At 65.5% G+C, this 112,697-nt stretch carries 114 protein-coding genes and 1 pseudogene; 23 read left to right on the top strand and 92 right to left on the bottom strand.

Going from position 1 to position 112,697, the window contains the following annotated elements; genetic code table 11:
• Nucleotides 1–311 precede the first annotated feature (311 nt).
• A complete protein-coding gene (locus tag ACQCVD_RS09610) occupies nt 312–956 on the bottom strand; it encodes a LuxR C-terminal-related transcriptional regulator (protein ID WP_426823534.1) in 645 nt (214 codons plus the stop codon).
• Nucleotides 957–970: 14 nt separating this feature from the next.
• Nucleotides 971–2,146, bottom strand: a complete 1,176-nt coding sequence (locus ACQCVD_RS09605) for a PspC domain-containing protein (protein WP_426823532.1) — start codon at nt 2,144–2,146, stop codon at nt 971–973.
• A 114-nt stretch (nt 2,147–2,260) separates the two neighbouring features.
• Here ACQCVD_RS09605 and ACQCVD_RS09600 point away from each other — a divergent pair, with 114 nt between their 5' ends.
• Entirely contained in the window at nt 2,261–3,325 is a 1,065-nt protein-coding gene (locus tag ACQCVD_RS09600) for a PspC domain-containing protein (protein WP_426823530.1), read from the top strand.
• Nucleotides 3,326–3,489: 164 nt separating this feature from the next.
• On the opposite strand, the gene guaA is transcribed toward ACQCVD_RS09600, so the two are convergent.
• The 3 genes from guaA to guaB all read right to left on the bottom strand — a co-directional run bounded on the left by guaA (nt 3,490) and on the right by guaB (nt 7,951).
• The gene (gene guaA / locus ACQCVD_RS09595) at nt 3,490–5,046 is read right to left on the bottom strand and encodes a glutamine-hydrolyzing GMP synthase (protein WP_426823529.1); all 1,557 of its coding nucleotides are present in this window, start codon (nt 5,044–5,046) and stop codon (nt 3,490–3,492) included.
• 113 nt (nt 5,047–5,159) lie between these two features.
• Nucleotides 5,160–6,308: a GuaB3 family IMP dehydrogenase-related protein gene (locus ACQCVD_RS09590; RefSeq protein WP_426823527.1), complete on the bottom strand. Its 1,149-nt coding sequence runs from the start codon at nt 6,306–6,308 to the stop codon at nt 5,160–5,162.
• Between the two features lie 122 nt (nt 6,309–6,430).
• Nucleotides 6,431–7,951: an IMP dehydrogenase gene (gene guaB, locus ACQCVD_RS09585; protein WP_426823525.1), complete on the bottom strand. Its 1,521-nt coding sequence runs from the start codon at nt 7,949–7,951 to the stop codon at nt 6,431–6,433.
• 167 nt (nt 7,952–8,118) lie between these two features.
• Between guaB and ACQCVD_RS09580 the strand changes: the two genes are divergently transcribed.
• Nucleotides 8,119–8,490: a DUF5319 domain-containing protein gene (locus tag ACQCVD_RS09580; protein WP_426823524.1), complete on the top strand. Its 372-nt coding sequence runs from the start codon at nt 8,119–8,121 to the stop codon at nt 8,488–8,490.
• A gap of 84 nt (nt 8,491–8,574) precedes the next feature.
• Here the strand turns inward: ACQCVD_RS09580 and ACQCVD_RS09575 are convergent, their stop codons facing one another.
• Nucleotides 8,575–9,390 (bottom strand): hypothetical protein, encoded by an 816-nt coding sequence (locus ACQCVD_RS09575; protein WP_426823523.1) that lies wholly within the window; start codon nt 9,388–9,390, stop codon nt 8,575–8,577.
• Entirely contained in the window at nt 9,387–9,956 is a 570-nt protein-coding gene (locus ACQCVD_RS09570) for a sigma-70 family RNA polymerase sigma factor (RefSeq protein WP_426823522.1), read from the bottom strand. Before ACQCVD_RS09570 ends, ACQCVD_RS09575 begins: the two co-directional genes overlap by 4 nt.
• Before the next feature lie 300 nt (nt 9,957–10,256).
• On the opposite strand from ACQCVD_RS09570, the gene ACQCVD_RS09565 reads away from it, so the two are divergent.
• Entirely contained in the window at nt 10,257–10,562 is a 306-nt protein-coding gene (locus ACQCVD_RS09565) for a WhiB family transcriptional regulator (RefSeq protein ID WP_426823521.1), read from the top strand.
• A 26-nt stretch (nt 10,563–10,588) separates the two neighbouring features.
• On the opposite strand, the gene ACQCVD_RS09560 is transcribed toward ACQCVD_RS09565, so the two are convergent.
• The 12 genes from ACQCVD_RS09560 to groES form a co-directional block, all read right to left on the bottom strand.
• Nucleotides 10,589–11,389, bottom strand: coding sequence for an ABC transporter ATP-binding protein (locus tag ACQCVD_RS09560; protein ID WP_426823519.1), 801 nt, complete (start codon nt 11,387–11,389; stop codon nt 10,589–10,591).
• A complete protein-coding gene (locus ACQCVD_RS09555; RefSeq protein WP_426823518.1) occupies nt 11,389–12,387 on the bottom strand; it encodes a FecCD family ABC transporter permease in 999 nt (332 codons plus the stop codon). The genes ACQCVD_RS09560 and ACQCVD_RS09555 overlap by 1 nt, the downstream gene beginning before the upstream one ends.
• Complete coding sequence (locus ACQCVD_RS09550) at nt 12,384–13,346, bottom strand: ABC transporter substrate-binding protein (protein WP_426823517.1); 963 nt, start codon at nt 13,344–13,346, stop codon at nt 12,384–12,386. The genes ACQCVD_RS09555 and ACQCVD_RS09550 overlap by 4 nt, the downstream gene beginning before the upstream one ends.
• Nucleotides 13,347–13,379: 33 nt before the next feature.
• Nucleotides 13,380–14,255 carry an urease accessory protein UreD gene (locus ACQCVD_RS09545; protein ID WP_426823516.1) on the bottom strand — a complete coding sequence of 292 codons (876 nt, stop codon included), beginning with the start codon at nt 14,253–14,255 and terminating at the stop codon, nt 13,380–13,382.
• Complete coding sequence (gene ureG, locus ACQCVD_RS09540) at nt 14,252–14,893, bottom strand: urease accessory protein UreG (protein ID WP_426823515.1); 642 nt, start codon at nt 14,891–14,893, stop codon at nt 14,252–14,254. Before ureG ends, ACQCVD_RS09545 begins: the two co-directional genes overlap by 4 nt.
• Before the next feature lie 33 nt (nt 14,894–14,926).
• Nucleotides 14,927–15,607, bottom strand: a complete 681-nt coding sequence (locus ACQCVD_RS09535) for an urease accessory protein UreF (RefSeq protein WP_426823514.1) — start codon at nt 15,605–15,607, stop codon at nt 14,927–14,929.
• The gene (ureE, locus tag ACQCVD_RS09530) at nt 15,607–16,080 is read right to left on the bottom strand and encodes an urease accessory protein UreE (protein ID WP_426823512.1); all 474 of its coding nucleotides are present in this window, start codon (nt 16,078–16,080) and stop codon (nt 15,607–15,609) included. The genes ACQCVD_RS09535 and ureE overlap by 1 nt, the downstream gene beginning before the upstream one ends.
• Nucleotides 16,081–16,105: 25 nt before the next feature.
• A complete protein-coding gene (ureC, locus tag ACQCVD_RS09525) occupies nt 16,106–17,818 on the bottom strand; it encodes an urease subunit alpha (RefSeq protein WP_426823511.1) in 1,713 nt (570 codons plus the stop codon).
• Nucleotides 17,819–18,274, bottom strand: a complete 456-nt coding sequence (locus tag ACQCVD_RS09520) for an urease subunit beta (RefSeq protein ID WP_426823509.1) — start codon at nt 18,272–18,274, stop codon at nt 17,819–17,821.
• A gap of 27 nt (nt 18,275–18,301) precedes the next feature.
• Complete coding sequence (locus ACQCVD_RS09515; RefSeq protein ID WP_426823508.1) at nt 18,302–18,604, bottom strand: urease subunit gamma; 303 nt, start codon at nt 18,602–18,604, stop codon at nt 18,302–18,304.
• Nucleotides 18,605–18,920: 316 nt separating this feature from the next.
• Nucleotides 18,921–20,543 carry a chaperonin GroEL gene (gene groL, locus ACQCVD_RS09510; RefSeq protein WP_426823506.1) on the bottom strand — a complete coding sequence of 541 codons (1,623 nt, stop codon included), beginning with the start codon at nt 20,541–20,543 and terminating at the stop codon, nt 18,921–18,923.
• Nucleotides 20,544–20,555: 12 nt separating this feature from the next.
• Complete coding sequence (gene groES, locus ACQCVD_RS09505) at nt 20,556–20,855, bottom strand: co-chaperone GroES (RefSeq protein WP_426823505.1); 300 nt, start codon at nt 20,853–20,855, stop codon at nt 20,556–20,558.
• Between the two features lie 270 nt (nt 20,856–21,125).
• Between groES and ACQCVD_RS09500 the strand changes: the two genes are divergently transcribed.
• Together ACQCVD_RS09500 and ACQCVD_RS09495 are read left to right on the top strand one after the other, a co-directional pair.
• Nucleotides 21,126–22,175, top strand: coding sequence for a glycerophosphodiester phosphodiesterase family protein (locus tag ACQCVD_RS09500; protein ID WP_426823504.1), 1,050 nt, complete (start codon nt 21,126–21,128; stop codon nt 22,173–22,175).
• Nucleotides 22,176–22,242: 67 nt separating this feature from the next.
• Complete coding sequence (locus tag ACQCVD_RS09495; protein ID WP_426823503.1) at nt 22,243–22,911, top strand: HAD hydrolase-like protein; 669 nt, start codon at nt 22,243–22,245, stop codon at nt 22,909–22,911.
• Here the strand turns inward: ACQCVD_RS09495 and ACQCVD_RS09490 are convergent.
• Nucleotides 22,908–23,339 carry a hypothetical protein gene (locus tag ACQCVD_RS09490; protein WP_426823502.1) on the bottom strand — a complete coding sequence of 144 codons (432 nt, stop codon included), beginning with the start codon at nt 23,337–23,339 and terminating at the stop codon, nt 22,908–22,910. The two genes, ACQCVD_RS09495 and ACQCVD_RS09490, sit on opposite strands and share 4 nt — an antisense overlap.
• A gap of 809 nt (nt 23,340–24,148) precedes the next feature.
• Here ACQCVD_RS09490 and ACQCVD_RS09485 point away from each other — a divergent pair.
• A complete protein-coding gene (locus ACQCVD_RS09485; protein WP_426823501.1) occupies nt 24,149–28,603 on the top strand; it encodes a choice-of-anchor G family protein in 4,455 nt (1,484 codons plus the stop codon).
• A 57-nt stretch (nt 28,604–28,660) separates the two neighbouring features.
• Nucleotides 28,661–29,350: a hypothetical protein gene (locus tag ACQCVD_RS09480; RefSeq protein WP_426823499.1), complete on the top strand. Its 690-nt coding sequence runs from the start codon at nt 28,661–28,663 to the stop codon at nt 29,348–29,350.
• A 79-nt stretch (nt 29,351–29,429) separates the two neighbouring features.
• Here ACQCVD_RS09480 and tsaD read toward each other — a convergent pair whose 3' ends face one another.
• From tsaD to glmS, 7 genes are all read right to left on the bottom strand, one after another.
• Complete coding sequence (gene tsaD, locus ACQCVD_RS09475; RefSeq protein ID WP_426823498.1) at nt 29,430–30,500, bottom strand: tRNA (adenosine(37)-N6)-threonylcarbamoyltransferase complex transferase subunit TsaD; 1,071 nt, start codon at nt 30,498–30,500, stop codon at nt 29,430–29,432.
• Nucleotides 30,490–30,975 (bottom strand): ribosomal protein S18-alanine N-acetyltransferase, encoded by a 486-nt coding sequence (gene rimI / locus ACQCVD_RS09470; RefSeq protein ID WP_426823591.1) that lies wholly within the window; start codon nt 30,973–30,975, stop codon nt 30,490–30,492. Before rimI ends, tsaD begins: the two co-directional genes overlap by 11 nt.
• Nucleotides 30,976–30,977: 2 nt before the next feature.
• The gene (tsaB, locus tag ACQCVD_RS09465; RefSeq protein ID WP_426823496.1) at nt 30,978–31,640 is read right to left on the bottom strand and encodes a tRNA (adenosine(37)-N6)-threonylcarbamoyltransferase complex dimerization subunit type 1 TsaB; all 663 of its coding nucleotides are present in this window, start codon (nt 31,638–31,640) and stop codon (nt 30,978–30,980) included.
• A 67-nt stretch (nt 31,641–31,707) separates the two neighbouring features.
• Nucleotides 31,708–32,187: a hypothetical protein gene (locus ACQCVD_RS09460; protein WP_426823495.1), complete on the bottom strand. Its 480-nt coding sequence runs from the start codon at nt 32,185–32,187 to the stop codon at nt 31,708–31,710.
• 109 nt (nt 32,188–32,296) lie between these two features.
• Nucleotides 32,297–32,788, bottom strand: a complete 492-nt coding sequence (gene tsaE, locus ACQCVD_RS09455) for a tRNA (adenosine(37)-N6)-threonylcarbamoyltransferase complex ATPase subunit type 1 TsaE (protein WP_426823493.1) — start codon at nt 32,786–32,788, stop codon at nt 32,297–32,299.
• Nucleotides 32,789–33,883 carry an alanine racemase gene (gene alr / locus ACQCVD_RS09450; protein WP_426823492.1) on the bottom strand — a complete coding sequence of 365 codons (1,095 nt, stop codon included), beginning with the start codon at nt 33,881–33,883 and terminating at the stop codon, nt 32,789–32,791.
• Between the two features lie 54 nt (nt 33,884–33,937).
• Complete coding sequence (gene glmS / locus ACQCVD_RS09445) at nt 33,938–35,815, bottom strand: glutamine--fructose-6-phosphate transaminase (isomerizing) (RefSeq protein ID WP_426823491.1); 1,878 nt, start codon at nt 35,813–35,815, stop codon at nt 33,938–33,940.
• A gap of 106 nt (nt 35,816–35,921) precedes the next feature.
• Between glmS and ACQCVD_RS09440 the strand changes: the two genes are divergently transcribed.
• On the top strand, nt 35,922–36,764 hold the full coding sequence (locus tag ACQCVD_RS09440; RefSeq protein WP_426823490.1) for an alpha/beta hydrolase: 843 nt from the start codon (nt 35,922–35,924) through the stop codon (nt 36,762–36,764).
• A 302-nt stretch (nt 36,765–37,066) separates the two neighbouring features.
• On the opposite strand, the gene ACQCVD_RS09435 is transcribed toward ACQCVD_RS09440, so the two are convergent.
• From ACQCVD_RS09435 to ACQCVD_RS09410, 6 genes and pseudogenes are all read right to left on the bottom strand, one after another.
• Nucleotides 37,067–38,632 carry a hypothetical protein gene (locus ACQCVD_RS09435; protein ID WP_426823489.1) on the bottom strand — a complete coding sequence of 522 codons (1,566 nt, stop codon included), beginning with the start codon at nt 38,630–38,632 and terminating at the stop codon, nt 37,067–37,069.
• Complete coding sequence (locus ACQCVD_RS09430) at nt 38,629–38,928, bottom strand: hypothetical protein (protein ID WP_426823488.1); 300 nt, start codon at nt 38,926–38,928, stop codon at nt 38,629–38,631. Before ACQCVD_RS09430 ends, ACQCVD_RS09435 begins: the two co-directional genes overlap by 4 nt.
• A gap of 85 nt (nt 38,929–39,013) precedes the next feature.
• Nucleotides 39,014–40,357, bottom strand: a complete 1,344-nt coding sequence (gene glmM / locus ACQCVD_RS09425) for a phosphoglucosamine mutase (protein WP_426823487.1) — start codon at nt 40,355–40,357, stop codon at nt 39,014–39,016.
• A gap of 124 nt (nt 40,358–40,481) precedes the next feature.
• Complete coding sequence (rpsI, locus tag ACQCVD_RS09420) at nt 40,482–41,021, bottom strand: 30S ribosomal protein S9 (protein ID WP_426823486.1); 540 nt, start codon at nt 41,019–41,021, stop codon at nt 40,482–40,484.
• Nucleotides 41,018–41,461 carry a 50S ribosomal protein L13 gene (gene rplM / locus ACQCVD_RS09415; RefSeq protein ID WP_426823485.1) on the bottom strand — a complete coding sequence of 148 codons (444 nt, stop codon included), beginning with the start codon at nt 41,459–41,461 and terminating at the stop codon, nt 41,018–41,020. The genes rpsI and rplM overlap by 4 nt, the downstream gene beginning before the upstream one ends.
• A 374-nt stretch (nt 41,462–41,835) precedes the next feature.
• Nucleotides 41,836–41,988 (bottom strand): annotated as a pseudogene (locus tag ACQCVD_RS09410) (WXG100 family type VII secretion target); the annotation flags it as partial.
• 90 nt (nt 41,989–42,078) lie between these two features.
• On the opposite strand from ACQCVD_RS09410, the gene ACQCVD_RS09405 reads away from it, so the two are divergent.
• Nucleotides 42,079–42,345: a hypothetical protein gene (locus ACQCVD_RS09405; protein ID WP_426823484.1), complete on the top strand. Its 267-nt coding sequence runs from the start codon at nt 42,079–42,081 to the stop codon at nt 42,343–42,345.
• A 548-nt stretch (nt 42,346–42,893) separates the two neighbouring features.
• Here ACQCVD_RS09405 and ACQCVD_RS09400 read toward each other — a convergent pair.
• The 14 genes from ACQCVD_RS09400 to eccCa form a co-directional block, all read right to left on the bottom strand.
• Nucleotides 42,894–43,220 (bottom strand): hypothetical protein, encoded by a 327-nt coding sequence (locus ACQCVD_RS09400; RefSeq protein WP_426823483.1) that lies wholly within the window; start codon nt 43,218–43,220, stop codon nt 42,894–42,896.
• Nucleotides 43,220–44,065, bottom strand: coding sequence for a phage major capsid protein (locus tag ACQCVD_RS09395; RefSeq protein WP_426823482.1), 846 nt, complete (start codon nt 44,063–44,065; stop codon nt 43,220–43,222). The genes ACQCVD_RS09400 and ACQCVD_RS09395 overlap by 1 nt, the downstream gene beginning before the upstream one ends.
• Nucleotides 44,066–44,194: 129 nt before the next feature.
• Nucleotides 44,195–44,593 carry a hypothetical protein gene (locus ACQCVD_RS09390; RefSeq protein ID WP_426823481.1) on the bottom strand — a complete coding sequence of 133 codons (399 nt, stop codon included), beginning with the start codon at nt 44,591–44,593 and terminating at the stop codon, nt 44,195–44,197.
• The gene (locus tag ACQCVD_RS09385; protein ID WP_426823480.1) at nt 44,590–44,904 is read right to left on the bottom strand and encodes a hypothetical protein; all 315 of its coding nucleotides are present in this window, start codon (nt 44,902–44,904) and stop codon (nt 44,590–44,592) included. Before ACQCVD_RS09385 ends, ACQCVD_RS09390 begins: the two co-directional genes overlap by 4 nt.
• A 7-nt stretch (nt 44,905–44,911) precedes the next feature.
• The gene (locus tag ACQCVD_RS09380; RefSeq protein WP_426823479.1) at nt 44,912–45,655 is read right to left on the bottom strand and encodes a hypothetical protein; all 744 of its coding nucleotides are present in this window, start codon (nt 45,653–45,655) and stop codon (nt 44,912–44,914) included.
• A complete protein-coding gene (locus ACQCVD_RS09375; RefSeq protein ID WP_426823478.1) occupies nt 45,652–46,992 on the bottom strand; it encodes a phage portal protein in 1,341 nt (446 codons plus the stop codon). The genes ACQCVD_RS09380 and ACQCVD_RS09375 overlap by 4 nt, the downstream gene beginning before the upstream one ends.
• The gene (locus ACQCVD_RS09370; RefSeq protein WP_426823477.1) at nt 46,920–48,251 is read right to left on the bottom strand and encodes a terminase large subunit domain-containing protein; all 1,332 of its coding nucleotides are present in this window, start codon (nt 48,249–48,251) and stop codon (nt 46,920–46,922) included. Before ACQCVD_RS09370 ends, ACQCVD_RS09375 begins: the two co-directional genes overlap by 73 nt.
• A 649-nt stretch (nt 48,252–48,900) precedes the next feature.
• Nucleotides 48,901–49,206 carry a hypothetical protein gene (locus ACQCVD_RS09365; protein WP_426823476.1) on the bottom strand — a complete coding sequence of 102 codons (306 nt, stop codon included), beginning with the start codon at nt 49,204–49,206 and terminating at the stop codon, nt 48,901–48,903.
• A 10-nt stretch (nt 49,207–49,216) separates the two neighbouring features.
• A complete protein-coding gene (locus ACQCVD_RS09360; RefSeq protein WP_426823475.1) occupies nt 49,217–49,717 on the bottom strand; it encodes a hypothetical protein in 501 nt (166 codons plus the stop codon).
• A gap of 1,072 nt (nt 49,718–50,789) precedes the next feature.
• Nucleotides 50,790–52,178 carry a recombinase family protein gene (locus ACQCVD_RS09355; RefSeq protein ID WP_426823474.1) on the bottom strand — a complete coding sequence of 463 codons (1,389 nt, stop codon included), beginning with the start codon at nt 52,176–52,178 and terminating at the stop codon, nt 50,790–50,792.
• A complete protein-coding gene (locus tag ACQCVD_RS09350; protein ID WP_426823473.1) occupies nt 52,117–52,350 on the bottom strand; it encodes a WXG100 family type VII secretion target in 234 nt (77 codons plus the stop codon). The genes ACQCVD_RS09355 and ACQCVD_RS09350 overlap by 62 nt, the downstream gene beginning before the upstream one ends.
• 42 nt (nt 52,351–52,392) lie before the next feature.
• Nucleotides 52,393–52,707 (bottom strand): WXG100 family type VII secretion target, encoded by a 315-nt coding sequence (locus tag ACQCVD_RS09345; protein ID WP_426823472.1) that lies wholly within the window; start codon nt 52,705–52,707, stop codon nt 52,393–52,395.
• Nucleotides 52,708–52,896: 189 nt separating this feature from the next.
• Nucleotides 52,897–53,895, bottom strand: coding sequence for a type VII secretion-associated protein (locus ACQCVD_RS09340; RefSeq protein ID WP_426823471.1), 999 nt, complete (start codon nt 53,893–53,895; stop codon nt 52,897–52,899).
• On the bottom strand, nt 53,892–57,245 hold the full coding sequence (gene eccCa / locus ACQCVD_RS09335) for a type VII secretion protein EccCa (RefSeq protein WP_426823590.1): 3,354 nt from the start codon (nt 57,243–57,245) through the stop codon (nt 53,892–53,894). Before eccCa ends, ACQCVD_RS09340 begins: the two co-directional genes overlap by 4 nt.
• A gap of 421 nt (nt 57,246–57,666) precedes the next feature.
• Here eccCa and eccD point away from each other — a divergent pair, with 421 nt between their 5' ends.
• Entirely contained in the window at nt 57,667–58,989 is a 1,323-nt protein-coding gene (gene eccD, locus ACQCVD_RS09330; RefSeq protein WP_426823470.1) for a type VII secretion integral membrane protein EccD, read from the top strand.
• A complete protein-coding gene (mycP, locus tag ACQCVD_RS09325) occupies nt 58,986–60,188 on the top strand; it encodes a type VII secretion-associated serine protease mycosin (protein WP_426823469.1) in 1,203 nt (400 codons plus the stop codon). Before eccD ends, mycP begins: the two co-directional genes overlap by 4 nt.
• Before the next feature lie 34 nt (nt 60,189–60,222).
• Here the strand turns inward: mycP and ACQCVD_RS09320 are convergent, their stop codons facing one another.
• From ACQCVD_RS09320 to secY, 17 genes are all read right to left on the bottom strand, one after another.
• The gene (locus ACQCVD_RS09320; protein ID WP_426823468.1) at nt 60,223–60,651 is read right to left on the bottom strand and encodes a TIGR02611 family protein; all 429 of its coding nucleotides are present in this window, start codon (nt 60,649–60,651) and stop codon (nt 60,223–60,225) included.
• 47 nt (nt 60,652–60,698) lie between these two features.
• Complete coding sequence (locus ACQCVD_RS09315) at nt 60,699–61,976, bottom strand: class I SAM-dependent methyltransferase (protein ID WP_426823589.1); 1,278 nt, start codon at nt 61,974–61,976, stop codon at nt 60,699–60,701.
• Between the two features lie 170 nt (nt 61,977–62,146).
• A complete protein-coding gene (locus ACQCVD_RS09310) occupies nt 62,147–63,664 on the bottom strand; it encodes an FAD-binding protein (RefSeq protein ID WP_426823467.1) in 1,518 nt (505 codons plus the stop codon).
• Nucleotides 63,665–63,831: 167 nt separating this feature from the next.
• The gene (eccB, locus tag ACQCVD_RS09305) at nt 63,832–65,094 is read right to left on the bottom strand and encodes a type VII secretion protein EccB (protein ID WP_426823466.1); all 1,263 of its coding nucleotides are present in this window, start codon (nt 65,092–65,094) and stop codon (nt 63,832–63,834) included.
• Between the two features lie 145 nt (nt 65,095–65,239).
• Nucleotides 65,240–67,699 (bottom strand): DUF6541 family protein, encoded by a 2,460-nt coding sequence (locus ACQCVD_RS09300; RefSeq protein WP_426823465.1) that lies wholly within the window; start codon nt 67,697–67,699, stop codon nt 65,240–65,242.
• A gap of 143 nt (nt 67,700–67,842) precedes the next feature.
• The gene (gene truA / locus ACQCVD_RS09295) at nt 67,843–68,697 is read right to left on the bottom strand and encodes a tRNA pseudouridine(38-40) synthase TruA (RefSeq protein WP_426823464.1); all 855 of its coding nucleotides are present in this window, start codon (nt 68,695–68,697) and stop codon (nt 67,843–67,845) included.
• Nucleotides 68,694–69,470 carry a DUF998 domain-containing protein gene (locus ACQCVD_RS09290; protein WP_426823463.1) on the bottom strand — a complete coding sequence of 259 codons (777 nt, stop codon included), beginning with the start codon at nt 69,468–69,470 and terminating at the stop codon, nt 68,694–68,696. The genes truA and ACQCVD_RS09290 overlap by 4 nt, the downstream gene beginning before the upstream one ends.
• A 154-nt stretch (nt 69,471–69,624) precedes the next feature.
• Nucleotides 69,625–70,170 carry a 50S ribosomal protein L17 gene (gene rplQ / locus ACQCVD_RS09285; RefSeq protein WP_426823462.1) on the bottom strand — a complete coding sequence of 182 codons (546 nt, stop codon included), beginning with the start codon at nt 70,168–70,170 and terminating at the stop codon, nt 69,625–69,627.
• Between the two features lie 73 nt (nt 70,171–70,243).
• Entirely contained in the window at nt 70,244–71,260 is a 1,017-nt protein-coding gene (locus ACQCVD_RS09280) for a DNA-directed RNA polymerase subunit alpha (RefSeq protein ID WP_426823461.1), read from the bottom strand.
• A 92-nt stretch (nt 71,261–71,352) separates the two neighbouring features.
• On the bottom strand, nt 71,353–71,958 hold the full coding sequence (rpsD, locus tag ACQCVD_RS09275; RefSeq protein WP_426823460.1) for a 30S ribosomal protein S4: 606 nt from the start codon (nt 71,956–71,958) through the stop codon (nt 71,353–71,355).
• 27 nt (nt 71,959–71,985) lie between these two features.
• Nucleotides 71,986–72,390: a 30S ribosomal protein S11 gene (gene rpsK / locus ACQCVD_RS09270; RefSeq protein ID WP_426823459.1), complete on the bottom strand. Its 405-nt coding sequence runs from the start codon at nt 72,388–72,390 to the stop codon at nt 71,986–71,988.
• 3 nt (nt 72,391–72,393) lie between these two features.
• Nucleotides 72,394–72,762, bottom strand: coding sequence for a 30S ribosomal protein S13 (gene rpsM, locus ACQCVD_RS09265; RefSeq protein ID WP_426823458.1), 369 nt, complete (start codon nt 72,760–72,762; stop codon nt 72,394–72,396).
• A gap of 189 nt (nt 72,763–72,951) precedes the next feature.
• Entirely contained in the window at nt 72,952–73,170 is a 219-nt protein-coding gene (gene infA / locus ACQCVD_RS09260) for a translation initiation factor IF-1 (protein WP_003854422.1), read from the bottom strand.
• A 250-nt stretch (nt 73,171–73,420) separates the two neighbouring features.
• Nucleotides 73,421–74,167, bottom strand: coding sequence for a L,D-transpeptidase (locus tag ACQCVD_RS09255; RefSeq protein WP_426823457.1), 747 nt, complete (start codon nt 74,165–74,167; stop codon nt 73,421–73,423).
• A gap of 64 nt (nt 74,168–74,231) precedes the next feature.
• Nucleotides 74,232–75,026 (bottom strand): type I methionyl aminopeptidase, encoded by a 795-nt coding sequence (gene map / locus ACQCVD_RS09250; protein ID WP_426823456.1) that lies wholly within the window; start codon nt 75,024–75,026, stop codon nt 74,232–74,234.
• Nucleotides 75,027–75,138: 112 nt separating this feature from the next.
• Nucleotides 75,139–75,684: an adenylate kinase gene (locus ACQCVD_RS09245; RefSeq protein WP_426823455.1), complete on the bottom strand. Its 546-nt coding sequence runs from the start codon at nt 75,682–75,684 to the stop codon at nt 75,139–75,141.
• Nucleotides 75,681–77,003 carry a preprotein translocase subunit SecY gene (gene secY, locus ACQCVD_RS09240; protein ID WP_426823454.1) on the bottom strand — a complete coding sequence of 441 codons (1,323 nt, stop codon included), beginning with the start codon at nt 77,001–77,003 and terminating at the stop codon, nt 75,681–75,683. Before secY ends, ACQCVD_RS09245 begins: the two co-directional genes overlap by 4 nt.
• 374 nt (nt 77,004–77,377) lie before the next feature.
• Here secY and ACQCVD_RS09235 point away from each other — a divergent pair, with 374 nt between their 5' ends.
• Nucleotides 77,378–77,785: an aldehyde dehydrogenase family protein gene (locus tag ACQCVD_RS09235; RefSeq protein WP_426823453.1), complete on the top strand. Its 408-nt coding sequence runs from the start codon at nt 77,378–77,380 to the stop codon at nt 77,783–77,785.
• Here ACQCVD_RS09235 and ACQCVD_RS09230 read toward each other — a convergent pair.
• The 7 genes from ACQCVD_RS09230 to rpsH form a co-directional block, all read right to left on the bottom strand.
• The gene (locus ACQCVD_RS09230; protein WP_426823451.1) at nt 77,766–77,915 is read right to left on the bottom strand and encodes a hypothetical protein; all 150 of its coding nucleotides are present in this window, start codon (nt 77,913–77,915) and stop codon (nt 77,766–77,768) included. The two genes, ACQCVD_RS09235 and ACQCVD_RS09230, sit on opposite strands and share 20 nt — an antisense overlap.
• 564 nt (nt 77,916–78,479) lie before the next feature.
• Nucleotides 78,480–78,929, bottom strand: coding sequence for a 50S ribosomal protein L15 (rplO, locus tag ACQCVD_RS09225; RefSeq protein WP_426823450.1), 450 nt, complete (start codon nt 78,927–78,929; stop codon nt 78,480–78,482).
• Between the two features lie 3 nt (nt 78,930–78,932).
• Nucleotides 78,933–79,118, bottom strand: coding sequence for a 50S ribosomal protein L30 (gene rpmD, locus ACQCVD_RS09220; protein WP_426823449.1), 186 nt, complete (start codon nt 79,116–79,118; stop codon nt 78,933–78,935).
• Between the two features lie 2 nt (nt 79,119–79,120).
• A complete protein-coding gene (gene rpsE / locus ACQCVD_RS09215; RefSeq protein WP_426823448.1) occupies nt 79,121–79,750 on the bottom strand; it encodes a 30S ribosomal protein S5 in 630 nt (209 codons plus the stop codon).
• A gap of 40 nt (nt 79,751–79,790) precedes the next feature.
• Nucleotides 79,791–80,198 (bottom strand): 50S ribosomal protein L18, encoded by a 408-nt coding sequence (rplR, locus tag ACQCVD_RS09210; RefSeq protein WP_426823447.1) that lies wholly within the window; start codon nt 80,196–80,198, stop codon nt 79,791–79,793.
• Nucleotides 80,199–80,200: 2 nt separating this feature from the next.
• Complete coding sequence (gene rplF, locus ACQCVD_RS09205; protein ID WP_426823446.1) at nt 80,201–80,737, bottom strand: 50S ribosomal protein L6; 537 nt, start codon at nt 80,735–80,737, stop codon at nt 80,201–80,203.
• 17 nt (nt 80,738–80,754) lie between these two features.
• Nucleotides 80,755–81,153, bottom strand: a complete 399-nt coding sequence (gene rpsH, locus ACQCVD_RS09200) for a 30S ribosomal protein S8 (protein ID WP_426823445.1) — start codon at nt 81,151–81,153, stop codon at nt 80,755–80,757.
• Between the two features lie 397 nt (nt 81,154–81,550).
• On the opposite strand from rpsH, the gene ACQCVD_RS09195 reads away from it, so the two are divergent.
• The 3 genes from ACQCVD_RS09195 to ACQCVD_RS09185 all read left to right on the top strand — a co-directional run bounded on the left by ACQCVD_RS09195 (nt 81,551) and on the right by ACQCVD_RS09185 (nt 83,694).
• Nucleotides 81,551–81,847: a DUF6457 domain-containing protein gene (locus ACQCVD_RS09195; RefSeq protein ID WP_426823444.1), complete on the top strand. Its 297-nt coding sequence runs from the start codon at nt 81,551–81,553 to the stop codon at nt 81,845–81,847.
• A 132-nt stretch (nt 81,848–81,979) separates the two neighbouring features.
• Nucleotides 81,980–82,840, top strand: a complete 861-nt coding sequence (gene fdhD / locus ACQCVD_RS09190; protein ID WP_426823443.1) for a formate dehydrogenase accessory sulfurtransferase FdhD — start codon at nt 81,980–81,982, stop codon at nt 82,838–82,840.
• Between the two features lie 38 nt (nt 82,841–82,878).
• Nucleotides 82,879–83,694, top strand: coding sequence for an aldo/keto reductase (locus ACQCVD_RS09185; protein ID WP_426823442.1), 816 nt, complete (start codon nt 82,879–82,881; stop codon nt 83,692–83,694).
• Nucleotides 83,695–83,697: 3 nt separating this feature from the next.
• Here the strand turns inward: ACQCVD_RS09185 and ACQCVD_RS09180 are convergent, their stop codons facing one another.
• On the bottom strand, nt 83,698–84,483 hold the full coding sequence (locus ACQCVD_RS09180; protein ID WP_426823441.1) for a formate/nitrite transporter family protein: 786 nt from the start codon (nt 84,481–84,483) through the stop codon (nt 83,698–83,700).
• A 382-nt stretch (nt 84,484–84,865) separates the two neighbouring features.
• Between ACQCVD_RS09180 and betT the strand changes: the two genes are divergently transcribed.
• The 4 genes from betT (at nt 84,866) to ACQCVD_RS09160 (ending at nt 91,109) form a co-directional block, all read left to right on the top strand.
• Entirely contained in the window at nt 84,866–87,151 is a 2,286-nt protein-coding gene (gene betT, locus ACQCVD_RS09175; protein ID WP_426823440.1) for a choline BCCT transporter BetT, read from the top strand.
• Between the two features lie 225 nt (nt 87,152–87,376).
• Nucleotides 87,377–87,853, top strand: a complete 477-nt coding sequence (locus ACQCVD_RS09170; protein ID WP_426823439.1) for a pyridoxamine 5'-phosphate oxidase family protein — start codon at nt 87,377–87,379, stop codon at nt 87,851–87,853.
• A gap of 401 nt (nt 87,854–88,254) precedes the next feature.
• On the top strand, nt 88,255–90,432 hold the full coding sequence (locus tag ACQCVD_RS09165) for a catalase (protein ID WP_426823438.1): 2,178 nt from the start codon (nt 88,255–88,257) through the stop codon (nt 90,430–90,432).
• Nucleotides 90,433–90,692: 260 nt separating this feature from the next.
• The gene (locus ACQCVD_RS09160; protein WP_426823437.1) at nt 90,693–91,109 is read left to right on the top strand and encodes a hypothetical protein; all 417 of its coding nucleotides are present in this window, start codon (nt 90,693–90,695) and stop codon (nt 91,107–91,109) included.
• A 27-nt stretch (nt 91,110–91,136) separates the two neighbouring features.
• Here ACQCVD_RS09160 and rplE read toward each other — a convergent pair whose 3' ends face one another.
• From rplE to ACQCVD_RS09140, 4 genes are all read right to left on the bottom strand, one after another.
• Complete coding sequence (gene rplE / locus ACQCVD_RS09155) at nt 91,137–91,712, bottom strand: 50S ribosomal protein L5 (protein ID WP_426823436.1); 576 nt, start codon at nt 91,710–91,712, stop codon at nt 91,137–91,139.
• A 2-nt stretch (nt 91,713–91,714) separates the two neighbouring features.
• The gene (gene rplX / locus ACQCVD_RS09150; protein WP_426823435.1) at nt 91,715–92,029 is read right to left on the bottom strand and encodes a 50S ribosomal protein L24; all 315 of its coding nucleotides are present in this window, start codon (nt 92,027–92,029) and stop codon (nt 91,715–91,717) included.
• Nucleotides 92,030–92,398, bottom strand: a complete 369-nt coding sequence (gene rplN / locus ACQCVD_RS09145; protein ID WP_426823434.1) for a 50S ribosomal protein L14 — start codon at nt 92,396–92,398, stop codon at nt 92,030–92,032.
• A 315-nt stretch (nt 92,399–92,713) separates the two neighbouring features.
• Nucleotides 92,714–93,955 carry an MFS transporter gene (locus tag ACQCVD_RS09140; RefSeq protein WP_426823433.1) on the bottom strand — a complete coding sequence of 414 codons (1,242 nt, stop codon included), beginning with the start codon at nt 93,953–93,955 and terminating at the stop codon, nt 92,714–92,716.
• A gap of 266 nt (nt 93,956–94,221) precedes the next feature.
• Between ACQCVD_RS09140 and ACQCVD_RS09135 the strand changes: the two genes are divergently transcribed.
• From ACQCVD_RS09135 to ACQCVD_RS09125, 3 genes are read left to right on the top strand one after another with little or no spacing between them, the layout of a single operon-like run.
• A complete protein-coding gene (locus ACQCVD_RS09135) occupies nt 94,222–95,748 on the top strand; it encodes a pyridoxal phosphate-dependent decarboxylase family protein (protein ID WP_426823432.1) in 1,527 nt (508 codons plus the stop codon).
• The gene (locus tag ACQCVD_RS09130; protein WP_426823431.1) at nt 95,745–97,055 is read left to right on the top strand and encodes a lysine N(6)-hydroxylase/L-ornithine N(5)-oxygenase family protein; all 1,311 of its coding nucleotides are present in this window, start codon (nt 95,745–95,747) and stop codon (nt 97,053–97,055) included. Before ACQCVD_RS09135 ends, ACQCVD_RS09130 begins: the two co-directional genes overlap by 4 nt.
• Complete coding sequence (locus ACQCVD_RS09125; RefSeq protein ID WP_426823430.1) at nt 97,055–99,472, top strand: GNAT family N-acetyltransferase; 2,418 nt, start codon at nt 97,055–97,057, stop codon at nt 99,470–99,472. Before ACQCVD_RS09130 ends, ACQCVD_RS09125 begins: the two co-directional genes overlap by 1 nt.
• A gap of 213 nt (nt 99,473–99,685) precedes the next feature.
• Here ACQCVD_RS09125 and rpsQ read toward each other — a convergent pair whose 3' ends face one another.
• From rpsQ to rpsL, 16 genes are all read right to left on the bottom strand, one after another.
• Nucleotides 99,686–99,964 (bottom strand): 30S ribosomal protein S17, encoded by a 279-nt coding sequence (rpsQ, locus tag ACQCVD_RS09120; protein ID WP_426823429.1) that lies wholly within the window; start codon nt 99,962–99,964, stop codon nt 99,686–99,688.
• Nucleotides 99,965–99,966: 2 nt separating this feature from the next.
• Nucleotides 99,967–100,197, bottom strand: a complete 231-nt coding sequence (rpmC, locus tag ACQCVD_RS09115; protein WP_426823428.1) for a 50S ribosomal protein L29 — start codon at nt 100,195–100,197, stop codon at nt 99,967–99,969.
• On the bottom strand, nt 100,197–100,613 hold the full coding sequence (rplP, locus tag ACQCVD_RS09110) for a 50S ribosomal protein L16 (RefSeq protein ID WP_426823427.1): 417 nt from the start codon (nt 100,611–100,613) through the stop codon (nt 100,197–100,199). The genes rpmC and rplP overlap by 1 nt, the downstream gene beginning before the upstream one ends.
• A 5-nt stretch (nt 100,614–100,618) precedes the next feature.
• Nucleotides 100,619–101,365, bottom strand: coding sequence for a 30S ribosomal protein S3 (gene rpsC / locus ACQCVD_RS09105; protein WP_426823426.1), 747 nt, complete (start codon nt 101,363–101,365; stop codon nt 100,619–100,621).
• Nucleotides 101,365–101,727, bottom strand: a complete 363-nt coding sequence (rplV, locus tag ACQCVD_RS09100) for a 50S ribosomal protein L22 (RefSeq protein ID WP_426823425.1) — start codon at nt 101,725–101,727, stop codon at nt 101,365–101,367. Before rplV ends, rpsC begins: the two co-directional genes overlap by 1 nt.
• Nucleotides 101,728–101,730: 3 nt before the next feature.
• Nucleotides 101,731–102,006, bottom strand: a complete 276-nt coding sequence (gene rpsS, locus ACQCVD_RS09095) for a 30S ribosomal protein S19 (RefSeq protein WP_015399933.1) — start codon at nt 102,004–102,006, stop codon at nt 101,731–101,733.
• Between the two features lie 16 nt (nt 102,007–102,022).
• Nucleotides 102,023–102,859, bottom strand: coding sequence for a 50S ribosomal protein L2 (gene rplB, locus ACQCVD_RS09090; RefSeq protein WP_426823424.1), 837 nt, complete (start codon nt 102,857–102,859; stop codon nt 102,023–102,025).
• A gap of 23 nt (nt 102,860–102,882) precedes the next feature.
• A complete protein-coding gene (rplW, locus tag ACQCVD_RS09085) occupies nt 102,883–103,188 on the bottom strand; it encodes a 50S ribosomal protein L23 (RefSeq protein WP_426823423.1) in 306 nt (101 codons plus the stop codon).
• A complete protein-coding gene (gene rplD, locus ACQCVD_RS09080; protein WP_426823422.1) occupies nt 103,188–103,844 on the bottom strand; it encodes a 50S ribosomal protein L4 in 657 nt (218 codons plus the stop codon). The genes rplW and rplD overlap by 1 nt, the downstream gene beginning before the upstream one ends.
• Nucleotides 103,841–104,497, bottom strand: coding sequence for a 50S ribosomal protein L3 (rplC, locus tag ACQCVD_RS09075; protein ID WP_426823421.1), 657 nt, complete (start codon nt 104,495–104,497; stop codon nt 103,841–103,843). The genes rplD and rplC overlap by 4 nt, the downstream gene beginning before the upstream one ends.
• A 32-nt stretch (nt 104,498–104,529) precedes the next feature.
• The gene (rpsJ, locus tag ACQCVD_RS09070; RefSeq protein WP_003854291.1) at nt 104,530–104,835 is read right to left on the bottom strand and encodes a 30S ribosomal protein S10; all 306 of its coding nucleotides are present in this window, start codon (nt 104,833–104,835) and stop codon (nt 104,530–104,532) included.
• 571 nt (nt 104,836–105,406) lie between these two features.
• Nucleotides 105,407–106,153, bottom strand: a complete 747-nt coding sequence (locus ACQCVD_RS09065) for a hypothetical protein (RefSeq protein ID WP_426823420.1) — start codon at nt 106,151–106,153, stop codon at nt 105,407–105,409.
• A gap of 448 nt (nt 106,154–106,601) precedes the next feature.
• Nucleotides 106,602–107,792 (bottom strand): elongation factor Tu, encoded by a 1,191-nt coding sequence (tuf, locus tag ACQCVD_RS09060; protein ID WP_426823419.1) that lies wholly within the window; start codon nt 107,790–107,792, stop codon nt 106,602–106,604.
• A gap of 330 nt (nt 107,793–108,122) precedes the next feature.
• The gene (gene fusA / locus ACQCVD_RS09055; RefSeq protein ID WP_426823418.1) at nt 108,123–110,246 is read right to left on the bottom strand and encodes an elongation factor G; all 2,124 of its coding nucleotides are present in this window, start codon (nt 110,244–110,246) and stop codon (nt 108,123–108,125) included.
• 303 nt (nt 110,247–110,549) lie between these two features.
• Nucleotides 110,550–111,017, bottom strand: coding sequence for a 30S ribosomal protein S7 (gene rpsG / locus ACQCVD_RS09050; RefSeq protein WP_426823417.1), 468 nt, complete (start codon nt 111,015–111,017; stop codon nt 110,550–110,552).
• A 3-nt stretch (nt 111,018–111,020) separates the two neighbouring features.
• The gene (gene rpsL, locus ACQCVD_RS09045; protein ID WP_426823416.1) at nt 111,021–111,392 is read right to left on the bottom strand and encodes a 30S ribosomal protein S12; all 372 of its coding nucleotides are present in this window, start codon (nt 111,390–111,392) and stop codon (nt 111,021–111,023) included.
• Between the two features lie 374 nt (nt 111,393–111,766).
• Here rpsL and ACQCVD_RS09040 point away from each other — a divergent pair, with 374 nt between their 5' ends.
• Complete coding sequence (locus tag ACQCVD_RS09040; RefSeq protein WP_426823415.1) at nt 111,767–112,501, top strand: DUF1707 SHOCT-like domain-containing protein; 735 nt, start codon at nt 111,767–111,769, stop codon at nt 112,499–112,501.
• Nucleotides 112,502–112,697 lie beyond the last annotated feature (196 nt).

The following is a 112,697-nucleotide window of genomic DNA, read 5'->3' as shown; positions in this document are numbered from 1 at the left end:
CGTAATTTAAGAAAGCCCTACGCGGTTCGGGGTGCGTCACCCACACGGAGGTGGGACGCTTGCTCGGCCAGCAATCCCTTATGTAAGGGGCGGTCAGGCTTGTGGCTGACACCGTATTCGTTCTCGACGAATATGGTTTAACGAAACGTCCACCAGAATGAGCTTCTAAAGAACGGGCGAAGGCTCACATTTTGCCGATGCCGCTGCCGCAGCGCATGGGTACCAGCAAGGCTGGAACCTGGGGGTTGTGGTGGAAAAATCCCCCACGTAGTTGGTGGGGTCCGTGCGGGGACCGCTCTTTTTCAACGGTTCTAGTCCAGATCCCGAGAGTGCGCCCACCGGGTCAGGGCATGCCGGTTGGACTGCTGCGTCTTGCGCAGGATATTCGAGGCGTGGGTTTCCACCGTCTTGACGGAGATGAACAGCTCCTTGCCGATCTCGCGGTAGGTGTAACCCCGTGCCAGCAGGCGCAGCACCTCCAGTTCGCGGCGGGTCAGGGCGTCGACTACCGGATCATGTTCCGGGCCGGCCGCGGATTCCTCGGCCACCTCCCCACCCGCGAAGGCGTCCAGCACGAAGCCGGCCAGCCGTGGAGAGAAGTAGGCGTCGCCGCTGTTGACCTGGTCGATGGCCTCCGCCAGCTCCCTACCGGAGATGGACTTGGTGACGTATCCGCGGGCCCCCGCGCGGATCACGGAGATCACGTCCTCGGCGGCGTCGGAGACGCTCAAGGCCAGGAAGGTGGTGTCCGCGTCCACGCCACGGAGCACCGCCAACCCGCCGCCATCGGGCATGTGCACGTCCAGGAGCACGACGTCGGGGCAGGTCCGGTTGATTCCTGCGATGGCCTCGGCCACAGTGCCGGCGTCACCGACGATGTCGACCAGACCGTCGAGCTCCGCGCGGGCCCCGGAGCGGAACACAGAGTGGTCATCAACCAGAAACACCTTCACCATGCCTTAGAGGATAGTCAGGAAAGCGGCATCGTGATGGACACCTCGCTGCCCTCCCCCGGCGCGGATCTGATCCGCACGCCACCGCCGGCCCGGTCCACCCGCTGGCGGATGGAGTCGCGGATGCCGTGGCGGTCTGCCGGGATCTGCTCGGGGTCGAAGCCGACGCCGCGGTCCCGGACGAAGATGGCCAGCTCTCCGGCGAGGATCTCGGCGTAGACGTCGGCGGAATCCACCCCGGCGTGCTTGGCCACGTTGACCATGGCCTCCCGGGCGGCCAGCACCGCGGCCTGGTTGTCCTCGTCCAGTTCCCGGTCCGTGCCCACCGTCACCGGTGCGATCCGGATGCCGAAGAGATCCTCCACCTCACCGCAGGCCAGTTCCACGGCTGCGAAGATGGTGGAACTGAATTTTTCCGGGGCGTCGAACAGCCACTGGCGTAACTCCCGCTCCTGCCCGCGGGCGAGGCGGGTGACCTCACCGGGATCGTCGGCACGCTTCTGGATCAGCGCCAGGGTCTGCAGCACGGAGTCATGCAGATGCGAGGCGATGTCTGCGCGCTCGGCGGCGGCGGCCTTCTCTGCCCGTTCCTCCACCAGCGAGTCCCACAGTCGCAGGCCCAGCGGCACGCCCAGGGCGGCCACCCCGGCCAAGGTGAGCAGCACGGCGAACAGGGCCGTGCCGAAGCCGCCGCTGCCCTCCCAGTTGAACACCACCACGATGATGCCGGCCATCACCAGCACGCCGCCGAAGCTGATCGCCAACATGCTGCGCCCGGAGCTGAAACCCCGGTCATAGGCCTGCCAGGCCACCAGGGCGCCGACGGCCGCCACGGCCAGTGGAATCAGGGTGCTGCCGCCGAAACCGGTGACCAACGAGACCGAGAGCGTTGCGCCGACCAGGGTGAGCAGCACCAGCAGCAGGTAGACCGGCCGGGACAGCTGCGGGGCCTGCTCGTCGACGGTCTTGTCCGGCTTCGACGCGATCCACAGCAGCGCGTAGAAGACCAGGCCCAGCCCGGTCAGCAGCGCCGCAATGATCAGCGCGATGCGCACCAGGGTGACATCCAGCCTGAGGTGCCGTGCCAGCCCGGCCGCCACCCCGCCGACGACCCGCCCCTGTGTGGGGCGGGTGAACCGCGGATAGTAGGCCGGTCGTTGCTGCCCGTAGGGCACCGGTGGCTGGGTACTCATGGATGTGATTGTTCCATGAGGCGCCGGGCCGACACATCGGGGAAGTCCCCGAGCGGGGAAAATCAGGGTGACCCCCGATGGTGCCGGGCCGGGGCGCCGAGCAGAATCTAGGTCATGAACACCCTCACCCAGATGTGGGAGACCCGCCCACCCCGCATCCCGTCCGAACAGGGCGGTCACGGACATGTCGCCGGCGTCTGCGAGGGCATCGCCGTGCGCTACCAGATCGACCCGACGCTCGTGCGCATCTCCTTTGTGGTTCTGGCGCTGTTCGGTGGTGGCGTGGCCGCCTACATCGCGGCCTGGTTGATCATGCCGCGTTATGGCGTGCCGGTCGCCCCGGTCCAGGCACTGTTCAAACCGGAGTACCGGAAGGAACGCCGCCAGGGCTGGTGGCTGCTGATCTTCTTCATCATCTTCTCCGGCGTGTTCGGCGCGGGTCTGAACGAGTTCTTCGGCTCCACCACCCTGGTCGCACTGGGACTCACGGCCCTGGGCTGGTGGGGCCTGCACCGCAAGGAACCGGTTCCGCCCGCCGGTCTGATCACCCCGACCCAGGAGCAGCAGATGACCCAGCCGATGTATCCCCACCAGTCCCAGCCCACACCGGACCTGTCCGGGATCACCCCGGCGGAAGGCTATAACTACCCCCGGGGCCGGACCACTCCCCCCGCCTGGGATCCACTGGGCACCGCCCCCTTCGCCTGGGACCTTCCCAAGCCTGCGCCGGCGCAACCGCCGAAGCGCAAGGCACGGGTCTGGCCCTGGGTCGCCCTCGGCTTCGGTTCCATCGTGGCCGTCGGCGCGCTGGGGGTGGCGGCGATCTTCGCGGTGAGCAACATTGACTACCAGTACGACGGCGGCGCCGTCGGGGACACCTCCTTTTCCCCTGTCACCGCCGATCAGCTGCAGGACACCTACCACGGCAACATCGGGGAAACCACGGTGGATCTGAGGGGACTCGAGCAGCTGAATGCCGAAGAGGTGGTCACCGTCGAAGGCGGGGTGGGTCAGCTTGAGGTCTGGCTGCCGGAGGCGGTTCCGGTTGAGCTGACCTGCGAATCAGGACTCGGGGACAGCAACTGCACCACCGGCAGCTACAACGAGGACGCTCCGGGCGCCCCACTGGTCCTGCGGATCGAGTCCGGGATCGGCGAGACCATCGTGAACACGGAGTAGCTTTCTCCGAGCAGTAGAATTCCACGCCGGGAATTCCAGGATCCTCGAATTTCAACCGTGAATTTCAGGCGCTGAATTACCCGCCTGGTCTTCTCCGGGAAAAGGGGCCCGCCGCCGCGGTTGCTGCGGTGGCGGGCCCCGTCATTCCTCAGCGGGGGAGGGGGTTACTCCCACTCGATGGTTGCCGGCGGCTTGGAGGTCACGTCCAGCACGACGCGGTTGACGTCGGGGACCTCATTGGTGATGCGGGTGGAGATCTTCTCCAGAGCCTCATAAGGCACGCGCACCCAGTCCGCGGTCATCGCGTCCTCGGAGGCGACCGGCCGCAGCACGATCGGATGGCCGTAGGTGCGGCCGTCGCCCTGCACGCCGACGGAGCGGACGTCAGCCAGGAGCACGACCGGGCACTGCCAGATCTGGCTGTCCAGGCCGGCGGCGGTCAGTTCCTCGCGGGCGATCTGGTCGGCCGCCCGCAGAGTTTCCAGCCGCTCCTCGGTGACCTCGCCGATGATGCGGATGCCCAGTCCCGGCCCCGGGAACGGCTGACGGTTGACGATGATCTCCGGCAGACCGAGCTCACGGCCGACGGCGCGGACCTCATCCTTGAACAGCAGGTCCAGCGGCTCGACGAGCTGGAACTCGACGTCGTCGGGCAGACCGCCGACGTTGTGGTGGCTCTTGATCGTGGCCGTGCCTGAACCGCCGCCGGACTCGACGACGTCCGGGTAGAGGGTGCCCTGGACCAGGAACTCAACGTCCTGGCCCTCCATCGCCTGGGCGACGGCGCGTTCGAAGGAACGGATGAACTCCGCGCCGATGGCCTTGCGCTTGGCCTCCGGCTCGGTGACACCGGCCAGCTTGTCAAGGAACGCCTTACGCTCGTCGACGGTGATGAGCTTGGCGCCGATCGCGGCGGCGAAATCGGTCTGGACCTGCTCGCGCTCCCCGGCACGCAACAGGCCGTGATCGACGAAGACACAGGTCAGACGGTCCCCGATGGCGCGCTGCACCAGAGCGGCCGCCACGGCGGAGTCCACTCCACCGGACAGGGCACAGATGGCACGGCCGTTCTCGCCGACCTGCTCCCGGACCTGCTCGATCAGGGTCTCCGCGATATTGGACGGGGTCCAGGTGGGCTCCAACCCGGCCACCTGGGTGAGGAAGCGGGTGAGCACCTGCTGGCCGTACGGGGAGTGCAGCACCTCCGGGTGGTACTGGACGCCGGCCATCTTCTTCCCGGCGTTCTCGAAGGCGGCCACCGGGGTGGTGGCGGTGGAGGCCGTCACGTCGAAGCCCGCCGGGGCCTCCGACACGGAGTCGCTGTGGCTCATCCAGACCTTGTGGGTCTGCTCCAGCCCCTGGTGCAGCAGACCACCGGCGATGTCGATGTCCGTACGGCCGTACTCCCGCTTGCCGGTGGCGGCAACGGTGCCGCCGAGCGCCTCGGTCATGGCCTGGAAGCCGTAGCAGATGCCGAAGACCGGCAGTCCCAGTTCCAGGATCGCCGGGTCGAGCTTGGGGGCGTCGTCGGCGTACACCGAGGACGGGCCGCCGGAGAGCACCAGGGCGGCGGGGTTCTTCGCCTTGATCTCCTCAACCGTGGCGGTGTGGGGGATCACCTCGGAGTAGAGGTGAGCCTCGCGCACGCGTCGGGCGATGAGCTGGGCGTACTGGGCGCCGAAGTCGACGACGAGGACGGGGGAAGGATTCTGCTGGGTCACGCCAGAGATTCTACCGGACAGTCCCCGCAACTTCGTCCTCGGCCACTCGTCCGCCGTGCGGCACCCGTTTGACCGACCCCGGAGTGGAACGACGGTGCGGTTGTTCCGGACGGTCAGCTGACGGAGAGGCCCACCTTCTGAAAGCTCTTCAGGTCGGTGTAGCCGCACTTGGCCATCGCCCGGCGCAGGCCGCCGACGATGTTCTGGTAGCCGTAGGGCTCCCGCGAAGGGCCGTTGAGCACCGTCTCCAGGCTCGGACGGTTCTCCCCGTCCAGCAGCAGTCCCGGGGACTCGGCGACGAAACCGCGCGGGAACCGCGGGTGCGCGGCGACGGACGGCCAGTAGTAGCCGCGGCCGGCGGCCTCCTCGGACTGGGACAGGACCTCGCCGAGCACCACGGCGTCGGCACCGCAGGCGATCGCCTTGGCCACGTCCCCGGAGGTCTCGATCTCGCCGTCGGCGATGATGTGCACGTAGCGGCCGCCGGTCTCATCCAGGTACTCGCGGCGGGCCGCGGCCACGTCGGCGATGGCGGTGGCCATCTGGGTCTCGATGCCGAGGGCGAAGGCGTTGGTGTTGGTGCCGCCGCCGACGATCACGCCGGCCGCGCCGGTGCGCATCAGGTGCAGGGCGGTGGTGTAGTCGGCCACGCCGCCGGCAATGACGGGGACGTCGAGGGAACCGATGAACTCCTTGAGGTTCAGCGGCTCTCCCCCACTGGTCACGTGCTCGGCGGAGATCATGGTGCCCTGGATGATCAGCAGCTCGGCGCCGGCCGCGATGACCTTCGGGGCGAACTCGCGGGCCCGCTGGGGAGACACCCGCACGGCGACGGTGGCACCGGAATCGCGGACCTCCTTGATGCGGCCGGCCAGCAGTTCGTCATTGACCGGGGCGGAGTGCAGCTCCTGCAGCACCGCGGTGGCGGTGGTGCTGATGGCGTCCAGCGGGGTGCCCTCCTCGGCGGCCGCGATGACCCGGCCCAACGCGGCGTCGAGATCCTCGTGCCGTCCCCACAGGCCCTCCGCGTTGATCACGGCCAGGCCGCCCTGCCGTCCCATCTCGATGCAGAACTCGGGGCTGGCCAGTGCGTCCGTCGGATGTGCCATCACCGGAATGTCGAAGGTGTAGGCGTCGATGTGCCAGGTGGTGTCGACGTCCTGGGAGGAACGCGTGCGCCGCGACGGGATGATGGCGATGTCCGACAGGTTGTAGGTGCGACGGGCTTCCCGCCCGATACCGATCTCGACGTAGTCACGCATGAGCGTTTGGTCTCCTTCAACGGTTTCCGGTGTCCAGACACAGAACCTTACCTGAGGCGGAAACCACACAACGCCGACCCCGGAGTTTTCCGGGGCCGGCGTCAGCGGACAGCTGGGGCGAACTACCGGTAGTTCGGCGCCTCGACGGTCTGCTGGATGTGGTGCGGGTGGGATTCCTTCAGACCCGCGCTGGTGATCTGGACGAACTGCTTGGTCTGCAGCTCGGCGATGGTGGCGGACCCGGTGTAGCCCATCGCGGCCCGCAGGCCACCGACCAGCTGGTGGGTGATCGCCTCGATGCTGCCGCGGAACGGCACGCGCCCCTCGATGCCCTCGGGCACAAGCTTGTCCTCGCTGCGGACGTCCGCCTGGAAGTAGCGGTCCTTGGAGTAGGAACGCTTCTCCCCGGACAGGCCACGGCCCTGCATCGCCCCCATGGAGCCCATGCCGCGGTAGCGCTTGAACTGCTGGCCGTTCTCCACGACGATCTCACCCGGGGACTCGGCGGTGCCGGCGAGCATGGAGCCGAGCATCACGGTGGAGGCGCCGGCGGCCAGGGCTTTCGCGATGTCACCGGAGAACTGCATGCCACCGTCGGCGATGATCGGAATTCCGGCCTTCCGAGCAGGCACCGCAGCCTCCATGATGGAGGTGATCTGCGGGGCGCCGACACCGGCGACCACGCGGGTGGTGCAGATCGAGCCCGGACCGATGCCCACCTTGATGGCGTCGGCGCCGGCAGCGATCATGGCCTCGGCGGCACTGCGGGTGGCCAGGTTGCCACCGACGACGTCGATGCGGTCCCCGAACTCCTTCTTCACCTGGGAGACCATCTCCAGCACCCGGTTGTTGTGGGCGTGGGCGGAGTCCACGACGAGCACGTCCACCCCGGCCTCGACGAGCTGCCCGGCGCGGTCCCAGGAGTCCGGTCCGGTACCGATACCCGCGGCGACCAGGAGACGGCCCGAGGCGTCCTTGGAGGCGTTGGGGTGCTGCTCGGACTTGACGAAATCCTTGACGGTGATGAGACCGACGAGCTTGCCGTCGTTGTCCACGATCGGCAGCTTCTCCACCTTGTTGGCGCTCAGCAGTTCCAGAGCCTCGGGCTTGGTGACGCCCTCGTTGGCGACGACCAGCGGCATCGGGGTCATGACCTCGGTGACCCTGCGGTTCATGTCGCGCTCGAAGCGCATGTCACGGTTGGTGCAGATGCCCAGCAGCTTGCCGTCGTTGTCCACCACCGGCAGGCCGGAGATACGGAATCGGGCGCACAGCGCGTCCACCTCGCCGATGGTCATGTCCGGGGTGGAGGTCACCGGGTCGGTGACCATGCCCGACTCCGAGCGCTTGACGATCTCGACCTGTTCCGCCTGCTCCTCCGCCGAGAGATTGCGGTGCAGCACGCCGACGCCGCCCTGGCGGGCCATGGCGATGGCCATGCGGGCCTCGGTGACGGTGTCCATGGCCGCCGACATCACCGGCACTCCCAGCTTGAGGTTACGGGTCAGCTGGGTGGAGGTGTCCACCTCACTGGGAACGATGTTCGACTCCGCCGGCAGCAGCAGAACGTCGTCGAAGGTCAGGCCAACGAGGGCCACCTTGTTCGGATCATCGCCACCGGTGGACACTCGCTGATCTGTCATGCTGACTCCTCCTACACATAAATGACTTCCGCGGTGTCCAACACTTTAATGCGTGGCGGCCAAAAGACCCAGCCTGGCCGGTTTCCCCGGGCCACCAGGGGGCGCACCGGCACCGGAAAACCTCAGGTTGTTGCCAGTTGCCGTGCCCGACCAATATGGTTACCAGTGTGAACTTCGATCCTCAGATGCCCCGCGACCCCTTCGCCGACGACCCGAATGATCCCGCGTCATTCCTCGACGCCGAAGATCCGATGCCGCCGCTGACCCAGGAGGAGCGCGAAGGAATCATCCAGGACCTCTCCCTGGTGACGCGCTTCAAGGAGGTGCTCGGCCCCAAGGGGATCCGCGGCATCTTCTTCCTGTGCGAGGACTGCGACGTCAACCATTACTATGACTGGGACATCCTCGCGGCCAACATGCGCGCCACCCTCGCTGATGAGCTCAGCCCCGTCCACGAGCCGGGCGCCCAGCCCGAGGTCAACGCCTATGTCCCCTGGGACTACTGCCTGGGATACCTCGACGGGATGGACCAGCGCTGAGCACCACCGCGCTCACCCGCCGCATGATGACGGCAGGCCCCCGACTGTTTCGCCGGGGGCCTGCCGCTTTTTCTGCCGCGTGACCTATTCCACCGCGGTGGTGGGTTCACTGCTCGGTTCCGCCGTGGCCGTCGCGGACGGCGACGGGGTGCCGGTGGGCGCCGGTTCGATCGGCACCTGCGGCACGACCGTGACGGTCTGGGTCTCCGTGCGCACGGCTGTCTCCGTGACGGTCTCCTGCTCGGTGACCACCTCGGTCTCCACCAGCGTCTCCCGCTCCACGGCCGGGGGCTCCGGAGCGGACTCCGGCTCGGTGGCGCGCGGTTCCAGCTCGACGGTGGCGGTGGTGGTCAGGGTGCCCTGCGTCGTCGCGGGTTCCGCCCGCTCCGCCCCCAGCCGGGCGCGGGCGTCGTTGAGCAGGGTGCGCAGCCCCTCCACATCGCCGTTCTGCGCGAAGCCGTCCATCTCGTCCAGGGTCCCGGCCAGTTCGACGACCGCCGCCCGCTCACCGAACATCTGCTTGGACATTCCCCACAGCGGAGAGCCGGGCTGCGCGTTGTAGACCGCCGCGCCACCGCCGGCGACCACGAGGGTGGCCGCGGCCGCGCCGACCAGGCCACCGACGAGGGTGCGGGCCCAACCGCTGCGGCGACGCAGCGGCACGACATTACCGCCCTCTTCATCTCCACCCGACTCGGGTAGGCCGAGCTCCGCCAGGGTCGGAGATGCCGGCATCTGTCCCTCAACCTCGTCACGAAGCCCCAGGAACAGGTCGGCCAAGCCGTCGTCCTCACCGTCCCCGGGTCGCTTTCCCCGGGAGAGGTCGGTGAGGTAGGCGTCGGTCGCCATCACCGACGGAATCAGATCGGTGAAATCTTCCTCCCTACCGCGACCACTCATCTATTGCTCTCCTCTTTCTCCAGTGCCTTCCGCAGGCTCGCCAGTGCGCGATGCTGTGCCACGCGCACCGCGCCAGGGGTACTCCCCACGACTTTGGCCGTCTCATCGGCGGATAACCCGACGAACACCCTTAAGATCACGATTTCGCGGGCCTTGTCACTTAATGAATCGAGCAGAGCACGCACTCTGTTACTTCCGTCGGAAGTCAGCGCGTATTCCTCGGGTGTGTCGGTGTCATTGACCGATTCCGGCACGTCCTCGGTGGGATTGAGCTTGTCCCGTGCCATGCTCCGATGGGCATCCGCGACCTTGTTGAAGGCGATGCCGTAGACGAAGGCCATGAATGGCCGGCCCTGATCCTGATACCGGGAAATGGAGGTGGCCACGGCAAGACAGATCTCCTGGGCGATGTCCTCGGCGGTGGGGGTCCGGCCCCCGCTGATCCGGGCGCGGGCGTAGCGCAGCACCTGGGGGTGAACGATCTCGATGATCCGCTGCAGTGACCGCCGGTCACCGGCGACCGCTGCCGGAACCAGCTCGGTCAACTCACCTTCGGTATCGCTCACGGACCACGCCCTCCATCAGAACCCGGGACACTGCTAACTAAATCAAACAAAGCCGGGTGTCAACCCTACCCGGTGACCCCGGTTTCTCCATGCCGAGAAAGTTCATTCAGCTTTAACCTTCACGATCCACGCAGGCAGAAGGCACTTTTCCCAATGATATTCCCAATGCTCCACTTATGGGCAACAATTTGGCAACCAATAGTTCACCGAGGCAGACCAGACTGCCCCATGCATCGAACCAATGGTGCGAGAAGTTGATCACCAGCAGTTGATCAAAGTCCCATGAAGGAGATACTACGCATGTCACAGCCCCACCTGCTGCCCGGCCCGAACGCAGATTTCTGGGATTGGCAGCTCCACGGCTCCTGCCGCGGAGAAGACTCTGACGTGTTCTACCACCCCGACGGGGAACGCGGCCGGGCCCGCGCGCAGCGGGAGAACCGCGCCAAGGCGATCTGCCACTCCTGCCCGGTACTCGCCTCCTGCCGGGAGCACGCACTCAAGGTCGCCGAACCCTACGGCATCTGGGGCGGCCTCAGTGAATCCGAGCGCCAGATGGTGCTGCGCAACAAGAAGCGCCAGCAGCCGCAGAAGGTCAACGCCTGAGGACACCACTGTACGGTGGTGAGCCGTCATTCTCCCCCGTCGATCTCCCCCAGGCATTCCAGCAGGACTGCCCCACGAGGAGAGGTCACGAGCTCGGCGTCGATCCGGAACACCTCCGCCAGCAGCCGGGGCTGCAGTACCTCTGACGGCGTGCCGGCGGCCACCAGCCTGCCGTGATCCAGAACGAGGACACGGTCACAATAACGTGCCGCCAGCTCCAGATCGTGCAGAGCCAGCAGCACCCCGGCACCGTGATGCTCCTCATGGGCGAAGTGCCGCAACAGCCGTAGCAGACGGTGCTGGTGCGGCAGATCCAGATGATTGGTCGGTTCGTCCAGGACGATGAAGCCGGCGTCCTGGGCCAGTGCCCGGGCCACGTGGGTGCGCTGTTGTTCCCCGCCGGAGAGCGTGGAAAAGCTACGTTCCGCAATGCCCACCACGTCCGCATCGGTGAGGGCGCGGGTGATCACCTGCTGGTCCCGGTCATCCGGATGGACAAACAGCCCGCGCCCGGCCAGGCGCCCGAGTTCCACGATCTCCCGCACCCGGGCATCCGTGGCATGGGGCCCGGACTGCTCGACGTACGCGAGTTTCCGGACCCGCGTCCGCCGGGGATACTCCCGCAGCCCCGAGCCGTCGAAAGTCACACTCCCGGTGAATTCCTGGAGCCCGGCCATCGCCTGCAGGAGCGTCGACTTTCCGGAGCCGTTCGGCCCGACCACCGCCGTCACCTGGCCCGACAGGGCCGCCGTGGTGACCCCGGAGAGCACGGTGGTGCCGGCCTTCACGACCTGCACATCCGTCAACTGCAGTCCTTCCCCACTCATCAACGTTGCCTCCTCCGCAGGATCAGAAAGAAGCTCGGCACACCGATCAGTGCGGTGACCACGCCGACCGGGATCTCCTGGGGCGCAAACAGGGTGCGTGCCAACGCATCGGAGAGAACCAGCAGAATGGCGCCCACCACCGCGCTGAGGGGGATCAGCCGGGAGTGGCCGGGGCCGATGAGCATCCGCACGGCATGCGGCACGATTAGTCCGATGAAACCGATCGCCCCGACCACGGAGACCGTGGCGGCGGTCAACAGCGCGACGATCACCAGCACCGCCACCCTGAGCCAGGTGGCGGGTACCCCCATGGTGGTGGCGGTCCCGTCCCCGAACCCCATCGTGTCCAGGTAGCGCGACAGGATCCAGAGGGATGGCAGCGCGACCGCGGCGACCACCGTGACGATCACCAGAGTGTCCCAGCGGGCGGCCCCGAGAGCGCCGAGCAACCAGAACAACACGCCCCGGGTGGCGTCGGCATCGCCCTTGGCGAGGAGAAGCAGCGAGGTCAATGCGGAGAACAACTGCCCGACCAGCACCCCGGTGAGCACGACCCGGGTGGCCGATAATGTAGCGCCGAACAACAGCAGCATCAGCACGCCGAAGGAGACCAGGGCCCCCATCGCGGCCCCCAGGGTCAACCCGACGGGCGCCGCGGCGCTCAGCAGGGTGAGCACCGCAACCGCTCCCGCCGAGGCCCCGGAGCTCACCCCCAGCAGATAGGGTTCAGCCAGATCATTGCGGGTGACCGCCTGCATGACCACCCCGGCCACCGCCAGCGACGCTCCGACGACCGCGGCCATCAGCACCCGGGGCAGCCGGAGATCAAAGAGGATGGACTGCCGCAACATCGACGGCGCGTCGGTGTCGCTGACCCCGAAGCGGTGGAGCAGGGCCGCCCAGGCCTCGGCGGGACTCAGCGAGGCACTGCCCAGGAAGAGACTGAGCAGACAGGCCACCAGCAGAATCACGCTCCCCAGGGTCAGGGCACGGGTCACTGCAGCTCCTCGGTGAGGATCTCCAACGGCTCATGGGACCTGGCACTCGGGGCGAGGCCGACGCCGGGGACCACGATGTAGTTTCCCTCCATCACCGCCCGGGTGTGCGCCATCGCCGGATTCTGTTCCATCATCTCGACCTTGTCCTGCCACGGGTCCCCGGGGGCGCCACGGCCGGGCAGGTCAGCCAGGATGATGTGGTCGGGGTCGGCGTCAGCGATGGCCTCCCAGGAGATCTCCGGCCATTCCTCGGAGACGTCCGCGAAGACGTTGCGCAGTCCGAGCAGGTCGGACATCTCCTGGGCGATTCCGCTGCCCCCGGCGATATAGGGCGCGCCCTCGTACACGGAATAGAGGAAGACGACCGATTCCCCGGTGTCCACCTCCCCGGCGGCCGTGACGGCCGCGCGCTGGCGCTCGATCAGCTCTTCGGCGCGTTCCGGGGCGTCGAACAGCTCCCCCAGCTCCCGGAAGTCCTTCTCCAGCAGGTCGAAATACCCCTGCCCGGCGTTCTCCCCGTGATCCGGGCACTGGGTGTTCGTGACGAAGGTCCGCACCCCCAGATCCTGCCACTCTTCCCGGGTACCCGACTGGTCCGCGGTGAACACCGAGATGAAGGGGGCGTAGATCAGGTCGGCGTCCGCATTGCGGATCTGCTCGGCGGTGGCGATGGAATCGGAGAGCACCGGAATGGAGTCGAACTCGTCCTGATGCTCCGGCAGCACGGCATCCTTGAGGTGCGAGGTTCCGGCCATGTTCCCGGCCTGTCCCAGGGCGAGCAGGGTGTCCGTGGCGCCCTGCTCGGTGGTGACGGCGCGGTGCACCGGCGTGCTCATGTCCAGCGGCATGCCGCAGTTGTCGATGCTCTCTCCGGACGCGGCCGGCTGCGCCTGGCTGGTGCAGGCACCGAGCAGCAGGGTCGCGGCCAGCACCGTGGCCGTCATGACGCGGTTATTCACTTATCGTCCTCCTGAAAAAGGTAGCTGGGTGGGTCAGTATTTCCGGAGATTCACCGGGGGTTGATTGCGCCAGCGCTGGCGCAGCAGGGAGGTGATCTGTTCATGCAGCAGGATCAGTTCCTCCGTGCGGTTGCTCAGGGTACGCAACAGCAGGCCCTTCAGCTCCGTGCCGGGTGCACCGAGCAGGCTGGCCGCCCCATGGACCCGGGGCCATTGCCCCAGCAACTGGTTCAGTTCGTCGACCAGTTCCTGATCGACGCGTGGGGCGACGACGATGAACTGCCCGGAGTGGGTGTAATCCTCGGTCCACCCGAAGCTGCCCTGCCGTTGGGCCGGGTTCAGCAACAGATTATCGAGCAGAAAGAGCCGGCCGGTGCTAGAGTCCTCGATCTCCGTGTGCAGGCGCAGCTCGTCATAGGCGAAGTGCATGCCCGCCGGATGCCAGCCCGGGGTGATCTCCTCACTGAGCACGAAGGTGGAGCTGGGATGCAGTTTCACCTTCGTGAACTGGTGGTAGGTGGCCTCCCGGTAGGCGATCGTCTGATCCGCCAGGTATTCCAGCACCGCGTGTTCGCCCACCTCTATCTCGGTGAACTGCCGGACCGGCCCCTGCGGGGTGCGGTAGATCTTCGTGGCGGACTGGGTGGTGATCAGCGCCTGGGCGTTATCCCGCACCCGGAAGCGCTGATCGTAGACGTCGCCGCCGAGGTAGCCGCCGCCGACCGCCACGATGGTGAAGCTCACCTGGCCGGAGTCATCCAGGTAGTGCGGCCGGATGATGCGCAGCGCCCCCTCGTGGTACTGCTCGACGGCACGGCTGCGCCCGTCCGGGCCGCCGTCGTCGATGGTCAACCACAGCGTGCCGACGGGCGTCGCGGAGTCCACCAGCGTGGGCAGCGGATTGTTCACTTCGATTCCTGCAGGTCCAGCATCAGCACATCCCGTCGGATCCACTCCAGCACCTGGTCGAGGCCCTCGTCGGTGCGCAGGTTGGTCAGGCAGAAGGGCTTGGCCTTGCGGAAGGTCTTGGCGTCCTCGACCATGACGTCGAGGTCCGCACCCACATGGGGCGCCAGGTCCGTCTTGTTGATGATGAACAGGTCCGACTTGATCATTCCCTGACCGGCCTTGCGCGGGATCTTCTCGCCCTGGGCGACGTCGATGATGTAGATCGAGAAATCCACCAACTCCGGCGAGAAGGTGGCGGAGAGATTGTCGCCGCCGGACTCCACGAAGATCAGGTCAAGATCGGAGAAGCGTTCCTGCAGGTCCCTGATCGCGGCCTCGTTCATCGAGGTGTCCTCGCGGATGGCGGTGTGCGGACAGCCGCCGGTCTCGATGCCGACGATCCGCTCCTCCGGCAGCACACCGTTGGCGGCCAGGATCTTGGCGTCCTCGATGGTGTAGATGTCATTGGTGATCGCCGCCATGCTCAGTTCCCCGGCCAGGGCGCGGGTGACGCGCTCCACCAGCTGGGTCTTGCCGGCGCCGACGGGGCCGCCGACGCCGATGCGTACCGGGGCGGAATGGGAAGTGTCGTTGTTCATGTCTCCTCCTGGAGAAGTGTCGTGGTGGTGCGGTCAGCTCATGAAGAGCCGGGCGCGCTGGGTCTCGTGGATCATCTGGGAGATGTCCAGGCCGGGATCGCCGGAACACAGGTCGAGCTCGCCGAGTTCGGCGCTGCGCTGTACGGCGGCGGTGATGTCCGGGTACATGCGGTAGAGCACCTGCTGGCCCGCCATCTGGCCGAGCGGAATGCCGCGGACCGCGTTCTGGACCAGCGAGCTGACCGTGGCGGTCAGGTGCGCCAGCACGGCGCGCTCCACGTTGATCCCGGTGGCGTGCGCGGCCATCGCCAGCACGAGCGCCGGGTGCCCGGACAGGCGGCGCCCGCGGATGTCCGCGAGGTACTCCTCCACCGCCGGGAAGCCGTAGGTCTCGGTGACGATCTCGGCCAGGCGGGTGCCCATGCGGGTATTCGCCTCCCGGACCTCACGGGCCGGGGTCCCGGCATGCAGGCGTTCGTCGAGCCGGGCCACGGTGTGCGGGCCGGGGGCTGCGTAGTACAGCCGGATGGCCAGGGCGTCAGCGCTGGTCAACTGCACCCGGAGCAGCACCTGGAGCCAGTCCCGGAACTGCGCGGCGTCGGTGATCCGGTCATCGGAGAGATAGGTCTCGAAACCGAAGGAGTGGGCGAAGGCGCCGGTGGGCAGTGCTGAGTCCGCCAGGTGCAGCAGCAGGAAATCAGCGTCGATATCCATCAGTGCGTGTGCTCGCTGTGTCGGAACGGCACCGGCGGCACCAGGTCAGTGCGCTGGTAGTCAATGCCGTGGTCGTCGAGGAAGGCCTGCACCGTGTGGTCGTACTGCACGATCATGGCGGCCCGCTCGGCCAGTTCGCCCGGCGCGGCGAACTGGGCAGGCAGGTGGCGGTTCCCCAGCGAGTGCGCCACGAACCCCATCTGGTGGGCGTCGACCGGGGTGATCACCAGCACATCCGTCGGTGCGATCCGGACGACGCGGACGGTGTCCCCGTCGGCGGTCAGCACGTCGCCGGCGCGCAGGACGGGGTGGCCGGGGCGGAGCCGCAGCCCCAGTTCCCCGCCGTCCGGCACGGTGACACGCTGGATGCGCTTGTCCAGGTCGAGGTCCTCGAAGGTCACCTCGACCACGTCCCGTCCGGCCACGAAGTCAGGGGTGTCCGTGATGTTGGTGTCGATCGTCGTGATGATCATGATTCTCCTTGGTTGGGGTCCCGCATCAGAACAGGAAGTAGCGGCGGGCCAGCGGCACCGTCTCCGCCACCTGGCTCTGAATGAGTTCACCGTTGACGAAGACCTGGTAGGTCTCCGGATCCACGTGGATGTCGGGCAGTTCCGCGTTGAGCTTCATGTCCTTCTTGCTCAGGTTCCGGATCCCGCGCACCCCGCGGATGACCTTGCGCAGGTTCAGGTGGTCCGGCACGTTGGCGTCGATCGCGTCCTGCGAGAGGAAGGTGATGGAGCTGTGGTCCACGGCCTGTCCCATGGCACCCCAGGTGTTGCGCAGAGTGCGCGGCTGCGGGGTGGGGATGGAACCGTTGGAGTCGCCCATCAGGGAGTTGACCATGAGACCACCCTTGATCACCAGGTCCGGCTTGGCTCCGAAGAACTTGGGGTCCCACAGCACCAGGTCCGCGAACTTGCCCTCCTCGACCGAACCGACCACGTAGTCGATGCCCTGGGCGATGGCCGGGTTGATCGTGTACTTGGCGATGTAGCGGCGCAGGCGGTTGTTGTCGTCGTGGAGGGAGTCCCCCTCCATCGCCCCACGGGTTCGCTTCATGTGGTCGGCGACCTGCCAGGTCCGGCTGATCACCTCCCCCACCCGGCCCATGGCCTGGGAATCGGAGGAGGTGATGGAGAAGACGCCCAGATCGTGCAGCACGTCCTCGGCCGCGATGGTCTCCGCCCGGATGCGGGAATCCGCGAAGGCGACGTCTTCCGGGATGTCCGGGTTCAGGTGGTGGGCGACCATCACCATGTCGAGGTGTTCCTCGACGGTGTTACGGGTGTACGGCAGCGTCGGGTTGGTGGAGGCCGGCAGCACGTTCGCCAGGCCTGCCACGCGGATCAGGTCCGGGGCGTGTCCGCCGCCGGCTCCCTCGGTGTGGAAGGTGTGGATGACCCGGCCGGCGATCGCCTCGATCGTGTCCTCCACGAAGCCGGCCTCGTTGAGGGTGTCGGCGTGCAGGGCGACCTGGATGTCCATCTGGTCGGCCACCTCGAGCGCGGTGTTGATGGACGACGGGGTGGCGCCCCAGTCCTCGTGGATCTTCAGGCCGATGGCCCCGGCCCGGATCTGCTCGGCGAGCGGTGACTTGGACGAGCCGTGTCCCTTGCCCAGGATGCCGAAGTTCATCGGCATGCCCTCGAAGGCGCTGAGCATGTTGTAGGTGTGCCACTTGCCCGGTGTCACGGTGGTGGCCATCGAGGCCTGGCTCGGGCCGGTGCCGCCGCCGATCATGGTGGTCGTACCGGAGGCCAGGGCGGTGTTGACCTGATCGGTGCCCAGGAAGTGCACGTGGGTGTCGATCGCCCCCGCGGTGAGGATCTTGCCCTCCCCTGCGATGACGTCGGTGGCCACACCGATCACGATGTCGATGTTTTCCATGATGTTCGGGTTGCCGGCCTTGCCGATGCGGAAGATCTTGCCGTCCCGGAGGGCGACGTCGGCCTTGTAGACGCCCGTGTAATCGAGGATGATCACGTTCGTGATGACGGTGTCCGGGATATCGACGTCCCGGACCAGGGTGCCGTTCTGTCCCATGCCGTCCCGGATGACCTTGCCGCCGCCGAAGGTGACTTCATCACCGATGCCGTTGTGATCGTGCTCGACGCGGAGGAAGAGGTCGGTGTCACCCAGCCGGACGGAGTCGCCGGTGGTCGGACCGTAGAGGTCCGTGTACTGCTTGCGGGATATGGTGAAGCTCATTTAGTTTTCGCCTTCCTCTGGGGTGCCCTCATCGAGTTCGCGGCCGCGCTTCGCGGCGTCCATCTGCGGCAGTTCCTGCGGGGCGTCGCCCGCGGCGGAGGAGCGCCGCCAGCTGTCCTCCCGGCCTTCCCACACGTCTTCCTTGCGTGCCTCCAGCGGGCCGTCGACCAGGTCTCGGAAGCCGGATACCACCCGGTCGCCGCCGATGGCGACGAGGTTGACGGTGCGGGCGTCGCCGGGCTCGAGCCGGACGGCGGTGCCCGCCGGAATGTCCAGCCGGAAGCCGTAACCTTCACTGCGGTCGAAGCTGATGCTCGGGTTCACCTCCGCGAAGTGGAAGTGCGAGCCGATCTGCACCGGGCGGTCCCCGGTGTTGATGATCTCGATGGTTTTGGTGTCACGCCCCACGTTGCCGATGAGGTCGTCACTGGTCAGGACATATTCGCCTGGAATCATAGGAGTGCTCCTTGTACTGCCGCAGTTTCAGCGGATGGGGTTGTGGACGGTGACCAGTTTGGTGCCGTCGTCGAAGGTGGCCTCGACCTGGATGTCCGGGACCATTTCCGGCACGCCCTCCATCACGTCCTCCCGGGTGAGGATGGTGCTGCCCCAGTTCATGAGGTCAGCGACGGTGCGGCCGTCCCGGGCCCCCTCGATCAGTTCATAGGTGATGAGGGCGACGGATTCAGGGTGATTGAGTTTCAGCCCCCGTTCCTTGCGCCGCCGCGCCAGGTCGGCGGCGACCACGATCATCAATTTTTCATGTTCCCGTGGAGTGATATGCAATTTTTCCCCTTCCAGAGTGGTCGCAGAAACTGCTGAAGCCCGGCCCGGCGGAAACCGAGACGAGCTGTTAAATCCGACTATATAGAGTTTTACCCCGAGAAAAAAGTGGCGGCCCTGCTTTTCCGGAAGTCTGTCAAATCTCCGGGAAAAGGCCAGCCCACGGCGACTTTCAGAGTGGCGGCAGGATGACTTCGCCGTCCGGGGCTGTCGTCCAGGCGGGCGCCCGGAAAACACTGATCCGGTGGCGGAACAGTTCCGCCACCGGATCAGTGGTGTTCACCTTCGGTTGCCTGGGGAGCGCAGGCCCCCGCGGCTGCTAGTGGTGATGATGCCCGTGGACACCCTGGGCCTGCTCGGCGGGATCAGCGGGCTTCTCCACGACGGAGGCCTCGGTGGTCAGCACCATGCGGGCCACCGAGGTCGCGTTGACCACGGCGGACAGGGTGACCTTGACCGGATCGATGATGCCCTGCTCCACCAGGTTGCCGTACTCCAGGGACGCGGCGTTCAGGCCCTCCCCGTTCGGCAGTGCGGCGGTGCGGGCGACGACGACGGAACCGTCCAGACCGGCGTTCTCGGCGATCCAGTAGGTCGGCTTGACCAGGGCGCGGGCCAGGGCCAGCACCCCCGTCCTGGCCTCGTTCTCGAACTGCTCGGCGTAGGACTTGAGTTCCTCGGCGATCTGGACGAGCGCGGAGCCACCGCCGGCGATGATGCCTTCCTGGACAGCGGCACGGGCGGCGTTGATGGCGTCCTCGACGCGCAGCTTACGCTCGCTGACCTCGGTCTCGGTGGCGGCGCCGACCTTGATCACGGCGACTCCGCCGGACAGCTTGGCCAGACGCTCCTCGGCCTTTTCCTTGTCCCAGGTGGAGTCGGTGTTCTCGATCTCGCGGCGGATCTGCTCGCGGCGGGACTCGACGGCCTCGGCGGTGCCGGCACCGTCGACGATCACGGTGTCGTCCTTGGTGACGGTCACGCGGCGGGCGGAACCGAAGTGCTCCGGTCCGGCCTCGGTGAGGCTGATCCCGATCTCCGGGTCGATGACGGTGGCGCCGGTGACCACGGCGAGGTCATCCATGAAGGCCTTGCGGCGGTCGCCGAAGTACGGGGACTTCACGGCGACGACCTTGAGGGTCTTGCGGATGGAGTTGACCACGATGGTCTGCAGCGGCTCGCCCTCGACGTCCTCGGCGATGATCAGCAGCGGCTTGCCGGACTCGACGACCTTCTCCAGCACCGGCAGGAAGTCCGGCAGCGAGGAGATCTTGTTGCGGACCAGCAGGATCTGCGGATCCTCGAGGATCGCCTGCTGGATGTCAGTGTCGGTGATGAAGTACGGCGAGAGGAAGCCCTTGTCGAAGGACACGCCCTCGGTCACGTCGAGCGTGGACTCGATGGTCTGGGATTCCTCGACGGTGAGCACACCGTCCTTGCCTACCTTCTCCATCGCACCGGCGACCATCTCGCCGACGACCTCGTCCCGCGAGGAGACGGTGGCGACATTGGCGATCTCGGAGTTGGAGGAGACGTCGGTGGCGCGTGCCTTGAGTTCCTCCACCACCTTCTCGGCGGCGGCGGAGATGCCGCGGTTGAGCTCGACGGGGTTGGCACCGGCGGCCACGTTGCGCAGGCCCTCGGCGATGAGTGCCTGGGCGAGCAGGGTCGCGGTGGTGGTGCCGTCACCGGCGTTGTCGTTGGTCTTGATGGCCACCGACTTCACCAGCTGGGCGCCGAGGTTCTCGAAGGGGTCCTCGACGTCGATGTCGCGGGCGATGGTGACGCCGTCATTGGTGACGGTCGGGCCACCGAAGGCCTTGTCGAGCACGACGTTGCGGCCGCGGGGGCCGAGGGTGACCTTCACGGCGTCGGCAAGCGTGTCGACGCCCCGGAGGATGCCTTCGCGGGCCTCCTGGTCGAATGCAATGAGCTTTGCCATTAAAGGAACCGCCTACTTCTGGACGATCGCGAGGATGTCACGGGCATTGAGCAGCAGGTACTCGACGCCGTCGTACTTCAGCTCGGTGCCGCCGTACTTGGAGAAGACGACGGTGTCGCCCTCCTTGACGTCCATCGGGACGCGCTCGTTGTCATCGCCGAAGCGGCCCGGGCCGGCGGCCACGACGGTGCCCTCCTGCGGCTTCTCCTTGGCGGAGTCCGGGATGACCAGGCCGGATGCGGTGGTGGTCTCGGCCTCGTTGATCTGGACCAGGACACGGTCCTCGAGCGGCTTGATGTTGACGTTCGCCACGATATTCCTCCGTGAGATAAGTGAAAAGAATTGTGATTGTGCCGGTTGCTAGTTCCAGCACAGTCGTCGTCGCGGGTGAACAACTGTGTGTCAGACAACCTATTTGGCACTCTACCCCTCCGAGTGCCAGCACTCAACACGAATGGGTGCCAATAGGGTGCGCTCTGCGCTGCGGGTGAGCCGGATCCGGCCTAATATCCCAACCGCCGGATCCCCGCCCGGACGGGCGTCTTCCGTGCCTCCCATTCTTACCCTGAAAAGGACTTCCGCATGCCTCGTTCCATTCCCCGCACCGTACTCGCTGCCGCCCTGACCATTCCGCTCCTGCTGCCCGGCACCGCCCACGCCACGTCCGGCAGCAGCCTGTCCTCCCAACTATCCTCGAACCTCCCGGACATTGAGGAGCCGCCCGTGAACGCCGCCGACAACCTGCCGGAAGGTTTTGACCTGCAGTCCCACCGCGGCGGCCGCGGTGAGTGGACCGAACAGTCCCGCCTGGCCTTCGAGAACTCCCTGGAGCTCTGGGTGACCACCCTGGAGCTGGACGTGGTCATCACCGAGGACGGCGTGCCGCTGGTCTGGCACGATCCGACCATCCAGGCCGACAAGTGCGACGACACCGCTCCCGTCACCGCGGACGATCCCGAGTATCCGTACGTGGGCAAGCTGGTCCACGACCTGAACTGGGAGCAATTGCAGACGCTGGACTGCGGCAAGCTGCTGCCCGCCTACCCCGATGCCGAGGTCGCCGACGGCAACAAGCTGCTGCAGCTCTCCGAGGTCTTCGAGATCGCCGCCGACCACCCGGACGTGCACTTCAACATCGAGACCAAGATCGAGGCCGAGAACCCGGCGGACTCCGCGTCGCCGGAGGAGTTCGTGGACACCATCCTGGACGAGGTGGACGCCGCCGGAGTCAACGAGCGCACCATGATCCAGTCCTTCGACTGGCGCACCCTCCCGCTGGTCCGTGAGCGCGACCCGCGCATTCCACTGGTGGCACTCTGGTCCGCCGGCACCTGGGCGCCCGGCACCGTCTGGTCCGGTGACGTCAGTTACGAGGAAGTGGACGGGGACCCGATCGCCGCCGCCGAACAGCTGGGAGTAGAGGTCCTCTCCCCCGCGCACGCCCTGCCGGAGACCACCGACGCCGCGTTCCTCGAGCGCGCCCACGACGCCGGCCTGCGCGTGGTGCCGTGGACCGTCAATGACGCCGAGCGGATGCAGACGCTGATCGACGCCGGCGTGGACGGCATCATCACCGACTACCCCACCACCCTGCGGGACGTCATGGCTGATAACGGACTCCCGCTGCCGTAGCTGCTATTTGCGGCCGCCCCTGGCGCCCCGGTTGGCCGCGCCATTCCGGGGCTGCCAGACTGGGGCCATGAAGACTCTCCTCCTGGACGTCGACGGCACCCTGGTCGACTCCTTCCCCGGAATCCGTGCCTGTTTCCTCCATGCCCTGGCCGAGGTGGACTGGCCCGTCCCCGACGAGGAAACGATCTCCGGGATCGCAGGACCACCGATGGAACAGACATTTCGTTCACTTGGGATGCCGGAACCGATGGTCAAGGAGGCGTTCACCGCCTACATGGCGGAGTACGGGCAGTCCGGCTGGCGCAACTCACGCCCCTTCCCACAGATGCGGGAGCTGCTTGACGGCTGGCGGGATCTGGACCTACGGGTCAGCACCGCCACCAGCAAGGGCGAGAGCTTCGCCCGCCGGACCCTGCAGGAGTACGGCATGTTCGAGCAGCTGGATTTCCTGGGGGCCGCCCAGGAGGGCGGGCCACGCCGGACCAAGGCAGCGGTGATCGCACATGTTCTGGACTCCCTGGAGCTGCGGGGCGAGGAATCCGAGATGCTGATGGTGGGTGACCGCAGCCACGACATCGAGGGCGCAGCCGAATTCAACATTCCGACGGTTGCCGTGGCCTGGGGTTACGGCACCCCGGAGGAACGTGCCGAGGCTGACTTCATCGCGGAGGACCCGGCCGAACTGGATCAGCTGGTCCGGGCCTGGGTGGGCGGGGAGCTGGCGGCGAAGAGCTAATCGTCCTTGGGGCTACCCAGGTTCAGCACCGCCGCACGCCAGTAGCGGTAGTCCTCCTCATAGTCCTTGATGTAGTTGCGGGTGGCCCGGATGCCGTCCTTGACCGAATTGATTTCATCGATACTGATGTCCTGCCCCTCCGCCCCGACAAAGATCACCGGGCCCGAAATGGCACGGGTGGGATCGGAGATGAACGCCGAGTTGCCGGTGTCCGCCTCATTGCGCCCCAGTGAGGCGACCGGATTCGGCTCCGCCGCATTGGCCTTTGCCTCCGCGTTGAAAAGCGCGACGTAGGTCTTGTCCTCCTCCGAGAAAGCGACGGAGACCCGGTCATCGACCACTCCGCCCAGAAATTGGGCGGCATGCTCGAGTTCGAATTCGACGATGCGGGAGGACAGGTCGGGACTGACGAGGAAACCGGTGGTCATACATTCTCCTTGAACGGGTGCGAAGCATCGCGGCCCTGTGCCGCAACTGGTTAGGGCCGGGGCCATCCCCATGCACGACATCATGCGAGGGCCTACTCCAGCAGTAGCGCACGTTCCGGGGAACTTGGAGACACTTGACGAAGAATTCCGTGAGAGTTCCTCAGCCGGTAATGAGAAGTTCAACTTATGCGGTGGATGGAGCTGCGGGATCCGCCACAGCCCACGCCCCATTTCGGTAGCGGAGCTGCATGGAAAGTGCGATCCAGCTTGAGTGCACCGGGGCAGCCCCAGAAGAAGTGAGTCTGCCGCGCTGGCGTGGGAGCACGGATAAGAGGAAGTGAGCCACGTGGCCTTGAACTTCCTCCATGAGAAAACGAATGTACCTGCCTCACCAAAACTACCCCCGTTCGTGAAGCAGCGTGGCGGACAAACGGTCTCATCCCACCACTCCCCCAGCCCACTGGAACGTATATGCGTTGAGCTGCAACTTTTGGAAAGTATGTAAAAATAAAGATTTTCCTGAAGATGCTGGTGTTACTGATGTGATTATTAAGGCAGTTAATTCCTTACGCTCATCGTATGCTCATCGGGGGCAGCGGAGCCTGATTGATAAGACCAATTGCTAACACGTTGGTAACGTCGCGAATCGTCACCTGTCTGAGTTGTTTTTCAGCTCCATGTCAGCATGATCTCCTCACAGACAGCCCAAGAGTTGTAATCTCAGGAGAATTCACGTGGGTCAGAATCCGCACCGTTCCGCCCGATCCCCCGAGCAGTTCCGACGCTGGGTACGCCTCAGTGTCGCGACCGTGACCAGCACCGCCATGGTCGGCGGTGCGTTGGTTGCAGTGCCTGCCCATCCGTTGAACCCGATTACGGGGGTTACGGCGGCGCAGACTACTCCTGCCGAAGCTGAGGCTTACGCGTTTGCTGAACAGCTGAACCTCTCTGCACCCGGAGTACGTGAACTGCTGAGCACCGACGATGATCGGGGAGTCGATGCCATCTTGCAGCTGCTCGAAGCTGAGCAAGCGTGGGATGAAGCGTCTGATAACAACCAGGATCCTGACCTTTCTGACATCGATGTCGAGCTGCTCGGCCTGCTCGACATCGAAATCGGCGGAGTCACTCTTCCGCTGATCGGTGAAGGCGGCCTGCTGCAGGGGGAGTTCGGCGCGCTCCGCGCCTACGCCAATACACCGGCAGCCGATGAGGCCCGCGCTGCGACCGGGCTCATCACCGACACCGGCGCGCTGGATCTCAGCGGAACTGGCACCGGAGGCAACGCCAGCCTGGACCTGACCTCGGTTCTCGGCCTGAACGAAGCACTGGCCCCGCTGCTTGATGAAGCTTCGCTGAACCTGGGCACGCTGAGCTCGGCAGCCTGGAACGAGAATGGAACCCCCGGCAGCAACTACCAGATCGCTGATGCCGAGCTGGTCATTGATTCACCACTGGTGGGCGACGCCGTCGACACTGTCCAAGAGGCCGTCAATGGCCTAGACGGCACCCTCAACGGGCTACTCAATGAAGAGGGGGTAGTTAACAGCATTCTCGGACTAGTCAGTGGTCTGGGAGAGATTATCGGCACCGGGATCAGTCTCTCCGCGGAGATCCCGCTCGCCGACATCAACAACGCACTATTGGCAGAACCGCTTGAAGACGAGAGTGGCCTCGTTTCGATTGATCTGACCACCGGGCAGATCAGTGTGGACCTAGAGCAGCTGCATACCGATGGCCTCAATAGCCTTCCTGCCGACACCTCCCTGCTCTCGGATGCTCAGCTTTCCCGGATCACCGATACCGTGACCAGCCTGTTGACTGCCGGCGCTGTCGAGAACCCGAACGGGCTCAACGCCCGCCTGCAGAACGTTCTCACCGGTGACGGGGAGCGTAGTGGCCTCTACGGCACTGAGGTTCAAGTCCAGCTCACCCTTCTTGGCGGGCTTGCAGGAGTCGACCTTCGAACCACGCTGGGTGGACTTCTGAATGACGATGTGGCGCGTACCCGAGACGAAGCCGTCTATAACGCCGATACCTACAACAACTATCTGCTGGAAAATAGAGGACTCGCAAATCTTCTGACTCCGCTAACAGCATTGCTCCAGCCAATTGTCGGGGCTGTAGGCACTGTCGTTGAGGGGCTGCTGTTCGGCGATGAGACGGAACAGGGCCTGCTGTCCGGACTAATTGGCGACGTCCAAGAAGATGCCATTTCGCCGCTGCTCACCAGCCTCAACCCACTCCTCGAAGGTGTCTTGACACCGATCGCCGACATCATCGTGAACCGTCAGGAGGACGACGGCGAGCTGTTCAAGGTTTCAGCCCTGGAAGTCAACCTCCTGGGAGGAGCTCTGTCCCTCCCGATCGCTACCTCGGCTGTTTACGCCTTGAGCCAAGCCGACGCAGTGACCGTCACCGGTACCGCCGGCACCGTCGACCCGACCGACACCGCCCAAGAAACCGGACTAACCGTCAGCAACCGCAACGAAGACACCACCGAGTTCACCGCCGTCGACGAAGACGACACCGAACTCCCCGTCACCTTCGGCACCCCGGACGCCGACGGCAACGAAACCATCCTGATCACCCCCGGCGAAAACGTCGACGGCCCCATCACCCTGACCGTCACCGACCCCACCCTCGCGGGCAGCCCCCAGGAATACACCGTCACCGTCGCCGGCCACACTGCCGGCGAAGACGACAACGACTCCGAGTACACCGGCCCGATTGTGGATGACTCCAATGTCACCCCTGTTGACCCCACCGAGGACCCGCAGGACACCGGCGTTGATGTCACCGATACCAGTGATGACACCACCATCACCGCTGAGGATGACAACGGCACCGAGGTTCCGGTCGAAATTGATGAAGATGGAAACGTCATCGTTACTCCGGGTGAGAATGTCGAAGGCCCCATCACTGTAGTCATCGACGATCCGGCACTGGAAGACCCAATCGAAGTCGAAGTACCCGTCAACCCAGAAGGCGGGGAAGAACCCGGCGACACCGCTCCGTCCTTCGGCGGCGAAGCCAACCCGGTGGACCCGACCGATGAGGAACAGGACACCGGTCTCAACCTCGAGAACGGCACCGATGACACTGATGTCACCGCCCGCGACGAAGACGGCCAGAACATCCCGGTCAACGTCGACGAGGACGGCAACATCCACGTCACCCCGGGTGAGAACGTCGACGGTCCCATCACCGTGGTCATCGACGACCCCGCGCTCACGGACCCCATCGAAAGCGACGTTCCGATCACCGGCCACACTGCCGGCGAAGACGACAACGACTCCGAGGCAACCACCGCGGACCAGGTCACCCCGACCTATGACGAGGTCAGCGCTCCGCAGGACGAGGAAACCACCGTCCCGGCACCGATCTTCACCGATGCAGACAGCGCCTCCATCACGTTGGATGAGGATCCGGTCTTCTCCAACGGCGAAGGCGTTCCCTCCTGGGCCACCGTCAATGAGGACGGATCGATCATCCTGACCCCGTCCTCCGACGAGAACAGTGCCAACTTCGTCGGATCCGGCGACCAGACCGTCCCAGTGCAGATCACCTACGCCGACACCAGCACCGACACCATCGACGTCCCGGTCACCATCACCGACGCTCTTTCCGACGGTGTGATCCCAGCCATCGACGGCACCCCGGTCGAGGTCCCGCGCAGCGGCGAAGCGGAAGACACCGAAGTCAACGTCACCGGCCTCACCGAGGAATCGGTTATCACCGCTGAAGACAACCTCGGCAACGAAGTCACCGTCACCGTCGACGAAACCGGCAACATCCTGGTCACCCCAACCGAAGACACCGGTGACCAGATCACCGTGACCATCACCGACCCCGACCTGGCAGAAGACATCACCTTCGATGTCCCGGTCGTTGATCCGGACACCGGCGAAAACCCCGCTGAGGACACCCCGTCCTTCGGCGGCACCCCCAATCCGGTCGACCCGACCGATGAGGAACAGGACACCGGCCTCAACCTCGAAAACGGCACCGACGACACTAATGTCACCGCCCGCGACGAAGACAACCAGGAAATCCCCGTCGAGGTGGACGAGGACGGCAACATCTCCGTCACCCCAGGCACCGACGTCACCGGTCCGATCACCATCACCGTCACCGACCCCGCACTCGATGCACCCATCGAGGCAGAAGTCCCGGTCAACGAGGATGGCCAGACGGACCCGGGTGAGGACGTCCCGGCCATCGCCGGTATCTCTGACCAGATCGCAACCGTGGGTGAGAAGTTCGGCCCGCTGGGTATCGTGGTCAGCGATCCGGCGGCCACCGTCACGGTCTCCGGACTGCCTGCGGGGCTGATCTACGACGCCGCCGCAGGAACCATTGCAGGCATCCCGGCGGAGGACAGCGAAAACGCCTACGAAGTCACCGTCTCCGCCTCCAACGCCGCCGGTGCCGACACCGAAACCTTCAGCCTCACGGTCAACCCGGCTGATGCTCAGGACACCCCGTCCTTCGGCGGTACCCCGAACCCGGTCGACCCGACCGATGAGGAACAGGACACCGGCCTCAACCTCGAGAACCAGGGTCCGGAAACCAACGTCGAAGCCCGCGACGAAGACAACCAGGACATCCCGGTCAACGTCGACGAAAACGGCAACATCTCCGTCACCCCGGGCGAGGACGTCGACGGACCGATCACCATCACCGTCACCGACCCGGCACTCGATGCCTCCATCGAGGCAGAAGTCCCCGTCACCGGTCACACCCCGGGTGAAGACGACAACGGCAGCGACCAGGACCCCACTGAGGACACCCCGTCCATCGGCGGCATCCCGACCCCGGTCTTCCCGGAGGACCGGGAGCAGGACACCGGACTCGACCTGGAGAACCAGGGTCCGGAAACCGACGTCGAAGCCCGCGACGAAGACAACGAGGACATCCCGGTCGACATCGACGAGGACGGCAACATCTCCGTCACCCCGGGTGAGGACGTCGATGGACCGATCACCATCATCGTCACCGACCCGGAGCTCGACACTCCCATCACCGAGGAAGTCCCGGTCGTGGGCCACACCCCGGGTATCGACGACAACAACTCCGGCGACGTGTCGACCGGTGTGGCCGTCGGTTCCTCTGACTCCTGGATCACCAATATCTTCGGCGGGCTGCTCGCCCTGCTGGGACTGGGTGGGATCTTCGCCAGCGTCATGGAGTTCATGCACCAGAACAGCCTGCTCGGCCAGGCCGAGGACCAGTGGTGGATGAACCTCACCAACCGCCGCTAGGTACGCACCGCAATCACCGAGCACCGATCTGAACCTCAAGGAAAGGACTGAAAAGTCATGAGTGGAATCTCCCTCTCCCGCCGTTGGCTCTCCACCGCGGTCTGCACCGCCCTCCTGGCGTCCACCGTCACCATCGGCACCGCCACCGCCCAGAGCAGCTCAAACGGTTCGCTCGCCCTGAGCTCCGGCAGCTCCACCGGATCCAGCGCCGGCTCCCAGAGCTGCACCGCCGTCGGCAACGGCGACTGCGAAGTGGATAACGGCTCCGTCCAGGCCGCCGTCGACGGCCTGATCGGCCAGGACGCTGTGACCACCGAACTGACCATCACCGGTCTGCGTGACACTAGCGAGGACATCTCCGTCGCCTACTCCGCCGAGGGCCTCGAGAACGTCGAGGCGACCAGCACGGACGACAAGGTCTCCATCACCCGGGACGGGGATGTCTTCTCCGCCACCGTCGCCGGTGGGCTGGATGAGGGCGAGTACGTCACCGTGTCCATCGCCGCCGACCTGATCGAGGACCACGAGGGTCCGCGCACCCAGTCGCTGAGCCTGGTCAGCGCGACCCAGGCCACTGACGCCCTCAACGCCGTGCCGGGGATCGTCTTCGCCGCCCTCGGTGTCTACGCCCTGATCGAGCACGCCCACAACATGCACTGGATCCCCCGCGAGGTGGACCAGCTGCTCTACCGGCTGACCGGCCGCGACCCGGAACTGTCCCGGATCCAGTGGAGCCTGTTCCAGTAACGCGCTGAACAGCGATGAAAAGCGGGCCGGAGGAGCAATCCTCTGGCCCGCTTCTGTCATTCACTGCGGTAGAGTGCGGCTACACCTGCGGCACCTCGGCCGGCAGCCCCGGGTCGGTGGCCACGTCCAGCTCAGAACCCGCGGCCCCCTCGGCGATGCGCTGGGCGGCCAGGGTCGCGATCATCACGCCGTTGTCGGTGCACAGCGCCGGCCGCGGCACCCGCAACTCGATGCCCGCGGCGTCGCACCGCTCCTTCGCCAGCGCCCGCAGCCGGGAGTTGGCGGCCACTCCGCCACCCAGCAGCAGCACCTTGGCGCCGGTGTCCTGACAGGCGCGCACCGCCTTGAAGGTCAACACGTCGCAGACGGCCTCCTGGAAGCTGGCGCAGACATCCGCCACGGAGATCATCTCGCCGTTGCGCTCGGCGGCCTCCACGTAGCGGGCCACGGAGGTCTTCAGCCCGGAGAAGGAGAAATCGTGGCGGTGGCCGCGTTCCTCATCCACGCGCTTCATCAGCCCACGCGGGAACTTGATGGCCGCCGGATCCCCCTCCCCGGCCATCCGGTCGATCACCGGACCGCCCGGGTAGCCGAGCCCCAGCAAGCGGGAGACCTTGTCGTAGGCCTCGCCCGCGGCGTCGTCCAGCGTGGCGCCGAGCTCACGCATCGGCCGTCCCACGGCGTCGACCTCCAGCAACTGGGTGTGGCCGCCGGACACCAACAGGGCGACCGAGTGCGGCAGGGCCTCGCCCTCCAGGTTCGCCACCGCCACGTGCCCGCCCAGGTGGTTGACGCCGTAGAAGGGCACACCCCACGCGGCGGCGTAGGCCTTCGCGGCCGACGCCCCGACCAGCAGCGCACCGGCCAGTCCGGGACCAATCGTGGCGGCCACGGCATCGGGCTTGTCGACGCCCGCCTCCGCCAGCGCGGCCCGCATCACCGGCCCCATGGCCTCCAGGTGGGCACGGCTGGCAATCTCGGGGACCACCCCGCCGAAGCGGGCGTGCTCGGACATGGAGCTGGCCAGGGAATCCGCGATGACCTCCAGGCTCGGCTCACCGTTTCCGGTGCGCAGCCGCACGATGCCCACGCCGGTTTCATCGCAGGAGGTCTCGACCCCCAGCACCACTACCTCGCGCTCACTGCTCATTTACTCGTTCACTCCTGCTTGCCCGGGTCATGGTGAAGGCGTCCGCACCAGAGGGCTGATAGTAGTTGCGGCGGATGCCCTGGTTGGTGAAGCCATAAGCCTCATACATCGCGATGGCGGCGGCGTTGTCCGTGCGGACCTCGAGGAACACCTGCGCGTCGAACTGGTCGGCCACGTGCATCAGGTTGTCCATCATCAACCGCCCCAGTCCGCGGCGCTGCTGGGCAGGATCCACGCCGATGGTGTGGATCTCGAACTCGGGGTCGGAGCGTGGGCCCAGCATCGCCATGCCGGCGTAGCCGAGCATTTCGGCTTCCTCGGTCTCGTCCTCGAACACGCCCAGGTAGAAGGTGTGCGGGTGGGCGAACTCCACCATGAAAATATTCTCGGACCAGGGGTTGTCCCCCGGAAACAACTGCTTTTCCAGCTCGGCGCAGCGGGCGGCGTCGCCCGGGCGCAGTTCCCGTAATTCCACTGTCACTGCACCTCGGGGATGGCCGGGGACTTAGGTCTGGGTGCCGGCTCCTTGGCGTCCGGCCGACGCAGGTAGAGCGGCTCCAGCGGGGCCGGGGCCGGGTTGTCCAGGTCCGCGACCGCGACAAGCGCCGCAGCCGTGGGGGCGAGATCCACCTGTTCGGCGTTCCCGTCCACCGCCGTCAGTTGCTCCGCCAGGTGGGCTGGCACGGAGACCACCTCCACCGGGTGGCCCGGGGTGACGTTCGCCGGGGCCTGGACGTTCGGGCCAGCCACCCGCTGCCCCGCCTGGTAACTGGCCCAGTAGACCTCGCGGCGGCGGGCGTCGGTGGCCACCAGGGCGTCACGTCCGGCGAGTTGGTGGGCGATCGCGTCGAGCGAGCACACCCCGTGGACCGGGATGCCCAGGGCGTCACCGAAGGCGGCCCCGGAGGCCATCCCCACCCGCAGGCCGGTGAAGGGTCCCGGGCCGCAGCCGACCACCACGGCGTCCAGGTCCGCGAACGTCGTGCCGGCCTGAGCCAGCACCTGCTGCACCGTGGGGGTGAGCAGCTCATTGTGGCGGCGGGTGTCGGGCAGGATCTGTTCGGTGACGGTTCCGGCCGCGGTGTCCACGAGGCCGGTGACCAGGTCGGGGGTGGAGGTGTCGATAGCTAGTACAAGCACATCTCCCAGGGTAGTACCTGCCCCGGACATCGCGGCATCCGGAAAGCCGAAAGCGTGGCTACCGGGATCAGCCGAACAGGGCCCAGCCTTCGGCCTCGGTCTTGGCCAGCGGCATCAGGCTGCGGGTGTCGAAGTAGCCGGCCAGCGGAACCGAACAGAAGTCGATGCTGTCGCGCGGGATCTTGTCGAAGGAGGCGGTTCCCTCGGTGTCGCGCAGCAGCAGGTAACTGGTGTCCTCCGGAACCTCATTTCCGCCCAGCTCCAGCGGCGCGGCGTCAACCTGGTAATCCTGGCCGATCGACTCCTCCGTGGCGCCCGGGCAGATCAGCGCACCGGCGACGTACTGCTCGCCGTAGACGTCGGCCGGGGAGATCGCGGTGACCTTCAGCCCCTGTTCGTCGATGGCCGCGACCGCGCCCTCCAGGGCGTTGGAGTCCGCGAAACTGTCGTCGGGGCTTTCCGCGTTGGCGATCAAAAAGCCCATCGCGGCCAACCAGACGACCACGACCGCGGCCACGATACCCTGGCCGATTTTGCTGAGACGCACTTTGGTTGCTGACCTTTCCTCGGAGGTGATTTCCCTCCCACCGTACCGACGACGGCTGGCCGCCGACTCCCCGGGGGCTGGGTGTTTCCTGGCAGTCTGGTGCGGCGGGTCAGCCGCCGACTGTTTCCCAGGTGAAGATGCGGGCCTCCGAGTCCGGGTCCTCGGCCACCGCCGTCTCCCGGTCGAGGTGGACGAGCAGATAGCGTTCGGTGATCTGCTCCACCAGTCCCCCACCCCACTCCGCCACGATCACGGCCTGGGTCAGGTCGGTGTCCAGGTCCAGGGCATCCAGTTCCCCCACCGGATCCCCGGAACCTCCCTCGCCGAGCAGCCGGTAGGCGTCCATGTGCACCAGGGCCGGCCCGCCGACCGTCGAGCGGTGTTCCCGGGCGATCACGAACGTCGGGGAGGTCACCCGGCCGCGGACCTGCATGCCGATGGCGACGCCCTGGGTGAACGTCGTTTTGCCCGCCCCCAGCGGACCGTCGAGGATCACGACGTCGCCGGCCTCGAGGGCGGCGCCCAGGTCCTCGCCGAAGGCACGGGTGTCCTCCGCCGTGTCCAGACGGCGGCTGCCGGTTTCCGGAAAACTGCTCTTCACTTAACTCTCACTTCCTGTGATCTCACGGCGGGTCCGGCCGGTCGGTCGGCAGACGATCTCATAGTTGATGGTGCCGGTCGCCGCGGCCAGTTCGGTGGCGGACATGCCGCCCGTACCGAAGATCACCGCCTCATCCCCGGCCGTCACACCGTGCGGGTTATCTCCCAGGTCCACCACGAACTGGTCCATGCACACGCGCCCGACCTGCGGGTAGCGGTGGCCCCCGATGCCGACGTCGAGGTGCCCCTGCACCGCGCGCGGCAGACCGTCGGCGTAGCCGCAGGGCACCAGGGCCAGCCACCCGGGTTTGTCGGCCCGCCACGTCAGCCCGTAGCTGCTGCCCTCCCCCGGCGCGATCGGCTTGACCGCGGTGATCCGGCCGACCCAGGTCATCGCCGGCCGTAGACCGTGGTCCCGGCCAGGGACCGGTTCCAGCCCGTAGAGCGCGACACCGACGCGGACCTGGTCGAAGTGCAGGTCCGGGCGGGTGAGGGTGCCCGGGGAGTTGCACAGGTGGTTGACCGGCACCTCGAGCCCCAGGGACCGGGCCACGTCGATGGCCCGGCGGAAGGTCGCCGCCTGTTGGTCGGTGGCCGGATTCCCTGGGTCATCTGCGCAGGACAGGTGGGAGAACAGCCCGGTCACGGTGATATGGCTGGCCGCCTGCAGGGTGGTCAGCGCCTGTGCCCACTCGGACTCCTCCAGCCCGGAGCGGTGCATGCCGGTCTCGACCTTGACAGCGACGCGGGCGGGCACGGCGGCGTCGGCAAGCGCCCGGACCTGCGCCAGGGTGGACACTCCGAGTTCGATGTCGGCGGCCAGGGCGGCCCGGAAGTCCTGCCCCGGCGACCAGATCCAGGCCAGCAGCGGCGCGGTGATACCGGTCTGCCGCAGGCCGTGGGCTTCGGCGAGGGTAGCGACGCCGAGGGCGTCGGCACCGTGGGCCAGCATCACGCGGGCGACATCGGCCGCACCGTGGTTGTAGCCGTCGGCCTTGACCACCGCCATCAGCCGCGCGGCCCCCACTCGCTGTTTGATGGTGCGGGTATTGTGCGCGACGGCATCGAGATCAATGCGGGTGGTCAGCAGGTCCATGTCCGATATTGTGCCACCGGCACCGCCGGCGGCCGTGCAGTACCCGGGACAGGGCTACTCCACGGTGACGGACTTGGCCAGGTTGCGCGGCTTGTCGATGTCATCGTTGCCGCAGTTGCGGGCGATCTCCGCGGACAGGAACTGCAGCGGGACGGTGGCCAGCAGCGGCTGCATGATCGACGCGCTCTGCGGTAGCTTGATCAGCCAGTTCGCGTAGGGCTCCACGGACGTGTCGCCCTCCTCCGCGATGACGATGGTCTTGGCGCCCCGGGCCCGGATCTCCTGGATGTTGGAGACGATCTTGGAGTGCAGCTGCTTCACACCGTGCGGGGAGGGCACCACGATGACCACGGGCAGATCGTCCTCGATCAGCGCGATCGGCCCGTGCTTGAGCTCGCCGGCGGCAAAGCCCTCGGCGTGGATGTAGGCCAGCTCCTTGAGCTTGAGCGCGCCCTCCAGGGCGACCGGGAAACCCACGCCCCGGCCGAGGAAGAGCATGGTCTGCACGGCCCCCAGGTAGTCGGCGATGCCCGTGATCTGTTCCTGGACGCCCAGCAGCTCCTCGATCTTGGCGGGAATCTCCGCCAGCGACTCGTAGATCTCGGCGATCTCGTCCGGGTACTTGGTGCCGTGGGCCTGCGCCAGTGCCAGACCGACGAGGTAGTTGGCCGCGACCTGGGCCAGGAAGGCCTTGGTGGAGGCCACGCCGATCTCCGGGCCGGCGTGGGTGTAGAGCACCGCATCCGACTCGCGCGGAATCTGGGAGCCGTTGGTGTTGCAGACCGCGAGCACCTTCGCGCCCTGGGCTTTCGCGTGGCGGACCGCCTCCAGGGTGTCGGCGGTCTCGCCGGACTGGGAGATCGCCAGCACCAGGGTGCGCTCATCCAGGACCGGGTCCCGGTAGCGGAACTCGGAGGCCACCTCGATCTGGACGGGGATGCGCACCCAGTGCTCGATGGCGTACTTGGCCAGCAGGCCGGAGTGGTAGGCGGAGCCGCAGGCCACGACGAATACCTGGTTGACGTACTTCAGGTCCTGCTGTGAGAGGTGCTGCTCATCCAGCACCACGCGCCCGTCCTGGTAGTGGCCGGCCAGGGTGTCACGCACGGCAGCCGGCTGCTCGTGGATCTCCTTCATCATGAAGGAGTCATAGCCGCTCTTCTCCGCGGCGGCGAGGTCCCAGTCAATGGTGAAGGGCTTGCCCTCGGCGGCAGTGCCGTCGAAGTTGAGGACCTCGTAGTTGTCGCGGGTGATCACGACGACGTTGTCCTGGCCCAGCTCCACGGCGTTGCGGGTGTGCTCGATGAAGGCCGCGACATCGGAGCCGAGGAACATCTCGTCCTCGCCGACACCGATGATGAGCGGGGTCGAGCGCCGCGCGGCGATGATCTGGTCGGGGTGGTCGGCGTGCATGAACAACAGGGTGAAAGCACCCTCGAGCCGGTTGAGGACGGCGAGCGCGCTGGACCGGAAATCCCCGGCGGTCTCGCCTTCGTTGTAGGCGAGAGCCAGCAGGTGAGCTGCGACCTCTGAGTCGGTCTCGGAGGCCAGCTCGATGCCCCTGGTCTCCAGCTCCTGACGAAGTGCCGCGAAGTTCTCGATGATGCCGTTGTGGACGATGGCCACCTTCTCATCGAAGGAACGGTGCGGGTGGGCGTTCTCATCGGTCGGTCGGCCGTGGGTGGCCCAGCGGGTGTGTCCGATCGCGGTGGTGCCGCGCAGGTTCTCCGTCCCGTACTCGGCGACTCGGTCCACCAGGTTGGCGAGCTTTCCGGCACGCTTGACCAGGTTGATCCGGGGACCGAGCGGATCGTCGGGGGCAGCCACAGCGATACCTGCGGAGTCATACCCGCGATATTCCATCCGCTGGAGCGCCTCAAGCGAGACCTCCAGGCCCTGTCGATCACCGACATATCCAACGATTCCACACATGGAGAAAAAATTACACGCCTCACCGGACACACGCACCCTGCGACGTGCCGGAGCGGAGGGGAGATTCAACGGCGCGGGAGCAGCAGCATGGATTATCCTCGGAGACGTGTCTGAGAATCTGAAGAAGCATCTGGCAAAACTGTCCAAGCGCGGCCCTCACCGCGTGCTCGTCGGTTCCCTCGAGTACGCCGGTATCCAGGGCAAGGTCTACACCCCCGCAGAGGGCGACGGTGTCCCGGGGGTGGCTTTCGGACACGACTGGCTCAAGGGCATCGACAAGTACCACGCCACCCTGCGCCACCTGGCCAGTTGGGGTATCGCCGTCGCCGCCCCGGACACCGAGCGGGGCTTCCTGCCCGACCACCGGGGTCTTGCCGCGGATCTGGAAAGCTGCCTGCAGATCCTCGCGGGGGTCCGGCTCGGTCAAGGCAATGTCACCGTCAACCCCGGCAAGCTGGGGCTCGCCGGACACGGTATGGGCGCCGGCGCGGCGATCCTGACGGCCACCGGCAACACCAAGGCGCACGCCGTCGGCGCGCTCTTCCCCGCGGACACCACGCCGTCCGCGGAAGCCGCAGCCCGCTACCTCTCCATCCCGGGGCTGATCATCGGCACCGCGGACAAGGGCATTGTGGAAGCCGGGAACCCGGCCAAGGTGGCCTATAACTGGGCCGGCCCGGTGGCCTACCGCGAGTTGGAGAACCTCAAGCAGCAGGGCTTTCCCGAGGACACGGCGTTCAAGCTGATCGCCGGTCTCGGTCGGCCGCAGACGGCCGGTCAGGAGACCGCCCGCGGTCTCCTGACCGGGTTCTTCCTCCACCAGTTGGCCGGGGAGAACAAGTACGAGGGCTTCTCCGCCCCCGCGGCCGAGGCCAAGAAAGTCGTCTCCTACACAGGCGATGAGCTCGCCGAGAAGGCCGGTGTGCCGCAGGAACAGCCGGCGCACTGACGCTTTCCTCCGCTAGGATTTCTTCAGCACTCCCTGCACGGGTCCGGGTCTTCTCCGGTTCCGGACAGGGGTTTTCAGTTCCCCGGTCACCGGCGGTGCCGGGTGCACCACGGGCTCAGGGCGGTGACTGGTGGATCTGCTCCGTTGCGGAATGGAGCCGCGGGACGGTGGGACGGAGCCGCGGGGTTTCCGCTGGGTCTTCTCCATATCGGTCTGTGCTTTGGCCAGTGCCTTCTCGAACTCCACCATCCGTTGCGCAGTGCGCTCCCGGAACTGTCGGACGAACTCATCGAATTCGAGGGTCACCACGCACCCGCCTTTCTGGCCGTGCCCACTGAGTCAGATTCCGGTGGTGGTTCGGGGGCAGGAGCCGGTGCAGGTGCCGGGGGCTCCGGTGCCGGTGCAGGTGGTGGGGGCTCCGACGCAGGTTCTGGGATGGGCGGCACCATCTGCACGGATTCGGTGTTGATGAGCTTCTTCGGTGGCGGATCCGGTTCCGGTACCGTCGACAGGTCTATTTCCGGTTCCACCGCTGGTGCCGGTTCCGGTTCAGATTCCGGTATGGGCTCCTGTTCAGGTGTCTCCGCCGGTGGCGTCTCCATGTCCTCCAGACACTCAATCAACAGGCCGATACCCAGGATGGCCACGCCGACTCCCAACAACCCGAGGACACCGCTGCAGCATTCACTGGTCGACGGCGGACATTCCTCCCCAGCTCCTTCTTCCGGCAGACAGTCCACCGCTTCCGGTCCGGGGACTGGCTCCGGCTCCGGGGTGGGATCAGGTTCGATCGTTGGTCCGGGCACCGGCTCAGGTTCTGGCGCCGGTGGCGGTGTCCCACCGGGCGAAGTGGCGGCGGGTGTCGTCCCGGGGTCGGGAACAGGTGCCGGTTCCGGGCTTGGTGCAGGTTGCGGGAGTGGCTCCGGCGCATCCTGCGGCGGGCAGTCCGTCGGCTCCGGAACTGGTGCGGGCGACGGGGCCGGTGCCGGTTCGGCAGCGCAGTCCTCCGGTGCGGGTGGACAGTCTTCCGGCGTGGGCTCCGGCTCAGGATCCGGTTCTGGCTCAGGTTTCTTCTCCGGTGGTGTCTCGGGTTCCGGTGGCGACCCGGGCTTTGGCGTCGGAGCCTTCTCCGGCGGCGTTCCCTCGGTGACCGGTGGCGGGGAGGTTGCGGGCGATGTCGGCACTCCCCCGTCCGCCGGCGGCGCCGTTGGCTCGCACTCCGCAACTTCCGGCGGCAATTCCGCGCAGGGCTGCTGACAGATCGCCTGCCCCCTGTCCAGGAGGTGGTCATAACACTCGCTGATGATGCTGTCGCGTTCTTCGCAGGTCCCCGTGATCATCTCCCCGGTGGAATCGATGACCGTGGCTGCGTTGCGGACCGCCGCCATGAACTGCTCGGGGTGTTCGTGCGGGTCAACCGTCCCCAGGTACTTCAGCAGCACGTCCAGTAGCTGGGTGGCCCGGATCAGCGCCGCGTTCAACGCGGCGTCTGAATCCTCGACCACCTGGTCAACCACCTCAGTGGCCTCTCCGGCCTCGTCCGCCAATTGCTCCGACTCATTGCGCCGGTCGAACCAGTCGGTGGCGACATCGCTGAGCAGTCCCCCGATCGCACCGCTGGCCGCCTGCCCGAGAAATCTGAGCACGAGGGGTAGGAGCCGGTTGCGGAGCTGGCCCACCTGCGTATCCCCGACCGCAGAGCGGACATGGGTCATCAGGGCCCCGGTATCCAGGCCGTCCGTGCTACTCAGAGCTGTCTGCAGGGATTGTTCCGGTACCGCTGGCCCGGCATAGGTGCCGCGGGACGCTGCCTGCAGGTCACGCACGGCCCGATGAAAGGGGGCGGTGTCCATGCTGCCGCCGCTCATGAGGTGGCCTTCAGCGTGGTCGCGAACCCCTGGTCGGTGTCACCGTAGACGTGTACCTGCCGCACCGCGGCTGCGGTGGTGGTGCCCAGGGCGTCGATACGCGTGGTGCCCGCTTCATGCAGCGCAGCCAGCATCATGGCGAGTGCCGCCCCGTGCCCGCCGAACCCCGCTCCGGCGGCCGCGGGCGGATAGCCCGGTGGGCTGGCGGTGTGTCGCCTGCGTTGTTCCTCGGTCTCCTGCTGGGTCGCCTGCAGCGCCCCCAGCGCTGCCGATGTGTCCAGGTCCAGTTCGGTCATGATTCCCCCTCGGTGCAGTTGCAGCTTCATCTGCTTTGACTGCACCGGACCTCGACCGGTTCCCGTTCCCGGAGAATCAGCTCCCTCAGACCGCTGCGACGACCGCCGCGAGCTGGCCCGCGATCTTGCGGGCGAACTCCTCGTCCTCGGCCTCGACCATCACGCGGAAGAGCTCCTCGGTACCGGAGGCCCGCAGCAGGACACGGCCGGTGTCCCCCAGTTCGGTCTCCGCGGCGGCGATGGCGGTGGTGACACCGGAGTCCTTCATGATCGACGCCTTGTCGGAGACCGGGACGTTGATGAGGACCTGCGGGAGCACCTCCATCACCCCGGCGAGCTCCTGGAGCGACTTACCGGTCTCCGCCATCCGGGACATCAGGGACAGACCGGTCAGCGTGCCGTCACCGGTGGTGCCGTGGCCGGGCAGCACGATGTGACCCGACTGCTCACCGCCGAGAGAATAGCCACTGGCGTTGAGTTCCTCCAGCACGTAGCGGTCGCCGACCTTCGTCGTGACGAGCTCGATGCCCTCGCGCCGCATCGCCAGCTTCAGACCCAGGTTGCTCATCACGGTGGCGACGACGGTGTTGTGCCGCAGGGAGTTGTTCTCCTTCTTCGCCACCGCCAGGATCGCCATGATCTGGTCACCGTCCACGACGTTGCCCTCAGCGTCGACCGCCAGGCAGCGGTCGGCGTCACCGTCGTGGGCCAGGCCGAGGTCCGCACCGTGCTCCTTGACCGCCTGCTGGGTCTGCTCGATGTGCGTGGAACCGCAGCCGTCATTGATGTTGTAGGCGTTGGGTTCGTTGTGGATGGCGGTCACCTCGGCACCTGCTGCGGCATAGGCCAGCACCGCCACCTCGGAGGCCGCGCCGTTAGCCGCATCCACCACGACCTTGATGCCGGACAGGTCCGTGGGGACGGCCTCACGCAGGTGCGCCAGGTAGCGGTCCTGGGCGTCGGGGGCCTCCTCGATGATGCGGCCGATGCCGTGGCCGGTGGGGCCGTCCTCGGGCAGGTTCGCCATCTTCGCCTCAATCTGGTCCTCCACCTCATCGGGGAGCTTGCGGCCCCCGGCGGAGAAGAACTTGATGCCGTTGTCCGGCATCGGGTTGTGGCTGGCGGAGATCATCACGCCCATGTCAGCGCCGTAGTCGTCGGTGAGGAAGGCCACGCCGGGAGTCGGGATCACACCGACCCGCAGGACGTCGACGCCGCGGCTGGCCATGCCGGCTGCCAGTGCCGCCGCCAGCATCTCCCCGGAAACGCGCGGGTCCCGGCCGATGATCGCGGTGGGCCGCCGGCCACCGCTGCGGTTTTCCGCTGTGAGGACGTCTGCCGCTGCTGCTCCGAGTCGGAGTGCGAGCGGGGCGGTCAGCGCCTTGTTGGCCAGTCCACGGACGCCATCAGTGCCAAAGAGTCGAGTCATGGGAACCATTATGCCTGCCTGCCCCGGCGAGTCCGTTCACCGGGCACGGCGGTTTCCCGGCAGTTCCCGTCGCACTTTCCGCTGACCCCACCGCGGCGGTTGCTGTGAAGCGTAAGAGAAAGACTTAACGCTTGGAGTACTGCGGGGCACGACGTGCCTTGTGCAGACCTGCCTTCTTGCGCTCGACGGCACGAGCGTCACGGGTCAGGAAGCCGGCCTTCTTCAGGGCGGCACGGTCACCCGGGTTGTACACGTTCAGTGCACGGGCGATCGCCAGGCGGAACGCACCGGCCTGGCCGGTCGGGCCACCGCCGTGGAGGTTGGCCTGGATGTCGAACTGGCCCTCGCGCTCGAGCAGCACCAGCGGATCCTTGATCAGCTGCTGGTGCAGCTTGTTCGGGAAGTAGTCCTCCAGGGCGCGGCCGTTGCACTTGAACTCGCCGGTGCCCGGAACGAGCTTGATGCGGACAATGGCGCGCTTACGGCGACCGACGGTCTGGATCGGGCCCTCGTGCTGGATGGGAGCCTCGACGGTCTCCTCTTCGGAGACCTCCGGAGCGATCACATCACCGATGGTGTTGGTGAACTCCTCGGTGGCGGCAGCTGCGGCGGCGATGTCCTCGGCGTCAGCTACGTTGTTGTCGATGTTGTTCGGTTCAGTCACTGTGACACCTGCTTGATCTCGTAGGTCTCCGGCTGCTGGCCCGCGTAGGGGTGCTCAGCGCCGGCAAAGACGTGAAGCTTCTTGGCGGAGGAACGGGAGAGCTTGTTCTTCGGCATCATGCCGACGATGCTCTCCTCGATCACGCGAGCAGGGTGAACCTCGAGGGAACGTCCCAGGGACATCGTCTTCAGACCACCCGGGTAACCGGAGTGGCGGTAACGCATCTCACGATCGCGCTTGTTGGAGGAGACGTGAACCTTGTCGGCGTTGATGATGATGACGTGGTCACCACAGTCGGTGTTCGGAGCGTAGATCGGCTTGCCCTTGCCGCGCAGCAGATCTGCCGCGTGGGTGGCCAGGCGACCCAGCACCACATCAGTGGCGTCGATGACGTACCACTTACGGGTGATGTCACCGCTCTTCGGGTGGAAAGTAGACAAAATGACTCCTTAAAAGTCTGTCTAGGACTGCCGGCCAAAAGTAGTGTTGGGTGAAAGCGTCATCCCCGGCGGCCGGTGGAGACCCGGTGATGCACTGCTGCCTGCACGCGACCCCAAGAGGCCGAAAAGCACAGACTTCACACAAGACCATTCGATTTTAGGCCACGATCCCCGGAAACCCAAAAACACCACGGCGCGGGGCGGGACCGGCCCACGCCTGGTCATCCGTCTCCGCGCCGTGGCGCTCACATGTGGTGGGTGCCCCAGGTGCCGGCGGCGGCCAGCCCGGTGCCGCGCTCCCCAGCGAAGTGGTCTGCCCTCACGTGGGCTTCGCGGAGAACCTCACACCGGTCACCTGGTATCCCGGCGGTGGGTCAGCCCCAGCTGGCCGCGGCCATCCGGTTGACGTCGCCCATCCGCTCATTGCCCTGGGAAACAGTGCGCGAGATCGTGGCCAGGATGGTGTTGAGCTCTGCGGCGGCGTTGTCCCACTTGGCCTGTGCCGCTGCGTAGGCGGCCGCGGACTCTATGGGCATACTTGGGTTGTAATAATTCAAGCGGCCACACAGCGGATATAGCGAGTATCCGGGGGCCTGACACGGAAAAACGGAGTTTCCATGCCTGTAGACAACACTATCGAATGCGCCGCCCTTTTGGAAGCAGCGGACCGCCTCTCCGCCTACGAAATGCGCCAAGAGCGGGTGAAAGAGGCAAAAACCCAGGCAGTTCAACGTATCGTTGCCCAGCTCACGGCACGCGGTGTGGAGCTTAACCAGTTCATGCGGGCCTGTGAGGTTGTGGACCACCTGGACATGGTGGGCCTTAACTATGACGCGATGAGCCTGGGTGTGTTCGATGCGTTGCGTGCGGACGGCGCCCTGTAAGCGGTTGATCCGGCAGTGATCTGGTGCCCTAAGGACACTTAGGCCACCTAGTGACGGCCGGATACCGTCAGCGGCTTTAGTTCGGACAGTTACCGCACAACAAACGTCCCCCGTTCTCCACCCCGTAAGCGCCCCAAGACTCGGCTAGGGCGGCCCGGCAACTGAGTGCGCATAAGTTGCTAGGGCGGGTTCGGATAGCCCCTCCACGGTGATTGTGGGTGGGGTTTATTCGGCATGGGCTTTGTGACGTTGGGAGAGGTTTTTGTGAGAAATCACCGGGTGAGGGGTCATAGCATGGGGTTTACTCTATTAGCTTTGTCCCTTCCCCGTCCCCGCCTGGGGCGCACTGCCCGTTGTGGCAAATTTTCCACAACGGTGTCGGGTACCCCGTCCCCGCACGGGGCGCACTGGTCAGGACTTTATGACAGAAATGTCAGAAAGCCCTTCCCCGTCCCCGCACGGGGCGCACCGGCCACCAGTTTTACACATTTTGGTGATAAAGCCCTTCCCCGTCCCCGCACGGGGCGCACCCTCCCCCACCAGCATCATCACATGCTCGTCTTGCGATACCTGTTCAACACAAACTGCTCCGCAAGACTAAACCCCGTAAACCCCTCAGACCGGTGCACAGCAAAACTCCCCGCCTGATTCCGCCACTGAACAAAAGACGGGTTAGCAGCAATACGGGCGGCGACGCTCATCACAACCTCACCAACACCCTCACGCCACTTCCCGCCCGCATCCTTACCCCGCCCCCGGGTATAAGCCAGCACATACGCACCAGCCATCTCCAGGGCCTGCTCGGCCTGCTCAGTGTCGGGCTGTGCCGCCCCGTCGAGGAGAAACGCCTGCAAATCCCCGGCGGTCGGCTGCATTAGGCATCACCCTCTACAGACTCCAGGAGGATGACACCCTCCGGGCGCTGCAAACCCAGGTCGTAGCGGGAGACTACGCGGATGCCGATCTCGTCGGTGTCTGCGTACTTCTCCGTCAGGATGGTGATCTGCGGGTCAATGTCTCGGACGATCACCACCTCATTGGTGTTGAGGAGTGCTCCCTTGCCCTTGGGCACCTTGTTGGAGACGGTGGCCGGGATGCCGAATAGGGTATAGCTGACGCCTTCCTGGAGGGTTTCCTGGATGAGGTACCGGCCGTCTGCGTCCTTGAGCTTGCGCAGGGTGTAGAAGTCGGTGCCGTTGAGGAGCCAGCGGTTCGGGGTGACCTCGGCGGCGGTTGCCAGGGCCAGGGCGTCGAGGAGGCTATCCGGGTCGGACAGGTCAAGGACGCCGGTCTGGGTGCCGGTCTGGTTGAACAGTCCGGTGATGGTGTTGTCGGTGCCGTCTCCGTTGAGGAGTGCGTTGTCAAGCTCGGTGCGCACGTCCTCCACCAGTCGCTGCTGGAGCATCTGGGTGACGCCGTTCTGTGCCTGTCGGACCAGCTCGTTGGTGACTCGGCTGATGGCCTTGAGGCTCTTTCGCTCGGACGGCATAAGGGCGATTTCCGAGGTTCCGACGGTGTAGTTGTCGGGAATCTTCTCGCCTTCCCCGATGAATCCGACCGGGCCGGAGGAGTCGAGGCGGGGAATCTTGACCGGGGCGCTGGAGTTGATGATCGTTGCGCCGCTGCCCAGCATGACGGAGGCCGACTGTAGCGGCTTGACCAGCATGTTCTGGACCTGATCCTTGATGAGGTTGTTCTGGTTGGCGGTGTTGTTCACCATAGTTTTACTCCTAAAAGTATGTTTAAATGAGAAAGTCCCGCGCATTTATTGCACGGGGTGGATAAGATACGGCCATTTCCGACGGCCATAAGCCTGATTAAAGTACTTGTTACGTTAATCGGGTGGGGTTTAGATCATGCCCCGGATGATGTTGATGAGGTCCGGTGACTCTGGTGCGGCACTGCCGCGATTCCCGCCCCCAATATCAGAGGCAAACTCCCGCTTCCGCAGGTGCGGCTTACGCTCCACAAGCTCCGTGATCGCCTCTGTCAGCGCCTCCTCGTCGTCTAGGTGCCCCGGGTCAAACGGCAGGTCTGTCGCGTCCTGCAACCGCCCATCCAGCGCCACCAGCGCCGCGTGAAGACGACGGTCTACCGTGTCGTCAACCTCGGCAGGCTCATCTCCAGCCGGCTCACTCGCTGCTCCAGCCTCATGATCTTCCACCGCTGTACCCACATCTTCATGATGTGCATCCTCGGCCACCTCCGGGGCGTCCACCTGCTCGTTAGTCTCGTTTTCAGTGCTCATCCTGTAACCTTCCTTCCTCGATAAATGACTAGCCCGGGCTCCCACCACGGGCCGTTGTTGCTGTCTAAGGGATTGCCCTCGATGGTCCATGTCTCCCCGTCCGGGAGGGTGATCTCGTCCTGTGGTTGGAACGTGTCCGGTGGGGCGATGATCTGAAGCTCGTCAATGGTGCGGAGAATAGAATCTGGGTCACCCTCGGTGCTTCGGGTCACTTCCCAGCCCAGCACGTTCACCGGGACGGGGTCGCCCTGAATCCATTTCTGGTCACCCCACCGGTCGGGCTCACTGAGATAGCGTTCCCCGGGTTTCATGACTGTTTTACGTAGCGGCCATACCGACAAAACCGAACTCCTCCCGATACTTTTTCCCGAACTCGGCCAGCCCCTCCGACCTTCGCCACAACGTGTAGAGACGCTCCGCCTCGTCGCGGCCATCCCACTCCGGGCCATCGACCAGTGTGGCGGTGCAGTTGCAATGGTCGTGGGTTTCAAACCGGGCGGTGTCCTTGGTGTACACAGCCCCCCTCGACACCAGCATGGCGCAAAAAGCGCAGTTCTCGGACCCCGATAGCTGCCGTGCCCAGCCCGTGCGGTTCTCCCGTGCCGTGCGGATCACCAGCTCCCGTGACGCGCCCTTGATATGGCGTGCCGTGGCTGTTGCCAGACGCCTCCCCATCTCGACCTGCATGTCTTCCATGTCCGGGGCCAGGTAAGGGGCGATGCTTGTGGTCTGCATCTCCCGGGTCGCCGGGTCATACATCTCCACCTGGGCCAGCCTCGGTTTCGGGGCCAGCCCAGCGGAGTTGACCACCATCTTCCGCGTCGCGGTCAACGGGTACCGGTCACCATCCGGGATCACCAGGAAGGGATGGTCTTTAGCGATTGACTCGGCCTCATCCCGGATCATCCGACGCCGGCGCCCCATGATCTCCGGGTACAGCTGGTCGGCTAGTTCATACGCGGTATCAATGCTGGTGGGCACCCCGTAGCCGAACACTAGGTCAGCGGCCACGGGCTTCATTGCCCGCTCTACCGCCTCATAGGAACGCTCCATCACCTTCATAGACCATCCACCCCGACCGCCTGCCGGGCTTCCTCCGTGGTGATGATGCCTAGGGAGTGAAGCTTGGTCACCGCGTCGGCCTCCTGGGCTTGGGAGCGGGTGGCAAAACTGCCCCACTGAATCCACGCCTCACACTGACTGACCGGTACCCCCTGGTCCACGGACACCATGAGGATCACCGCGTACTCAATCGCCATAGTCAGCACCCGTGCGCGGGACTCAGCCCGGGCCGTGATGGATGCCTCCGCCGAACGAATAGCGTCCGCCGACGACGGGTTTGAGGATGTGATGCCGACCATATGGGCCGGGAGGGCAGACGTCGCCATGATCTGCTGCATCACTACATCCACAGCGGTCTTGTATCCGTTGAGGTCACCTCCCGGGAGCTGCCCGAACTTCGCGGCGTCACTCTCGCTGATCCACATACGGTAGGAGTCCTCGAACGGGTTACGCACCCGCTCCGGTTCCTCCTCCAGTGCCCCACCATCTGCGGTGAAACCGTCGCCCCCTTCCTCAAGGGCCACACCGGTCGCCCACCGCTTCGGGCGCGCCACATGCTCAGACGCGGTGAGCATATCCGCAAGAATCTTACTCAACGCATCAACCAACGGCCCCAGGTCATCCACCACCGAATACCCACGATCATCTGTCACCCGGTCAAGGTTGATTAGCGGCACCACCGGAACCACCCCGAGAGGATTGTCCACCTTGCGGACGATCTTCAAGCCACCAGCCTCGTCCCGGGCCATCCGGGTGATCTCGTCCGGGCCGTAGAAAATCACGTGCTCATCGACCATAATCCCCTGGTGGTCATGCTCAAACCAGCGCTTCACCGCCCCGGTGACCTCACTGGTAATTGGGTCGCGTGACACCGTGACTTGCTCGGCAGACTCCACCGTGATCGTCGGCCGGTTTCCCTTCGCTCCCCACACGATGAGATACGCGGACCCCACGGCCAGGGCATCCACGATGGCTGACTGTAAGCGCTGATCCATGCCTAGGGAATCCCAGTAGGACTCCATCCGGTCGGACACGTCCACGCCGTTTGCCTTCGCCGTCACCTTCTTAACCTTCATCCGCTCCGCGACCGCGTTCACCGCGAGACGGCAAATATTGACGGAAAAGGTCTGTAGATCCTTGTTGTCAATCTCGTCCACGTGGAACCTGAGTGGCTGGTCCCCCCGATACCGCCTGTCCCGCTCCATAACAACCGGCTGCTCCAGCTGGAGCTTTTGCACCAGCTTCTCGGCCTGTTCCTGAACTGTCATTTGAACCCCCGTACTTTCTTTCTTCGCTTGTGGCTCGGCAACGCCAAATACGTACACCGTGAGTGGCACATCATTAGTGACACCGCCAGGTCAATCTTTTGCTTCTCGGACGGCTTGACCAGCTTCACGCCCGACGACTTCTCCTCCAGCGACGCCCGCAACACATGCGAGGTCAGCGACTTCTCCCCGGAATGCGTCAACAGCCCCCCGTGGATCGCCCCCCGAAGATCATTGGTCGCCGGGGTCTGCCGCCTCGGTGTCTGCGGGAAGGAATGCACCGGGTAGCCCTCTTCCTTCAACACAGTCAGCGCGTACATCCACAAGTGCGTGTCCGCCACGATCTCTTGAACGTCATAGACGGACGCTAAATCGCGGATACGCTGCATCACTTCCAGCTGGTCCACCCGGTACCCAGCCTCTTCCTTCGATGGCTCCCACAATCCCCCGACCTGATAATGGGGAACCTTCGAGACGGACCCCACCACAATGGCCGTGGAGTCATCCGAGGACGATCCATCGAACGCCAGCACCACCCGGGAGCCTGGCGGGATCATCACGCCCTCGCGGCCGCACTCTTCCCACTTCTCGGCGTTGAACGCAGGCTCGCTCGACTGCTCAGACCATTGCCCCAGTCGTGCCCGACGGAACTCCAGCTCACTCGTTTTGGGCGGCAGCTGGTTGCGGACGTTGGCCTCGGTCAGCCAGTCGTCATAGGCGGGATTGGCCTCACGCCACGTCTCCGGGTCACTAATCGGGCGCTTGGCATCGACCCCGAACTCCACCAGTGAAAACGTGGGGTCATCCCGGTTGGACCGACCCTCGACCACCAGCTCCCACAACGGAGACGCCTCACGCCACCGGGCCGGCGACGGGGTACCAATCGCCAGCACCTTCCCGAACTCATCCTTACCCGTGGACAGGATCGCCGCAGCGAACGCCTCCTTACGGACAATGCCCACCTCATCGATGATCGCCAGCGTGGCGTCCTCACCTTCAATGCGGTGCGCCTCACCAGGTAATGCAACAATCGAACTGTTCGACCCTGGCACTTCAATGCGGTCACTGTATATCTTGCACCTGGAATCAAGCTCTGGGTTCATCTGGACCATGCGCTTCGCGGTGGTCAACAATCGCATCGCGGAACGCTCGTCCTGGGCCACGATGATGCACCGTGCCCCCTCAATCCCCGACATAAAGACGTGATGCAACGCGATAGCAGCAGCAATCCCCGACTTGCCATTACCCCGAGGAATAACCCATACAGCCGTCTTCAGCTCATCGCCGTACAAGGTAGACGCCATATCCACCTGCCACGGCCTGAGCTTCATCGGCCCACCGGCCCCCTTACCCTTCGGAACCCGCAGGAACTTCTCCGCGAACAGTCGCAACTGCTCTCCGCCCCGGCTCCTCGGGTTCCACTCCAACGGCGACAGGTCCGCCGCCGCCTTCGGCCCCGCTCTCACTGTTCACCACCACCAACAATCACTTTCCACGGAAAGTAATTGTCTCTCCCCTTAGGGGTCATCAGGTCGGGATCGGACTCGTCTGGGGTGTGTCCCCTGGTGTCTGTGTGCCCGTCTGGGCGCCTGTTGGCGTTGTCGTGGGGTTCAGTGCGAGTGGGGTTGTTGGTGGTCTTAGATCGGCTTCTATCGCCTCGTGCTGCTCCGCGTTTGAGGTTGCAGGTGAGGCACACGACGTCGATGTCTTGGAGGCGGATTGGTAGTCCGGCTTCGTGGCGTTCCCATGCTTCGGGGCTGTGGTCTGCGGTGAGGTTGGTGGTGGTTCCGCAGTCGGTGCAGAAGGGTTGGAGGGTGCGTGCTCGTTCGCTGAGTCGTCGCCATCGGTTGTTGTAGCCGCGTTGTGTGGTGTTGGCCTGTTGGTGGTGGGTGCGGTGTGGTTGTGGTTGGTGTTGGGTGCAGTGTTCGCAGCGTCTTTTTAGGGTGAGTGTTCCGCATGTGAGACACGGTGTTGGGAGGCTCACTCATCCTCCTTAGTCTCGGCGTCCTGCGCCATCTGCTGCTCATGCTTTCGGGTGGTGTCTTCCATGAGCTCAGTCAGCGAGGCGTGAAGCGCTTTGATCTCGGACCACTTGAAACGGATCTCAGTGTTATTGGCAATGTCTTTGATGGTGACGTTGCTTCGCTTTTCCACCCGGTCTAGCTTTTTGTTGTGGTGGCGCTGGATGTAGGAATACATGGTGATTCCGGTGGTGTGCCAGGCTTTGCCGGGCTGTCGAATGCGTGCTCGGATGAGGGTTCCCTCTTGCCCTGAAATGTGGGTCATTGTTTTTCTCCTAAAGGTTGTTTTTCTTGTAGCCGGAAACGGCCTTGGAAAGCTGGTATTTGCTCAGCTCGTTGATGATGCTGGTGAACTCACGCGGGTATTTCCTCAACACGTGCTCGGACGATGCGACGGCGATGATGCGTGTCCCGGTAAGGGTGTCGTTCATGAGTGCGTGTTCCCATGCGCGGCGGTATTCCTCTTCACTGACGCCTTCTCGGCGCCCTCGCCATAAGCGGGCAAAGTCCAGATGGTCAAAACCGTCTAGATGCGGATCACTGGTCCGCTCCATGACTCCCGCAGCCTCATCTAGAGGGTCACCATTGCCCGTATGCGGTAAGACCGCAGAAAGGCTGGTGATGAAGGCCTTGAACGTGCTTACCCAGTTACTGCGGTTCGCTTCCGTCATTGCCCGGGAGAAGCCCGCTAGGACGTGGTGGTAGGAATAGGGTGACTCCTCTGAAATGAGGTGATTGATGAACTCGGCCCGGTGCTCCGGTTCGTCCTCTTCCATGAACTCTGAGAATGGGTAAGGCTCATCCATGGGCTCATGTTCTTGGACATGTGCGTTAATAGGATTCGGGGGTTTAATCGGGTGTTCCTTCGGGGGTTCGTGTGATCCCACCGTCACACCCCCTGTGATCCCAGCGTCACACCCCTGTGATCCTACGGTCACACCCTCTGGTGGGATAGTGAACCGCCAGACCACCGGCCTACTGCTCCCGTTGTCATTCTTGGAACGGTGCCCGGTGAGGTAGCCCAGCTCCTCGGCCCTCCGCAGCGCCCTATTCACCGTCTCCCGAGTAGTGAGGCAATCCCTACCCAGTCGGGCATTAGAAGGGAAAGCGTCCCCGCGTTCACTGTTGCGGTACTCGTCCAGGCCGGTGAGGATAAGTCGTTGCATCACGGTAAAGCCCTCCTCCAGGCGTACTGCCCGTCGCCATGCTTCGCGCTCCTGCTGGTTAACTGCTGCCGCTAATTTGTCGGTCATTGTGTGTCCTCGTTTCAAGGGAATTGTGGATATAGCGATCAATGTCGCCTTGTGTGTAGAAAGCCTGCCGCCCCAAATAGACTGGTTTGGGGAATCGGTGGTGTTGTGTCCAGTGCTGTAGAGTGCGCCGGCTGATGTGTAGTTGGTTGGCTGTGTCGTTTGCACTAACTAAGTGGTGTGTCACATCTTTTGACCTCCAAATAGGGCTTCGAGTTTGTCTCGCTTGTCGTCGGTGAGGGTGGGGGCTTCTTCGAGTAGTTGGTCTATGTAGTTCATTGGTGCTCCTGGTTTTGGGCATGAGAAAACCCCGGCCCTGTGGTGGGTCGGGGTTGCGCGTCATTGCGTGTTTTGGGGATTAAAAAAAGCGCTTGAGGGGATTCTTCCCTCAAACGCTCATATATCTATTAGTACCAATCGCGTGGTAAAGTCGTTGCGACCTGCGTGAATACCTCTAGTTTATCACGGGAATTGCATTACTGTTCCACCTGCGCGAATACCCCTATTCTACCACGCACGTTACGTTCGTTATCTGAATGCATTCTTATTATACCGCTCAAACGACAGTCGAGGCCCCACCTGCGTAAATGCCCCGCCTTCACTTCCATTCGACCCGCACCGACTCACGATCAAACACCGAGCGAGACTTAGTCGGCAGGATTGTCACCGTCACCAGCTCGTCAATCACTTCCCCACGAATATCCGGGGACATATCCCTCCACCGCTGCTGAAGCTCATCTCCCGCGAGGACAAGATCAACCATAGGAGAAACCTTACGCACCTCGGAAATTCGGCCATTTAGCTTATCTATCCGCTGCTTGAGGTCTCTTGTGCCGACTACAAGCTGGTCTTCATCTATAGCCCCGGAAGCGAATAAAGTCCCCAATCGGGAACGACGCTCATCGAGATGGCGGCGCTCTTCCATGAGTTTCCCGAGGTCTTCACCTTCAGTTTCCTCACGATTAGCAACTCTGAGTTGGTTACGCGGCATATCGAGATACCCGAGAATAACGCTATCTACGACGTCGTCAACCTTATCCAGGTTCCGGGATACACCGGCACACTTCCCACATAGATAGTTTCTCCCCGAGCCATACTTTGCCCGTGACTTCTTTGTGATCATGGTGCCGCCACATTTCCCGCAACGGTAGACCCCCGCCCCCTGCCAGCGCTTGACGTTTCCCTGCTGGGTTCGGCGGGCCGGGTCACTGAGTATGGCGACAACCGCCCGCCAGTCTTCCTCTTCGATAATAGGCTCCCATTGCGCAGTGCCCACAATCTTCCCGTGATGGACGGATAGGCCGGCTACGGAGGGTTTCATGAGGGTACGGCGAACTGTTGAGGTGCGCCACTGTTTCCCGTTTTGGGTGGGGATGCCTCGCCGGTTGAGGTCTTTGGAGATGCTGATGACGGGCTCGCTGTCCAGGATGCGGCGGGCCATTTCACGCACGATTGCGGCCTGTTCAGGGATTATCACAAGGCTTCCGGGGGAGTTTCCGACCTTGTACCCATATGGCACAAACCCGCCCCGGAAACGGCCTTCTACGGCCCGGGATTGCTGAGATAGCATCATGCGTTCGATCTGGTGATCAACTTCAAAGTTGGCGATGATTGCGCCCATGCGGGCGGCCATTCTCCCATTGGCAGTGTTGAGATCGAGGTTTCCAGCTCTCAGGGTGCGTACTTCTATCCCGGTCTTTTCTACAAGGTTGACGATTCTTTCCAGTTCGACGGTGCGTCGGTATAGGCGGTCAACATGCCAGGTGATGATGCCGTCGTGCTTGCCTGCGTCGAGGTTGTTAAGCATGCGCTGGAACTCAGGGCGGGTAGTGCCTGAGAATGCGGACACGTCGTTATCTGTGTAGACGTGGTCAACTACAAGGCTGTGCTGGTCCGCGTACTTTTGGCACTCTTGTTGTTGGTTGCTAACCCCGTCTCCTCCGCCTGCTGAGTCGCGGCTGATGCGGCAATAGATTGCGTATCCCATGCCCCCTACTATACCCAGCTTGACAAATGGGCGACTCGCCCTCCCAGGTGGCGGTCATCGGCTGGATCTGGGACTTCAGGTCCCCGAGCATCTGGGTGATCCGACCCGAGGTGGAGTTGATGTCGCCGGCGGCGGTCTCGATGGCCCCGAACTGGTATTTGATCTGGCTCATGTCTTTCTCTTCCTTTCGTTGGTGGTGCGGTGACGGCGGCGCTTAGAGCGCCAGACCCTGGCCGCCGACCGAGGTGAAGGCCTGCGCGTTCTGGGCCTCCATGTCATCGAAGTTGTGGGCGTTGCTGCGGATGTTGGTGCTGATGCTGCCCAGTGCTTCCTGCAGCTGCCGCGCCGAGGAATCCCACCGGTTCATGAGCCCGTCGAAGCTCACCTGCGCCTGACCGACCCAGCTGGACCGCACGCCGTCGACCACGCCCCGCAGTCGTCCCAGTTCACTCTGAACCTCATTGTTGGTGTCGTCGACGCGTCCCGCCGTGGCGATCATGACGTCGGCTTCAGTCTTGAACATGGACATTTCTTCGCCCTCCCCGATACAAGTGGTGATAGATGTGGTGTTCCGGCGGTTCTCCCCACCGGACGCTCCCCCGAGATAACGCCGTTGCTCGGCGCTCTCATCTTCTAAGACTGCCGGCACCATTGAAAGGTTCCCGGAAGACTCCGGTTTCTTCCGCGCATCTCCTCGCAGCTGTCCACCGGGAACACCTCAGTCCCCCAGCGACAGGGATTCCGAGGCCATGCGGCAGGCCGCCTGCTGCGGCAGCGTCGGCGCGGTACGGGTGTGGCAGCCGACGCTGAACTGGTGACCGGCGGTAACCCAGGTGGTCCAGGTGACCACGGACGCGTCCCCCGGCTCCTCGCGATAGACCAGCTTGCCGTTGCTGCCCTCGCTGGCAGGGGTGAGCAGATGGAGGGTGTCATCGGAGTTGACCATCGCCTCGATCTCCCGGTGCACCGCCGGCGCCGGCACCTGGTGTACGGGATCGGCTGCCACATGGATCCGCAGGTGGGGATCATCGCCGACCAGGACCAGGGCGTCATCCTTCATCTCCGGTTCAAAGCCGAAAGGCACGCTCACCCGGAGATCCGAGTGTTCGATCACCACTTCCCCGGCGCTGGGGTGTTCTGCTTCCGTCGGCCCCGGAGTCGTCGCGGCCCTCGAATCCGTAGCCGGCGTATCCGGGGCCACCTTCACGGAGTTCTCTTCCCCTGCTGGCGGTGAGGTTGACTCGGAGGGAGCAGCGGTGGTCGTGTCGATCGCCCACCACGACACGCCACCCACCAGCACGATGACCACGACGATCGCGACATGGATCGGGTGGACCGCCAGGTTGCGGTGCGTGCGCCCGGTGGTCGGGCGGGTGATCTCGACCTCTCCCTCCGGTTGCGGCAACGGCACTTCCCGCAGTGCCTCCGAGGCGTAGGCCGCCACTCCCTTGTTCAGGAGCGTGCGGGTCAGCATCTCGGTGGCGGCCTCGTCGGCGTCGACCACCACCTCGATCTCCGGCCAGTAGGCGACGGTCAGCTGTTTGATCTGGTCCACCACGGCCGCCAGGGCCCAGCCCTCCACGACCCCGGAACCGGGCAGGTCATAACGGTAGACGGTGTCCGGCCCCTCGAATACGGTGGCGTTGTCGCCGATGGTCACCGTCACCACGTCAGCGGTGGTCCGCCGGTCCTGGCTGGTGTCCACTGCCCCGGTCATGGCTGCGCCTCTTCCGTCAGGGCCACCTGGCAGGTACCGACCACCGAACCGCGGACCTGCCAGACTCCCCTCCCCGGGGGCTGGGCGCTCGGTTTCACCCCCAGCACCGCCCCTTCCTCCCGGTCCGCGTCAAGCAACAGCAGTGCCGGGGTCTGGTCTTTGAGCCCGGCGAGGAACGGGCCGAACAGGGCGCGGCCCACCCCGCCGGATTTACGGGTGAGGACCACGTGGAGACCGATGTCACGGGAATGGGGCAGCAGCTCCACCAGATCGTGCAGGGCACCGTCGGGCACCAGATCCAGGTCGTCGATCAACAGATAGATGTCCGGGCCTTCCCACCAGGAGCGCGCCGCCAGTTCCGCCGCGGTGATCTCCGCACCGGGTAGCCGGGACCGCAACGTAGCGACCAGGTCCGCCACCACCTTCATGGTGGTGGCGGAGGACGCGGAATAGGCGGCGACCATGCTGTCGTCGAAGACCCCGAGGTGCGTCCGACGGTGGTCGATGACCACCAACCGGGCACGCTCGGACGGCCACTGCTCAAGTGCCGTGCCCAGGGTGCGCAGCAGACCCGACTTGCCGGAGCCCTGACTGCCCACGCAGATCAGGTGCGGGTTGTCCGTCGGATTCCAGGTCAGCGTCGCCAGTCGTGATCCGCCCACGGCGAAGGGGATCCCGGTCTGCACGGGGGCGGCTAGGTCGCTGCTGGTCAACCGGGCCGGTAGCACCTTCAGCGCGGGGACGGGTGCCTGGCCGGTGTTCGCGGCGGCGGAGGTGATGTGGGCGAGATCCTGATTCGCGGTCAGGGCGATGAGCATCTGCTCCGCATCTGCCGTCAGCCCCCGCCCCGGCGCTGCGGGCAGTTTCTGCTGGGCCTTCCGGTCGATCAGGGAATCCATCGGTTCGCCCAGCCGCAATTCGATCCGGTGGTGGATCAGGTCGCGGATCGCCGGCCGCAGAGTCGTCCACCGTGGGGCGCTGACCAGCAGGTGCACGCGGGCGGACAGGCCGTCGGCGGCGAGTTGGGTGATGCGGTCCACCAGCTCCTCGAATTCCGCGGTAATGGTGTGCCACCCGTCGATGACCAGGAAGGTGTGGCGCTCCTCCGGCTCCCCGACCAGTCCCGCCACCTCATCAAGGATGCGGTGCACCCGTTCCGGTTCACCCCGCCCCGCCAGGCCCGCCACGTGGGGCAGCCGCCCCAGGGTCGCCAGCGACTGCCCGCCCAGGTCCAGGACGTAGAACCGCAGTTCCGCGGTGGTGTGGGTGGCGGCCAGGGAGGCGACGATGGTGCGTAGCGCGGTGGATTTCCCCGTCTGTGGGCCCCCGCAGACCGCCGCGTGCCCACCACTGCCGGACAGGTCCAGCACATAGGGGTCCTGGCGCTGGTGGTAGGGCCGGTCGATGATACCGATCGAGACCGCCAGGCTCCCGTACCTCTCAGCCACCCCGGCCAGTTCGATCACCGGCGGCAGCGGCGGCAACCAGATCCGGTGGGCCGCCTGCCCGGCGCGCACTGCGGTGTCCACCACCGCATCCAGCAGAGTCCGGGATTCATCGGTGACCATCTCGGCGGCTTCCTCGGCGTCGTCGATGTCGTCCCAGCCGGTGAATTCGGTCACCCGGAGGCTCCCCGGCACCACACCGGCAGCGCGATGTCGCAGGGGACCGGAGACATAGGCCGCCTGGAAGCGGGTGACGGTCTCCGCGTCGGATTTCAGGAACCCGGAGCCGGGTTTCGCGGGCAGGCTGTAGGCGTCGGTGATCCCGATGACCTGCCGGGATTCCGCCGCGGAGAAGGTCTTCAGGCCGATCCGGTAGGACAGGTGAGAATCCAGGCCGCGGAGGCGGCCCTCCTCCAGGCGTTGGCTGGCGAGCAGGAGATGGACGTGCAGGGAACGCCCCAGCCTGCCGACGGCGGCGAACAGGTCAGCGAAATCCGGGTGCTGACCGAGTAGCTCAGAGAATTCATCGACGACGATGAACAGGGCGGGCAGCGGCGGCAGCTCGGGACGCTCGGCCCGGGCGGCCGTGTAGTCACCGACGTTGGCGAAGTTGCCCGCCTCCCGCAGGATCTCCTGGCGCCGGTTCAGCTCGCCGCTGATGGCGTGCTGCATGCGTTCCACCAGGATCGCCTCGTCGGCGAGGTTGGTGATCACCGCCGAGGTATGCGGCAGCCGCTCCAGGCCGAGGAAGGTCGCGCCACCCTTGAAATCCACCAGCACCAGATTCAGGTCCGCCGGGGAATGGGTGGCCACCAGCGACACCACGAGTGTTCTCAACAACTCGCTCTTGCCGCTACCAGTCGCTCCAATGCACAGTCCGTGTGGGCCCATCCCACCGTGCGCGGACTCCTTGAGGTCGACCACCATCGGGGTCCCCGCCCCGCTGAGGCCCACCGGCACCGCCAGGCGCCGGGCGCCACGGGGCGTCCACATCGTCTCCGGGGTCAGTTCAGCGATGTCCCGCAACCCCAGCAGGCTGGGCAGGTCACCGTTGGTCGCGCCCCCGGCCCCGGCGGGGCGTCGGTACGCGGTCAGCCGCCGTGCCAGCACCAGCGCCCCGCTTTCGCTGAGCTGTTCCGCCACCCCGAGGGACTCCGGACCGGCGGTGGTGTGGATGATCAGTTCCCCCTCCGCCTGCAGGGACAGTCCCTCCTGCTCCGCGCGTTCCCCCAGTGCCGTGGCCTGCCGGGTGCCGACGTCGATGATGACGTGCCAGTAGGTGTCGTCGATGAAGTCCTCGGTGCCGGTGGTGGTCACCGAGTCCACGATCAGGACGCGGTGGGCGGCGGCGTCGACGTCGCGGGTGTGCGGCAGCCACTTCACCCAGTCCCAGCCGCCGCCCAGGGCACTGATGCCGATGGTTTCGGGGCCGTGGTGGAACACCAGTTGCGCCACGATGGCCCGGGCCAGTCCCGCGGCCCCGGATCCGGAGATCCCCAGGAAGCGGAAGGCCTGGAGAGCCACCACGACCGGCATCTGCGGCACCGTTCCTACCGCAGCGACAGTGCGCCGCAGGGACACCGCGCACACCGGATCCAGGTCCTCCGTCGCCCCGGAGTCCGGGACCGCCACCGGGGTGCACAGCGCGGTGGTGCCGGTCCCCAGGCGCACCTCCAGGACATCCGGGTCGCCGGTGCCGCGTTCCCACATCCGTCGGGATCCACACAGCTGGCGCAGACTGTCCGGATCCGGGTGCCGGTGGTATTCATGGGTCCGCTGGTCCGCGGCGTTCTTCAGCGCCGTCTCCCGCAGCAGCGTCAGATGCCGCAGATAGGTGCGGCGGGTCTCGTCGGTGTCCTCCCCTTGCGGCGGGGCGAACATCATGAGAAACCCCATCGCCATCATCAGTGGAAAAACCAGCATCATCGGACTGAACTGGCCGCCGGACAGGAACATCATCGCCACCATGGCGGCCATGGCGGCGAGCATGATCACCGGCATCAGGATGCGCAGCAACGGCATCACCCCGGGACGCCTGGCCCCCGGCACGGCTTCGGCGTTCAGTGGCGCGGTGGGAAGCGGTGGCACCGGCTCCCGTTCCGCGGTGGTCAGCGGTATGACGACATGATCTTCTGCCACGGCAAGCACGTGGAATTCCCCCTCGAATATTCTCCCCGATCGCCACGGCACGGTTTCGGCGCCCGGTCCCCCGACCGAGTGCCACCGTGCTGTGGACACGGTGCCCACCCTAGGCGATGATGGGGACAACGGACAGTGGGGGCTGTCCGGGAGCAGCGGGAAACTCACTGAAATCGGGGGAACACACATGGCCATCGACAATTTGCTGCGGCTGACGGTGCGGGTGCACGTCGGCACCTTCCACCGCGAGGTGGACCTGGCGGTACCCGGGGACTCCAGCCTCGCCGAGATCCTGGATGAGGTGCTCGGACTGACCAACGCGCCGCGGATCTCCCGGCCGTGGGAGGCCGGCACCCTGGCCGGACAACCGGTGGATCAGGCCGTCGCGTTGCGGGAGTCCGGGCTCGACCACGGCTCGGTCCTGGTCTTGAGCCCTGCCGGGGACCGGCACCCGCCGGTGGTCCGCGATGCGGCGGAAGCTCTCGTGGAGACCACGGGGACGGTGTCCGTCCGCGGGGTGTCCACCCTGACGGGCATCGCCGGGGCGGTGGCGTTCAGCATCTGCCTGCTCGGCTCCCCGCTGCGGGACCAGTTGCCCGCTGCCGTGTTGTTCGCCCTGGCCACCGCCGCCTGTCTGGCGGTGCTCATCTGGTGCCGCCGCCTCCAGGCCCTGGCGGTGCCCACGGTGCTGCTGGCTGCTGCGGGCGGGGCAAGCTCCGTGTTGGACGGGCTCCGTCCGGAGCCGCCGGATCTGGCCTGGGCGCTAAGCGCCGCGATCGGCTCGGCCGCGGTCACTCTCCTGCTGCTGGGGGTAATCGGGGTGGTGAAGACCCGGCTCACCGCGACACTGGGTACACTCCTGCTCCTGCTCGGGGTCACAGCCAGTTGCCTGGCGGCCACCGGCACGGCCACGGGGGCCGCTGCGGGGGTGGTCGTCGCCGCCATCCTGATGTTGTTGCTCGCACCAACCGCCGCCATCCAGTTGGCCGGGCTCAAGGTCCCGCCCCTGCCCTCCGCGGGCCAGGACCTCAGGGTCGCGGACCGGCCCGACCCCGACATCGACGACCGCGCCCGACGGGCCACCCGGCTGCATGAGGGCATTCTGCTCGGCATCTCCCTCGGTCTCCTACCGGCATTGCTCACGGTGGCGCTCAGCGGCGGTGGTTTCCCCCTGGGGCTGTGCGCCACCGCCGCCGGCTCCCTGCTGCTGCATGCGGCCCGGCACCGTAGCCCGGTGGCCACCTGGGCGTTGTTCAGCGCCGGGATCACCGCTCTGACCGGGATGGTGCTCGCCGCGATACTGGGTGACGGACACCCGGCCCAGCTCCTCACCGCCGGGCTGGCGGCCGCCGCCATGCTGAGCGCGCCGCTGTGGGCCGCGCGGATCCCACACCTGGAACCGACGACGGTGGTGTGGCTGGAACGGGCGGAGTCCCTGACGATCGCCGCCACGCTTCCCCTGGCCGCCCACCTGATGGGCGTCTTCGCCGCGATCCGGGGGCTGGGATGAGGGCCCGACGCACCACCACTATCCGGTCGGCGGCCCTGCTCTGCGCCGCACTGACGCTGACCCCGCCGCCGGCACCGGCGCAGGAAGTTGGCCGGGAACCGGATCCACCGCCCTGCGCCGCGGCGGTACCTCATGAGGTCGAGCCCGCCCCCGCGCCGGCGGAACTGACCCGCGCCCACGACCTGGCGACGGGGGCCGGGGTGCGGGTGGCGGTGATCGACACCGGGGTAGCACCCCACCCCCGGCTCGGTGAGGTCATTGACGGCGGTGACCTGGTCCTGCCGGACGATCAGGGCACGGCACTGCACGACTGTGACGGCCACGGCACGGTCGTCGCCGGAGTGCTCGCGTCCCGCCCCGGCGCCGCCGGGCAGGGCCCGGTCGGTATCGCACCCGACGCCGAGATCCTGAGCATCCGGCAATCCAGCGCCCGGTACCGCGAGCTTGACGACTCCCCGGTGGGCACCGTCGGATCCCTGGCCGCGGCCATCGACCGGGCCGTCGAGCAGCAGGCTCAGGTCATCTCTATCTCGGTGGTCGCGTGCGTGCCGGCTCAGACCGCAGCCGGACTGGACACCACCACCCTGGATACCGCGCTGCGCCGGGCCGAGGAATCGGAGGTGGTGGTCGTGGCGGCGGCGGGGAACCTGGGCCCCGGGTGTGAACCGGGGGCGGTGGTCTACCCCGCTCACTCCCCGACCGTCCTGGCCGTGGCGGCATTCAGCGACCCGCACCGGATCGCGGACTACTCGGTGCCGGCACCGGCCGGACAGTTGCTGTCCGCGCCGGGACATCACCCGGTCGGGCTCTCACCGTCCGGCGAGGGCCTGGCGGCCGGTCTCCTGGGTAGCCAGGGCACCGTGGCCTTTGAGGGCACCAGTTTCGCGGCCCCGGTGGTGTCCGGCACCGTCGCCCTGCTCCGGGAGCGCCACCCGGATCTCTCGGCCGCCCAGTTGCGTGAACTGGTGGTCGACAGCGCGGATCCGGTGACCGGGGCCGTGGACCCTTACCGGGCGGTGATGCATCTGCCCTCCGGTTCTCCACCCGCCCACCGGCAGATCGAGGTCACTGCGCGGCAGGTTCCGGAACCGGTTTCGGCCCACCGGGCGCAATGGCTGCTCGTGGGGCTGGCGGCCACCGTCATCGTGTCCGCTGGCGCGGCCGGGATCACCGGCATGCGAAAGGGCCGGGACAGCTGATGCCGTCCCGGCCCCGAAAGGTGCGGTCCGCTCGCTAGCGGCTCATCCCCATATTCTGGGCCACCGGCGTGAGTACATCCAACCCGCCGGCGTGCCACCAGCCGATGACGATGCCGAGGAAGATCGCCCAGATCACCAGGATCAGGCCGGTGATCATCGCGATCCGGCCGAGCAGCGGCTGCCGGTGGTACCAGGCGAAGAAGCGGTCATAGAGCTTCACCCCCCAGCCGAGCAGCCGACGCGCCCACTCCTGCTCCAGGGAGAGGATGCCGACGCCGATGAAGGTGGTCAGCCAGCCCTGGCCGGGTAGCGGGATAGTGATGACGCCCACGACCAGCACCGTCCACCCCAGGATCAGGGTCAGCGGACGGACCAGGAAGCCGTAGCGGGCCGCCTTGGTCTGCTGGTGGGACGCCCGGAGTTTCTCCACCCGGACGTGAACCATCTCGCGCATCGTCGTCATGGTAGACCAACGGCGCTCTCACCCGGCAAGTTCCCGGCCCGCATCCGTTACACCGTCCACCACATACGTTCGGGCAGGTCACCACGGCTGTCATCATCGAGCAGCTTGACGCCGAGCACATGGTGGAGCTGGACGACATTGTGCCGGAACCCCCACTCGGAACCCGCCATGTACATGCCCCACAGGCGGGCGGTGGGCTCACCGACCAGCTCGACGGCCTCCTCCCAGTTGTCCTTGAGGTTCAGGCACCAATCGCGCAGGGTGCGCATGTAATCGAAACGCAGGTTCTCCTCGTGGAGGACCTCGAATCCGTTGTCCTGCATGTTCTTGATGATGGTGCCGGAGCCGGTGAGCTCCCCGTCGGGGAAGATGTAGCGGTCGATGAATCCACCGCGCATGGTCTTGTGGTTGTCCGGGTAGGTGATGCAGTGGTTGAGCATCAGGCCACCGGGCCGCAGCTTGCCGGAGAGGTGGGTGAAGTACTTGGCGTAATTGTCCACCCCAACGTGCTCCAGCAGACCGATCGAGGAGACGGCGTCGAACCCGGTCTCGGGCACGTCGCGGTAGTCCTGGAACCGGACCTCCGCCAGGTCCTCCAGCCCCTCCTCCTTGATCCTGGCCTGGGCCCACTCGGCCTGCTCCCGGGAAAGCGTCGCGCCGATGGCCTTCACCCCACGCTTGGCGGCGTAGCGCACCATGCCGCCCCAGCCACAGCCGATGTCCAGCAGCCGGTCCCCCTCCTTCAGCCGCAGCTTCTCGAAGATCAGGCGGTACTTGTTCAGCTGCGCGTCATCCAGGGAGGCGTCCTCACTCGGGTAGTAGGCGCAGGTGTAGGTCATGGTGTCGCCGAGGAAGAGCTCATAGAAGTCATTTCCCACGTCGTAGTGGGCCGCGATCACGTCGGCGTCACGTTCCTTGGAGTGCCGTGACAGCCCCTGCCGGATGGAGCGTTCCAGCCAGGAGGCTTCCTCGGCCTCCGGCACGGGCTGAATCTGCAGGGCACCCATCCTGCGCAGGGAGCGGTAGATCTTCGCTGTCGTGCCCACCGAAGGCTTCCGGAACTGGCCGTAGAGTGAGCGCAGCGCATCGAAGATCCCGTAGGGGTGGGCCAGGTGCTCCCCCTCCAGCTCCAACCCTCCCGTGATGTAGGCCCGTGCCAGTCCGACGTCACCCGGCGCGGTCGCGATATAGGACAGCCCCTCGGGGCTGGTGAGGTGGACCGTGTACTTGGCGTCCTCCGGCCCGGTCGCCGTGCCGTCGAAGGCCTCCCACCGGAACGGGTTCGGCGGGGTGACCAGAGCCTCGATGATCTCTGCCACGGTCATCGGGGTGAAGGATTGTGAGCTCAACTTCTCATCCGTTTCTAAATTCGTGCTTTTAAAAGTAAGGGACAATGTGAACCTGGTGGGACCGGTCTCCCCGCTGCCGCGCGCATATCAGTAAGCGGAGGCGGGACTACCGTGCCCGAAGGAACATTCTATTACCGGCGATTGCCTCAGGCACCGCGAACGGTCTTTTCATATAACCCCGGGAACCGCCCCGCCGGGTCATAGACCTGTTTGAGCTTGGCCGGGTAGTCCCCGCCGTAGAGTTCCTCGAACTGCTCGCGGGAGTAGAAGGCCTCCGAGTACAGCGACTTGTGGCCGCCGAGCTCGTGAACCTTCTCCTCGATCACGCGGTTGAAGGCACCGGGCTCCGCCTCCGGGCTGACGTGGTCCCCGGGCACGGCCGACCAGAAACCGACGTTGATCCAGGTGGTGCCGGGCTGGAGCGGGTACAGCGGCCAGGGGCTGGGCTCCGCCGCCAGCTGCTCGCCGGTGTTTCCCAGCTCCTCCACCCCCTCGCGCAGCCGGATGGGGCACAGCCACACCGGCTGGATGTCACAGGCGGCGAAGAACCACTCCAGCCACTCGGGCAGGCGTTCGCTGGTGACCTCGATGTCCTGGACCACGCGTTCCCGGTGCGGCTCGCCCGCCCGCTTGGTGGTCAGGTTGTGCTCGATGTCATACTTGCGGTCCAGGCCGATCAGCTTCCAGTAGAAACTGGAACGCAGCAGGTCGCGGGGCCAGAGCCTGCGGATTTTCGGATCCTGCGCACCGAAGGCCCGGGAGCACCAGAACCAGTCGATGTCCCAGCGCCAGATGTAGTCGCGGATGGTCAGCCGGTCCCGCAGAATGCCGTCCGGGTGCTGGATCGACCGGTAGTAGATCTGATCCCGGGTGTAGTCACTGACCGGCCCCTCCTCATCGGTCTGCCGTCCCAGCACGAGGTAGCCCTCCGTCAGGCTGAAGACCACACCGTCGAGATAGTCCACCTGCTCACCCTCATATGTCCGGGAGACCGAGACCTCCTCGAGGACCCGGGAGAGCTCCGTGGCGTCGTGGAAGCGGACATGGCGCAGCTCGACGAAGGGTTTGACCTGCTCCAGCTCGATCTTCAGCCGGACGGCGTAACCGAGGGAGCCGTAGGAGTTGGGGAAACCCCGGAACAGATCGGTGTTCTCCGTCGGCGAGCAGGTGACGATCTCCCCGGTGCCGGTCAGGATGTCCATCTCCAGCACGGACTCGTGCGGCAGACCGTTGCGGAAGCTGGTGGACTCCACCCCCATGCCGGTCACGGCCCCGCCCAGGGTGATGGTCTTCAGCTGCGGCACCACGAAGGGGGCCAGGCCATAAGGGAGGGTGGCGTCCACCAGCTCCTCATAGGTGCACATGCCCTGCACTTGAGCGGTGGCGGTGACCGGGTCCACCTCGATCACGCTGCCCAGCCCCTCAACGTCCAGTCCCGGAACGTCGGAGTTGGCCCGGCCGCGGAACAGGTTCGAGGTCTTCTTGGCCAGGCGGACCCGTTCCCCGGCGGGCACCGCTGAGAAACTGCTCAGCAGGCGTTCCACGGCCTGCTCGTGTCGGTACCATCCAACCGGCTGAACCCGAACAGGGTCGAGTCCGCGTCCCGGTTTGATCAGGTCAGTCGCTCGCCCAGCGACATTAAGGGCGGTATCAACAAGGCTCATGAGAAACCAGCCTAACCTCAAATTCACGGCTTCGCCCGTGCCAGGTCACCACCCACCGGGATAAGCAGGAGACAAGACGGGGCTTAACACCCCGCTCAGCTGCAGTTCCGTGAGACTTTCCCATACGTTCCGGAGAAGAGGGCGCAGCGCAGCTTTCATCCCCTGCCTTACCCTGCTTCGTGGCCCGCGGCCTGCACCGCCTGCCCCGGACTCAGCTCCGGACCCAGCGGCAGCAGACGCAGCAGCTGCCAGGGCACCGGGGAGGGCTCCGTCGGGAGACCGAGGACAGCCAGTTGCTCCGGACCTGGCACCACGTGCACGGTCCCGGTCTCCGACACCACCCGGTACCCGGCGCCGGTGTCGACGACCAGGGAACCGAGCCCCGGACCGGCGTAGGTGGTGGCCACGGAATCCCCGGGCAGAGCCACTCCCCCGGGGTCAGCGGGGAGGATGCCCGGGGTGCCGGCTTCCCCGCTGACACAGAGCACCTGCTCCCCCGGATCCAGCCACTCCGGCTCAGCCTCGGGCAGGTGTAGAGGGGCCGGGTCCGGGTCATCAGCCCGCAGCGCCAACTCGGTGCGCGGCACCTCCTGCACGGGGCTGCCGAGGTCAGCCAGGATCTCCCGTTGCAAGGGGGTGACCGGTGTCAGGCCGGTCTCCTGCTCCAGCCAGTTCCCGCCGGCCGACTGCAGGACGGGTGGGGTACCCGGTGGGACAGTGACGGCGGGGAGCTCGGCGATCACCCGCAACACCTCAGGTAGCGGTTCCCACACCGGGGTCCCGCTGTAGATCCCGAGGCGACGGCGGACCACGCGCCCCTCGGGGCTGTCCGTCACCGGCAGCAGGCGGCGACCGGCCGCGGTGACCAGGTGCTCCCGCCCACCGGATTCCGCCAGCACCGCCTGTCCCGGGGCCAGCGGTGCCGGCGCACCGTCTTCCCGCACCACCACCGTCACCTGATCGGCCCCACTGTCATGGCACACGCTCCAGGTCAGGTCCGGCGCCGGCTCCGCCGGGAGGACACCCGGCGCGCCCGGTATACCCAGCGGTGTCCCCAACGGCTGGGAGAGCAGGATGTCATCGGCGATGCGTGCCGGCTGGGCGGCTTCTCCGGCAATCAGACGCGCGGAGGCCAGGTTGCCCACCGGGTGCAGGGTGTCCTCGACCCGGACGAACAGGGCTCCGGAGTCCGCGCGGAGGATCGGCGCCTCCCCCGGGTCCGCCGCGGGACGGATGAAGGCGAGCAGCCCGGCCCCCAGTCCGAGCAGCACCAGGGCGGTGATCCCGAACAGTAGGGCGCGCCGTCGCCGGGCCAGGGGGTCATGGATCATCCGCAGATCCCCGAACACCAGGGCGTGCTCCACGCGGCGCTGCAGAAACTTATGCCCCGAGACCTGCGCCCGGGTCGTCGGCAACAACATATCCGACATGTTCGGCACCCCTCCCCCTGGCACGCGGCCAGGCTCCACCAAGGCCACGGCCCCTTCCGGTCCGTCGCATGAGACTACGTCCCATCTGACTGGTGGAAGGGGCCTGTCGGTTCCCGGGGCGGGAGGTTCCCCGGCTGACCGGCACCTACTGGTTGACCGGCACCTGGACAATCGGGTAGATGATTGGCTCGGCGACCTGCCCGGTGACCGGGTCATCCGGGTCGGGGCCGCCCAGATCCGGTTTGGTGGGTCGGTGGAAGAAGGGCTCATCCGCCTCCGCCGGGGAATCCGCCCGGCCCAGCTCCCCCTTGGTGGGCACTGATCCCAGCGGAGTCGGGGAATTGCCCGGCTCCCGCATCTGCGCCAGTTCCTCGTCCGTGAACGCCTCATTGACGGCGAAGATGGAGACGTTCTGGTCCAGGTACACGGCCGTGAGCCCCGGGGCGTGCCACAGCCCCTCAAGCAGGGCCAGGTTGTTTTCCTGGAAGCCCCAGAAGTTTCCCGGGGAGACGTAGAAGAAGTTCACGCCCAGTTCCTCGGCGGCCCGGTCCACGTGGTTGGTCTGGAAGGGATCGCCGTGATTCCCGGCTCCGATCAGGTTGCCGTGCCAGTAGAGCATGTTGGTGGCGTCATCCGGTCCGGTGGTCGGCCACTGGTAGTGGCGGTTGACCGACGGGAGCGCATTGTAGGCGTACATCCAGCCATGGCCATCCGCTGGTTCTCCCATGATGGCCCCGTCATAGGCGTGGGGCTGCTGGGCCAGCCAGTCGAAGGCCGCCAGGTCCACGTCGGAAACCATCCGGTTGTTCCGGGCCGCGGTGATCGACCAGTCGGCGCCCTCGGTGAGGTTGCGCTCGGAGTAGAGGACGGTCACCCCGGCCATCACCAGCGCCAGGATCACCGAGCAGACGCCGGAGGCCAGAGGCCATTTCTTCAGCGGGGCCAGGCAGATCACGCGGATCAGGACGGCCACGCCGACGGCCGCGGCTGCGAACAGGAACATCGCCACCGGCATCACCAGCCGGTGTGCCGTGGAGTAGTGCAGGCTGCCGATGATGTTGAGCCACTCGCCCCAGGAGGCGGCGAAGGGTTGCAGGGCGTTGACGGTCAGTGCCACGCTGACGAGGTAGAACAGCGGAGCCCAGAGGTTGCGGCGCCAGACCACCAGCGCCAGAGCTCCGAAGGCCCCCAGCACCAGCAGCGCGGTGGGGTTGAAATCGGGGAAGGCGTCAGTGTGCCGGGTGAGCATCCGCACGGCCTTCGACCAGGCTTCGGCGTGGGTGATGTCCTCCTCCGCGGAGAAGGCGGCCACCTCCTCGGTCTGCTCGGCGCCGGACAGGATCTGCGGCAGCAGTACCACGACCCCGAGGATGCCTGCCCCGGCGAGGACACCGATGTCGCGGAGCCGGGTGCCGACGGCGCCGGCCACGGACCGGGCTTTGCGGGCCGGGGACCACACCAGGTGGCACAGCCACCACAGCCCCACCGCGAGTACCACGATCGTCGCTGCCGAGGGATGCAGCTGGGTCAGGCCCATCAGGGATACGGCGGCGGCGAACGCTGCCATCGGCCGGTAGGGCACGACCATGAACAGTGCGATGACGATGCCGGCGACCGCGACTGCCGCCAGGTAGGGCCAGGCCCCCACGTAGTGGCCGACCCAGAACAGCACCGGGGAACCGAAGACCGCGACACCGGCCAGGCCAGCGGCGATCTGGGCGGTTAGCCCCCGGTTATTGACCAGCCGCCAGGCGATGAGCGCGACAGACAGCGGCAGCGCCATCCCGGCCAGCACGATGGCGGCGTAGTTGATCGCCGCCAGGGTGGAGACTCCGGCGATGTCGCTGAAGAGCCAGGTACCCGCGTGCCAGGCGGTGGGATAGTACATCTCTGCCTGGGTCTCGTAGTTCTGCAGCTCACCCATGCGGGTGGCGGAGGCGATGCCCTCCTCCTCGATGAAGCGCACCACACTGGCGTGCCAGTGCACGTCCCAGCCCTGGAAGATGTTCTCCATGCCGTGGGCCGTCCCCGAGATCAGGGTGATGCCACGGGAAATGAACAGCCACATGCCGAGCAGCACGCCACCGGCCGGCAGCAACCACACCGGATCCAGGAAACTGCCGGTGCGCCAGTCCCCGTGCCACCAGGACCGCTCCGGGCCCGCCGGCGGGGCGGGGGTCGCTTCGTCCACCACCAGGGCGGACCGGACGGTCAGCTCAGCACCGGTTCGGGAGGCGATGGCCCGTTCACCCGCGGTCAATTCGGTAGCCCGCGCCGCAGCGGCCGGAATCACCGCGTCGGCCACCGGCCCCTCCTCCGCGAGGGGCGTGCGGTGGCGGACCGTGAAACGGCGGTAGCTGAGGAAGGCCCCCCGCCAGACCAGCGCGAGCAGGAGCAAGATCGCCCAGACCACGGCGACGGTGCCCACCGTGAAGCGCGCGTCGGTCTGGCCGATCAACCAGGCGGCGAGCCCGTAGATCCCGAAGGTGACGGGGATGGACGCGGCAACCGCCCAGGGCCCCTTGAGTCCGGACAGCCAGTTGAAGATCAGACCCGGCACCGTGAAAACGAGGGCCGCCACAATAACGGCCTGATAGGTATCCATGTCCCCTGCGGTTACCTTCCTCATCCTGTGCGCTATCCGGGTATAGAACGCCTAAGAGTGTAACCGCCTGGGGGCCTCCCGCCCGACTGCGCCCCGCCAGCCACCCCACTTTCCGCACCGGGCACCCCTGGCGGTTGCCACCCTCACAGTTCGTCGCGGCTGCGCCGACCCCGCGTGGCAGCGGCCCTGTCCGCCAGCTCCGCCGGTGCCGGATAATCCACTCCGAGCAGGGTCAACCCCTTGGCCGCGGCCACCGGCACCTGCGGAGAACGGCTGCGCTCGGTGAGCAGCCCGGCGGTGAAGTCTTCCCGACGGCGCCCCTCCCCGACCACCAGGCAGGCCCCCACCAGGGACCGCACCATTGACCAGCAGAAGGCGTCGGCGACGACGTGCGCCTCATAGAGCTCCGGCTCAGCCGGCGTGGAGATGTCCCGCCAGGTGAACTCCTGGAGTTCCCGCACAGTGGTGGCGTGGGGTTTGGCCTTGCAGAAGGCGGCGAAATCATGCAGGCCGACCAGGACGTCCGCGGCGGTCTGCATGTCCGGCAACGACACGGGCTTCGGCCACACGGTGGTATCCCGCACACGGGTCGGCAGAGCACCTGAGGGATGGGTGGTCACCCGGTAGCGGTAGTGGCGGCGCAGGGCGGAGAACCGGGCGTCGAACCCTGGCGGGGCGGCCACGCACCCGTGGATGCGGATGTCGTCCGGCAGGAGGCGGGAGAGCCGGCGCACCAGCCGGGCCGGGTCACCGTCGATGCTGCGGGTGTGCAGGGCCGCACGCGGAACGTCCACGTGGGCCACCTGCCCGCTGGCGTGGACACCCGCGTCGGTCCTGCCGGCGACGGTCAGTTCCGCAGGGACCCGCAGGACCAGCCCGAGGGCGTCTTCAATGCTGCGCTGCACGGTCCGTAGGTCGGAATCACCCTGTCTGGCCCAGCCGTGGAAGTCCGTGCCGTCATAGGCCAGATCGAGCCGCAGGCGGATCTGCCCGGTCACTGCTCCACCGCCTTCCGCAGTGCGGCGTCGCGCTCCCGCTGCTCCGCACGGCGCTGGCGCCGGCCATCTTCCCGTTCCCGTCGACGTCGCGGTGATCCCTCACGCAGCAACGCCGCCCCGGCGGCAATCACCCAGAGCAGCACCGGATCCACCATGAGCCGGAGGAACAGGCCAAGCGGCGCGGTCCCGGGGCTGAGCAGGAGCAGCACCAGCCCCACGGCGGAGATCCCGAGCAGGATCACACTCACCGGCAGCATCGCCCGCGACAGCACCGGCGCCCGGTCCCGCGGCGGCTCAACCAGACGGCCGAAGCGGAAGCTGGACCAGGCCGAACCGGCCATGGCCGCCCACAGGCCAAGCACCAGCACGGTCAGGCCGCTGAGGTGGAGGACCTGCTGGACGTCATAGGCGACCGCACCCCCGAGGATCATGCCCAGCCCGGCGATCCCCACCCCGACTGCGAGTGGCGTGGCAGCCAGGAGAGCGCGCCCCAGGGCGTCGGTACCCGCCCGGACCAGGAGCACCGCGGCCGCCAGCAGTGCGATCCCGCCCAACACCAGGCCGCCGCTGAACCACAGATGACCCGGGCTGCAGACGAACCGGGTCGGGAACACATCGTCCAGTTGACTGCATTCCGTGGTACCGAGATCGCTGATCACGTTGTATTCCAGCGAGAGGATCCCCTGCCACTGGTAGGCGGCGAGGAACTGCCCGAGATAGCTGAGCAGGCCGCCGAGCAGCAACAGCGCCCCGGCGGTACGGAGTCGACTCAAGAGATGATCCTTTCTGACCCCCGGCCGGTGGTCGGCCGGTGCGTGCGTTCAAGTATAGGAAGCCCCCGGACACGGAAAAACGCAGCTGCCGCACTCCCCCGGCGAATGCGGGGAAGTGCGGCACCTGCGACTTGGCTGGCTGCGGGCCGGGGACCTACTTGTCCTCGGGCTCCTCAGCCTTGACCTCGGTGTTCTCCGGGGCGGAGACGTCCTCGGAAACCTCCGGGGCGTCGGACGGGGTGACCTCGTCGGTGCCCGGTGCCTCGGCCTCGTCAGCCTTGTCGGCCTCAGCCTGCTTGGAGGCGGCGGCACGCGTGGCGCGGGTGGCCTCGGTGCTCACGGTCTCCTCGAGGACGAGGGAGATCTGGGACATCGGGGCGTTGTCACCGGCGCGGTTGTCCAGCTTGATGATGCGGGTGTAGCCACCCTGCCGGTTCTCGAACTTCGGAGCCAGCTCGTTGAACAGGTGGGCAACGATGTCCTTCTGCGGGACCTGCTGCAGCACCAGACGACGGTCGGCGACGGAGCCGGACTTGGCCTTGGTGATGAGCTTCTCAGCGTAGGGACGCAGCATCTTGGCCTTGGCATCGGTGGTCTTGATGGCACCGTGCTCGAACAGCTGAGCAGCCAGATTCGACAGAATCTTCTTCTGGTTGCTCGCGGAACCGCCGAGTCGGGCACCCTTCTTCGGGGTAGGCATTGTGTACTCCTCGTGTACGGATAGATGAGCGCGGGGAGCCCCCGATGGTTACGGGTGGCTCGCCCTAGTCGTCTTACTCGGAATCTTCGGTGTCGAGGTCGATGTAGTCGCCGGTTGCGGCGTCATAGCCCTCCAGGGAGGAGGGATCGAAGTCCTCGGGTGCATCCTTGAGCGTCAGGTTGAGACCGGCGAGCTTGATCTTCACCTCGTTGATCGACTTCTGACCGAAGTTACGGATGTCCAGCAGGTCCGACTCAGTGCACTCGGCGAGTTCACCGACGGTGTGGATCTCCTGGCGCTTCAGGCAGTTGTAGGAACGAACGGAGAAGTTGAGCTCCTCGATCGGCAGGCTGTAGGCGGCGATGTACTCGGTCTCCTGCGGGGAGGGTCCGATCTCGATGCCTTCTGCGGCGGTGTTCAGCTCGCGGGCGAGACCGAACAGCTCGACCAGGGTTCCACCGGCGGACGCGATGGCATCGCGGGCGGTGATGGAGTTCTTGGTCTCGACGTCGATGATCAGCTTATCGAAGTCCGTGCGCTGCTCGACACGGGTGGCCTCAACCTTGTAGCTGACCTTGAGTACCGGGGAGTAGATCTGGTCGACCGGGATCCGGCCGACGTCACCGCTGCCGTTGTTCAGGGCGGCGGGCACGTAGCCGCGACCGCGCTCCACAACGAACTCGATGTCCAGACGACCCTGCTCATTCAGCGAGGCGATGTGCAGATCCGGGTTGTGGATCTCCACGCCGGCCGGGGGCTGGATGTCACCTGCGGTGACCTCACCCGGGCCCTCCTTGTTCAGGTACATGACCACCGGCTCATCCGAGTCGGAGGACAGGACCAGACCCTTGATGTTCAGGATGATGTCGGAGACATCCTCCTTCACACCGTTGATGGTGGTGAACTCGTGCAGCACACCGTCGATCTTGATGCTGGTTACGGCAGCACCGGGGATCGAGGACAGCAGGGTGCGACGCAGCGAGTTGCCGAGGGTGTAACCGAAACCGGGCTCGAGCGGCTCGATGACGAACTTCGAGCGCGCGGAGTCGATGTACTCCTCGGTCAGGGTGGGGCGCTGGGAAATGAGCATGGGACTCTCCTTGGGTGACGACCGCTATTTGACGTCTTGGACGGAAAGGATGGTGAAGATTCCTGCATCCCGGCCGGGGCCGGGCGGCAGTGTTACTTCGAGTAGAACTCGACGATGAGCTGCTCCTGCAGCGGAACGTCGATCTGAGCGCGCTCGGGCAGCTGGTGCACGAGGATGCGCAGGGTGGACGGAACGACCTGCAGCCAGGCCGGGACGACGGCGTCGACAAGGTTATCCTGAGCCTCTTCGAACCAGTTCATCTTCTTGGAACGGTCCCGGACATCGATGATGTCGTACTGGGACACCTGGAACGACGGAACGTTGACGTTCTTGCCGTTCACGGTGAAGTGACCGTGGGAGACGAGCTGGCGAGCCTGACGACGGGTGTTCGCCAGACCTGCGCGGTAGATGACGTTGTCGAGGCGGGCCTCGAGCAGGATGACCAGGTTGTCACCGGTCTTGCCCGAGAGGCGGTTGGCCTCGGCGTAGTAGCGACGGAACTGCTTCTCCATCACGCCATAGGTGAAACGAGCCTTCTGCTTCTCCTGCAGCTGCAGGAGGTACTCGGACTCCTTGATGCGGGCGCGGCCTGCCTGTCCCGGAGGATAGGGGCGACGCTCGAAGGACATGTCTCCGCCGACAAGGTCTACGCGGAGGCGACGGGACTTACGGGTTGCTGGGCCGGTGTAACGAGCCATTGTTGGTTACCTCTTCCTTTCCCTGAATTAAACCCGACGACGCTTCGGCGGACGGCAACCGTTGTGCGGCTGCGGCGTGACATCCGAAATCGAGCTGACCTCGAGGCCGGCGGCCTGGAGGGAACGGATAGCGGTCTCGCGGCCCGAGCCCGGGCCCTTGACGAATACGTCGACCTTCTTCATGCCGTGATCCATCGCCTTGCGGGCGGCGTTCTCGGCGGCCATCTGAGCGGCGAACGGGGTCGACTTACGCGAACCCTTGAAGCCGACGTGGCCGGAGGAGGCCCAGGAGATGACGGCACCGGTGGTGTCGGTGATCGACACGACGGTGTTGTTGAAGGTGGACTTGATGTAGGCGTGGCCCTGGGCCACGTTCTTCTTTACGACGCGACGGCCAGAGCGGCGCGCGCCAGAGCGAGTCTTCGGGGGCATGAGTTACTTCTTCTTTCCGGCGATCGTCTTCTTCGGACCCTTACGCGTACGGGCGTTGGTCTTGGTGCGCTGGCCGCGAACCGGGAGGCCACGACGGTGGCGCAGACCCTGGTAGCTGCCAATCTCAATCTTGCGACGGATGTCGGCCTGGACCTGGCGGCGGAGGTCGCCCTCAACCTTCCAGGTGCCTTCGATCACGTCACGGAGAGCGGAGATCTGCTCATCAGTGAGGTTGTCGGTACGCAGGTCGGGAGAGACGCCGGTCTCCTCCAGAAGCTGCTTGGAACGGGCGGGGCCGATTCCGTAGATATAGGTGAGAGCGACTTCCATGCGCTTATTGCGCGGGAGGTCAACTCCAGCTAGACGTGCCATGCGGCATTACCTTTCCGGTTTTGTACGGTGGTTTTCTCCCCGCTCGCCCCCACCAAACAGCACTTTGCCCGGTCGGATTCCGGACGATGGGCTGAGATTCATGGGGCTGTAGCCACCGTGGCCACAGGTGTGTCAAGCACGCTCGAACCAGTTGCGGTCCGGCGTGCTCAGAGCGGGAAGGCGGATGCTTTACTTGTAGCGGTAGACGATGCGTCCGCGGGTCAGATCGTAGGGAGAAAGCTCCACCACGACACGATCCTCGGGGAGGATACGGATGTAGTGCTGGCGCATCTTGCCACTGATGTGAGCGAGAACCTTGTGTCCATTGTCGAGCTCGACACGGAACATTGCGTTGGGCAGGGGCTCGACAATGCGACCCTCAACCTCGATTGCGCCTTCCTTAGCCATATCCTCCGCATTCCCGGTGCCGGCCGACTCCAGGGTGTTCCGGAGGCCTGACGCGGCACCAATAATTCCACAGCTTGTGCCGGTGCATGTTGTGCACATACACCGTTGGTAGAGCTTACCGGTTGTCCTGCGTCAATGCAAAGAGCGCGAGTTTTTGCGCGGGTTACTGCCGGGCGTGTCGCCCGCGCGAGCACCGCCGCCCCACCTCCGGAAGTGGAGCGTGGGGCGGCGGAGAGCCTGCGGCTCAGTTTCAGTAGATATGGACCATGTCCCCGACCTGCAGGGTGTTGAAGTAGTGGACGGCGTCGGCCTGGTTCAGACGGACACAACCGGCTGAGGTGGTGGCGACGTTGCCCTGGTGGAAGGCGTGGCCGTTGTAGGTGAAGTAGATCGCGTACGGCATCGGGGCATTGTTGAACTCGTGGCTGACCTCGTCCTTGACCTTCCGGTTGACATGGAAGGTGCCCCGCGGGGTCTCCTGCCCGATGCCGCCAGCGGAAACCGGTACCGCGCCATAGCTGACCTCACCATTTTCCTGCAGCCAGGAGCGGCCACCGTCCAGGTCGACACAGACATCGGCCTCCGCCGGGCAGGTTCCGGTGTCGAACTCCGGCGCCGGGGCGGGCCCCGGTGCGGGAGCGGGGGCCGGGGCGGTTCGCGCGGCGATCAGGCCGGGAAAGACCGCGTTGACGGCGTTATCCACGGCGTCCCGGGCGCCGCGGGCGGTCTCCGGTGGTAGGGTGCCGGCCTGATTATGCAGGTTGTTGCGCAATTCCCAGGCAGCGTCACGGGCGTTCTCCTCACCGCTGGCCCCCAGATCCCGGAGCTGAGCTTCAATATCCCCGATATCCGAGGAACCGCTGATCGGCAGGACCGGTGCGGCATGGGCGGTGACGGGAGCGGAGAGCAGGGCGGCGGCAGCGGCACCGGACGAAGCCAGCACGGCGACTCGACGCTTGGTCGCGGAGGGCTTGGCGTGACGAGGCTTATGGGACATATTGCGAAGTATAAACAATGATCCGACTTCCCACGCAATACTGCGCGAACTACCTTTTCTTCCCTTACTTTCGGGGGGTGAGGATGCGCGGCCCCTCGGCGGTCGCCGCCACCGTGTGTTCCCAGTGTGCGGCGTAGGAACCGTCCAGGGTGACCACCGTCCAGTCATCCTCGAGCACAGCGGAGTCCTCGGTACCGAGGGTGAGCATCGGTTCGATCGCCAGCACGGAACCCTCCTGGATGAGTGGTCCCCTACCGGGGCGTCCCTCATTGGCGAGGTAGGGGTCCTCATGCATGGTCCGGCCGATGCCGTGCCCGCCGTAGCCGTCGACGATGCCCAGGTCCACCCCGAACCTGCGCTCCGCTTCCCGGGTCGCCAGCTCCAGAGCATGGGAGACATCAGTGAGACGGTTGCCCGGCACCATTGCCTGCAATCCTTCGTGCAGGACCCACTCGGTGGCCCGGTTGAGCTTGTCCACGTCCTCGTCGATCTCGCCGATGCCGAAAGACCAGGCTGAGTCCCCCACCCACCCGTTGAAGGTGGCGCCGCAATCCACGGAGACCAGGTCACCCGGCTCGAGAATGGTCTCCCGGCCCGGGATGCCGTGGACGATCACCTCATTGACGGAGGTGCAGATGGAGCCGGGGAAGCCCTGGTAGCCGAGGAAGGTGGGGTAGGCGCCGGCCTCACGGATCGTCGCCTCGGCGATCCCGTCCAGTTCGAGGGTGCTCACCCCCGGCTTGGCAGCCGCCTTGACGGCCTGCAGGGTGCGGCCGACGATTTCCCCGGCGGCCTGCATCGCATCGAGTTCGGCGGGACTCTTTCCCGGGATCGGTCGCCTCTTCGAACGAAATGCCATGATATGCGTCTCCTAGCTGTACTTCGTGGTTTTCTGGGACGGGAAGCGGAACGGGACCGGACCTGGATGACAGGTCGCGGTCCCGTGCGGGGCGGAGCGTGCTCCGGAAGTCCTACTTGCCGAGGGCCTGCAGGGCCCGGGCGTTGATCTCGTCGACGGTGCCTTCGGCCTCGATGTCGATGATCTGCTCACCATAGTGATCGATCAGCGGGGCGGTTTCGTCGCGGTAGACCGCGAGGCGGGTCCGGATGGTTTCTTCGTTGTCGTCCGCACGGCCACGGGCCAGCATGCGCTCCACGACGACATCCTCGGAAACCTTGAAGTTCAGCACGCCGTCCAGTCGCTGACCGCTCTCCTCGAGCAGGGAGGAGAGGATCTCCGCCTGCTCCACGGTGCGGGGGAAGCCGTCCAGCAGGAAACCGTCGGCGGCGTCGGCCTCGGCCAGACGGGACTTGACCATGCGGGCGGTCACATCCGTGGGGACGAGCTGGCCGGCATCGATGTACTGCTTCGCCTCGACGCCGAGCGGGGTGCCCTCACCGATGTTGGCGCGGAAGAGATCACCGGTGGAGATGTGCGGCACAGCCAGCTTCTCGGAGAGAAGTGCGGCCTGGGTGCCCTTGCCGGCCCCGGGGGGCCCGAGGAGTACGAGTCTCATTTGAGTAGTCCTTCGTAGTTGCTTTGCAGAAGCTGGCTTTCAATCTGCTTCACGGTGGTCAGCGCCACCGAAACCAGAATGAGGATGGCCGTGCCGCCGAAGGCGGTCATGCCGGCGCTGGCGTTGCCCACCCCCATGTCCATCGCAATGTTCGGCAGAACGGCGATGATGCCGAGGTAGGCCGCACCGACGAACAGCAGACGGTTCATGACGTAGCCCAGGTACTGGGCGGTCGGCCGGCCCGGGCGGATACCCGGGATGAATCCACCGTACTTCTTCATGTTCTCAGCCTGGTCGTTCGGGTCATACTGCACTGAGACGTAGAAGTAGGAGAAGAAGATGATGAGCACGAAGTAGAGCACGATGTACTGCCAGGACGAGGGCGTCTGCAGGTACTGGATCACATTGCGCTGCCACCAGCTGTCCGTGGCGGCGGGGTCCCCCGAGCTGATGATCTGGGTGATCAGCACCGGCATGTACACCAACGAGGACGCGAAAATGACTGGAATCACGCCGGCCTGGTTGACCTTGAGCGGCAGGTAGGTGGAGGACCCACCGTACTGACGACGGCCCACCATGCGCTTGGCGTACTGCACCGGAATGCGGCGCTGTCCCTGTTCCACGAAGACCACGCCGACCACCAGGATGACCACCGCGACCACCACGGCGGCGAAGACGACTCCGCCGGAGTTGGTGAGGATGTTCATGCCGTCGGTGGGAACGCGGGTGGCGATACCGGCGAAGATGAGCAGCGACATACCGTTGCCCACGCCCTTTTCCGTGATGAGCTCACCCAGCCACATCACCAGCATCGCGCCGGAGGTCATCACGATCACCAGGAGGATGAGATCGAAGATGTTCCGGTCCGCGTCCAGCACGGCGATGCCCTGGCCGAGCAGCTGCTCCCGGTCCGCCAGGGCGACGATGCCCGCAGACTGCAGCAACGCCAGTCCCAGCGTCAGGTAACGCGTGTACTGGGTCATCTTGGTCTGCCCGGACTGCCCCTCCTTCTTCAACTGCTCGAAGTGCGGGATGACCACGGTCAGCAACTGCACAATGATCGACGCCGTGATGTAGGGCATGATGCCGATCGCGAAGATCGACAGCTGCAGTAGCGCACCACCGGAGAAGAGGTTGATCAGCGAGTAGACGCTGCCCTCCTCCTGGGTCAGCGACCGCAAGCGGCCACTGATCTGCGCATAATCCACGCCGGGGGACGGGATCTGTGCACCGATGCGGTACAGAATGACCATCGCAAGGGTGAAAAGAATCTTCTTGCGAAGGTCGGCGTCCTTGAATGCCGAAATAATGGCGGACACGTATCCTCCTGGAACTCGCCCTCCCCCGGTGCCCGCCTGCTGGTGCAGTCCGGTCGAGGTCGAGAAGATGTGTAATTCCTATCCTGGCCCTGAGAACATAAATGGGCACGATTGACCTGTTTAGCCTACCAGCCACCCCGCACCCCTCCCACTCCAGTACCGCGACTGTTAGGAGTGCCATACTTTCAGGGGAGGATACGGGGGCCACGTCGGCCCCGTCGTCCGGCGCGCAACGCATTTCCCCGCCAGGTAGCCAGCTGTCGCCGTACAAGGATGGAGTTGCCTACCAGGCTGATACATGGAGCAAGAAAACCGGCCGAGTGACACTCCCGCCGCGCCCACGCCAAGTCTGCCGGACACCGGCCCTCACGTCCATGCAGATCGCCCGGGAGATGATCTTCGGCCCCGTCACCACGATCCTGAAATACGACGACACCCACGACGCGAACGAGACACTCGAGTCGGCCGATAATACCGAGTTCGGATTAGGACGACTGGTTTTCGGCACCGAGGAAACAGCCGTGCTGGCGGTCGCCCGGCAAGTGGGCTCCAACTCTGGCGGCACCAACTTCTTCAGCTCCAACCGCTCCGCGCCCTTCGGCGGCAGGCATGATTACAGCATGGGTGTCGAGTACGGGATCGAGGGGTTGAGTGCATACCTGAGCCATAATCCGTTCACCGGCGAACGGGGCAGTTTCCGGAGCTTCCGATGGAAAAGGCAGCCTTCCCCGACGTTGCCGGGTGGCTCCCCTCGACTACTCATCAGACCGTTGGTTGACTGACCCGGACCGCAGGATAGAAAAATCGTGCCTGGCGCCGGGCCTTGTTCGCTTCCTTGCGCTTCTCGACGGTGGCGATGGTGGTCCACCTGCACCGGTCAAGGATCTGGATCTCAAAGGTATTGGGCTTCATCGGGGCTCCTCCGGTATCGCGTTATCAGGCACAGCGGTAGGGCACCATCCAGAAACACAGGTGGCCTCCAGTGTGCGGCCCCATCCGATGATCGTGCAGTTGGCCACGAACGGGCGGCCGGACGGCCTGCCGTTGGGCGGCCAACAACCCGATCAACTCAACTTATAGCACAAACGTTCTATCTTTCCACTATCGACGGCCCCCGCCCGCATCGATACTTTAAGTCCACCGACGGCCGGAAAACCTCGTCGGCTTCTCCCGCTGCCGGTCAGCCGACTGGAGCCCGGGCCCAGTCGACCCGGGCAGCCCGGCGGGGCAGGCCGCCGTCCCATCTCGCCGCCTGTCTTCAAGGGACATCGGTATCAATCGCCGTCGATTTCCCGCATCACCAAGTCAACTCCCCGACGTCTCATGCCCCGCACCCGTCTAGCCGTGCGCACAGCTGCCCACCCGAGGGCCTACGAGCACATGGCACGAAAAATCCCCTGTGATCAGTGCAATTAAGCACCGATCACAGGGGATCAGGTCGAGACCTTCGGACGGTCTCCAGCGAAACCTAGGTAACTAGGCCTCGGTGACCGAGCCGCCAGCGGCCTCGATCTTCTCCTTGGCGGAGCTGGAGAACTTGTCTGCGGTGACGTTCAGCTTGACGCTGAGGTCGCCGTTGCCCAGAACCTTGACCGGCTGCTTAGCGCGGACCAGGCCCTTGGCGACGATGTCGGCGACGGTGATGTCGCCACCCTCCGGGAAGGTCTTCTCGAGGTCGACGACGTTGACGACCTGGAAGGTGACCTTGTTCGGGTTCTTGAAGCCCTTGAGCTTCGGCAAACGCATGTGCAGCGGCATCTGGCCACCCTCGAAAGCGGCCGAAACCTGCCTACGAGCGTGGGTACCCTTGGTACCGCGGCCAGCGGTCTTACCGCCCTTGCCGCCTTCACCGCGACCAACGCGGTGCTTCGGCTTGTTGGCGCCCTTTGCGGGGCGCAGGTCGTGGAGCTTGATGGGATCGCTCATGTTTTACTCCCCCGCCACTTCTTCGACGACGACCAGGTGACGCACCACGTTGATCTGACCCCGCACCGCAGCGGTGTCGGGACGGACCACGCTGTGGCCGATGCGTCGCAGGCCGAGGCTCTGCAGGTTAGAACGGTGCATCGGCTTGACACCGATGTTGCTCTTCTTCTGGGTGATCTTGAGAGCCATGATTATGCCTCCTGCCCTGCGCGTGCGCGCAGCATACGAGCCGGAGCAATATCCTCGACGGCCTTACCGCGACGAGCGGCGACCTCCTCCGGACGGACCAGCTCCTTCAGGCCGGCCACGGTGGCGTGGACGACGTTGATGGCGTTGGCCGAGCCGAGGGACTTGGTGAGGATGTCCTGGATGCCGGCACACTCGAGCACCGGACGGACAGCGCCGCCGGCGATGACACCGGTACCGGGGGCAGCCGGCTTGAGCATGACGATGCCTGCGGCATCCTCGCCCTGGACCGGGTGGGTGATAGTGCCGGCGACCATCGGGACGCGGAAGAAGTTCTTGCGAGCTTCCTCGGCACCCTTCTGGATGGCGGCCGGAACTTCCTTGGCCTTGCCGTAACCGACGCCGACCATGCCCTGGCCGTCGCCCACGATCACGAGAGCGGTGAAGCTGAAGCGACGACCACCCTTGACGACCTTGGAGACACGGTTGATGGTGACAACGCGCTCGATGTACTGGGAGCGCTCGTCCTGCTGCTGGTTGCGGCGGTCGTTACGACGGCCGCCACGCTCGTTCTTGTTCTTGTTCTGGCTATCGTCGGCGGAGCGTCCGCCGTCACGCCGTTCACGTCCCGGCATTACGCGTTCCTTCCGTAGATGTTCTGGTTGCTGGTGATCATTAGAACTTCAGACCACCCTCACGTGCAGCCTCGGCCAGCGCAGCGACGCGGCCGTGGTACTTGTAGCCCGCACGGTCGAAGACGACCTGCTCAAAGCCAGCGGCCTTGGCGCGCTCAGCGATCAGCTCGCCGACCTTGGCTGCCTTGGCCTTCTTGTCACCCTCGAGGGAGCGCAGCTCCGGCTCGACGGTGGAGGCGGCGGCAACGGTGTGACCGGCGATGTCGTCGATCAGCTGGGCGTGCATGTGACGCGAGGAGCGGTGGATGACCAGCCGCGGTGCCTCGGGGGTACCACGCAGGGTCTTGCGGATACGGAAGTGGCGGCGGGAACGAGCGACACGACGGCGGGTGGAGATGTCCTTGCCGACCGGGGTGCGCTTCTGCTTGGTTTCTGCGGAGTTGCTCATGCTTACTTACCCGTCTTTCCGACCTTGCGACGGACCTGCTCGCCCTCGTAGCGGATGCCCTTACCCTTGTACGGGTCGTCCTTCCGCAGACGACGGATGTTGGCGGCGATCTGTCCAACCTGCTGCTTGTTGATGCCCGCGATCGAGAACTTGGTGTTTCCGTCGACGGCGAAGGTGATGCCCTCGGGAGCCTCGATCAGGACGGGGTGGCTGTAGCCCAGGGAGAACTCGAGGTCCTTGCCCTTGAGCTGAACACGGTAGCCCACACCGAAGATTTCCATCTTGATGGTGTAGCCCTCAGTCACACCGACAACCATGTTGTTGACGAGTGAGCGGGACAGGCCGTGCAGCGAACGGTTCTTGCGGTGGTCATCCGGGCGGACAACCTGGATTTCGTTCTCCTCGACAGCGACGCTGATCGGGGCCGGGATCTCGGTGGACAGGGTGCCCTTCGGGCCCTTGACCTCTACGAGCTGGCCGTCGATCTTGGTCTCGACGCCGGACGGGATGGTGATCGGAGCTTTACCGACACGCGACATAGTAGTTCAATCCTCCCTTACCAGACGTAGGCGAGGACTTCTCCGCCTACACCCTTCTCGGTAGCCTGGCGATCGGTCAGCAGACCCTGGGACGTGGAGATGATGGCCACGCCCAGGCCGCCGAGAACCTGCGGCAGGTTGGTGGACTTTGCGTACACGCGCAGACCCGGCTTGGAGACACGACGGACGCCAGAGATGGAACGCTGGCGGGACGGGCCGTACTTCAGCTCGAGGGACAGGGTCTTGCCGACCTTGGCGTCCTCGACGTTGTAGTTGGCGATGTAGCCTTCCTGCTTCAGGATCTCGGCGATGTTCGCCTTGATCTTGGAGGAAGGCATCGACACGATGTCATGGTGCGCGTGGTTAGCGTTGCGCACGCGCGACAGCATGTCCGCGATGGGATCAGTCATGGTCATATGAGGTGACCGTTGCCTTTCTTGCTACGGTTCCCTTCCCACCTGAGCGTTCTCCGCGAGTTTTCGAGCCACTTCACGCTCCCCAGACTCAATAGCCTGGGGCGCTCGCTGCCCTTATCGCACGCGGTCCGCATGGTGGCGGGGGGCCTGTAACAAAGTTGAGTTTCAAATGTTCTTGCGGGCTAGACTGCGCTGAACTGCGCAGTAGTCCGCTGGCCTACACTACCTGCTCGCACTCTTATCACAAAATCTCCGCCGTGGCGCGCGCAGCCCATGCTGCGGGGCGGTTCGCCGATTCCCCGGAGATGGTGTCCACCCGGTCCGCACCGACCACCACCAGGGGCAGGAACACTACAGTCGGATGGCAGCGATGCCCCATTGATAAGGAGAGAACCCGATGAGCACACAGTCCGACCCCACGCTCGACTCCGCCCACGAATGGTTGTCTCGGGTGTCCACGGAGCTGGGCCAGGACCCCGCCGTGGTCCGGGGCCTAGTGGGCGAGTTGCTTGATCTCACCCGGGACGTCGCCCACGGTCCGTCCAAACCGGCGGCTCCGGTGACCGCCTTCCTGGTCGGGTTGGCCGCGGGCCGGGAGCTGTCCCCGGACGCCGGTGCCGCAGAATCCGCGGCAGCGGTCCGGGAGCGTATCACGCTCATCACGGAGCTATTGACCGACCGCGCTGACGGGTGAGTGTTCCGGGACTTAAGGCGGCGATAGACTCAGGGCATGTTCAGTTCGTGCCCGCAACCGCCTGTGTCTGACCTGCCTGCCCCGGACACTAGGCGCACCATCGCCGTGAGCCGCGCAGAGGAGACCGCATAGATGGGAAGGATCACCCGGAATTTCGCCGTCACCCGCGTCGAGGTCACTTCTTCCGACCCAGCAGCCAAGTTCCACACGGACACCCGCGCGGACACCGTCGCAGTGGAGGAGCCACTGGAGCTGCGGGTCGGCGGCCCCACACTGACCACCACGATGCGCACCCCGGGCAATGACATCGAGCTCATTCACGGCTTCCTGTACTCGGAGGGGCTCATCAGCTCCGCGGCTGACGTCCACGAGGCCCGCTACTGCGCCGGGGCCACCGGACCGGATGGCCGGAACACCTACAATCTGCTGGAGGTGGATCTGGCCACGGGAGTCCAGCAGCCCGGTCCGGAATTCATCCGCGCCGTACCCACCACCTCCGCCTGCGGGGTCTGCGGATCCACCTCAATCGAGCAGATCATGGACAAGCGCGCTCATCCGCTCACCCCGATGCCGCTGGACCCCCAGGTGGTGGTCTCACTGCCGGACAAGTTGCGCGAGGGCCAGAAAGCCTTCCGGCGTACCGGCGGCATCCACGCCGCCGGCGCCTTCACCCGCGACGGCGAACCCCTGCTGATCCGGGAGGACATCGGCCGCCATAACGCTGCCGACAAGGTCATCGGTGCGCTCCTCCTGGATGGGAAGCTGCCGGCCGAGGACCTGATCCTGGTGATGAGCAGCCGCGCCTCCTTCGAGCTGGTGCAGAAGGCAGTGATGGCCGGTTTCCCCGCCCTCGTCGCCGTCTCCGCCGCCAGCTCCCTGGCCGTTGAGCTGGCCCGGGAGGCAGGCATGGCGCTGACCGGCTTCACCAGGGGTGGGCGGTTCAACCTCTATTCCGGAGAACTCACCCCCGCCCGCCCGGAGGCGGGCGAATGACCCTCCGGCCCGGAGTGGACTGACCTATCATCGGCCGCATGAGTACCGATCAGATCACCCTGCCCCCTATCGGCCTCGGCACGTGGAGCCTGCGGGGCGCCGCGGGTGCGGGTCAGATCCGCACTGCCGTCGACAGCGGTTACCGGCTACTGGACACCGCCTATAACTACGAGAACGAAGGGGCGGTCGGAGCAGCCATCACCAGCTCCGGGGTCGACCGGGATGAGCTGCTCATCACCAGCAAGCTGCCCGGCCGCTACCACGGGCACGATGACGCCTTGACCGCCATCGAGGAGTCCCTGTTCCGCCTGGGGCTGGAGCACCTGGATCTGTACCTGATCCACTGGCCCAACCCGCGGCAGGGAAAATTCGTGGAAGCCTGGCACGCGCTGATCGAGGCGCAGGAGAAGGGGCTGGTCCGGCACATCGGCGTCTCCAACTTCCTCCCCGAGCACATTGCCGAGCTTCGCGAGCAGACCGGTGTGACCCCGGTGGTCAACCAGCTGGAGCTGCATCCGTTGTTCCCACAGACAGAGGTCCTGCAGTGGCATCGGGAGCACGGCATCACAGTCGAGGCCTGGAGCCCCCTGGGCCGCGGCTCGCTACTGGAAGACCCGGTGATCACTGAGACCGCCCGGGCCGAGGACATGTCCCCCGGGGAACTGATGCTGGCCTGGCACGCGGCGATCGGAACGGTTCCCCTGCCCCGATCCGCCTCACCGCAGCGGCAGAAGCTGAACCTCGCGGCCGTCGGTAAGCGGATCTCCCGCGAGTCCGTGGCAGCGGTGACCGCGATCGGGGACGACGGCCGCCGACTGAAGAACCAGGACCCGGCGGAATACGAGGAGTTCTAACCGTCAGTCCCGGTAGGTGTCACGCCCCCGATTGAGCCAGGCATAGACCCCACCCATGAGGAAGCCGCCGCCAATGGTGTTGGCGAAGAACACGATCACCCAGTTGAGGGCCACGCTGCCGACAGTCATGGACTCAATCATCGGATCCACGGAGAACATCGCCAGGGAAAACAGTGAGAAGTTCGCGATCAGGTGCTCCAGCCCCATGATCACGAAGGCACCGATGACGAACATCAGCAGGAAGAACTTGCCGATGAACTCCTTGATCAGAACGGCGCCGACGATACCCATGTTGACCACGAAGTTGGCGAGGATTCCCTCGATCAACAGGCCGAGCGGCTCCTTGGTGAGCTTGCCCTCGCTGAGAGTGCCGAGCAGGTGTTCCGGGCCGATCTCCGAGAAACTGGCCGCCTGCGCGAGCAGGAAGCCCACAAGCAGCGCACCGACCAGGTTGCCGATGGTGGTCACCAGCAGGATCACCGTCCCCCTGCCCCAGCTGAGCCGCTTGTTCATCGCCCCGAAGACCAGGTACATCATGTTGCCGGTGGCCAGTTCCGCCCCCAACAAGATAATGCAGGTCAGTCCGATGAAGAACAGGAAGCCGAAGGTGACGGACCCCAGTCCCGGGGCCAGGTTCTCCACCGCATCTCCCACCACCACGGCCATGGCGGTACCGAGGGTCAGGTAGACCCCGGCCAGGATCGCGCGAACGGCGAAGCGGCCGAAGTCGTGGGTGAACAGATCGTCCTTCTTGTCCACCGCCGCCAGGACACTATCGTTCAAACTCATTCAGGGCCTTCCACATAGTTGGTGTCATCTAGAGCATTCCAACACATTCAGACGACGCTGACCGAATTGGAGGCGGCAGTGTAGCCGATAGTCCCCGTTCTTTCCGTATCGCTTTGCTGTGAATTTATTCACATTTCCTCCCGGGAACATTCCCCCGCCGAAAGCGTTGAATAATGGTCGCTTACTGCGGTTTAACCCCTTGTCCGCGGCCCCGGCGGACAGCTCCGTAATATCCGGGACTTTATGCATTAGCCGTCAGGAGAGTTACTATAGGGCTTCTGTGCGTGCCCGTGGCCTGCACTTCTCCCCATCTGGTGATGGAGGCAGCCGCGTGGTGACGCACTGTTTTCTTCACAACCGAACATGGAAAGAGAGTGTGTGTATGGCTGAGTCGCAAGACAGTGGCCTTCCTTATGACGAACGATCCAGACCTACGGTTGACAGGGAAAAGCTCGGCGGAAGCCAGCGCACTGACAAGGTCGAGGCCCGCCAGGAGAAGCGCCCACCCAAGTCCAGTGCCGAAATGCTCCAGCGCCGCGAAGAGGTCGCAGACCAGGTGGGCACGAAGGTCAACTGGCAGGTGCTGATCATTTCCTCGGCGATTATCCTCGCCTTCTCCCTCTGGGCGATCTTCGCACCGGACCATGCCGCCGGCACCATGGCCACCGTGGTCGGCTGGATCGGCACCAACGTCGGCTGGTTCTACGTACTGACCGTCACCATCGTGATCGGCTTCGTCATCTGGGTCGCCCTCTCCCGGGAGGGCAACGTGCGACTGGGGCCGGACCATTCCCGGCCGCAGTACAAGCTGCTGACCTGGGTCGCCATGCTCTTCGCCGCCGGCGTGGGCATCGACATGCTCTTCTACTCCGTGACCGGTCCGATCAGCCACTTCATCACACCCCCCAATGCCGACCCCGCCAGCGCCGACGCGCTGCAGGACTCCGTCATCTGGACCATGTTCCACTACGGTATGGCCGGCTGGTCCATGTACGCGCTCCTCGGCATGGCGATGGGCTACTTCGCCTACCGCTGGGGAATGCCGCTGTCCGTCCGTGCCGCGCTCTACCCGTTGCTGGGCAAGCGGGTCCGTGGCGCCACCGGTGACGTCCTGGACATCATCATCCTGGTCGGCACCGTCATGGGTGTCGCCACCTCCATGGGTATCGGCGTCGTCCTGCTCAACGTCGGCTTCTCCATCCTGTTCGGACTCCCCCAGGGCCTCGGCCTGCAGATTGCCCTGGTCCTGGTCGCCGTCGTCATGACGATCGCCGCCTGCACCTCGGGCGTGGACAAGGGCATCCGCATCATCTCCGAGGCGAACCTCTGGGTCGCCGCCGCGATGATGCTCTACATCCTGGTCACCGGCAAGACCGCCTTTCTGCTCAACGCCCTGGTGGAGAACGTCGGGCGGTTCTTCTGGACCATGCCGGAACGCATCACCCAGACCATGGGCTACGAGGCCGGCGGTGGCGACTGGATGGCCGGTAACACCCTGTTCTTCTGGGCCTTCTGGCTCGCCTGGGGCCCCTTCGTCGGACTGTTCCTGGCCCGCATCTCCCGTGGCCGCACCCTGCGCCAGTTCGTGGGCGCCGCCATCACCATCCCGGTGCTCTGCGACCTGGTCATGGTGTCCCTGTTCGGTAACTCCGCGATCTACGAGGTCGTCTTCCAGGGCAACACCGACTTCGGGGAACTGGCCGTCAACAACCCGGAGCAGGGCTGGTACGCCCTGCTCGAGATGTTCCCGGGCGCAACCTTCCTCGTCGGCCTGGCCACCCTGTCGGGCCTGCTGTTCTACCTGACCTCCGCCAACTCCGGCGCGATGGTGATGTCCAACTTCTCCGCCTCCATCCCCGATCCCAGCGAGGATGGGCCGAAGTGGCTGCGGATCTTCTGGGCCATCGTCACCGCCGTGTTGACCATCGCGATGCTGATGGCCGGTGGTGTGGTCACCATGGAGTACGCCACCCTGATCTTCGCCCTGCCGGTCACGATCGTCGCCTATCTGGTGATGATGTCGTTCACCCGGGCACTGCGCATGGAGCGGGCCGACCGCGAGGGCCACGTCCGCCGTCGCCGCAGCGAGGCCACCACCGGTGGGCACACGCCCAACCGCACGATCCGCCAGCGCCTGTCCAGCCTGCGCTCCTACCCGGACCTGAATTCCGCCAACCGTTTCAACAACCAGACGGTTGCCCCGGCATTGACCACCGTTGCGGAGGAGTTCCGCAAGGAGGGCTATGACGTCCTCCTCGATACCCGGGAGCAGGAAGAGAGCGGTCTGCAGGAGTACTCCTTCCAGGTGGAGATCTCCGGACACCGCAGCTTCCTCTACGAGGTGGCCCCCATCGAGACCCCGGTCCCGACCTTCGGTGCCCGGCCGTCCCCGGAGATCAAGAAGTACTACCGCTTCGAGGTGTTCACCCACACCGGCTCCGAGGGCTATGACCTCTACGGTGTCAGCCAGCAGCAGGTGATCGACGACGTTCTGGACCGCTTCGAGTCCCACCTCGGATTCCTCAGCTACTCCGCTGAGTCCCTCACCGACACCGTGATCACCCCGCCGGTGCCGGCGGCCGCCCCGGTCGACGCCCCCGTGGAGGACGTCACCGGTGACGAGCCCGAGGCTCCCGAGGAGACCTTCGAGGACTTCGGCAAGAAGTAGCTCCCTCTCCCCGCTTGACGACGCCGCGGTGTGCGCCCTTTCCCGGCACGCACCGCGGCATTGTCATGTCTCACCCGAGGATCCCCCGGGCGCAACTGCCCCGATTGACGTCCGCGGCGTCGACAGGCGCGTCGTAAATGTGGCCCACCACACTCCTGGCACCTATGCTGGGCCGCATCCGGCGCGGCACCCGGCCGCGGATTCCCTACCGAGGAGGCAACCGTTATGGCTGATGAAATCACGAAGGAAGATGTTGTGGACAAGCTCCGCGATGCGAGCTGGGTCATGATGACCACCGCGGGCGCGGACGGCAAGCTGGTGTCCCACCCGATGGTTCCCCAGCAGGTCACGGACGATGCGGACGTATGGTTCTTCATCTCGCTCACGGGCGGGCACGCTGAAGCCCTGAAGGCCAGCTCACAGGTGAATTTGTCTGTGGCTGAAGCTGGCGCCTGGTTGTCGGTGGCGGCCGACGTCACGTTCATCGATGACCGTGCGAAAATCGACGAGTTGTGGAACAAGGATGTGGAGGGCTGGTTCGAGGGGAAGGATGACTCCGCTGTCGGCCTGATCAGGGCTGATTCCGAGTCCGCCCAGTTCTGGGGCCTGCCGGGAGGAAAGATGTCCGCGCTGGCCCGCATCGTGAAGTCCCGCATCTCCGGTGACCGCACGGGGGGCGATTCCGGGACCATGGAACTGTAGCGCCGGTTCCCCCGGGCACTCCCCCGCGTGTGCAGGCGACCCAGCGTGAGATAGCCGGCTCGCTGCACCGCTGTCCGCCTCGCGGCCCGGACCACCATCAGGCACAGCATCCCGGACTGGTGGCCCGGGTCCGCCTTTTGCTGATCTGCCACCCCGCCTCTCCCGGACACCCCGCGTCCCAGCCACGGGGGCCACTATCCACCGCCACAGCGCCAGCCCTGCCACAGCTTGAACCCGACGCCCCGAGCCGGGAGAGCTGCAGGTGACCGGGCTCGAATAAAGAATTTCTGAAATGTGACGGGGACCATGCATATGATCGGAGATTGAGAGCTCGTGCACTACGCAAAAAGCACTCACCGCGTTCTTCCAGCCGCGGCTCCCCATGCCTGAAGGAGAAAATCATGACTTCACCCGCAGACAAGAAGGCCCAGGACGCCGCTCACGTCGTCCCTGGCGCACCGAACTCCATCACCCCCGAGGTCGAGGAGCCGACCACCCCGACGGACCCGGCCCCGCCCAAGCCCGATCAGGGCGGACCGGTCCCCCACACCCCCACCGGCAAGCGTCTCGACGCCGATCCCGAGGACATGGCCCAGCAGGGCAAATATCTGACCACGGCGCAGGGCGCGCGGGTGTCCGAGACGGATCATTCGCTGCGTGCCGGCGAGCGTGGTCCCGTCCTCCTGCAGGACCATCACCTGCGGGAGAAGATCATGCACTTCGACCACGAGCGCATCCCGGAGCGGGTCGTCCACGCCCGTGGTTCCGCTGCTCACGGCGTGTTCGTCGCCAACGGCGCGGCCTCCTCAATCTCCAAGGCCGGCGTGTTCGCAAAGGGCAAGGAGACCCCGGTATTCACCCGGTTCTCCCAGGTCGTCGGCAACCGCGGTTCAATGGACAGCGCCCGTGACACGCGCGGGTTCGCCACGAAGTTCTACACGGACGAGGGCGTCTGGGACCTGGTGGGCAACAACATCCCGGTGTTCTTCATTCAGGACGCCATCAAGTTCCCGGACATCATCCACGCGGCCAAACCGAGCCAGGACCGTGAGATCCCGCAGGCCCAGAGCGCACATGACGGCTTCTGGGACTTCATCTCCCTGCACACCGAAGCCACCGCACACACCCTGTGGCAGATGTCCGACCGAGGCATCCCGCGCTCCTACCGCATGATGGAGGGCTTCGGCGTGCACACCTTCCGCATGATCAACGACAAGGGTGAGACATCCCTGGTGAAGTTCCACTGGAAGCCGAAGCTCGGCGTGCACTCGCAGGTGTGGGAGGAAGCACAGATCACCGGCGGTGCGGACCCGGACTTCCTCCGTCGCGACCTGGCCGATGCCATTGAGGCGGGCGCCTACCCGGAGTGGGACCTCGGTCTGCAGGTGTTCCCGGACAATGAGGAACGCACCTTCGAGGGCATTGACCTGCTCGACCCGACGAAGCTCGTTCCCGAGGAACTCGCGCCGGTGCAGATCGTCGGCACGCTGACCCTCAACCGCAACCCCTCCAACTTCTTCGCCGAAACCGAGCAGGTGGCCTTCCACCCCGGCCACTTCGTTCCCGGTATCGATGTCTCGGAGGATCCGCTGCTGCAAGGACGGTTGTTCTCCTATCTGGACACCCAGCTCATCCGACTGGGCGGGCCGAACTTCTCCCAGATCCCGATCAACCGCCCGCACGCCCCCGTCAACGACATGTTCCGCGAGGGCTACCACCAGGCTGCGGTGCACAAGGGCAGCGGAGCCTACCACCCGAATTCCCTGGACGGCGGCAACCCGTTCCCCGCCAGCGAAGACGAGGGCGCGTTGATCGACATCCCGATGCAGATCAGGAACGCCCAGTCCACCCGCAAGAAGCCGGCGTCATTCAACGACCACTATTCGCAGGCCCGCCTGTTCTACATGAGCCTGTCCGACGTGGAGCAGCAGCACCTGAAGGACGCGATCAGCTTCGAGGTGGGCAAGTGCTACGAGCAGGCCGTCAAGGAGCGTGTGGTCACGTCGCTGGCGAACGTGGATCAGGGGCTTGCCGAGGCGGTGGCCGCCGACCTCGGTCTCCCGGCCCCGGAGCCAGCCGAGGTCGCCAGGGTCGTCCCCAGCCCGGCACTGTCCCAGGTGGGCGAGGAATGGCCGGCCGACGGGCGCCAGATCGGCATTTTGACCACCGAGGAATCCCCGGCGGATGAGGTCGCACAACTGGTGTCGGAGATCTTCGATGCGGGCATGACGCCGCTGGTGGTCTCTACCACGGGTGGCAAGCTCGGCGGCTCTGACGTGGATGTCTCGCGCACCTACCTCACCGCCCGCTCGATCGAGTTCGATGCGGTCATCGTGGCAGACGTGCCCTCGGCGGCGACGGTACCGGCCGCCCGGGTACTCGTCGACGAGATTTTCCGCCACCAGAAGGCCCTGGCCCTACGCCCCGAGGCCCAGCCGGACGTCGAGCAGATGGGCGTGGACGTCTCCGCTGACGGCGTGATCGTGGAGAAGAAGCTGTCCAAGGTCCTCGGCGAGCTGACGCCTCTGCTGGCAAAGCACCGTGTGTGGACCCGCCAGCAGCCGGCTCAGGCTGTGTAGCTGGTTCCCTGAGACCCCGGGAGGACGTGAACCGTCCCTCCCGGGGTTTCGCCATCGGTGACAGAGATGATGAGACATCCAGTTGCATGGGGACGTCCCTCCTCCGGCCCCGGCCAAAGCGGGACAAGGGAGAGACATACCCGCACCGCCACCCCCGCACAGCAGAAGACCGCTTCCCGAAGCAGCGTTTCTTCGGCGGCCCTCACAGTCGGCGCCGTCACCCCTTTTTCCGATCCCTTTCCCCGGCTAATATTTTCACTATGCGAACCATCTTGTTGATCGGCACCGTGGCGCACCTGGCGCTGGTGTTCGTCATGCTGGACGGCAACGGCTACGGTGGCACCGCCCTGTGGGCGTTCGGCGCCATTCTCGCCCTGGCCGGGATGATCGCGCCCTTCTTCATCCACACCCGCCGGGAGCAGCGGTGGGCCAACCTCTTCCCCGGACTCCTGTTGTTCACCGGATGGGGATCCTGGCTGCTCACCGCCGGTATGCCCACCGCGATCAACATCTGGGGCATCATCGGACCGGTGCTCGGCGTGTCCTTCCTCGCTGGTCTGCTGGCACTGAGCATGCTGCTGGGGCCGCGCCGCCGGAGCCTGACTTCTGCTCTGCCGGGACTCGGGCATGAAGAAACCCTCCCGCCCGGTGGAACCGGAAGCGGGAGGGTGACTTAAGACAGCTTCAGTGATGAAGCCGGCCAGTTACATCTGGCGGTTGCCGTCCTTGTCCTTGAACGGGAAGCCCAGCTCCTTGAGCAGGGCGCGACCTTCATCATTGTTGGTCGCGGTGGTGACGACGGTGATGTCCATACCGCGCGGACGATCAACCTTGTCCACATCGATCTCGTAGAACATGGTCTGCTCGGAGAGGCCGAAGGTGTAGTTGCCGTGTCCGTCAAACTGCTGGTCGGACAGGCCGCGGAAGTCGCGGATTCGCGGCAGAGCCACGGTCAGCATGCGGTCCAGGAATTCCCACATGCGGTCGCCACGCAGAGTGACGCGGGCGCCGATCGGCATGCCCTCGCGCAGCTTGAAGTTCGCGATGGACTTCTTGGCGCGGCGCATCTGCGGCTTCTGACCGGTGATGAGGGTCAGGTCCTCCATGGCACCGTTGATCAGCTTGGAGTCACGGGCGGCGTCGCCGACACCCATGTTCACCACGATCTTGGTCAGGCCCGGGATCTGCATGACGTTGTCATAGCCGAACTGCTCGTTGAGCGCGTTCTTGATCTCGTCGCGGTAGCGGGTCTTCAGGCGGGGGATGTAGTTCTCAGCCATATTTAAATGTCCTTCCCGTTACGACGCGAGATACGGACCTTCTTGCCGTTCTCGTCGAAGCGGTAACCGATACGGGTCGGGTTACCTTCGGAATCCAGCACGGCCACGTTGGACACGTGGATCGGCGCTTCCTGGGTCACGATGCCGCCGGACTCGGCGCCACGCTCCGGAGCGGAGTTAGCGACGTGCTTCTTGATGCGGTTGACGCCCTCGACCAGAACCTTCGCGGTTGCCGGGTAGGCCTCAATGACCTTGCCCTTGGCACCCTTGTCCGGGCCAGAGATGACGATGACCATATCGCCCTTGTGGATCTTCATTTAGATTACCTCCGGTGCCAGCGAGACGATCTTCATGAACTTCTTCTCACGCAGCTCACGAGCGACCGGGCCGAAGATACGGGTGCCGCGGGGCTCGTTGTCCGTCCGGATCAGGACGGCGGCGTTCTCATCGAAAGAGATGTAGGAACCGTCGGTACGACGGGTCGACTTCTTGGCGCGGACGATGACAGCCTTGACGATCTCGCCAGACTTCACGTTGCCACCGGGGGCTGCTTCCTTGACAGTGGCGACGATGGTGTCGCCAATGCCAGCAAAACGTCGAGTGGAGCCACCGAGCACCCGGATGCACATGATTTCCCGTGCACCGGTGTTATCGGCGACCTTCAGACGCGATTCCTGCTGAATCACTACTGGTCTCCTGACCTGGTTGTATGTGCGCCGGATTTCCGTCCCGAACGCACGCGGTCTGTGTACTTGCTGTGCCGACGCACTCCGATTCAAAAACGAATACGGGCGACGAACCGTGACGGTCGAAGGGTCTCGGGCAGGCGGTTCGGAAACGCACCGGCACCGCCCGACCTACGCAGGCAACCCGAATATTTAACCACACCTGCCCCTGCGGAATCAAAGCCGGCATGATATGCCCCTCGGCCCGTTCCACCCGCCGACGCCCCGGGTGATTTCCCACGGCCCGCCCTCTCCCCGTAACGGCGGAAAAGACACCTACGCAGCCGCCGCCAATTCATCGTCCACGGTGTGGTTGCGGGCCGCCCGGAAGCCGATGGCCCCCATGAACACCGCGGTCAGGATCAACACCATGAGAATCACCGTCCAACCCCCGAGGGCGTCGTAGGCGGCCCCGACCAGCAGTGGGCCGACCCCGGCGAAGAGATAGCCGATGGGCTGGACGAACCCGGAGAGCCGGGCCGTGATTTCCGGACTGACCGTCCGGGAAGGGATCAGCGCCAGGGCCGTCGGGAAGCAGAAGCCGCCGAGCCCTAGCAGCAGGGCCCACAGGAACCAGGCCTGCGCGGGAGCCAGCATGACACCGAGGTAGCCGCAGACACTCAGCAACGCGAACAGCGGCGGGAAGAGTTCGAAGCGCCGGAACCGGGCGATCAGGGTGGGCACGACCAGCCCTCCGAGCAGCCCGGTCAGTCCGAGCAGGGAGACGGCGACGGAGGCCCGGCCGAGGTCGACACCCGCGTCGATGAGCATGGTCGGCAGCCAACCCATCTGGATGTAGGCGTTCATGGACTGCATGCCGAAGAAGAGCATGAGTGCCACGGCGGTCGGCGAACGCCACAGGCGCGGCCCCCTGCCGGCCCCCGGCTCGGGCGGGGTGCCACGGGGAAAGTCATTGCCGGTGCGTCGCAACAGGGGCAGCCAGAGCAGCAGTTGGGCCGCCGCCGCGAACACCCAGAGAAACAGGATCCACTGCCAGGCCCCGGGACCGTCGAAAAGCAGCGCTGACAGCGGACCCAACGCGCCGCCCAGCCCGAGCACCGCCGTGTAGGTGGTCGTCAGCATCACGATGTGACGTCCGCCGTGCCGCTTGATCCAGGCGGGCAGGAGAATGTTGGCCACGGCGATACCGGCCACCACAAATCCGGTGAGCAGGATGAACACCCAGATATGGCCGACCCAGGGGCGCAGCCCCACCCCGATCAGGCTGATCACCATCCCCACGCACATGGTGGCGGTCAGCCCGATCCGACGGGCCAGGGGGACGGCGGCGATACCGAAGAGCGCGAAGCAGAAGCCGGGCAGCGCGGTGAGGATACCCGCCGTCGCCCCACCCGCCCCGAAGTGCTCGGTGATGTCGGCGATGACCACACCGAGCGATGCGATCGCCGGACGCAGGTTCAACGCCGCGAGGAAGACCGCCACCACCGCCACCCCGAAGGGGACCGTCAACCGCGGCCCGTCGGCCCGCGTGCCCGCATTCCCACCTGTTCCCACCATGCGGTCTCCTTGCATTTCGGACGGCAGGCCACCGTCAACGCCGTTACAGACCCCAATGGTAGGCCTCCGCCGCTACGCGGGAGGCGCCCGGGCAGCCGAGGCGGGACCTCTCGGCCCAGTGCCCGACACGCCGGGTGACGATTATCACAGGAGCACGTTGCCGGGCCCGATCACCGCTGGCCACGGCGGGCACCCCGTCGCCGCATCACGCCCCCATCAGGCGCTCCTTAGGTAAGTTTAGGCTTACCTTTGTAACCTCTACTGTCATGTTGGACACACGACATCATGACATTTCTGACCACACCGCCGAGCAGTTGACGGGGAATCTGGTGGGCCCGGACACCCGGCAGCTCACGGCCGCCGTGGCCGCCGCGACCGAGCTGGTCACCCGCTATCTGACGGAGACCGATCAGCCCCGCTCCCCACATTCCCGACCCGAGCTGGGGTTCGCCATCGACGCCGTGGACCTGGACACCCCCCTGGAGGATCTGGGCGCCACCCTGGACGAACTGCGTGCTGTGTGGCTCGACCACGCCGTCTGGTACCACCACCCCGCCTACATCGCCCACCTGAACTGCCCCATCACCGTGCCGTCGATCGCGGCGGAGGTACTGGCCGCCACCGTCAACACCGCCGTCGAATCCTGGGATCAGGCCACGTCCGCCGCCCTGATCGAAAAGCGCCTGCTGCGCTGGACCGCCGAACAGATCGGGTTCCCCACCGCACCCAAGGAGACCGTTCCCGCCGACGGTGTGTTCACCTCCGGAGGTACACAATCCAACCTGCAGGCCCTGGTCATCGCCCGCGGTAAGGCCCTGGCCCGGGCGGAGGCCGCTGGGCTGGAGCACTCCACCGCTCTGCCCCGGGTGCGCTTCTTCGCCACCGGCAACACCCACTACTCAGTGGCCCGCGCCGCCCACCTGCTCGGACTCGGCGAGGAGGGACTGGTGCAGGTCCGCCAGGACGACAGCGGCCGGATCGACACCGTGGACCTGGACCACCGGCTCACCGCCGCCCACCGGCAGGGTCTGTTGCCGGCCGCGGTGATCGCCACCGCCGGCACCACCGATCGCGGGGCCATCGACCCCCTGCCGGAAATCGCCGAGATCTGCCACCGGCACGGCGTACACCTGCACGTCGACGCCGCCTACGGTGGTGCCCTGCTCGTCTCCCCGGCGCGCCGCACGTGGCTGGCGGGCATCAGCGGCGCCGACAGCGTGACCGTCGACTTCCACAAGGGTTTCTTCCAGCCGGTGGCGTGCTCCGCGATCGTGGTCCGCGACGGCCGGGACCTGCACCACGTCAACTGGTTCGCCGACTATCTCAATCCCGAGCACTCGGATCGGTTGAACCTCGCTGACGTCTCCCTGCAGACGACCCGCCGCTTCGATGCGCTCAAACTGTGGGTCACGCTGCGCACGCTCGGTGCCGCCGCCCTCGGGGCGGGCTTCGACCGGTGCTGCGACCTGGCCCGGGAGGCCGCGGCCGCGGTGGATGAGACCGCGCAGCTGGAACTGCTGGACACCCCGCAGCTGTCCACCGTGCTCTTCCGCTTCGTGCCACCCGCCGACATGGAGCTGGATTCCGGTGCGTTGAATCACGCGATCCGGGACCGGCTCTTCGACACCGGCGAGGCCATCGTGGCCACCACCGTCTTCCGCGGCGACCCCTGCCTGAAGTTCACCCTGCTGGATCCCACCATGACCCCGGAACTGATCGGTGGGGTCCTCGGCCGGGTCACCGCGGCCGGGGAACGGCTCTGTGCCGCGGACCGTTCGGGGGTGCAGGCATGAGCGAAACCTATGACGTGGTGGGCATCGGTCTCGGGCCGTTCAACCTGGGGCTCGCCGCGCTGGCGGAACCGCTGGTGGCAGCCGGTGAGCTCAGCGCCGCCTTCTTCGACCGCCGCGAGGACTTCGTCTGGCACGAGGGGATGATGCTGCCCTGGGCCACGATCCAGGTTCCCTTCCTGGCGGACCTGGTCAGCCTCGCGGATCCGACGAGCCGGTTCTCCTTCCTGAACTACCTGAAGCAGCAGGGCCGGATCCACCGTTACTACATCCGGGAGGACTTCTACCCGCTGCGCTCGGAGTACTCCGCCTACTGCGCCTGGGTGGCCGGACAGCTGAGCACCACCACCTGGTCCACCGAGGTCACCGGCGTGCGCCGCGATCCGGACGGGCTGTGGACGGTCACGCTTTCCGACGCCGCCGGCGCCCGTGAGGTCCGTGCCTACCACGTGGTCTCCGGGGTCGGGACCACCCCGAACGTGCCCGCTCCCCTCGCGGAGGCGGTGGACGCTCCGGGAGTGTGGCACTCCTCGGAGTTCCTCCATCACCGCGGGGAGATCGAGGCGGCGGATTCAGTGACGGTGGTGGGATCCGGACAGTCCGCCGCGGAAATCTACCGGGCACTGATGGAGACGGCCGCAGCAAACGGCACCCGCCTGGACTGGTTCACCCGTTCCCCGCGGTTCTTCCCCATGGAGTACACCAAACTGACCCTGGAGCTGACCTCCCCGGAGTACACCGGCTACTTCCATGGCCTGGACACGGCCCGGCGCGACAGCCTGAACCAGTATCAGCGCAACCTGCACAAGGGCATCTCCGCTGACCTGATCAACGACATCTACGACACGCTCGACCGACTGAGCATCCAGCAGCCGCTGGACACGACCCTGCGCACCGGCGTCAGCGCGACCTGGTCGCCAGGTGCCGAGCCCACCGACGGCTCCACCGGCCGTCACCGACTGCACCTGGCACACGGGGAATCCGGCGCCACCGGGGTGCACGCCAGCGACGTGGTCATCCTGGCGACCGGCTACCGGCCACCCCAGCTACCCGACTTCCTGAGGCCGGCCGCCGGGCACATCCGCTTCGACGAACGTGGCCGGATGGCGGTGGGCCTGGAATTCGACATCGACGAGGAAGGAACACTCTTCGTGCAGAACGCAGAGGAACACACCCACGCCCTGTCCGCCCCGGACCTCGGGATGGGCCCGTGGCGCAACTCGGTGATCCTGAAGCGGATCACCGGCCGCGAGGTCTACCCCGTGGAACGCGCCTTCGCCCACCAGTCCTTCGGGGGTGAGGGACTGTGATGACCAGGAACACCATGGCCACCACCTGCGGCACCGCCACCCTGCGGCCGGTCCGCCCCGGGCGGGACGCCGACCTGCTGCACCGCTGGATCACCCATCCCCGCTCGAAGTTCTGGGGCGCCCTCGGAGCCACGGCGGAACAAATCCACGGGGAATACTCCCGGGTCGCCGCCAGCGCGGACGAGGAGGCCTGGCTGCTGGAGCTGGACGGCACGGCCGTCGCGCTCGTGGAGACCTATTCGCCGGCCTCCTCCCCGCTGGCCGGGCACCTGGAGATCCAGGACGGCGACATCGGGATGCATGTCCTGGTGGCCCCGCCGTCGGGTGATCCGGTGCCCGGGTTGACCGACGCCGTCTTCGCCGCGGTGTTGCGCTGGCTGGTCGATGTCCGCGGCGCCACCCGTGTGCTCGTCGAACCGGACGTGGCCAACGCGGCGGTGCACCACAAGAACGCCCTGGCGGGTTTCCGGGACGTACCGGGACTGGAAGACACCGAGCTGGGCAGCAAACACGCCCGGATCCAGGTGTGTACCGCAGAGCGGTTCCGTTCCTCCCGTCTGGCCGGGTGCGCGTCGGTCGACCGGGGGCGTTCCGGGGCGCACCATCTGGTCTCCGCCGGGCAGCGGGCGGAACATGAACTGATCGCGAAGGCCCTCCGGGAGTTCGTCCATGAACGTCTGCTGGTGGCCACCGAGCTGCCGGAACCGGCCGAGGGACGGTGGCGGCGCTACCGCGTGGACTTCGGGCCGCGGGAGCTGCGATTCCGGGCCATCCCCCACGCGCTGGAACACCTCAGCATTGATCCGGGCAGCGTCACGGCGGTGGACGGCGCCCCGTGCCACCTGGTGGACCTGGTCGCCGGGGCGGCCCCGGAGCTGGGAATTTCCCCGAACTTCCTGCCGGTCTACCTTGAGGAGCTGCAGGCCACCCTCGCCGGGCGGGCCCGGGTACTGGGCGCGGGACGCCCCAGCTCCGCGGAGCTGGCAGCCGGCTCCGGGGGCGGGGCGTCGTCAAGCGAGCGGCGGGGGCAGGCCCACCATCTGCAGTTTGTCGAAGCCGCGATGACCGAGGGGCATCCGGGGTTCCTGGCCAATGCCGGCCGCGGCGGAATGAGCGAGGCGGACCTGACGGCCTGGGCACCGGAGCTCGGGCGGCCGACCCGTCTGACCTGGTTGGCCGCCCGACGGGAGATGTGTGTCCGGGGCGCGGTCGCAGACCTGGAGCAGCAGGAGTTTCTGGAAGCGCAGATGGGGCCGGAGCTGGCGGAGAGATTCGGCGCGGTGTTGCGTGCCCGGGGGCTGGAGCCGAGCGGGTACGTGCCGCTGCCGGTCCATCCCTGGCAGTGGGAGAACCGCGTGACAACCACCTTCGCCACCAACCTCCTGCGCGGGGATCTGGTGTACCTCGGTGAGGGCACCGACCTGTACCGGCCCCAGCAGTCGCTGCGCACCTTCTTCAACCAGTCCCGCCCGGAGCAGGCGTACGTGAAGACGGCGGTGGCGGTGCGCAACATGGGCTTCCTCCGCGGGCTCTCCCCCGCTTACATGGGCGACACCCCGGCGGTCAACGACTGGCTGGCGGACACCGTGGGGGCCGATCCCACCGTCCGGGCCCGCAACATCCGACTGATCCGGGAGGTCAGCACCGTCGGCTTCACCGGCGACGTCTACCACCGCAGCGTCGAGTCCGGTCTGGCGGATCCTTCCGGTCACCAGAAGATGCTCTCAGCGCTGTTCCGGGAGTCCCCCATTCCGTTCCTGGCCGAGGACACGGTGGCGGTGACCCTGGCGGCCGTGCTGCACGTCGACGCTGCGGGGGTACCCCTGGCCGGGGAATGGATCGAGCGTTCCGGTGTCGGTGCGGCGGCCTGGGTGCACGCGTTGCTGGAGGTGTACCTCTATCCGGTGATCCGGGCACTGGTCCACCATGACACGGTGTTCATGCCGCACGGCGAGAACGTGATCCTCGAACTGCGTGACGGCCTGCCGGTGGGCTCCTTCCTCAAGGATCTCGGTGAGGAGGTCGCGGTGGTCAACGTCCACCGGGAACTGCCCGAACAGATCATCCGCATCCAGGCCGACCACGGCGACATCGACGATGCGCAGCGCGCGCTGTCGGTGCAGACCGACGTGCTCGACGGGGTGCTGCGGCATCTCGCCGCCCTGTTGGACGACCGCGATCTGCTGCCCGAGGAGGAATTCTGGCGGATCTGCCGGGACTACGTGGCCGAGCAGGACAGTGGCGGACTGCCGCTGCTGGCGCAGACCTTCCGGCACTCCTGCCTGAACCGGCTCCAGCTGCGGAACCCCACCAGCATGGTCAACCTCGGGGACCAGAACTCCTCGCTGCTCTACGCCGGCGACATGCCCAACCCCCTGTGGTCGCCGGAACGGGAGTTCAGCGCGGTGCGGGAGTGACCGACTGGATCCGGGCGATGGACGGGTGCTCACGTATTCCAATCTGACGCCCGGGGCCCGGGCTGATCGCTCACAGGTACGTGGCGGTCTTCCGGGAACGCCTGGGACTGTTGCCCAAGGGGACCCACGGGCATGCGAAAGCCCCACCCGGGTGAGCGATTTCTCGCGGCCCGGGTGGGGCTTTCTGGTCATCTCGCGATGATCGGGGGAAGACTAGCGGGCCTTCTCCACGATCTCGACGAGACGGTAGTGCTTGTCCTTGGACAGCGGACGGCACTCTTCGATGCGGACCAGGTCGCCGATGCTGGCGGTCTGCTCCTCATCGTGTGCCTTGACCTTCTTGTTCGAACGCATGATCTTGCCGTACAGCGCGTGCTGCTTGCGGTCCTCGATCTCGACGACGATGGTCTTGGTCATCTTGTCGGACACGACGTAACCCTGGCGGATCTTGCGTGCGCCCTGATCCTTCTCGTTCACGTTTGCCTCACTCATGATTAAGCCTCAGCTCCCGGAACAACGGACAGGCCCAGCTCACGCTCGCGGATAACGGTGTAGATGCGGGCGATGTCGCGCTTGACCGTGCGAAGGCGGCGGTTGTTGGTCAGCTGGCCGGTGGCCATCTGGAAGCGCAGGTTGAACAGCTCTTCCTTGGCCTCGGTCAGGCGGGTCTGCAGCTCTTCGGGGTTCAGCTCACGGAACTCGTGTGCGGGGGTACCGGTTGCCATTAGAACTGATCCTCCTTCTTCACGATACGAACCTTGCAGGGCAGCTTCTGACCTGCACGACGCAGCGCCTCAACGGCGGTTGCCTCGTCGGGGTAGGTCATCTCGAAGAGGATACGGCCGGGCTTGACGTTGGCGACCCACTTCTCAACCGGGCCCTTACCGGAGCCCATGCGCACGCCGAGCGGCTTCTGGGTCAGGGGGCGGTCCGGGAAGATGTTGATCCAGACCTTGCCACCACGCTTGACGTGGCGGTTGATGGCGATACGAGCTGCCTCGATCTGGCGGTTGGAGACGTAGGCCGGCTCGAGAGCCTGGATGCCGTAGTCACCGAATGCGATGCGGTTACCGCCCTTGGACATCCCCCGACGGTGCGGGCGGTGCTGGCGACGGTACTTGACGCGCTTAGGGATGAGCATGGTGATTAGCCCTCCTGCTTCTTCTCAGCGCGCTGACGACGCTGGCCACCGCGACGCGGACGTGCGTTGCGGTCGCCGCGGCCGCGACGCTCTGCGGGTGCGTTGATCTCGCTCTCGCGACGGCCACCGACGACGTCACCCTTGTAGATCCACACCTTGACGCCGATGCGGCCGAAGGTGGTGTGGGCCTCGTGGGTTCCGTAGTCGATCTCGGCGCGGAGGGTGTGCAGCGGAACGCGACCCTCGTGGTAGCGCTCCACGCGGCCCATCTCGGCACCGCCGAGACGACCGGAGCAGACGACCTTGATGCCCTTGACCTGCGGCTGACGCATGGCCGACTGGATGGCCTTGCGCATGGCACGGCGGAAGGCGACGCGGTTGACCAGCTGCTCGGCGATGGACTGGGCCACCAGCGCAGCGTTGGCGTCGACGTTCTTGACCTCAAGGATGTTGAGGGCGACCTGCTTGCCGGTGAGCTTCTCCAGCGCACGACGGATGCGGTCGGCCTCGGAGCCCCGGCGGCCGATCACGATGCCCGGACGGGCGGTGTGGATGTCGACGCGGACGCGGTCGCGGGTGCGCTCGATGACGACGTCGGCGATGCCGGCACGATCCAGACCCTTGGACAGGTAGTCACGGATCTTGATGTCCTCGGCGACGTAGTCGGCGTACTGCTTGTCGGCGTACCAGTGGGTCTTCCAGTTGGAAGTGATGCCCAGCCGGAGGCCGTGAGGATGAATCTTCTGGCCCACTACTTGGCCCCTTCCTTCTGGCTCTCAACAACCACGGTGATGTGGCTGGTGCGCTTACGGATCTGGAAAGCCCGGCCCTGAGCACGCGGCTGGAAGCGACGCATGGTCGGTCCCTCGTCGGCGAAGGCCTGCGAGATGACCAGGGTGCGGGGATCCAGACCGAAGTTGTTCTCCGCGTTGGCGGCCGCCGAAGCAACGACCTTGGCGAGCGGCTTGGCCGCGTCCTGCGGAGCGTACTTCAGGATGGCCAGCGCCTCGGACACGGACTTGCCGCGGACGAGGTCGATGACCCGGCGTGACTTCATCGGGGAGACGCGGACGAAACGCGCGGTGGCGCGTGCGGAGGTGATGGTTTCACTCATCGCTTATCGACGTCCCTTCTGGTCCTTGACGTGACCCTTGAAGGTCTTGGTGGGCGCGAACTCGCCCAGTTTGTGGCCGACCATCGAGTCATCGATGAACACCGGCACGTGCTTGCGACCGTCGTGGACGGCGAAAGTGTGGCCGATGAAGTCGGGGAGAATGGTGGAACGGCGGGACCAGGTCTTGATGACCTGCTTGGTGCCCTTTTCGTTCTGAGCATCAACCTTGTTGAGGAGGTGCTCATCGACGAACGGACCCTTCTTAAGGCTACGTGGCATTCTCTGTTACCTCCTCTTAGCGCTTCTTGTTGGACCGGCGGCGACGCACGATCATGTTGTTGGAGTAGCGGTTCGGGTTGCGGGTGCGGCCTTCCTTCTGGCCCCACGGCGACACCGGGTGGCGGCCACCCGAGGTCTTGCCCTCGCCACCACCGTGCGGGTGGTCGATCGGGTTCATGACGACACCACGGACAGACGGGCGCCAGCCCTTCCAGCGCATACGGCCGGCCTTGCCCCAACGGATGTTGATCTGGTCGGCGTTGCCGACCTCACCGATGGTGGCGCGGCAGCGGATGTCCACGCGGCGGATCTCGGAGGAGGGCATACGCAGCACGGCGTAGCCACGCTCCTTACCGAGCAGCTGGATGGACGTACCCGCGGAACGGGCGAGCTTGGCACCGGCGCCCGGCTTCAGCTCAACGGCGTGCAGGACGGTACCGGCCGGGATGTTACGGAGCGGCAGGTTGTTGCCGACCTTGATGTCCGCGTTGGCGCCGGACTCGACGAGCGTGCCCTGCTTCAGGCCCTTGGGGGCCAGGATGTAGCGCTTCTCGCCGTCGCGGTAGTGCAGCAGCGCGATGTTGGCGGTGCGGTTCGGGTCGTACTCGATGTGAGCGACCTTGGCCAGCACGCCGTCCTTGTCATTGCGACGGAAGTCGATGACGCGGTAACGACGCTTGTGTCCACCACCGCGGTGACGGGTGGTGATGTGGCCGTGCACGTTGCGGCCACCGGTCTTGTGGATGGGGCGCAGCAGGCTCTTCTCCGGAGTCGAGCGAGTGATCTCGCTGAACTGGGAGACGGAGCTCTGACGGCGACCCGGAGTTGTCGGCTTGTGCTTACGAATAGCCATAATGTGTCCTTACTTTCGACGCCTTAAGCGGCGGTGCCGCCGAAGATGTCGATGGAGTCGCTGCCCTCGCGGAGCGAGACGTAGGCGCGCTTGGTGGCCTTCCGCTGACCGTAACCGGTGCGGGTGCGCTTGCGCTTGCCCTCACGGTTGGCGGTGTTGACGGAGGCGACCTTCACGCCGAAGATCTGCTCGACGGCGGTCTTGATCTGGGTCTTGTTGGAGTCCGGGCTGACGAGGAACGTGTAGACGTTCTGCTCCATCAGGCCGTAGGACTTCTCAGAGACGACCGGGGCGATGATGATGTCACGCGGATCTGCGAACTTGGCCATTACTTGTTCTCCTCCTGGCCCGCGCCGGAGGCACGGTTGATGAAGGTGTGCAGAGCCTCAACGGAGAACACGACGTCATCAGCGTAGAGCACGTCGTAGGTGTTCAGCTGCTCAGCGACCAGGATGTGGACGCCGGGCAGGTTGTTGGCGCTCTTGCGGGCGGTGAAGTCCTCGCGGCCAACCACGAGCAGCACCGACTTGCGGTCGGTCAGCCGCTCGAGGAAGGTACGCGCAGCCTTGGTGGACGGCTTCTGACCCGGGACGAGCTCGGTGACCACGTGGATGCGGTCGTGGCGGGCACGGTCGGACAGAGCGCCGAACAGAGCGGCGGCCTTCATCTTCTTCGGGGTCCGCTGGGAGTAATCGCGCGGCTTCGGGCCGTGCGAGATACCACCGCCAGCGAAGTGCGGCGCGCGGATCGAGCCCTGACGGGCGCGACCGGTGCCCTTCTGGCGGAACGGCTTCTTGCCGCCGCCGGAAACCTCGGCCCGGGTCTTGGTGGAGTGGGTACCCTGACGCTTTGCGGCGAGCTGGGCAGTCACGACCTGGTGCATCAGCGAAACGCTGACCTCCCGGTCAAAGAACTCGGCCGGCAGCTCAACCTGGCCGTCGGTCGTACCCTCAGCGGTGTGGACGTCAAGCTTCAGATTGGTCATGCGTGTGCACCGCCCTTCACTGCGGTCTTAACGGTCACGATGCCACCCTTGTTGCCCGGGATCGCTCCCTTGATGAGCAGCAGGTTGGAATCGGCGTCAACCTTCTGAACCTTGAGGTTCTGGGTGGTGACGCGGTCATTACCCATACGGCCTGCCATGCGCTTGCCCTTGAAGACACGGCCCGGGGTAGCGGCGCCGCCGATACCACCGACGCGGCGGTGTGCGGCCTGGTTGCCGTGACCGGCACCCTGACCGGCAAAGCCGTGGCGCTTCATGCCGCCGGCGAAGCCCTTACCCTTGGTCGTGCCGGTGACGTCAACGAAGGACTCGCCCTCGAAGATGTCGACAGTGACGTCCTGACCGATCTCGTAGCCGGAGACATCGTCCATGCGAATCTCGGTCACGTGACGGCGGGGGGTAACGCCGGCCTTCTTGAAGTGACCCGCGTTCGGCTTGTTCACCTTGCGGGGGTCGATCTCGCCGTAGGCGATCTGGATGGCGTTGTAGCCATCGATTTCCGTGGTACGAATCTGGGTGACCACGCACGGCCCAGCCTCGACGACGGTGACGGGGATGACCCGGTTCTCCTCGTCGAAGACCTGGGTCATGCCGAGCTTGGTGCCCAGAATGCCCTTGATCTCGTTTTCACTCATTAGTTATTCTCCGCTGCCAAAGTTTCCGTCGATCACTGAATGTTCACGTCGACGCTGGCCGGGAGGTCGATGCGCATGAGGGCATCAACCGTCTTCGGCGTCGGGTCGAGGATGTCGATCAGGCGCTTGTGGGTGCGCATCTCGAAGTGCTCGCGAGAATCCTTGTACTTGTGGGGAGAACGAATAACGGCGTACACGTTCTTTTCGGTGGGCAACGGCACCGGGCCAACCACCCGTGCACCCGTACGGGTCACGGTCTCGACGATCTTGCGTGCAGACGCGTCGATCGCCTCGTGGTCGTAGGCCTTGAGCCGAATGCGGATCTTTTGTCCCGCCACGCTTATCCTCTTCCTCGCTTGTCCCACGTCCACAATGGAGAGGTGGGATATCGCTTCTCGATTTCTCTATAACGTTGTCCGGCCGGGGCTCGGGCGCAACGCCAGTTTCTTCTTGACTGTCATGAATGACCGGATGCATGTGAAGGCGTGGAATAAACACACGCCACTGCTTCTGACGGGGTACAAGAACCCGTGCATCAAGCCGGAAGGGACCAAAACTCGTGATAAGCGTGGTCCAGACCTACTGCCGCTGTTTATTTGCCATGCCCCTTCTCCGGCCCCCGCGCTCGGGCGTGTCGCGCACGATCCACTCGAGTACGGAGTCCTCCACGGATTCCGGGGAATCCGACTGAAGGTGTCATGTTTGCCTCACCATCGACGGTGTTGTCAGTCGCGGTTACCGGCAGTTCCCGTGGTGGGCTTGTCCGATGGTGCAGTCGACGCACGTCGTGTTAAAGCAACTTGAGTATTAAACCATGAATTTCGCCATAACACAAACCTGATTTCGGCGCGGAGCGCCCCGCGTAAGCAGCTTCACACCAACCCATCAGGAGGTGATCTACCCTCCCCGTCAGGATTCCAGGACCACGATCTGCTCAAGGAGTCCCAACTCCTCAGGCACTCCCCCACCCCTGGTTTCCACACAGAGCGGTTGGCCCGGCGTGGCGGTCCCCAGACGCTCCCAGCGGATGGAGCGTTGTCCGATGGCACGTCGGCCGACCTCATAGAGTTCCAGGCCGTGGTCCAGCAGGGCTGTCGCCCCGGAGGCGAAGCGCAGGTGGAACACCGCCTCCCCGATCTCGCGCCGATGCAGGCCGTCGAGGGAGTTGACGTCAGCACGTGGGGCGTCGTCAAGCAGCGTGATACGTGCGACCACCCCGAGCCGATGATCGATGCCCGCGGCGTCGGTGATGAGCAGCGGCTCACCGGCCCGGCAACGGCGGAGGCGGTCATACTCCCAGATTCCCGGCCGGGTACGGCCGGGCACCCGCCGCACGCTGATCCGGAAGGGGTCGATGGTGATGCGGTGCTCCGGCCCTTCGGTCTCCACCAGGTAGCGGCCGGTGACGGTGGTTCCCGCACCCGATGCGGCGGACCGGGCGCTGCCGCACACCTCGGCGGGGTGTTCACGGCGCAGGGCGGTCAGGGCCTCGATCAGCTGCTCGTCACCGCTGCCCCAACCGATGCCCCGGTTCGCCAGCATCCCGAAGAGGGTCGCCAATTCGAGGTCCGGCTGGGCTTCCCAGGTGCTCCGCAGCTGGTCCAGCACGGCGGGAATTCTGGCGGGATCCTTCATGGCGTCTAATCCTAGTGTCATGCTTTCGGCATCGTACGTTGACCGCCACTTCACCGGGCCCTGTTGTCATGTCCTCGCCCCGCATCGACCATCTGAACGAGTTCTTCTGATCGGGTGCATGCAGGAGGAACCCGGACCATACGTCAGGGAACTACGGGAACATCCAGGTCTTGCGGAGGGCAGCCGCCACGCCAGGCTCGACGAGCTGAGCCCCCACAACCAGCAGCGGGCCCGGGACCGGTATTCGCCGCACCCCCGGGAATTTCCCCGGTGCCGGTGGTACCAGCTGCAGAACTGCCCCTTCCTCACCAGTCTGAGACCGTTGACCGGCAGCACCCTTCCGATGCAGTACCCGTGCTCCTCACCGGCGGGCAGCGAAAATACATCGGGCCCCGGAGGAAAAATCCTCCGGGGCCCGATGTGAGCTTGTCAGTCACTCAGAAGTCACTGACGGCAAGTTCACCGATTATCACTCGATGATCTTGGTGACGCGGCCGGCGCCGACGGTGCGGGAGCCCTCGCGGATAGCGAAGCGCAGGCCCTCGTCCATGGCGACCGGCTGGATGAGCTCGACGCTCATGTCAACGTTGTCGCCCGGCATGACCATCTCAGTGCCTTCCGGCAGGGACACGACGCCGGTGACGTCGGTGGTGCGGAAGTAGAACTGCGGACGGTAGTTGTCGAAGAACGGGGTGTGGCGGCCGCCCTCGTCCTTGGACAGGACGTAGACGGAGCCCTCGAACTTCTTGTGCGGGGTGTAAGCGCCCGGCTTGACGATGACCTGGCCGCGCTCGACATCCTCGCGCTTGATGCCGCGGAGCAGCAGACCACAGTTGTCGCCGGCCTCGGTGTAGTCGAGGAGCTTACGGAACATCTCGATACCGGTGACGGTGGTGGAGGTGGACTTCTCCTTGATGCCGATGATGTCGACATCCTCGTTCACCTTCAGGGAGCCACGCTCGACACGGCCGGTGACGACGGTGCCACGACCGGTGATGGTGAAGATGTCCTCGATCGGCATCAGGAACGGCTGATCGGTCTCGCGCTCCGGGTCCGGGATGGAGTTGTCGCAAGCATCCATCAGCTCGAGGATGGCCTTGGTCCACTTCTCGTCGCCCTCAAGAGCCTTCAGAGCGGAGATGTGGGTGATCGGAGCTTCCTCGTCGTAGTCCTGCTCGGCGAGCAGCTCGCGGATCTCCATCTCGACCAGCTCGATGATCTCCTCATCGTCAACCATGTCGCACTTGTTCAGGGCGACGAGGATGTAGGGGACACCAACCTGGCGAGCCAGCAGCACGTGCTCACGGGTCTGCGGCATCGGGCCGTCGGTGGCGGCGACCACGAGGATCGCACCGTCCATCTGAGCGGCGCCGGTGATCATGTTCTTGATGTAGTCGGCGTGGCCCGGGGCGTCAACGTGGGCGTAGTGGCGCTTCGGGGTGGAGTACTCGACGTGGGAGATGTTGATCGTGATGCCACGCTCCTTCTCCTCCGGCGCCTTGTCGATGGTGTCGAAGGCGAAGGCAGTGTTCTCCTCCGGGTAGGTGTCGGCCAGAACCTTGGTGATGGCAGCCGTGGTGGTGGTCTTACCGTGGTCGACGTGACCGATGGTGCCGATGTTGACGTGCGGCTTTGTACGCTCGAACTTCGCCTTTGCCACTGTATGTCCTCCTGGACTTCATGGTGGCTACGACTTTCGCAGCCACGTGGTGGATGGTTGCCATTACTGCAGGCCTGCTCGCGCGGGCCAGCGGTTGTGGCGATTTCAAAATGTGCCAGTTACATGATCCTAGATTTACGCGGGTGGTTTTTCAAACCACGTGCATGAGCACGAGGGGAGGATCCCACCCACGAAAATCTCGGATTTCCGGAGGGTAACGGCCTGCTCAGCCCCCACCCGGGACGGGTGAACGCTCAGCGGGCCGCTACCCCACGGCGGCGCCACTCCGGTGCCGGCACGGACACCGGGATGGCTGCCGGGTTGACGCCCTTAGGCGCCGGTGCGCTCCGCGATGATCTCCTGGGAGACGCTGGAGGGCACCTCACCGTAGGAGTCGAAGACCATCGAGTAGTTCGCACGACCCTGGGTCTTGGAGCGCAGGTCACCGACGTAGCCGAACATCTCGGACAGCGGGACGGTGGCCTTGACCAGCTTGGCGCCGGCCCGGTCCTCCATGGCGTTGACCTGGCCACGGCGGGAGTTGACGTCACCGATGACCTCACCCATGTACTCCTCCGGAGTGGTGATCTCAACGGCCATCAGCGGCTCCAGCAGGACCGGCTTCGCCTTGGCGATGCCTTCCTTCAGTGCCTGGGAACCGGCGATCTTGAAGGCCATCTCCGAGGAGTCGACGTCGTGGTACTGACCATCCAGCAGGGTGGCCTTGACGTTGACCAGCGGGTAGCCGGCCAGGAAGCCGTACTGCATGGCGTCCTGGACACCAGCGTCGACGGAGGGGATGTACTCCCTCGGGATACGGCCACCGGTGACGGCGTTGTCGAACTTGTAGGTTGCGGACTCGCCCTCCTCCAGCTCCTCGGCGCTCGGGGCGTAGGGCTCGAAGGACATGATCACCTTAGCGAACTGACCGGAACCACCGGTCTGCTTCTTGTGGGTGAACTCGACCTTCTCGACCGGCTTGCGGATGGTCTCGCGGTAGGCGACCTGCGGAGCGCCCACGTTGGCCTCGACCTTGAACTCGCGCTTCATGCGGTCGACGAGGACGTCCAGGTGCAGCTCGCCCATGCCGCCGATGACGGTCTGACCGGACTCCTCATCCAGGTGGACGGTGAAGGTCGGATCCTCTTCAGCGAGCTTCTGGATGGCGGTGCCCAGCTTCTCCTGGTCCGACTTGGTCTTCGGCTCGATGGCGACCTGGATCACCGGATCCGGGAAGTCCATGGACTCGAGGATGATCGGGTCGTTGGAGTCACAGAGGGTGTCACCGGTGGTGGTGTCCTTCAGACCGACGACGGCGAAGATGTTGCCGGCGCGGGCCTCCTCAACCGGGTTCTCCTTGTTGGAGTGCATCTGGAAGATCTTGCCGATGCGCTCCTTCTTGCCCTTGGTGGAGTTCTGAACCTGGTCGCCCGGCTTGGCCTGGCCGGAGTAGACGCGGACGTAGGTCAGCTTACCGAAGAACGGGTGCACGGCAATCTTGAAGGCCAGTGCGGAGAACGGCTCGTCAGCGGAGGGCTTACGGGTGAGCGCGGTGGCCTCGTCGCCGACCTTGTGGCCCTGCACCTCGCCGATGTCCAGCGGGTTCGGCAGGTAGTCGATGACGGCGTCCAGCAGCGGCTGGACACCCTTGTTCTTGTAGGCGGTGCCGCAGTAGACCGGGTAGATCTCGGAGTTGACGGTCATCTTGCGGATGGCTGCCTTAATCTCGTCGTTGGTCAGCTCCTCGCCGCCGAAGTACTTCTCCATGAGGTCCTCGTCGGACTCCGCAACGGTCTCCAGGAGCTTCTCACGGTACTCCTCGGCCTTTTCCTGCAGGTCGGCCGGGATCTCCTCGACGGTGGCCTCAGTGCCGATGGCGGTCTTGCCCGGCCACATCAGGGCCTTCATGTTGATCAGGTCGACGACACCGTTGAAGTCATCCTCAGCGCCGATCGGCAGCTGCATGACCAGCGGCTTGGCGCCGAGGCGGTCGATGATGGTCTGCACGGTGTAGTAGAAGTCCGCGCCGAGCTTATCCATCTTGTTCACGAAGCAGATACGCGGCACGTCGTACTTGGCGGCCTGACGCCAGACCTGCTCGGACTGCGGCTCAACGCCCTCCTTGCCGTCGAAGACGGCGACGGCGCCATCGAGCACGCGCAGGGAACGCTCGACCTCGACGGTGAAGTCGACGTGGCCCGGGGTGTCGATGATGTTGATCTGGTTGTTTTCCCAGAAGCACGTGACGGCGGCGGAGGTGATCGTGATGCCACGCTCCTTCTCCTGCTCCATCCAGTCAGTGGTGGAAGCACCATCGTGGGTCTCGCCGACCTTACGGTTGATGCCGGTGTAGAAGAGGATGCGCTCGGTCGTGGTGGTCTTACCGGCATCGATGTGGGCCATGATGCCGATGTTGCGGACCTTGCTCAGATCCTTAAGCACTTCTTGTGCCACAGTCTTACCCCAACTTATTTCTTATGGGAGTTCATGGCGGGCCATGAACGCCGACGATGGATAGTTCTCGTTCAATTTTGCCACTGATCGCCGCTCCAGGCAGCACCAGAAACAATATTTCCTGACTGAGCTGCGGTGGGGCTCAGGCAGATAGCCGATGGGAACGGCGAGATGGGAACCTGCGTTCCGTCCCGGAAAGCACAATGACCCGACCATTGCCTCCCCGCGCCGAGAGCTGGGCGCGCTCTGAGCGCCGGCCGGGCGAGGAGTGGAGCAACGGAAGGGTCACAGGCATGGGAGCTACTACCAGCGGTAGTGGGCGAAGGCGCGGTTGGCCTCAGCCATCTTGTGGGTGTCCTCGCGACGCTTCACGGAGGCGCCGAGACCGTTGGACGCATCCAGGATCTCGTTGGCCAGGCGCTCGATCATGGTGTTCTCACGACGCTGACGGGTGAAGGTCACCATCCAGCGGAGAGCCAGGGTGGTGGAGCGGCCCGGACGGACCTCAACCGGAACCTGGTAGGTGGCGCCACCGACACGGCGGGAACGGACCTCGAGGTCCGGACGGATGTTGCCCAGGGCCTTCTCGAGGGTGCCGACGGGGTCGGTGCCGGTCTTCTCGCGGGCGATCTCCAGGGCACCGTAGACGATGCGCTCAGCGGTGGACTTCTTGCCGTCGAGCAGAACCTTGTTCACGAGCTGGGTGACCAGCTCGGAATCGTAGACCGGATCCTTGACGACAGGGCGCTTCGGGGCTGCACTCTTACGCATTGGTTACTGTCCCTTCTTGGCGCCGTAGCGGGAACGGGCCTGCTTACGATCCTTGACACCCTGGGTGTCGAGGGAACCACGGACGATCTTGTAGCGGACACCGGGAAGGTCCTTCACACGACCACCACGGACGAGCACCATGGAGTGCTCCTGGAGGTTGTGACCCTCACCCGGGATGTAGGCGGACACCTCGATACCGGTGGTCAGGCGCACACGGGCGACCTTACGGAGAGCGGAGTTCGGCTTCTTCGGGGTGGTGGTGTACACACGGGTGCACACGCCGCGGCGCTGCGGGGACCCCTTCAGGGCGGCGGTGGCCACCTTTCCGGACTTATCGTGGCGGCCCTTGCGGACCAGCTGCTGAATAGTTGGCATGAACCATCTTTCTGTGATCGATCGGCATTCCGGCCGGGGTTGCCGACCGAAGTTGAAGTCATCTTCAGTCGCCTGCTCGCGCCCGAAGGAAAAGGACTTCCATTAGAACGCGCGAAACCCAGTCAGCCGCTCTCGCTGGCCTACCGGGGAAAATTCAGGCTCCCACCATCTAGACGTGGGACTAGACAGTGACACTACAGCAACCATGCCCAGACACCAAAATTCCGCTTTGCACTTCGTCCCGATGACAGGTATATGGCCGGTGTTTCAACCCCGTCACAGCGCTCTCCGTCGCGATATTCCGACCCCACAGCAGTCTGAAATTCAGGGTTCTCCCCCTCCCCCAACGTGCGTGGGGGCGATATCATCAGGATATGGATGCCACGTCTGCCTACCCGGAACCGCCGCGAAAACTCGCTTCCGATGACGATCGCCGCAGGGTCACCAATGAGCTCTCCTCCGCTCTCGGCCGCGGCCAGCTGCAGTTCGCCGAGTTTGAGGAACGTTCCGCGCAGGCCTGGGCGTGCCGCTACCGGGATGAGTTTCTCCCGCTGGTCTCGGACATCCACGATGACCCGGAGGGACTCGCCGGGCTGCAGCCCACCCGGCTCCCCCTGCCCGCGGCACCGTCCCCGGACGCTCCGGTCGCCTTCGCCACGGGCGGGGCCGCAGACCCGCGGAGACCGCTCAATGCCCGTTCCGCCGTGGACCTCGTGCGGCGGCGCATCACCGGGGAGAAGAACGGCTCCGAGATCTCCCTTTCCCTGATGGGCGGTGCCACCCGCCACGGGGACTGGTTGGTGTCGGCCAGTCACACCTCGATCACCGTGATGGGCGGTAATGACGTCGACCTTCGGGAGGCCCGTTTCGAGTCCGGAGAGACCCGGATCTACGCCTTCGCGGTCATGGGTGGCATCGACGTCATCGTCCCCGAGGGCGTGCGGGTGATCTGTGACGGCATCGGAGTCATGGGCGGCTTCGATGCCAGCGTGGACAAACGTACGCTGGTCCGGCCTGCCGAGCTGCCCGCCGACGCCCCCGTGGTGCGGGTCAGTGGTCTCGCGCTCATGGGCGGGGTTTCGGTGATCACCAGACCCCGGCAGGCCTGAGCTCGCGCTCGGTCGGGTCAGCCCCCACTTCCGGTAGACACCCCGTGTCCTGCTCCCCGGGGACGGCGCGGCGGTTGAGGAGGCGCCCGCATCGTAGCCTGCCCCTACCGCAACACCCTTCTTCTCCAGCTCTGCTGATGGCGTCGCAGTGGCAGACAACAGACGGCCCGGTCCCGCTCCCTGTGACAGGGAGCGG

Source organism: Corynebacterium halotolerans (assembly GCF_050107895.1).
In the GTDB taxonomy this organism is placed as follows: Bacteria; Actinomycetota; Actinomycetes; order Mycobacteriales; family Mycobacteriaceae; genus Corynebacterium; species Corynebacterium halotolerans_B.
The sequence above is the reverse complement of the archived record's forward strand: the minus strand, read 5'-3'. Positions and strand labels throughout refer to the sequence as shown.

Coding starts and splice junctions, on each gene's coding strand:
- ACQCVD_RS09610 (WP_426823534.1), bottom strand. CDS start 956: ATGGTGAAGGTGTTTCTGGTTGATGACCACTCTGTGTTCCGCTCCGGG.
- ACQCVD_RS09605 (WP_426823532.1), bottom strand. CDS start 2,146: ATGAGTACCCAGCCACCGGTGCCCTACGGGCAGCAACGACCGGCCTAC.
- ACQCVD_RS09600 (WP_426823530.1), top strand. CDS start 2,261: ATGAACACCCTCACCCAGATGTGGGAGACCCGCCCACCCCGCATCCCG.
- ACQCVD_RS09590 (WP_426823527.1), bottom strand. CDS start 6,308: ATGCGTGACTACGTCGAGATCGGTATCGGGCGGGAAGCCCGTCGCACC.
- guaB (WP_426823525.1), bottom strand. CDS start 7,951: ATGACAGATCAGCGAGTGTCCACCGGTGGCGATGATCCGAACAAGGTG.
- ACQCVD_RS09575 (WP_426823523.1), bottom strand. CDS start 9,390: ATGAGTGGTCGCGGTAGGGAGGAAGATTTCACCGATCTGATTCCGTCG.
- ACQCVD_RS09565 (WP_426823521.1), top strand. CDS start 10,257: ATGTCACAGCCCCACCTGCTGCCCGGCCCGAACGCAGATTTCTGGGAT.
- ACQCVD_RS09560 (WP_426823519.1), bottom strand. CDS start 11,389: ATGAGTGGGGAAGGACTGCAGTTGACGGATGTGCAGGTCGTGAAGGCC.
- ureG (WP_426823515.1), bottom strand. CDS start 14,893: ATGAACAACGACACTTCCCATTCCGCCCCGGTACGCATCGGCGTCGGC.
- ACQCVD_RS09535 (WP_426823514.1), bottom strand. CDS start 15,607: ATGGATATCGACGCTGATTTCCTGCTGCTGCACCTGGCGGACTCAGCA.
- ureE (WP_426823512.1), bottom strand. CDS start 16,080: ATGATCATCACGACGATCGACACCAACATCACGGACACCCCTGACTTC.
- ureC (WP_426823511.1), bottom strand. CDS start 17,818: ATGAGCTTCACCATATCCCGCAAGCAGTACACGGACCTCTACGGTCCG.
- ACQCVD_RS09520 (WP_426823509.1), bottom strand. CDS start 18,274: ATGATTCCAGGCGAATATGTCCTGACCAGTGACGACCTCATCGGCAAC.
- groL (WP_426823506.1), bottom strand. CDS start 20,543: ATGGCAAAGCTCATTGCATTCGACCAGGAGGCCCGCGAAGGCATCCTC.
- ACQCVD_RS09500 (WP_426823504.1), top strand. CDS start 21,126: ATGCCTCGTTCCATTCCCCGCACCGTACTCGCTGCCGCCCTGACCATT.
- ACQCVD_RS09495 (WP_426823503.1), top strand. CDS start 22,243: ATGAAGACTCTCCTCCTGGACGTCGACGGCACCCTGGTCGACTCCTTC.
- ACQCVD_RS09490 (WP_426823502.1), bottom strand. CDS start 23,339: ATGACCACCGGTTTCCTCGTCAGTCCCGACCTGTCCTCCCGCATCGTC.
- ACQCVD_RS09480 (WP_426823499.1), top strand. CDS start 28,661: ATGAGTGGAATCTCCCTCTCCCGCCGTTGGCTCTCCACCGCGGTCTGC.
- tsaD (WP_426823498.1), bottom strand. CDS start 30,500: ATGAGCAGTGAGCGCGAGGTAGTGGTGCTGGGGGTCGAGACCTCCTGC.
- alr (WP_426823492.1), bottom strand. CDS start 33,883: ATGGACCTGCTGACCACCCGCATTGATCTCGATGCCGTCGCGCACAAT.
- glmS (WP_426823491.1), bottom strand. CDS start 35,815: ATGTGTGGAATCGTTGGATATGTCGGTGATCGACAGGGCCTGGAGGTC.
- ACQCVD_RS09435 (WP_426823489.1), bottom strand. CDS start 38,632: ATGAGCGGCGGCAGCATGGACACCGCCCCCTTTCATCGGGCCGTGCGT.
- ACQCVD_RS09430 (WP_426823488.1), bottom strand. CDS start 38,928: ATGACCGAACTGGACCTGGACACATCGGCAGCGCTGGGGGCGCTGCAG.
- glmM (WP_426823487.1), bottom strand. CDS start 40,357: ATGACTCGACTCTTTGGCACTGATGGCGTCCGTGGACTGGCCAACAAG.
- ACQCVD_RS09405 (WP_426823484.1), top strand. CDS start 42,079: ATGCCTGTAGACAACACTATCGAATGCGCCGCCCTTTTGGAAGCAGCG.
- ACQCVD_RS09400 (WP_426823483.1), bottom strand. CDS start 43,220: ATGCAGCCGACCGCCGGGGATTTGCAGGCGTTTCTCCTCGACGGGGCG.
- ACQCVD_RS09395 (WP_426823482.1), bottom strand. CDS start 44,065: ATGGTGAACAACACCGCCAACCAGAACAACCTCATCAAGGATCAGGTC.
- ACQCVD_RS09390 (WP_426823481.1), bottom strand. CDS start 44,593: ATGAGCACTGAAAACGAGACTAACGAGCAGGTGGACGCCCCGGAGGTG.
- ACQCVD_RS09385 (WP_426823480.1), bottom strand. CDS start 44,904: ATGAAACCCGGGGAACGCTATCTCAGTGAGCCCGACCGGTGGGGTGAC.
- ACQCVD_RS09380 (WP_426823479.1), bottom strand. CDS start 45,655: ATGAAGGTGATGGAGCGTTCCTATGAGGCGGTAGAGCGGGCAATGAAG.
- ACQCVD_RS09370 (WP_426823477.1), bottom strand. CDS start 48,251: ATGAAGCTCAGGCCGTGGCAGGTGGATATGGCGTCTACCTTGTACGGC.
- ACQCVD_RS09365 (WP_426823476.1), bottom strand. CDS start 49,206: ATGACCCACATTTCAGGGCAAGAGGGAACCCTCATCCGAGCACGCATT.
- ACQCVD_RS09360 (WP_426823475.1), bottom strand. CDS start 49,717: ATGGAAGAGGACGAACCGGAGCACCGGGCCGAGTTCATCAATCACCTC.
- ACQCVD_RS09355 (WP_426823474.1), bottom strand. CDS start 52,178: ATGGGATACGCAATCTATTGCCGCATCAGCCGCGACTCAGCAGGCGGA.
- ACQCVD_RS09350 (WP_426823473.1), bottom strand. CDS start 52,350: ATGAGCCAGATCAAATACCAGTTCGGGGCCATCGAGACCGCCGCCGGC.
- ACQCVD_RS09345 (WP_426823472.1), bottom strand. CDS start 52,707: ATGTCCATGTTCAAGACTGAAGCCGACGTCATGATCGCCACGGCGGGA.
- ACQCVD_RS09340 (WP_426823471.1), bottom strand. CDS start 53,895: ATGACCGGGGCAGTGGACACCAGCCAGGACCGGCGGACCACCGCTGAC.
- eccCa (WP_426823590.1), bottom strand. CDS start 57,245: ATGATGGCGATGGGGTTTCTCATGATGTTCGCCCCGCCGCAAGGGGAG.
- eccD (WP_426823470.1), top strand. CDS start 57,667: ATGGCCATCGACAATTTGCTGCGGCTGACGGTGCGGGTGCACGTCGGC.
- mycP (WP_426823469.1), top strand. CDS start 58,986: ATGAGGGCCCGACGCACCACCACTATCCGGTCGGCGGCCCTGCTCTGC.
- ACQCVD_RS09320 (WP_426823468.1), bottom strand. CDS start 60,651: ATGACGACGATGCGCGAGATGGTTCACGTCCGGGTGGAGAAACTCCGG.
- ACQCVD_RS09315 (WP_426823589.1), bottom strand. CDS start 61,976: ATGACCGTGGCAGAGATCATCGAGGCTCTGGTCACCCCGCCGAACCCG.
- ACQCVD_RS09310 (WP_426823467.1), bottom strand. CDS start 63,664: ATGAGCCTTGTTGATACCGCCCTTAATGTCGCTGGGCGAGCGACTGAC.
- eccB (WP_426823466.1), bottom strand. CDS start 65,094: ATGTCGGATATGTTGTTGCCGACGACCCGGGCGCAGGTCTCGGGGCAT.
- ACQCVD_RS09300 (WP_426823465.1), bottom strand. CDS start 67,699: ATGGATACCTATCAGGCCGTTATTGTGGCGGCCCTCGTTTTCACGGTG.
- rplQ (WP_426823462.1), bottom strand. CDS start 70,170: ATGCCTACCCCGAAGAAGGGTGCCCGACTCGGCGGTTCCGCGAGCAAC.
- ACQCVD_RS09280 (WP_426823461.1), bottom strand. CDS start 71,260: ATGCTCATTTCCCAGCGCCCCACCCTGACCGAGGAGTACATCGACTCC.
- rpsD (WP_426823460.1), bottom strand. CDS start 71,958: ATGGCTCGTTACACCGGCCCAGCAACCCGTAAGTCCCGTCGCCTCCGC.
- rpsK (WP_426823459.1), bottom strand. CDS start 72,390: ATGCCCCCGAAGACTCGCTCTGGCGCGCGCCGCTCTGGCCGTCGCGTC.
- rpsM (WP_426823458.1), bottom strand. CDS start 72,762: ATGGCACGTCTAGCTGGAGTTGACCTCCCGCGCAATAAGCGCATGGAA.
- infA (WP_003854422.1), bottom strand. CDS start 73,170: ATGGCTAAGGAAGGCGCAATCGAGGTTGAGGGTCGCATTGTCGAGCCC.
- ACQCVD_RS09255 (WP_426823457.1), bottom strand. CDS start 74,167: ATGTCCCATAAGCCTCGTCACGCCAAGCCCTCCGCGACCAAGCGTCGA.
- map (WP_426823456.1), bottom strand. CDS start 75,026: ATGGCATTTCGTTCGAAGAGGCGACCGATCCCGGGAAAGAGTCCCGCC.
- ACQCVD_RS09245 (WP_426823455.1), bottom strand. CDS start 75,684: ATGAGACTCGTACTCCTCGGGCCCCCCGGGGCCGGCAAGGGCACCCAG.
- ACQCVD_RS09235 (WP_426823453.1), top strand. CDS start 77,378: ATGCAGATCGCCCGGGAGATGATCTTCGGCCCCGTCACCACGATCCTG.
- ACQCVD_RS09230 (WP_426823451.1), bottom strand. CDS start 77,915: ATGAAGCCCAATACCTTTGAGATCCAGATCCTTGACCGGTGCAGGTGG.
- rplO (WP_426823450.1), bottom strand. CDS start 78,929: ATGAGCGATCCCATCAAGCTCCACGACCTGCGCCCCGCAAAGGGCGCC.
- rpmD (WP_426823449.1), bottom strand. CDS start 79,118: ATGGCTCTCAAGATCACCCAGAAGAAGAGCAACATCGGTGTCAAGCCG.
- rpsE (WP_426823448.1), bottom strand. CDS start 79,750: ATGCCGGGACGTGAACGGCGTGACGGCGGACGCTCCGCCGACGATAGC.
- rplR (WP_426823447.1), bottom strand. CDS start 80,198: ATGAGCAACTCCGCAGAAACCAAGCAGAAGCGCACCCCGGTCGGCAAG.
- rplF (WP_426823446.1), bottom strand. CDS start 80,737: ATGTCGCGTGTCGGTAAAGCTCCGATCACCATCCCGTCCGGCGTCGAG.
- rpsH (WP_426823445.1), bottom strand. CDS start 81,153: ATGACCATGACTGATCCCATCGCGGACATGCTGTCGCGCGTGCGCAAC.
- ACQCVD_RS09195 (WP_426823444.1), top strand. CDS start 81,551: ATGAGCACACAGTCCGACCCCACGCTCGACTCCGCCCACGAATGGTTG.
- fdhD (WP_426823443.1), top strand. CDS start 81,980: ATGGGAAGGATCACCCGGAATTTCGCCGTCACCCGCGTCGAGGTCACT.
- ACQCVD_RS09185 (WP_426823442.1), top strand. CDS start 82,879: ATGAGTACCGATCAGATCACCCTGCCCCCTATCGGCCTCGGCACGTGG.
- ACQCVD_RS09180 (WP_426823441.1), bottom strand. CDS start 84,483: ATGAGTTTGAACGATAGTGTCCTGGCGGCGGTGGACAAGAAGGACGAT.
- betT (WP_426823440.1), top strand. CDS start 84,866: ATGGCTGAGTCGCAAGACAGTGGCCTTCCTTATGACGAACGATCCAGA.
- ACQCVD_RS09170 (WP_426823439.1), top strand. CDS start 87,377: ATGGCTGATGAAATCACGAAGGAAGATGTTGTGGACAAGCTCCGCGAT.
- ACQCVD_RS09165 (WP_426823438.1), top strand. CDS start 88,255: ATGACTTCACCCGCAGACAAGAAGGCCCAGGACGCCGCTCACGTCGTC.
- ACQCVD_RS09160 (WP_426823437.1), top strand. CDS start 90,693: ATGCGAACCATCTTGTTGATCGGCACCGTGGCGCACCTGGCGCTGGTG.
- rplE (WP_426823436.1), bottom strand. CDS start 91,712: ATGGCTGAGAACTACATCCCCCGCCTGAAGACCCGCTACCGCGACGAG.
- rplX (WP_426823435.1), bottom strand. CDS start 92,029: ATGAAGATCCACAAGGGCGATATGGTCATCGTCATCTCTGGCCCGGAC.
- ACQCVD_RS09140 (WP_426823433.1), bottom strand. CDS start 93,955: ATGGTGGGAACAGGTGGGAATGCGGGCACGCGGGCCGACGGGCCGCGG.
- ACQCVD_RS09135 (WP_426823432.1), top strand. CDS start 94,222: ATGTTGGACACACGACATCATGACATTTCTGACCACACCGCCGAGCAG.
- ACQCVD_RS09130 (WP_426823431.1), top strand. CDS start 95,745: ATGAGCGAAACCTATGACGTGGTGGGCATCGGTCTCGGGCCGTTCAAC.
- ACQCVD_RS09125 (WP_426823430.1), top strand. CDS start 97,055: ATGACCAGGAACACCATGGCCACCACCTGCGGCACCGCCACCCTGCGG.
- rpsQ (WP_426823429.1), bottom strand. CDS start 99,964: ATGAGTGAGGCAAACGTGAACGAGAAGGATCAGGGCGCACGCAAGATC.
- rpmC (WP_426823428.1), bottom strand. CDS start 100,197: ATGGCAACCGGTACCCCCGCACACGAGTTCCGTGAGCTGAACCCCGAA.
- rplP (WP_426823427.1), bottom strand. CDS start 100,613: ATGCTCATCCCTAAGCGCGTCAAGTACCGTCGCCAGCACCGCCCGCAC.
- rplV (WP_426823425.1), bottom strand. CDS start 101,727: ATGAGTGAAACCATCACCTCCGCACGCGCCACCGCGCGTTTCGTCCGC.
- rpsS (WP_015399933.1), bottom strand. CDS start 102,006: ATGCCACGTAGCCTTAAGAAGGGTCCGTTCGTCGATGAGCACCTCCTC.
- rplB (WP_426823424.1), bottom strand. CDS start 102,859: ATGGCTATTCGTAAGCACAAGCCGACAACTCCGGGTCGCCGTCAGAGC.
- rplW (WP_426823423.1), bottom strand. CDS start 103,188: ATGGCCAAGTTCGCAGATCCGCGTGACATCATCATCGCCCCGGTCGTC.
- rplD (WP_426823422.1), bottom strand. CDS start 103,844: ATGACCAATCTGAAGCTTGACGTCCACACCGCTGAGGGTACGACCGAC.
- rplC (WP_426823421.1), bottom strand. CDS start 104,497: ATGAGTGAAAACGAGATCAAGGGCATTCTGGGCACCAAGCTCGGCATG.
- ACQCVD_RS09065 (WP_426823420.1), bottom strand. CDS start 106,153: ATGACACTAGGATTAGACGCCATGAAGGATCCCGCCAGAATTCCCGCC.
- rpsG (WP_426823417.1), bottom strand. CDS start 111,017: ATGCGTAAGAGTGCAGCCCCGAAGCGCCCTGTCGTCAAGGATCCGGTC.
- rpsL (WP_426823416.1), bottom strand. CDS start 111,392: ATGCCAACTATTCAGCAGCTGGTCCGCAAGGGCCGCCACGATAAGTCC.
- ACQCVD_RS09040 (WP_426823415.1), top strand. CDS start 111,767: ATGGATGCCACGTCTGCCTACCCGGAACCGCCGCGAAAACTCGCTTCC.